Origin of the sequence: Pseudomonas sp. 9AZ, assembly GCF_902506525.1 — a bacterium.
Taxonomy (GTDB): domain Bacteria; phylum Pseudomonadota; class Gammaproteobacteria; order Pseudomonadales; family Pseudomonadaceae; genus Aquipseudomonas; species Aquipseudomonas peli.
Genome location: NZ_LR733840.1, coordinates 1521633 through 1635107, shown reverse-complemented (window position 1 = coordinate 1635107; position 113475 = coordinate 1521633). Strand labels below are relative to the sequence as shown.

The window sequence follows — 113475 nt, the reverse complement described above, 5'->3', positions numbered from 1 at the left end:
ATGCCTGATGCAAGCGCTCCTTACTGCTGCTCAGCGCGAGGTTGACTTGGTTGTGTTGTTGACGATGGGTACGCAGAACGGCGTACAGCAAACCAGCAGTCAGCAGCACAAAGCCCAGCCCCTTGAGCAGTTGTGCGCGTTCCAGTTGCGCCAACGGCATGCCCAGAGTGGCCAGCAAGTGGTCACTGAAAAACACCCAAAGGCCAGCGGCCAAGGCATAGGTGAGCGTCAAGCGCCAAGGGCTTTGCGGGATATTCATGGGGTAAAAGTCAGTCCTTTGCGTAAGGCCGGCATTATAGATGTAGATAGGGCGCGGCATTCTTATGCAAAAGACCAACTGGTTTTCTGATCCGGGTCAGGGATAATGTGTACAGATGTGCGCTAAAAAGCAGGCATGTCTTTCCTTTTTCATGAGGCACGTGATCCATGTGGTACAACGGTTTTCTCGATCTGTCGGTCTGGCAGCTGATCGCAGTCACTCTGCTGATGACGCACGTGACCATCGTCAGTGTCACGGTTTACCTGCATCGCTACTCGGCGCACCGCGCGCTTGAATTGCACCCGGCGCTGAAGCACTTCTTCCGTTTCTGGTTGTGGCTGACCACGGCACAAAATACCCGCGAGTGGACGGCAATCCACCGTAAACACCATGCCAAATGCGAAACCGTGGATGATCCGCACAGTCCGGTGATCAAGGGCCTGGGCACGGTGTTGCGTACCGGTGCCGAGCTGTACCGCGAAGAGGCGAAGAACCTGGAAACCCTGCGCATCTACGGCAAAAACTGTCCCGAAGACTGGATCGAACGTAACCTCTATTCACGCTTCCCGGTTGGCGGCGTGGCATTGATGGGGGCCATCGACCTGGCGCTGTTTGGTGCTGCCGGTATCACCATCTGGGCTATTCAGATGATGTGGATTCCGGTCTGGGCGGCGGGTGTGATCAATGGTCTTGGTCATGCCGTTGGCTACCGCAACTTCGAGTGCCGCGATGCGGCGACCAACCTGGTGCCGTGGGGCATTCTGATTGGCGGTGAAGAGCTGCATAACAATCACCACACTTATCCAAACAGCGCCAAGCTGTCGGTGAAGAAGTGGGAGTTCGACATGGGCTGGTTCTGGATCAAGCTGTTCAGTCTGCTTGGTTTGGCCCAGGTGCAGCGCGTTGCGCCGATTGCCCATCGGGTAGAAGGCAAGCGCAGCCTGGACATGGACACTGCAATGGCCATCCTCAACAACCGCTTCCAGATCATGGCGCAGTACCGCAAGCTGGTGATCGCACCGCTGGTGCAGCAGGAACTGGCCAAGGCCGATGCTTCGGTTCGTCACCACTTCCACCGCGCCAAGCGTTTGCTCTCGCGTGAGCCGAGCCTGCTGGACGAAGGTCACCAGGCGCGCATCCAGCGCATGCTGGAGCAGAGCCAGGCACTCAAGGTGATCTACGAAAAGCGCCTGGCCCTGCAGCAAATCTGGGTGAAAACCAGCGCCAATGGTCATGACATGCTTGAAGCCATCAAGCAGTGGGTCACTGAGGCCGAAGCCAGTGGCATTCAGTCGCTGCGTGAATTCGCCGAACAACTGAAGACCTACTCGCTGCGTCCGGCGACGGCCTGACGGTCTTCTACGCCCACGAAGCCCGCCTATTGGCGGGCTTTTTAACTTCTGGCGTATGCTGCTGTCATATCCCCGTTATCTGAGAGCGGCGGCGGTGTTTATGGATGAAGTCAACAGACAGCAGCTGGAGCAGGAAGAGCTGACACTGGCGTTGTTGCACACGCGTGCCGAGGTGGCGCGGCTACAGGAACGCGAGCAGCTGTTCAGCACCCTACTTGGCAGTGTGAACGCGGTTCTCTGGGCATTTGACTGGAATGCCCAGCGGGTGATCTACGTCAGCCCCGCCTATGAGCGCGTCTTCGGACGCTCCACCGAGCTGTTGCTGGCCGGCTACGACGAGTGGCGCAACAACATCTACCCCGATGATCTGGAATACGCCGCCGAAAGCTTTGCCCAAGTGCTGGAAACCGGCGCCGTCGAAGCGCGCGAGTACCGCATCATCCGTGGCGATGGTCAGGTCCGCTGGCTGAGTGATAAGTGCTTTGTCAGCCGTGAAAGCTCGCCGGGTAAGCCGCATATCATTGTTGGCATTGCCGAAGACATCACTGAAAAGAAACAGCTGGAAGGTGAGTTACACCGCCTTGCCACCACCGATGTACTGACCCAGAGCAGTAACCGTCGGCACTTCTTCGAATGCGCTCAGCGCGAGTTCGAGCAGGCCCGTGAATACAACAGTCCACTGGCCTTTCTGCTGCTCGACCTGGATGACTTCAAGCAGATCAATGACCGCTATGGCCACCAGATGGGTGATCAGGTGCTGCAGCGTCTGGCCTACTGCGGGGCGACCACTCTGCGCCGTGGTGATCTGTTCGGACGCATCGGTGGGGAGGAGTTTGCCGCGTTGTTTCCGCGCTGCGAGCCGGCCTTGGCCGAGCAGATTGCCGAGCGGTTACAGCGCGATACACGGCGGCTGAGTTTCAGCCATGCAGGGACAACGTTCGGCATCACCCTGAGCCAGGGCCTCACCAGCCTGCGCCCCGAGGATGCAAGCCTGGATGCCTTGTATGCCCGGGCGGATGCCGCGATGTACCGGGCTAAACGCCAGGGCAAGAATCAGGTGGTGGTGGACTGATCACGCGCCGAGGCATGACGGTCTGCGTGCTGGCGATAAACCGCCTCTTCATATTTTGCTATCGGCAAAAATCCGCTTATCGCTGCTTAGGTCAGGCTTCGGCACTCCCCCGGAAAGCCTGTAAAACCTTGTAATAGACGTGTCGGCGAGCTGTTTTTGGCGGCTGGCACAGTATCTGCGTAGGGCTCTCTACATAACGGCCTGGTTGATGGGCCGACAATAAAAATGAAGAGACCTGCGCCATGATGCTGACCTGTCCGCTGCCATGCCCTCATTCCCCAGCTCGCGCTGACTGTTCTCACGCGCTCACCTGATCTCGCTTATTGCACGGCCATTCTGGCTGCGGCTCCCGTTTGTCTGTCCGGCGCCTGGCTTTGCAATAACCCCCGAATTCGGTGCGCGCCTGCCGCTTCATCCGTGAAGACAGTACCCGCACCGATGTGCAACCCACACACAACTGGAGAAAACATAATGAGAAAGACCTCCCTGGCCCTGGCCGTCGCGGCCAGCACCCTGGGCTTGTCCCTGAGCCAAGTCGCCCATGCCGATTTTATTGGCGACAGCAAAGCCACTCTCGAAGCGCGTAACTTCTACTTCAACCGTGATTTCCGTGAAGGTGCTGCCGAGCCCTCCAAGAGTGAAGAGTGGGCGCAAGGTTTTATCCTGCGTGCTGAGTCGGGCTTTACCGACGGTACCGTTGGCTTTGGTGCTGATGCCATCGGCATGTTCGGTTTCAAGTTGGATTCGGGTGATGGCACCGCCGGTAGTGGTCTGCTGGTTCCGGATGGCGCTTCTAAAGGCTCCCAGGACAACTACTCCGGTCTGGCTGTAGCAGCTAAGGCCAAGGTTTCCAAAAGCACCCTGCGCGTCGGCCAGATGCAGTTCAAGAACCAGGCGATTGCCTCCAGTGATAGCCGTCTGCTGCCGCAAATCTTCCGCGGCGGTAACCTGGTATCCCAGGAAATTGATGGTCTGACCCTGGATGCGGGTTACCTCGATGAGGTCAACAACCGCAACTCGCAAGACTACGAAGACATGACCCTGAGCACCTATACCCACAGTGGTATCAGCTTCAAGGGCGGCAACAGTGCTAACAATGCCAACGAGTTCGTCTTTGCCGGCGGTAACTACAAGCTCACCAAGGACCTGACAGCGGGTTATTACTATTCCAATCTGGAAGACCTGTACAAGCAGCACTCCTTCAACCTGGTGCATGTCCTGCCGCTGGGCGACAAGCAGAGCCTGAAGACAGACGTGCGCTATGCCCGCTCCACCGATGACGGCCTGAGCAATGTTGATAACAAGGCCTTCGGCGCGATGGTGACCTATGCCCTGAGCGGCCATAAATTTGGCCTCGGCTACCAGAAAATGAGCGGCGACACCGGTTTCGCCTATGTCGGTGGTACGGATCCGTTCCTGGTCAACTATGTGCAGATCGGCAACTTCGCTGCTAAGGACGAGAAGTCCTACCAAGCACGTTATGACTTCGACTTTGCTTCTGTTGGCGTACCTGGTTTGACCTTTATGACGCGCTTCCTGTCGGGCGACAACATCGACCGTGGTAGCAACGTTTCCGAAGGTAAGGAGCGTGAACGCAATACCGAACTGATGTATGTGTTCCAAGAAGGCGCTCTCAAGAACCTGGGCGTGCGGTGGCGCAACGCGACCATGCGCAACAACTTCGGTCGTGACCTCGACGAAAACCGTCTGATCGTCAGCTACACCCTGCCATTGCTCTGATTGCGGTGGCTGTAGGCTGAGTTGTTGCATCCAGCCCTGCCTGCACTGAACAAAAAACCCGGACTCCGTTCCGGGTTTTTTATCGCCTGCGATTGACCGCTGTATGGAGGCCGGGCGGTGCTTGCTATTCAATATATAAAAGAATAGATTGTTTTTATCTTAACTGAGTTGCTTGCTATGACGCCTGAACATCCGCCACTCGATATCCAGCAACTGCGCGCCAATGCCGATGCGGCGGGGCAGTTGCTCAAGGCCCTGGGCAATCCGGATCGCCTGTTGTTGTTGTGTCAGCTCTCCCAGGGCGAACGTAATGTCAGCGAGCTGGAAACGCTGCTGGGTATTCAACAGCCGACGCTGTCGCAGCAACTGGCGGTGTTGCGCCGTGAAGGGTTGGTGGCGACCCGTCGTGAGGGTAAGCAGATCTATTACTGCATCAGCAGCCCGGCGGCGCTGGCGGTGATCAACACCCTGTATCAGCTGTTCTGCGCAGGTGAGCAATGAGTATCGATTGGTACAACTTCACACCTTGGAGCGCCCTGGCGGGTGGCGCATTGATTGGCCTGGCCGCCAGCTTGTTTGCCGTAATGAATGGCCGGGTGGCCGGCATCAGCGGCCTGCTCGGCAGTTTGCTTGAGCGTGGTGAAGGGTGGGGCGAGAAGGGTCTGTTTCTGCTGGGCGTACTGCTCGCGCCGCTGCTCTGGCAGCTGTTTAGCCGTCTGCCTGAAATTCAGATCGACAGCGGCTGGCTGGCGCTGACGGTTGCCGGTCTGCTGGTCGGTGTCGGCACCCGTTATGGCGCAGGTTGCACCAGCGGGCATGGCGTCTGTGGTTTATCGCGGCTGTCACCGCGTTCCCTGGCTGCCACCTTGAGTTTTATGGCCGCCGGTTTCGCCACGGTGTTTGTCCTGCGTCATCTGCTGGGGGCTTGAACATGCGCAAACTGTTGGCCTTTCTTGCCGGTGTGATCTTTGGCATCGGCCTGCTGAGCGCAGGCATGGCCAACCCGGCCAAGGTGCTGGCGTTTCTCGACCTGGCCGGCGCCTGGGATCCATCGCTGGCCCTGGTGATGGTGGCGGCGATTGGCGTGGCATTTCTACCGTTCAGTTGGGCGCGCTTGCAGCGCAGCAGCCTGCTCGGTGCGCCGATGCAGTTGCCGGGCAAACGTGAGCTGGATCGGCGGTTGATCGGCGGCAGCCTGTTATTCGGTATCGGCTGGGGGATTGCTGGCATTTGCCCAGGCCCGGCCGTGGCGATTCTGCTCACCGGGCGCTGGCAGGTGCTGCTGTTCGTGGCGGCCATGCTGGTGGGAATGGTTGTGTTTGCTGCGCTGGAACGCCAGCGCGGGTAATTGATGATCGGGAGATCACTATGAAAGCAAATGTTGGCACCCTCGACCGTAGCCTGCGCATTGTCGCAGGTCTGATTCTGTTGGGCTTGAGCCTGAGCGGCGTGATTGGCCTCTGGGGGCTGATCGGCATCGTGCCGCTGGCAACCGGTCTGTTTCGCTTCTGTCCGCTTTACCCGCTGCTGGGTATCAGCACCTGCAAGACCAAGGGTTAACCCACTGCAATACCGACCGGTTTCGCCGCCGGTCGGTTGGAGCTGCCATGTCCCCGCTCATTCAGGCTTTTTTCGACCCTGCCACCTCGACCTACAGTTATGTCGTCAGCGACCCAGCCACTGCGCAGTGCGCCATTATCGACTCGGTGCTGGATTACGATGCGGCGGCCGGGCGAACCGCCACCACCAGCGCCGACCGCTTGATCGCCTACGTGCGCGAGCAGGACCTGAGCGTGCAGTGGTTGTTGGAAACCCATGTACATGCCGACCACCTGTCCGCTGCGCCCTATCTCAAGGCCGCGTTGGGCGGGCAGCTGGCAATTGGCGAGCAGATTCGCGTGGTGCAAAACACCTTCGGCAAGTTGTTCAATGCCGGCAGCGAGTTCGCCGTTGATGGCCGCCAGTTCGATCAGTTGTTCCGCGATGAGCAGGTGTTTCAGCTCGGTTCGCTAAATGCCCGTGCCCTGCATACCCCTGGGCATACACCAGCCTGCATGACCTACCTGATCGGCGATGCAGCGTTTGTCGGCGATACCCTGTTTATGCCGGATTACGGTACCGCGCGCTGCGACTTTCCGGGTGGCGATGCACGGGCGTTGTACCGTTCGATTAGTCGGCTGTTTGCCCTGCCAGGCAGCACCCGACTATTCATGTGCCACGACTACCTGGCGCCGGGGCGTGAGCTGCATCGCTACCAGACCACCGTGGCCGAGCAGCGCGTGCATAACGTGCATGTGCACCAGGGCGTCGACGAGGAGGCCTTTGTCGCCATGCGTCAGGCCCGCGATGCCAGCCTGGGCATGCCGGCGCTGATGCTGCCCTCGGTGCAGGTGAATATGCGCGCCGGCCATCTGCCGCCCGCCGAAGACAATGGTGTGCGTTACCTCAAGGTGCCGCTGAATGTTCTCTAGGTGGACGCTGCTGACTACCTTGCGTCGTTACGACCGCGATCAGGCTGGCCGCGATCTGCTCGCCGCCTGCCTGGTCTGTCTGCTGCTGGTGCCACAGGCGTTGGCCTATGCGCAGCTGGCCGGATTGCCGGCGGTGGCAGGGTTGTACGCGAGCATTCTGCCGCTGGTTGTCTATGCCCTGATCGGGGCCAGCCCCGGCGTGGCACTGTCGTTCGGCCCGGTGGCGGTGCTATCGCTGATGACTGCGGCGGCCTTGGCCCCGGTGGCTGCCGCTGGTACTGCGGCGTATCTGGCAGCGGCCACCACCTTGACCCTGCTGGTCGGCGTCTTCCTGCTGCTGATGGGCCTGTTGCGGATGGGCTTTGTCGCCAACTTTCTTAGCCATCCGGTGATTTCCGGTTTTGTTAGCGGCTCGGCGTTGCTGATTGCAGTCAGCCAGTTCAAGCATTTATTGGGCATCTCCGCCGACGGCTTGACCCTGTTGCAGGTGCTGCCCGCGCTGTATGCGCAGTTACCGGCGCTGCACCTGCCGACGCTGCTGTTGGGGCTGGGCAGCCTGGCGTTGCTGGTGCTGCTGCGTAACCTGGGTATGTTCGGTTTGTCTGAAGCGCTAGCACTGCGTATCAGGCAGTTGAGTGCGTTGCTGCTGATGCTATTGGCGATGGCCCTCGGCGCGGTGCTGCAGCTGGAGGCGTATGGCGTGCGTGTGGTCGGCACGGTGGCGGCGGGCTTGCCGCCGCTGGTCCTCCCAAGCCTGGAGCTGGGCTTGCTGCGCGAGTTGCTGCCGGCAGCCGTGTTGATTGCCCTGGTGGGCTTTGTCGAGTCGGTGTCCATTGCCCAGAGCCAGGCGATGCGCAAGCGTCAGTCGATCAACCCTGACCAGGAACTGCTCGGTCAGGGCGCCGCCAACATCGCTGCCGCATTCAGTGGTGGCATGCCGGTCGCGGCGAGCTTTTCGCGCTCGGCGCTGGCGCTGCAAAGCAATGTGGCCACGCCGTTGGTGGGTGTGTTTGCGGCGGGGTTGATGCTGGCGGCGGTTCTGGGGCTGGCGCCGTTGCTGCAGCACCTGCCGCAAGCGGTATTGGCCGCGAGCATTATTGTCGCGGTAGTGGGGCTGATTGATGTATCCAGCCTGCGCCGCACCTGGCGCTACTCACCGCAGGAAGGGATGGCGCAGCTGGCAACGCTGGTTGGCGTGCTGTTGTACGGTGTTGAGGCCGGCATTCTGCTCGGGGTGAGCTTGTCGCTCCTGTTGTTTCTCTGGCGTACCAGCCGGCCGCATATGGCGGTGGTCGGCCAGCTGCCCGGCAGCGAGCACTTTCGCAATGTCGAGCGCTATCAGGTCGTGGAAAGCCCCAGCGTGCTGTCGCTGCGCGTCGATGAAAGCCTGTACTTCCCCAATGCGCGGTTTCTGGAAGAGCGTATCGGCGCGCTGATCGCCCAACGTTCCAGCGTGCGGCATCTGGTGCTGATGTGCTCCGGGGTCAATCAAATTGATGCCAGTGCGCTGGATACCCTGGAGGCGATCAGCGAGCGTCTGCACAGCGCAGGCGTGCAGCTGCACCTGGCCGAAGTGAAGGGGCCGGTGATGGATCGGCTGCAGCGTTCGGAGTTTCTGCAGCGCTTTGGCGGGCAGGTATTTGTCAGCCAGTACCAGGCGTTGCGAACGCTGGATGCAGAAAGTACGGCGCGGGCCATGCGCGCGCAGTGAATCTGAGCTAAACGTTATCCACCGCGTGTCGATACGCTGGTTGATCAGGGATGAGTTATTGATCATCTGCCCTGAGCAATTTTGTCCTGCTTGAGGCGCTTAAATGTTCGGATCAAAGAGTCACAGTGAATTACAGCAGTGCCAGTTACAGCTGGCGGCCAGCCAGCAAGTAATCGGGGCCATCCGACAAACTTTCGCCATGATCGAGTTCACCGTCCAGGGCGAGATTCTCGATGCCAACGCGCCGTTTCTCGCCGTCATGGGCTATCGCCTGGAAGAAGTACGCGGCCAGCACCACCGCATGTTCTGCAGCCAAGCGCAGCTGGCCAGTCCGGGTTATGCAAAATTCTGGCAGCGTCTGGCTGACGGTGAGAGCTTCAGTGATCGCTACATGCGCATTGCCAAGGGCGGCGGTGAAGTCTGGCTGGAAGCCAGCTACCTGCCAGTACGGGATGCCCAGGGCAAGGTTGTGAAGGTGATTAAACTGGCCGCAGATATCACCGAGCGTATGCACGTTGAGCATCAGCACGACAGCTATCTGCAGGCGATCAACCGTTCCACTGCCGTGATCGAGTTCAACCTGGCTGGTGAGGTGCAGGAGGCCAATGAGAACTTCCTCAGCACCATGGGCTATCGCTTGGAGGAGATACGTGGTGTAAATCACCGCCAGTTCTGCACCCATGAGGATGCAGCCAGTGATGAGTACCGGCGCTTCTGGCAACGCCTGAACCAGGGCGAATTCATTGCCGATCGCTTCAAACGCGTGGCCAAAGGCGGGCGCGTGGTGTGGCTGCGGGCGACGTACAACCCTCTGTATGACGCGGGTGGTCGACTGTATGGGGTGATCAAGTTCGCCACTGATATCACCCATCAGATTGAGCACCGTGAGGCCGAATCCGCTGCCGCGCAACTGGCGTTTGATATCGCCCGGGAAACCGATGAAAGCGCGATCAAGGGCGCTGCCACCGTGGAAGAGACGGTACAGGTGGTGCGCGGCATTGCCGATGAGCTTTCAAAGGTAGCAGGCAATATCGAGGCCTTGAGCGCGCAGTCAGAACGCATCAGCAGCATCGTTCAGGTGATCCGCGGGATTGCCGAACAAACCAATCTATTGGCGCTCAATGCGGCCATCGAAGCGGCGCGTGCCGGTGAGCAAGGCCGCGGCTTTGCTGTGGTAGCGGATGAGGTGCGCAACTTGGCGGCACGCACCAGCCAGGCCACGGTGGAGATCAATGACGTGGTACGCCTCAACCATGACCTGGCCTTGCAGGCTGTTGGTGGGATGGAGGGCAGTAAACAGAAGGCTGAGCAGGGTGTGCTGCTCGCCAACAAAGCAGGCGAGGTGATGCTGGAGATCCGCGACGAAGCGCAGCGCGTGGTGGATGCTATTGGGCAATTCACCGAGGCCATGCAGGACTGAGGCATGCCCAGTCGCTGGCGGCCGGGCATGCTGCTCACAGCGGTCTAGCGGCGCGGCTCGCGCGCCGCAATCAGTGCTCTTCCAGGGCGTCGGCGAACTGGCGGACGGCATCCACCACTTGCCGTGCGCCGCTCTGGATTTCTTCGATGACATCACCGGCCTGGTTGACCAGGTTCACCCCTTGATCAACCTTGTGGCGGCTTGCCTGCATGCTATCGACCGAAACCTGCGCCAGTTCATGGTTGCGCTTGACGACCTCGACAATCTCCACGGTGGCCTGGCTGGTGCGCGCGGCCAGGTTGCGCACTTCATCCGCCACCACGGCAAAGCCACGGCCTTGCTCGCCGGCACGCGCCGCCTCAATGGCCGCATTGAGCGCCAAGAGGTTGGTTTGCTCGGCAATCCCGCGGATCACCTGAACGATGCTGCTGATCATCTCCGATTGCTGGCTGACAGCGGTGATACCTTCGGCGGCGCGTGACAGCTCATCGGCGATGCCGCGCACGACATCAACGGTTTCGCGAATCACCTTGGCACCATGGCGAGCGCTTTCATCGGTTTGCTGGGAGATCTCGTAGGCCAGCTTGGCGGCTTCTGACTCGGCCTGCTGCTGACGTACCAGGCCGGTGACATCGCGGGCAAATTTGACGACTTTGTAGAGCTTGCCGCTGGCGTCAAACACTGGGTTGTACGTGGCGCTCAGCCAAACGGTGTCGCCATGCCGATTGATGCGCTGGAAGCGACCGGAGAAGAACTCCCCTTTGTTCAGGCGCTCCCAGAAGCGGCGGTATTCGGCGGAGTCCGCCTCCTCTCGGGTGCAGAACATGCGGTGGTGTTTGCCGCGAATCTCATTCAGGCGATAACCCATGGTTTGCTCGAAGTTTTCATTGGCTTCGAGCACTTCGCCTTTGGGGTTGAAGGCAATTACGGCCATGGAGCGGCTAATGGCCTCAACCATGCTGTTTTGTTCCTGCTCGCGGGCTACCAGCGCGGTAATGTCGGTAGCCAGCTTGAGCACGCCTTCAATACGGCCATCAGGACCCTTGATCGGGTTGTAACTGGCCTCTAGCCAGACTTCCTGGCCTTGCTTGTGGCGTCTGAGGAAACGCTCGCGGATGAACTCGCCCGCGGCCAGGCGCTGCCAGAACTTCCGGTACTCGGCACTGGCTTGGTAGTCGGGAAAACAGAAGATGCGATGATGCTGACCAACGATTTCCTCAAGTCGATAACCCATTGTGGCCAGCAGGTTTTCGTTGGCGCTGACGATGGTGCCGTCAGGTTTGAATTCAATCATGGCGGTCGAGCGGTCGACGGCCATCTTCCTGGCTTCTGCGGCACGCAGTTTAGCCAGCGCGCTGCTGAGCGCTTGTTTAATTGCCTTGTTGAACATCATTTTCCCCTGCCAGCCCACTGGCGCTCACCAGAACTGTATCGGACTGGCAGGGCGAAACTTTACATCCTACCTTGAATGTTTAACCAGCCATTTGCGGGCCCGGCTGCTGCTGGGTGATGCAGTGAATATTGCCGCCGCCCAGCAGAATCTCCCGGCCCGGCACCATCACCACGCGATGCTCAGGGAACAGGCGACGCAGAATTGCCTCGGCCTCGGCATCCTTGGGGTCGTCGAACTTGGGCGCGATGATGCCGCCGTTGACGATCAGGAAGTTGACGTAGGAACCCGCCAGACGGACCGACGGATCGCGCTCCTGGGTGCCGGCCACCAGATCGACGCCGGCGCATTCTTCATCGCTGGCATACAGCGGGCCGGGAATCGGCATCTTGTGCACGATCAGCTGACGGCCCTTGGCGTCCCGCACGCTTTCCAGCACGCGCATGGCGGCCTGGCAGCGCGGGTAGTTGGGGTCGTTTGCGTCGTCGGTCCAGGCCAGTAGCACTTCACCAGGGCGCACGTAACAGCAGAAGTTGTCGACGTGGCCGTCGGTTTCGTCATTGAACAGGCCGTCCGGCAGCCAGATTACCGTGTCGATGGCCAGGTGATCAGCCAGGTATTGCTCGATCTGCTCACGGTTCAGGTGCGGGTTGCGGTTGGGGTTGAGCAGGCATTCCTCGGTGGTGATCAGGGTGCCTTCGCCGTCGACATGGATTGAGCCACCTTCGAGGATCAGCTCATCGGTGCGATAACGCGCGCAGCCTTCGATCTGCAGAATCTTGCGCGCCACCTGATCGTCACGTACCCAGTTGGCATAAAGGCCGCCATTCAGACCGCCCCAGGCGTTAAAGGCCCAGTCCACGCCGCGCACTTCGCCGTTGTTGTCGGTGACGAAGGTCGGCCCGGTGTCGCGCACCCAGGCGTCGTCGGTGGTGATTTCCACCACGCGGATATTGGCGTGGGCGAGGCGCTCGCAGGCGTTCTCGTACTGGCCGGCGGACACGCACACAGTCACCGGTTCGAATTCGGCAATTGCCCTGGCCACTGCAGTGAACGCGGCTTGCGCGGGCTTGCCGCCCAGGCGCCAGTTGTCCGGGCGTTCAGGCCAGACCATCCAGGTTTGGCTGTGGCTTTCCCACTCGGCGGGCATGCGGAAGCCGTCGGCGCGTGGGGTAGTCGTCAGGGTTGTCATAAATTCACCAAAACATTGAGCGGGGACGGATGGACATTAACGCTGCGCGTCGCCACCCATCTTATAGGGGCGTTTTTACAGGGGCGTTTTTACTCGGAGGCCAGATGGCCGTCGAGGGTTTTTAGCGGGCCGTAGAGGTTCGGGCGGCGGTCACGGAAGCTGCCCCAGGCGCTACGGATATGTTCTAGCTGGTCCAGATCGAAGCTGTGCATAAGCACCGCCTCGTCGGTTTCGTTGGCTTCCTGCACCTTGGCGCCGAACTGGTCGGCGATAAACGACGAGCCATAGAAGTTGATGTGGTAATCGCCCTGGTCTTCACGGCCGATGCGGTTGCTGGCGATCAGTGGCATCAGGTTGGCCCCGGCGTGGCCCTGCTGTACGCGCTGCCAATGGTCGCGCGAGCTGATGCTCGGGTCATGCGGCTCGCTGCCGATGGCGGTCGGGTAGAACAGAATCTCGGCACCCAGCAGCGCCATGCTGCGCGCGCACTCGGGGAACCACTGATCCCAGCAGATGCCCACGCCGATCTTGGCGTAGCGGGTGTTCCATACCTTGAAACCGGTGTCGCCGGGGTTGAAGTAGTACTTCTCGTGGTAGCCCGGGCCGTCTGGGATATGGCTTTTCCGATAAATCCCGAGGTTGCTGCCGTCGGCGTCGATGATCGCGATGCTGTTGAAGCGCGCGCGGCCGGCCAGTTCGTAGAAGCTGATCGGCAGGACCACTTGCAGCTCTTTGGCGATTTTCTGGAAGTGCAGGATCGCCGGGTTGCTCTCGGCCGGGGTGGCCAGTTGCAGGTAGTCCGGGTTGGGCTTCTGGCAGAAGTACGGCGCCTCGAACAGCTCTTGCAGCAGGATGATCTGTGCGCCCTTGCCGGCGGCCTGACGCACCAGGCGCTCGGCGTTGGCGAGATTCGCAGCGGTATCCCAGGAGCAGGCCATCTGGGTGGCGGCGACAGTAACGATACGGGGCATGATTTGGCACCTCAAGAGCAGTTGGGGCGGTCATCTGACACTAGCAGAGGCCGGCGACTGTGCCATGCCTCGCGGGCGAGTCACGACAGTGGATGGCCTATTTATATCCGATAAAAATCGGCTTTAAAAGCAAAATATAAGACGCTATATGAGTTTTCATCGATTTATATCGAATAAAAATCGAATTAATGCGCTATGGCAAATCAATCGCCGATCAAAGGCAAGGCGATGCACAGCCGCGCAGATTGACGTGCTGTGGGCGTGAACGGTGTGTGCAGATGAGGGTTGGGTAGAGCGAGGGATCAGGCGCTGTAGCGTTTGTGCAGCTCGAATTGCTCGTGGCCGTCGTCCCAGCCGGCTTCCCAGGCGGCGATCAGCACATCGGCGGCGAGCGCGCGTGGGGTGTTGGTTTGCCCGGTCAGCCCTGCCATGTAGCCCTGTTGGTAAGCCTTATTAAGGCTTTCCAGGCTCCAGTGCTGGTCATCTTCCGTGTTGAGGTCGGCGCAGGCCATGGCGGCAGCTCGCAGTGGATTTACCCGTGCAATGCTAGCCGCATCGCTTGGGCAGGGCTGCGCCGCTGATCTCGCTTTTGCCACCGCTGGCAGTTTATGTGATGCAGTTGGCGAAATGCCGGCTGCGCGCGAGCCGGCATTCTCCGCAGGTTAAACAGCCAGAGCCAGGATGCTGGCCTGATACGCCGCGGCAAAACTGTCAAAGTCGCCTTCTTCGTGGGCTTCCAGTTCGGCTTGGTCGTGTAGCGACTGGGCGGCGCTGGCTTCGAAGGCTGCTTGCTGTTCGGCGCTCAACGGCTGGCTGCTGAAGTACTCGGCGTGCCGCTTGCTCTGGCGCAAGGCGAACTCGGTAAAGCTCAGGCCCTGTTGCAGTTGCGCCAGCACTTGAGCGGACGGTGTCAGGCTGGGGTCGACAACCTTGGCCTGTTGCGCCTGCAAGGCCAAGCTATGGGCGTTGTCGCCGTGGTTCTGGTCGAGCAGCTCGGCCAGCGGACGGATCTGCTCCAGCAACTCATCGGCCCATGCCTGCAGCACCACTGGCTGGTCATTGCGCTGCAGCTCTAGACCTGGCCGGCGACCTTCCTTGACCACGGCCAGGAAGTTGTCGGTGCAGGCATGGCATTCGCCGCTTTCCAGCAGCGGGCTGTCGGCCAATGCGCAGAACAGCAAGAAGGCGTCGAGGAAGCGTGATTCGCTCAGGTCGATGCCCAGCGGCAGGAACGGGTTGATGTCCAGGCAGCGCACTTCAACGTATTGCACGCCACGGGCCATCAGCGCCTGGATCGGCCGCTCGCCGCTGTAGGTCACGCGTTTGGGGCGGATATTCGAGTAGTACTCGTTTTCGATCTGCAGAATATTGGTGTTCAGTTGCAGCCACTCGCCATCCTTCTTCGCACCGATTTCCACATAGGGCGGGTAGGGCGTGCCGACGGCCTGGCGCAGGCTGTCGGTGTAGCTGGCCAGGTCGTTGTAGCAGGGTGTCAGGCCGGACTGGGCGGTGCTCTGGTAGCCCAGATCGCTCATGCGCAGGCTGGTGGCGTAGGGCAGGTAGAGGGTTTCTGCGTCCAGTTCCTGCAGCTGATGCGGGCGGCCGCGCATAAAACCTTTATGCAGCGCTGGTGAGGCACCGAACAGGTACATCAGCAGCCAGCTGTAGCGGCGGAAATTGCGGATCAGCGCGATATAACGCGCCGACTGATAGTCCCGCGCGCTGCGCGTATCACCTTCGGCCTGCTGTTGCAGTTGCCACAGCGCTTCCGGCAGCGAGAAGTTGTAATGGATGCCGGCAATGCACTGCATGGTTTTGCCGTAACGCAGGGCCAGGCCTTTGCGGTAGACGTACTTGAGTTCGCCGATATGCGAACTGCCGTAACGGGCGATCGGGATCGTCTCTTCGTCCGGCAGGGCGCAGGGCATCGACGGGCTCCACAGGTATTCGCCATCCAGCTTGCTGTAGGCGAAGCGGTGGATCTGCTCCAGATCGGCCAGGGTCGCCGCCGGATCAGGCTCGGCCGGTGTGATGAATTCCAGCAGCGATTCGGAGTAGTCGGTGGTGATCTGCGTATGGGTCAGCGCCGAGCCAAGGGCGGCCGGGTGCGGCGTCAGCGCCAGCTGGCCGTCGCCATCGACGCGCAGGCATTCGCGCTCGATACCGTGCAGGCATTGGGAAAGCAGGGAGAGGTTGGCGCGCTCGCCAAGCTGGGCCAGGCGGCGGGGTAACAGGTCGCTCAAGATTGCATTCCTTCACGCATCGGTCGCCTCAATATGGGGACGACACGCGCGCTCTACAAGGGGGGCGAGAAAACCGCGTTCAGCGGTCGATAGCGCTTTATAACCCGGCGCGGATGAAGAAGGTTATAGCTGGGCGCTGTGCTTTTGCATCTGGGCGACGCTGCAAGGGCGGCCCACGGACATAGCGCCTATGTCCGTGGGCGTTGGCTTATTTCTTCAGTTGTTTGGCATTGGCAAACAGCGCCGCCATACCGCCGCTGGCCGGAGCCGGCTTGTCCTGGCTGGAGTGGCGTTCGCTGCGCGGCGCATTGCCGGCCGGCTTGCTGCCGCTGCGGTTGCCACCACGCGGGCCTTCGACCTTCTCGCCGGGGGTGTCGCCCATGCGCATGCTCAGGGCGATGCGGTTGCGCGGGATGTCGACCTCCATAACCTTGACCTTGACCACGTCGCCGGCCTTGACCGCTTCGTGCGGGTCTTTAATGAACTTCTCCGACAGCGCCGAGATATGGACCAGACCGTCCTGGTGTACGCCGATATCGACGAAGGCGCCGAAGTTGGTCACGTTGGTCACCACGCCTTCGAGCATCATCCCCAGTTTGAGATCGTTGAGGGTTTCCACGCCTTCTTGGAACTCGGCGGTCTTGAACTCCGGACGCGGGTCGCGGCCGGGTTTTTCCAGCTCGCTCAAGATGTCGCCGATGGTCACCAGGCCGAATTTATCGTCGGTGAACTGCTTCGGGTCGAGGCGCTTGAGGAAGCTCGAATCGCCGATCAGCGAGCGGATATCACGGCCGGTATCGGCGGCGATACGCTGCACCAGCGGGTAGGTTTCCGGGTGCACGGCGGAGGCGTCCAGCGGGTTGCTGCCGTTCATTACACGCAGGAAGCCCGCTGCTTGTTCGAAGGTCTTGTCGCCCAGGCGCGGCACCTTGAGCAGGTCGGCACGGCTGTTGAACGCGCCGTTGGCGTCGCGGAAGGCAACGATATTCTGCGCCAAAGTGGTGTTCAGTCCGGAGATGCGCGCCAGCAGGGCGGCGGAGGCAGTATTCACATCCACGCCGACGGCGTTTACGCAGTCCTCGACCACCGCATCCAGCGAGCGCGCGAGCTTGAGCTGCGATACGTCGTGCTGGTACTGGCCGACACCGATGGATTTCGGGTCGATCTTCACCAGCTCGGCCAGCGGGTCCTGCAGGCGACGGGCGATGGACACGGCGCCGCGCAGCGACACGTCCATGTCCGGGAACTCCTTGGCGGCCAGTTCCGAGGCGGAGTAAACCGAGGCGCCAGCCTCGGAGACCATGACTTTGGTCAGATTCAGGCCCGGCAACTTCTTGATCAGGTCCGCGGCCAGCTTGTCGGTCTCGCGGCTGGCGGTGCCGTTGCCGATGGAGATCAGGTCGACCGCGTGCTTGGCGCACAGCTTGGCGAGGATCGCCAGGGTGCCGTCCCAGTCGTTGCGTGGTGCGTGGGGGTACACCGTGGAGGTTTCCAGCACCTTGCCGGTGGCATCCACTACCGCCACCTTGCAGCCGGTACGCAGGCCCGGGTCCAGCGCCAGGGTGGCACGCGGGCCGGCCGGTGCGGCCAGCAACAGGTCGTGCAGGTTACGGGCGAACACGTTGATCGCTTCGTCTTCCGCCGCTTCGCGCAACTCGCCGAACAGGTCGGTTTCCAGGTGGGTGTAGAGCTTGACCTTCCAGGTCCAGCGCACCACTTCGCCCAGCCATTTATCGGCGGCGCGGCCACGGGCGCTGATGCCGAAGCGCTCGCCGATCATGCCTTCGCACGGGTGCATGCTACCCGGCAGCTCGTCGCCGACTTTCAGGCTGGCGCTGAGGATGCCTTCGTTACGGCCACGGAAAATCGCCAGGGCACGATGCGACGGTGCGCCTTTAAGCTTCTCGTCGTGCTCGAAGTAATCGCGGAATTTGGCGCCTTCGTTCTCTTTACCAGCGACTACGCGGGCGCTGAGGGTGGCGTTGTCCTTGAGGTAGCTGCGCAGGCTGGCCAACAGGTTGGCATCCTCGGCGAAGCGCTCCATCAGGATGTACTTGGCGCCCTCGAGCACGGCCTTGATGTCGGCAAAGCCTTTTTCAGCGTCGATAAAGCGCTCAGCTTCGCTTTCGGGATTAAGCTCGGGGTTGTTAAACAGGGCGTCGGCCAGCTCGCCGAGGCCGGCTTCCAGGGCGATCTGGCCCTTGGTGCGGCGCTTCTGTTTGAACGGCAGGTAGAGGTCTTCCAGGCGAGTCTTGGTGTCAGCCAAGTTAATGTCGCGGGTCAGCTCAGGGGTCAGTTTGCCCTGTTCCTCGATGCTGGCGAGGATGCTGGCGCGGCGCTCATCGAGTTCGCGCAGGTAGCGTAAGCGCTCTTCCAGGGTGCGCAGCTGGGTGTCATCGAGGCTGCCGGTAACCTCTTTGCGGTAGCGCGCGATAAACGGCACGGTAGAGCCTTCGTCGAGCAGCGCCACGGCGGCGGCGACCTGTTGCGGGCGTACGCCCAGTTCTTCGGCGATGCGGTTGTTGATGCTGAGCATAGAAAAAGCTACCCACACGGAAACGAAAAACCAGCCACGCAGAGCACGGGCCAGACACGAAAGCCGCGCATTATAAACATTGCCCGGCAACGCGCCGGGAACCCGTCCGGGAAAAATCTGCTAACAATGGGCTGCACGTCGGCTGTGGCACCTGAGCCATAATGCCGGCTATTGCATACTGCCAGCGCGTCCGCGCCCGGCGGAGGTCTGGTCAAGGAGCCCTGAATGAGCAGCATTGCACTTCCTGTTGAAGGCGAAAAAATCCTGATCGTCGACGACGACGCTCGCCTGCGTCGCCTGCTTGAGCGCTTCTTCGACGAGCAGGGCTACCGTGTGCGCGCGGTGGAAAACGTCGAGCAGATGGACCGCCTGCTGGCCCGCGAGCTGTTCAACCTGGTGGTGCTCGACCTGATGCTGCCGGGTGAGGACGGGCTGTCTGCCTGCCGTCGCCTGCGTGAGTCGAACAACCAAGTGCCGATCATTATGCTCACCGCCAAGGGCGATGAAGCCAGCCGTATTCAGGGCCTGGAGCTGGGCGCCGACGATTACCTGGCCAAGCCGTTCAACCCGCGTGAACTGCTGGCGCGAATCAAGGCCGTGCTGCGCCGTCAGGCACCGGTTGTGCCAGGCGCGCCGGGCAGCGAAGACGAAAGCGTGAGTTTCGGCGAATACGAACTGTCTCTGGCCACTCGCGAGCTGAAGAAAGGTGAGGAAGTGCACATGCTCACCACTGGCGAGTTCGCCGTACTCAAGGCGCTGGTGCAGCACGCCCGTGAGCCACTGACCCGCGACAAGCTGATGAATCTAGCCCGTGGCCGCGAGTGGGACGCCCTGGAGCGTTCCATCGACGTGCAGATATCCCGTCTGCGCCGGCTGATCGAGCCGGATCCGTCCAAACCGCGCTACATCCAGACGGTCTGGGGTGTTGGCTACGTGTTTGTGCCGGATGGTAATAAGTGACATGGCGGGTGGTGCTCACGGCGTGCTTGCAGGCACTGCTGTTAAGCGCTTCGGCTGTTTTGCTATTCGTGTACCTGCATGAAACCGCTGTATCAATGGCAGCGTCACGCGGGCTGAGCCTGCGTGGCGGGATCAGCTGGGGCATTGCGCTGCACCTCGCGCTGTATGTTTTTGTTGCCCTGTCGGTGCTGCAAAATGCCGCTGCAGTGCGTTGGCCCGCCAGACGAATCAGGGTGGCGGTGCTGGTTTGGCTGATCTTCGCGGGGTTTTTAACGCTGTTGGCGAACCCCTTTGCACCTTGGGCTCATCCTTATCGTTGGGCACTTTTACTCTTTTGCTCCACGGCAGGTTTTGCCTTGTCTCTGGCTGGCCAGAATCTATGGCTGCTTATACAGCGGCGCGGTTTCACTGTTCGCTTACGGTCTGATGCATGAAAACCCCTCTCTGGTTCCCGCAAAGCTTTTTCGCCCGCACGCTGTGGCTGGTACTGATCGTGGTGCTGTTCTCCAAGGCGCTGACCCTGGTTTATCTGATGATGAACGAGGATGTGCTGGTCGACCGTCAGTACAGCCACGGCGCCGCATTGACCCTGCGCGCCTATTGGGCGGCGGACCCGGAAGACCGCGCCACCATCGCCGAGGCTGCCGGGCTGAAGCGGGTGCCTTACGAGCAGGTGCCCGCCACCGAACAGCACTGGCCCTACAGTGAGATTTTCGAGCGTCAGATGCGCACCGAGCTGGGCCCTGACACCGAGGTACGGGTGCGCGCCAAGAGCCCGCCGGCGCTTTGGGTGCATGCACCAGCGCTGGGTGACGACTGGTTACGGGTGCCGCTGTATCCGCACCCGCTGCGCGGCCAGCGGATCTGGAGTGTGCTGGGCTGGTTCCTGGCCATTGGCTTACTGTCCACCGCCGCCGCGTGGATTTTTGTGCGTCAGCTCAGTGCACCGCTCAAGCGCCTGGTATTCGCTGCCCGGCAGATCGGTAAAGGCCGCAGCGTCAGGCTGCCGGTCAGCGATACGCCGAGCGAGATGACCGAGGTGTACCGCGCTTTCAACCAGATGGCCGAAGACGTTGAACAGGCAGCCCGCGAGCGGGAGCTGATGCTCGCCGGGGTGTCGCATGACCTGCGCACGCCGCTGACTCGCCTGCGCTTGTCCATGGAGTTTCTGCACACCGACTCGGAGCTGACCGAGGACATGGTGCGCGACATCGAAGACATGGACGCGATTCTCGACCAGTTCCTGGCCTTTATCCGCGACGGGCGTGACGAGCCGCTGGAGCAGCTGGATTTGCTGGAGCTGATCCGTGAAGTGGTTGCGCCGTATAACCAGAAGCAGGAAATGGTCCGGCTGTGCCTGGAGTCCGTTCCAGCGTTCCCATTGCGCCGAGTGTCGCTCAAGCGGTTGCTGGTCAATCTGATCGAAAACGCCCTGCGCTATGGCGGCAATGCGGTGGAGGTGGCGGTTTCCCTGTCGGGTGACCACAGCGCGCCGTATGTGGTGTTGAGCGTCCTGGACCGTGGGACAGGGATTGATCCGGCGGAGCTGGGCAGTATTTTCAATCCCTTTATTCGTGGTGACCGCGCCCGGGGCGGGCAAGGTGCCGGCCTGGGTTTGGCCATCGTTAAGCGGATTGCCGCCTTGCATGGCGGCAGCGTCGAGTTGCGCAACCGCTCTGGCGGCGGCCTGGAGGCGCGGGTGTGCCTGCCGTTGGGTCTGTTGTTACCGCGCGACGCCGTCTAGACCGCACTGGCATACTGTCATCACTGCGCTGAACTATGCTTTATCAGCGCGATGACATGAGGTCAGCATGCCTGCAGTTCCCCACCGCCTATCTCTTTGGACTTGGCTGCTGCCGTTGCCATTGCTCCATCTGGCCACCTGGCTGTCCCTGGCGACTCAGTTCACCGACGGGGCGGCGCTGTGGTATCCGCCGTTTGCCTTGGCGCTGGTGTTTGCGCTGTGGTGGGGGCCGCGCGTACTGCTGGCGGTTTACCTCAATGCAGCGGTGTCGATTCCACTGTGGGGGCTGGAGTGGCAATGGGCTGCGCTCTATGCCCTGCCGGAAACCCTGGGTGTAGCGCTGGCCTGGCTGTTGCTACGGTTGCGGCCGTTTGACCCGGCCTTGCCCGATCTCAGTCATCTGCTGCGCTTTATGCTACTCGGTGTGCTGTTGCCAATTGCGCCCATGGTGCTGGGGTTACAGGGCAATCTCTGGCTGTTCGGCCACATACCGCTTGAGGCGTTGCTTTCGGGCAGCATGACGCTATGGCTGGCTGACAGCCTCACGGCCTTGGCCCTCGCCATCCCCTTATTGGTCTACCTGACGCCCTGGTTACGCCGCCGCGGTTGGCTGGCGGGCCCCGTGCGCAGCGGCTGCGAGCACGTGCCCGAGGTGCTACGCCAGTTACCGCCATGGCCGCTGCTGCTGGTGCTGTTAATCGGCATGCCTTGGCTGCTCGGTGTATTGCCGCTAACCCTTAATTTGCCGTTGATCGGCGTGATGATGCTGGGCCTGGCCTTGGTCTGGGGCTTTGCCGGCGGCCTCTGTGGCGCGGCGCTCAGTGTATTGATGGTGTTGATTCTGCCGCTGTTGCGCGGCCTGGTGAACAGTTCAGCCTGGCTCGACCCGCAACGTCTGGAACTGCATTTCAGCGTACTGCTGTTTATGCTCGCCACGCTGCTGGTGGGGCGCAGCCTGAGTGACCTGCGCCAGGCCCTGGCGCGCAGTGCGCAGATACAGCAGCAACTGGCCCTGGCCAACCTGGCGCTGGAGGCCAGCCCACTGGGCGTAATCATTGCTGATGCCCGCCAGCCGGCGTTGCCGCTGATCTACTGCAACCCGGCGTTCGAGCAAATTACCGGTTACAGCCGCGAGGAAGCCCTGGGCAACAACTGGAACTTCCTGCTGCGTGATGATCAGCAGCAACAGGGCTTGAGCCGTTTGCAGCAGGCGGTGCGCGAGGGCATGGGCTGCGATGTGGTGCTGCGTAACTACCGCAAGGATGGTCAGCAGTTCTGGAATGAATTTACCCTTGCGCCGATGCGTGACGACCAGGGCATTAGCCATTTCGTCGCCCTGCAAAGTGATGTCACTGCCCGCGAGCAGCTGGCCACCCAGGTGCGTTCGCAGAGCGACGAGCTGCTCAAGCAAAGCTACCTGTTCAGCCAGACCGAGCACATTGCCAACCTGGGTGGCTGGGTGTTGAACATGCCCGAGCAGAATATGGACTGGAGCGCCGGCTGCTTTCGTATTTACGAGCTGGACCCGAAAAACGGCACGCCGGACCTCAGTGGTGCCCTGAGCTACCTGGATGCCAGCGGCCGAGTATTGGCCGAGCAGGTGCTGCAGCAGCTAATTGATGGGCTGGAGCAATTTGACATTGAGGTGCGCCTGCTGACTGCCAAGGGCAAGACGCGCTGGCTGCGTATCCGCGGTATTACCGAGCGTGATGGCGCCGAACTGGTCAGGGTGTATGGCGCGTTGCAGGATGTCAGTGCGCGCAAATACGCCGAGCAGCAACTGCGCGAACGTGATGAGCGGCTGCGCCTGTTCTTCGAAGCGCCGCTGATCGGTATGGCCCTGACCAGCCCGAGCTTTGCCTGGGAAGAGGTCAACCATAAGCTCTGCAGCATCCTTGGGCGCTCGCGCGAACAGCTGCTGGCGGCCAGCTGGGAAGAGCTGTCGCAGGACGATGACCTGCGAAACGAACAGCCGCTGCTCGACCAGGTACTCAGCGGGCATCGTGAAGGGTTCGAGTTGGAAAAGCGCTTCCGTCGGGCCGACGGCAGCCTGGTGCACACCCGTGTCAGCCTGCGTGCGGTGCGCCACAGCACCGGTCGGGTGCGCATGTTTCTGTTGCTGGTCGAAGACATCAGCGAGCGCCTGCAGGCCGAGGCGCGCTACCGCACCATCGTCGAGAATGCACCTGAAGCGATCCTGCTGTTCGATCTCAACGGAACGCTGGTCGAGTGCAACGACAATGCCCTGCGTTTGCTGGGTTATAGCCGCGAGGAAATCGCCAGCAAGCGTGTGTTTGATCTGAGCCCTAACAAACAGGCCGATGGCCAGCTTACGGCTGAGCTGGGTAAGGTTTACTTGAAGCGGGCAATGAACGGTGAAGCGCCAGTATTCGACTGGTTGCACCGCGACAGTAAAGGGCGACAGATTCCGTGCGAGGTACGCCTGGTGCGCATGCCCGGTGAGCCGGTGCTGATTCGCGGCAGCGTCACCGATATTTCCGAACGTCAGCGTTATCAGCGTGAAATTGAGCGACTGGCGTTCAGCGATGAACTCACCGGTCTGCCCAATCGGCGTCTGCTGCTCGACCGCCTGCAGCATGCGATGGACCGTGAACAGCGCGAAAATACCCTGGGCGCCCTGTTGTTCATCGACCTGGATCACTTCAAGACGGTCAACGACAGCCTCGGTCATCTGGTCGGCGACGGCCTCTTGCGTGAGGTGACGGCGCGACTGGCCAGTGGTTTACGTGCCGAAGACACCCTGGCGCGGATGGGCGGGGACGAATTTGTGGTGCTGCTCGAAGGGCTCGACAGCAACCCGCAACTGGCAGCTGAAGCGGCAGCCATTACAGCGGAGAAGCTGCTAAAAAGCCTGGTGGGCACCTGCTGGATTGATGGCCACGAGCTGTCGATCAGCGCCAGTATCGGTATCGCCCTGCATCCTTTCGGTAGTCAGGTGGCCTCCGACGTGCTGAAACAGGCGGACACCGCCATGTACCGGGCCAAGCAGGGGGGGCGCAACGCGTTGCATTTCTTTGCCCCGGAGATGCAGGCGGCCATCGACCAGCGCTTGCAGATGCAAAGCGAATTGCGCCAGGCGGTGCAGCGCAACCAGCTGTATTTGGTGTTTCAGCCGCAACTGGCGTTGGCCACCGAGCGTATTGCCGGCGCAGAAGTGCTGTTGCGTTGGGTGCACCCGGAGCGCGGCGAAGTCATGCCCGGCGACTTTATCCCGTTGGCCGAAGAAACGGGGCTGATCGAGGAACTCGGCGCCTGGGTGCTGGAACAGTCCTGCGCAGCGCTGGCACGCTGGTTACCGCAGTGGCCGCAGCTGGTATTGGCAGTCAACCTGAGCCCACGTGAACTGCGCCAGCGTCACTGCGTCGCGCGCATCAGTGAGTGCTTAGCGCGCCATCAGGTGCCGGCCACGGCGCTGGAGCTGGAAATCACCGAAGGCGTGTTGCTGGAAGAAGTCGAGCAGTGCATCAGCAATATGCAGGCACTCAAGACGCTGGGCGTGCGGTTTGCCATTGATGATTTCGGCACTGGCTACTCTTCGCTGACATACCTCAAGCGCCTGCCGTTGGATCGTTTGAAGATTGACCGCAGCTTTACCTGGGATATGGACGCTGAAGACGGCAGCGGCCTGGTATTGGTGCAGACCATCTTGGTGATCGCCCGCAACCTGGGGCTTGAGTGCGTGGCCGAAGGCATTGAAAGCCAGTGGCAACTTGATTGCCTGCGCCAGCATGGCTGCTCGTTGGGGCAGGGCTATCACTTCAGTCACCCGCTGAAAGAAGCGGATTTCCAGGCCTGGATGGAGCGGCACGACGTGTAGGCTTGAGTCTGTGTGTCGGCACCTCTGCCGCGTCCTGCCATACAGGCCCGGCCGTGTTTGGCCGTGCGTTCGCTTATATCCGGCTCAACCCTTGCCCTTAGTGCGCGTCAGGTTTGGGCCGCTGTTCTTCTCCAGGTGCTGGATTACCAGGCTGGCGACGTCCTTGCCGGTGGTGGTTTCGATGCCTTCCAGGCCGGGGGATGAGTTGACTTCCATCACCAGCGGGCCGTGATTGGAGCGCAGGATATCCACGCCTGCTACGCTCAGCCCCATCACCTTGGCCGCGCGGATGGCGGTCATGCGTTCCTCCGGGGTGATCTTGATCAGGCTGGCGCTGCCGCCCCGGTGCAGGTTGGAGCGGAATTCGCCGGGCTTGGCCTGGCGCTTCATCGCCGCAATCACCTTGTCGCCGACCACAAAACAGCGGATGTCCGCGCCGCCGGCTTCCTTGATGTATTCCTGCACCATGATGTCTTGCTTGAGGCCCATAAAGGCCTCGATCACCGACTCGGCCGCCGTCGCCGTTTCACACAGCACCACGCCAATGCCCTGGGTGCCTTCCAGTACTTTGATCACTAGTGGCGCGCCGTTAACCATGTCGATCAGGTCGGCGATGTCATCCGGAGAGTGGGCGAAACCGGTCACCGGCAGGCCAATGCCACGGCGGGACAGCAGTTGCAGTGAGCGCAGCTTGTCCCGCGAGCGGGCGATGGCCACCGACTCGTTGAGTGGGAACACGCCCATCATCTCGAACTGGCGCAGCACCGCGCAGCCATAGAACGTCACCGACGCGCCGATGCGTGGAATCACTGCATCGAAGCCTTCCAGCGGCTTTCCGCGGTAATGGATCTGCGGCTTGTGGCTGGCAATGTTCATATAGGCACGCAGGGTGTCGATCACCACCATCTCGTGGCCCCGCTGTTGCCCGGCTTCGACCAGGCGGCGGGTGGAATACAGGCGCGGGTTGCGCGACAGCACGGCGATCTTCATGGGGCACCAGGGGAGTCAGCGAGGGTGGGTTTATTCTGTACGTAAGTCAGCGCCGGGTTGACCAGCAGCTGACCGGCAATCAGCGCCTTGGAGCCAAGCAACACGCGGTAGCGCATGGTTTTGCGGCATGTCAGGGTGAATTCGACCGGCCATTCGCGCTCGCCTAGCGTCAGGGGAGTGCGAATCACATAGCGCGACTGACTGTGGCCGTTGGAGCTTTTGATGGTTTTCACTGAAACCAGTTGTGCCTCGCAGCGATGCCGACGCTGCACCACTGTGCCGAGGTGGGCGGTAAAGCGCACCCAAGGCTCGCCGTCGCGGTCGAACGGTTGAATATCGCTGGCATGCAGGCTGGAGGTACTGGCCCCGGTATCAATCTTGGCGCGCAGGCCGACCATGCCCAGTTCCGGCAGGTTGATCCATTCGCGCAAACCGATTACGCCAAGTTGGTCAAAAGTCTTCAAAGGGCAGTTCCGGGTTATGTGCGGGCATTCTAGTTGGCACGTGTGACAACTGCATCAGGCAAAATGTCCGCCTGCACGGTGTGATCAGCGAGGGCCGGATGAGCGAGAAAAAAGACGACGACAAGGTACGCCTGGATAAATGGCTGTGGGCCGCGCGCTTTTATAAAACCCGCGCCCTGGCCAAAGCGGCTATTGAAGGTGGCAAGGTGCACCACCGTGGTGAGCGTTGCAAACCCGGCAAGGAGCCGAAAATTGGCGATATCTATGTGATTCGCACTGGCTTTGAGGAGCGCAGTGTAGTGGTGCAGGCACTGTCCGTGGTGCGCCGCGGTGCGCCTGAAGCGCAGGCGTTGTACACCGAGACAGCCGAAAGCATTGAGCGCCGCGAACAGGCCGCCGCACAGCGTAAAGCCGGGGCACTGGGCATGCAGACCGATGGCCGGCCGAGCAAGAAACAGCGCCGGCAGATTCACGATTTCAATGAGCGGCAGGATGGCGGCCTGCGCCATCCGTGGGCTGATGACGAGTTCTAGGCCGCGTGTCGCCGACCGCCGTGCTCAGCAGCGCGGCACTGTTCAGCTGCGCACGTCACAGCCTTCGCCTAGCGGCCGCTGATAACGTTCAGTCGGCCCAGAATTGGCAGCGCGGCCAGGCTCTTGATCAGCGGCTGGGTAACATATTCCAACCATTCGCTGGTCTTGTACGCAAACGGGGTAAAGCAGGACCAGGCCAGGCCCAGCAAGGCGAGGAACAGGCCGCCCACCAGGGCATCCGAACCCCAGTGCGCACCCGCTACCAGACGCGGCAGCATAAAGATCACCGCCAGGCTCCAGACCAGCAGCAAACGCCAGTTGCGTGCAAAGAAGCTCATAAACATCGCCCAGATCAACAGCACCGATGCGTGATCGCCAGGGAAGCTGCGGGTGGCGCTGTCCTTCATATCCCAGCGTTCTTCCCAGTCAGGGAACAGTTCGGTCAGCCGTGCGGCGCCTTCCACCACCAGGGATGCGCTCGGGCGCTGCCAACCCATCAGCTTGACCAGCTCGGCGAAACCGACGCGAAACAGCAGCATCACGATCAGCGCCGCGAGAAAGGCATACAGCGCCTTGCGCACTTGGGCGCCGCTGAACACCAGATCGGCCTTGAGCATCACGGCCAGCATCAGCACGCCAACACCCATGTCCACCGGGCGCATGCTGCCGATTGCCCAGGTTTGCGCCCACAGCCCGGCGCTGTGCACGGGCTCGTTGAGCAGGGCAAACAGCTGCAGGTCGAATTGGTCCCACAGCGCGCGGCTGGGTGCCCACAACCAACTGGCAAGCAGCAGCAGAGCGACGAAATGGCTGGCAACCAATGGGCGAATACGCCACTGATCGTTAAGAAAAGAAGAGGTCATGCAGAGGCATCCTTGTCATTTGTAGGGGTTTAAAGCGGTCGGCATCCTAGGGAGTCGGGCCTGAGAATGCAAAATTTCCCCCTGTCTTTTGTCGACAACTGTGACCCGGTTTTGTATCGATAGCTTCCACCCGCAGCGCTGATAGATAAGAGGCGCTTGGTCGGATGGGCGTTTGCGCCTAAAATCGCGGGCCGAATCACATTCAGTGAAGTTGGCATGTCTGATTTTTCCCAACGCTTCTTGTTCGACGACAGCGATATCCGTGGCGAACTGGTCGGTCTGACCGACAGCTACAGCCATGTGCTGGCCAAACACACCTACCCGCAACCGGTCGCTCAGCTGTTGGGTGAACTGCTTGCTGCTGCCTCCTTGCTGATTGGCACCCTGAAATTTGAAGGCCTGCTGATCCTGCAGGCGCGCTCCTCCGGTGCCGTGCCCCTGCTGATGGTCGAATGCTCCAGCGAAGGTGAGCTGCGCGGTATCGCCCGCTACCACGCTGAACAGATCACTGCCGATGCCAACCTGCGCGAGCTGATGCCCGATGGCGTGCTGGCCATGACCGTTGACCCGAAATCCGGGCAGCGTTATCAAGGCATCGTCGATCTGGAAGGGGATACCCTGGCCGATTGCCTGACCAATTACTTCGCCACGTCCGAGCAGCTGCCGACGCGTTTCTGGCTCAGCGCCGATGGCCAGCGTGCTCGCGGCCTGCTGTTGCAGCAGCTGCCGGCCGACCGCCTGAAGGAGGCCGATGAGCGTGAAGCCAGCTGGCAGCACGCCATGGCCCTGGCCGATACGCTGAAGGCTGAAGAACTGCTGGGCCTGGATAACGAAACGCTGTTGCATCGCCTGTATCACCAGGAGGCGCTGCGCCTGTTCGACCCACGTGCCTTGCTGTTTCGCTGCAGCTGCTCGCGTGAGCGCTCCAGCCGCGCGCTGATCAGCCTCGGCCAAGCTGACGCCGAAGCGCTGGTGCAGGAGCACGGCGGCAGCGTGGAAATCGATTGCCAGTTCTGCAACGAGCGCTATCTGTTCGATGCCGCCGATGTGCTGCAACTGTTTATCGATGGCAGCATCGAAGCGCCATCAGATACGCGCCACTGAGTTTCAAGCAAATTCGGGGGCACACAGCCCCTAAACCGTGTCGGAATGATCTGATCAGAGGCTGCACCCGCAGCTGGCTTTTTCTGGCATAATCCGGCGCACTTTTTTCGCTGTAGTAGTGCTCCACTTTCTACTACAAAACGTTCGGAAGACTCGGCCACGTGGCCGACGGGGACCCACATGACGCAAGCCAACAACGCCGTGTACACCGACATCAGCGCTGCCCAACTGGTCGAAGAAGCCCTTCGTCGCGGTGAAGGCGAGCTGGCCGCCAACGGCTCGCTGGTCGTACGCACAGGCCATCGCACTGGTCGTTCGCCGGCTGATCGCTTCATCGTGCAAGAGCCGAGCACCGAGGCGAAAATCGCCTGGGGCGCAATCAACCGTCCGTTCCCGGCTGACAAGTTCGACGCCCTGTGGGACCGCGTACAAGCGTTCTCCGACGCGCAGGACAGCTTCGTGTCCTACGTTCATGTAGGTTCTGCCGACGCGCACTACCTGCCAGTCAAGATGACCACCGCCACTGCCTGGCAGAACCTGTTCGGCCGTTGCCTGTTTATCAACCCGGAGCAGTACAACCCGGCTGGCAAAGACGAGTGGCAAGTGCTCAACGTCGCCAACTTCGAATGCGTACCGGAGCGTGATGGCACCAATTCCGATGGCTGCGTGATCCTCAACTTCGCCGCCAAGAAAGTCCTGATCGCCGGCATGCGTTACGCCGGTGAAATGAAGAAAGCCATGTTCAGCGTGCAGAACTTCCTGCTGCCGGACGCCGACGTGCTGCCGATGCATTGCGCGGCCAACATCGGTGAAGAAGGCGACGTGACGCTGTTCTTCGGCCTGTCCGGCACTGGCAAGACCACCCTATCGGCTGACGAAAGCCGCTACCTGATCGGCGACGACGAGCACGGCTGGGGCGTGGGCGTGGTGTTCAACATCGAAGGCGGTTGCTATGCCAAGTGCATCGACCTGTCCGAGAAGAACGAGCCAGTGATCTGGAAAGCCATCCAGTTCGGCGCCGTGCTGGAAAACGTGGTGCTCGATGAGAACCGCGTACCGAACTACGCCGACGACAGCCTGACCCAGAACAGCCGCGCGGCCTACCCGCTGGAGCTGGTCGAGAAGCGCAGCGAGAAGAACCTCGGCGGTGAGCCGAACGCCGTGATCTTCCTCACCTGCGACCTGACTGGCGTACTGCCGCCAGTATCGATCCTCAACGAAGAGCAAGCGGCTTACCACTTCCTCTCCGGTTACACCGCGCTGGTCGGTTCCACCGAAATGGGTTCGGGCGGCGGCATCAAGTCGACCTTCTCCACCTGCTTCGGCGCGCCATTCTTCCCGCGTCCGGCTGGCGAATACGCTGAGCTGCTGATCAAGCGTATCCGCGGCTTCGGCTCCAAGGTCTATCTGGTCAACACCGGCTGGACCGGCGGTGGCTACGGTGTTGGCAAGCGTTTCAACATCCCGACCACCCGTGGCGTGATTGCAGCGATTCAGAGCGGTGCGCTGATCGGTACCGAAACCGAGTTGCTGCCGATCATCAACCTGAGCGTGCCGAAGTCGGTACCGGGCGTTGAAACCAATCTGCTCAACCCACGCAACACCTGGGAAGACAAGAACGCCTACGACGAAGCCGCCAAAGGCCTGGCCGGTCTGTTCATCGAGAACTTCAAGAAGTTCGATGTCAGCGATGCCATCAAGAACGCCGGCCCGCAGCTTTAAGTTGTAACTGTCGCGTTGAAAAAACCGCCGAAATCGGCGGTTTTTTTATGCATGGGAAATTAAGCATCAATCTGTAGGAGGCGCTTTAGCGACGAACTTTCGTTAATGAGCGAGTTGTCGCGGCTAAAGCCCTTCTCGGGGTGCACTGGCAGGCACAGTAAGAAACGGAAAAGCCGCCCGGAGGCGGCTTTGGGTGCGTATCTGCTAGCAGATCAGGCACGTTTGCGGGTGTCGCGCGTTGCACTCTTGCTCAGGTGGCCGCTCTGCACGGCCTTGGCTGTTGCTGTATGGCTGTCTCGGGCCACAGCGCTAACGGGGTTGGCAACTCAGGCGATTTCCAGGGCCATTGTCTGCAGCTGTCGACTTCAGCATGACTGGCGAGTGCCAGGTAGGTGTCGATATGCCGCGGGTGGCCGCTGGTGCTTTCGAGTTGTGTGGCGGCGTTAGGGCTATGGTTTGGCACACCTCACGGCGAACCTGAGTTTCCCGCCAGACTGCGCATCGGCCTGTGGTTCGCATCAGCTACTCCGGTTCCGCCGGGGTCTTTGCTGCGCGGCCATCTGGCCTGGGTGGTGAGCGATCTAGTGGATAACCGGCAAGCTGCCGCTGAAACCAGATACCTGCATACTCATCTCCTTTTTATTGGCATGGTTTGAATGTACGCCTGTGTTGCCTGTGGTGTTAGTTGGATTGGCAATAGCGGTGCGGCCTGTAGGAATTAATCATTGTTTACCGCCGCGGCGGTCAATGGAGTGACAGCCATGAGTACCCTGGAACGTGTGTTCGGCTTCAAGCAATTGCGCCCCGGTCAGGAGCGTGTGGTCACGGCCGTGCTCGCCGGACGTTCGGCGGCGGCGATCTTCCCCACCGGTTCGGGCAAGTCGTTGTGTTATCAGCTGCCGGCGTTGCATCTGCCGCACCTGACCCTAGTGGTCTCGCCCTTGCTGGCGTTAATGCAGGACCAGCTGGCGTTCCTGCATGGCCGTGGCATCAGCGCCGCCAGTATCGATTCGGCGCAAAGCCGCGAGGAGGCCAGTGCGGTCATGACGCGGGCGAAATCGGGTGAGCTGAAGATTCTGATGATCTCGGTCGAACGGCTGAAGAATGAGCGTTTCCGCAACTTTATCGCCCAGGTGCCGATCTCTCTGCTGGTGATCGACGAAGCCCACTGCATCTCCGAGTGGGGCCATAACTTCCGCCCGGATTACCTCAAACTGCCGGACTATCAGCGCCAGTTCGGCATCCCGCAGGTGCTGCTGCTCACGGCCACGGCCACGCCGCCGGTGATTGCCGATATGCAGCAGAAGTTCGCCATCGCCGCTGATGATGTGGTCACCACAGGTTTCTACCGCGCCAACCTCAACCTGCTGGTGGAGCCAGTCAGCGGCGCCGACAAGCAGCGTCGTCTGGAGCAGTGGTTGGGTGCCAAAGCCGGGCAGCCAAGCATCGTTTACGTCACCCAACAGAAGACTGCTGAACAAGTGGCCGCACGCCTGAGCCAGCGTGGCCTTGCCGCCAGCGCTTACCACGCCGGTATGCCGCACGAGGCGCGTGAGGCGATTCAGCGTCAGTTTATGGCGGGGCAGATCAACTGCATCGTTGCCACCATCGCCTTCGGCATGGGTATCGACAAGTCGGATATCCGCAATGTGCTGCACTTCGACTTGCCGAAATCCATCGAGAATTACAGCCAGGAAATCGGCCGCGCCGGCCGTGATGGCCAGCCTTCCGACTGCCTGGTATTGGCCAACCACGACAGTCTCAACGTGCTGGAAAACTTCGTTTATGGCGATACGCCGGAGCTGGACGGCATTCGCTGTGTGCTGGATGAGCTGCTGGCCAGCGGTCATGGCGGCGAGTGGGAGTTGATGCTCAACCAGCTTTCCGAGCAGAGCAATATCCGCCAGCTGCCACTGAAAACCCTGCTGGTGCAGCTGGAGTTGCGCGGCATCATTGCCCCGCGTTACGCCTATTTCGCCGAATATCGCTTCAAGTTCCTCTTGGAACCCGAAGCGTTGTTGGAGAAGTTCGACGGCGAGCGGCGGCAGTTTGTCGAGGCGCTGATCAGCACCTCGCAACGCGCGCGCACCTGGTGCACGGTGGATTTCGATCAGCTCTACCAACAGCACCAGGCCGAGCGCGGTCGGGTGATCAAAGCCCTGGATTACTTCCAGGAAAAGGGTTGGGTCGAGTTGGAAAGCAAGCAGATGACTGAGGTCTACGCGCTGCTCGATCCCGGCTTCGATCCGGCGGCCTTGAGCGTCGAACTGCATGGCTATTTCAGCCAGCAGGAGGCCAGCGAGATCAGCCGGATTCACGCCATGCTCGCGCTGTTTGCCAGCGAGCAGTGCCTGAGTCAGCGGTTGGCCGCCTATTTCGGTGACGCCAACGCGCCGCAGCAGTGTGGGCATTGTTCGGTGTGCCGGGGGCAGGTTGCCCGGCTACCCGAGCCGCCAGCGTTGCCGCCGCTGGCGGAGCTGGATATGCAGGCACTCTGTGACGGTTTTGTGCGCAAGCATCAGGAACTCAAGGGCGTTGAGCCGAGCGCTGAATGCCTGACGCGCTACCTCTGTGGCATCAGCGTGCCGCTGTTCACCAAGCTCAAAGCGCGTCAGTTCAGTGGCTTTGCTGCGTTGGACGCCTACCCCTATGCGGCAGTGCGCGAGTGGCTGATCGTTCAGCGCGGCTAGCCACTACTCGCCGATATCCTCGTTCCACAGCGTCGGTTGGGCGGCGATAAAGTCCTGCATCAGGTGCAGGCATTCGTTGTTGTGCAGCACATCGAGCTGCACGCCACGCTCGCGCAGCAGCGCTTCTTCGCCGAGGAAGGTCTGGTTCTCGCCGATGATCACTTTGGGGATGCCGTATAACAGGATTGCGCCGCTGCACATCGCGCAGGGTGAAAGGGTGGTGTAGAGCACCGACTCGCGGTAGGTCTGGGCGCTTTGCCGGCCGGCGTTTTCCAAGGCGTCCATTTCACCATGGCGGATGGCGCTGCCTTGTTGTACGCGACGGTTATGGCCACGGCCGATAATCTGGCCGTTATGCACCAGCACCGAGCCGATCGGGATGCCGCCTTCGGCCAGGCCCTGGCGGGCTTCGTCGATGGCCGCTTGCATAAATTTGTCCATGGTTCGCCCCTCGCTGGAACAACTCAGTTCATTTTTGCTGCGCGGTCTGACCCTGGGTCAAAGTCCACTCCAGCACCTCGCGGGCCAGTTGATCGCCGGCCTGGCCGAAGGCGTTGACCACCGCCGGCACCGAGGTATCACTGGCCGCCTGGCTGACTTCGAAACGCCGGCTGGCGAGGATGCGCAGGCTGCCACTCTGCACCAGGCGGGCTTCGAATAGGATGCGCGCGGCTGGGCGGCCGTTCTGGTATTCGCTGTGAAAGGCGCGCAGGTCGCCGTCCAGCTCCAGGTCGGCCTGCAGGCGGCTTTCATCGCTGCTCACCGCCTTGAGGCGGCCGTCGTCGAGAAAGGCGTCAATCAGTCGGTCGCGCAGTAGCAGTGGTGCGCGGTCGCTCCAGCGCACACCCTGGTAGGCGCTGATCTGGTCGCCCGGCGGCAATACGGCAATTCGCGTGCTGTCGAGCAGCTGGCTGCTGTAGGGCTTGTTCACCCGCAACGCCCAATCGGTACTGGTGTTATGGCTGGGCAGGCTGCTGGCCGGCAGGCGGTAGATGCTCAGCACCTGGCTTTTCGGCAAGACCGAGCAGGCGGCCAGGCTGCCGATCAGCAGCAGTGCGGCGAGCAGGCGAAGACGACTCATGGTTGAAACTCCTTGATGGTGTCACTGCGCAGCAGGTAGCCGGCCGGGTCTTCCTCCAGGCGGCGGGCGAAGGAGCGCAGGGCGCTGAGGGTTTCGCGCAGTTCGACAATGGTTGGGCCCAGTTCGCCGATGCCTTGCATGCCGTTGTTAAGGGTGCTGTGGTTATCCGCTAACAAGCGTTCGACGCTGCTGCTGCTGCGCTCCAATGAGGCCATCAGCCGATTGGCGCTGTTGACCGCGTCGTGGCCTGGGCCGCTGAGCAGCTGGTTGGCGTTGCGCATCAGGTCAGTGGCTTCCTGGCTGGCGCGGGTCATCTGTTGCAGGGCCTGACGCAGCTCGTCGCGCTGTTCGGCCACGCTGGCGCTGGTTTGTTCGATGTTGTCCAGAGTGCGGGAAATACGCCCGATGTTTTCGTGCGAGAACAGCTGGTTGGCGCGGTCGAGCAGGCGAGTGACGCTGACAACCAGGTCTTCACCGTTGGACATCAGGCGGGTCAGCGGCGAGGGATCGGCGATAATTTCCGCCAGTTGGTCGTTCTTGCCTTCCAAGGCCGGGCTTTCCGGGGTGCCGCTGTGCAACTGGATCAGTGAGGCGCCGGTGATCCCGGTGATCGACAGGCGAGCGCGGGTATCCTGTTTGATCGGTGTGTTGGCGCTGACGCGGATGTGCGCGCGAACCTTGCGCGGATCGTTCGGGTCGAGGCGCAGGCTGATCACGTCGCCGACCTTGATGCCGCTGTACTGCACCGCGCTGCCGGCCGACAGACCGCTGACCGCTTCGTTGAAGATCACGTCAAAGTCGTGGGTTTCCTGGTCCGAGCTGGCCTTGCTCAGCCACAGGGCAAAGCCCAAGGCCGCGGCAACCATTAGCACGGTAAACAGGCCAATCAACACGTGGTGGGCACGCGGTTCCATTCAGTTGCTCCCTGGCGCGCCGCTGGCGGCCTGTTCGGCTGCGCGTCCGCGCGGGCCGTGAAAATACTCGTGAATCCAAGGGTTGTCGGTGGCGGCTACAACGTCCAGGCGGTCGGCCACCAGCACGCGTTTTTCCGCCAGTACGGCCACCCGATCACAGATGGTGTAGAGGGTGTCGAGGTCATGGGTGACCAGAAACACGCTGAGACCCAGGGCGTCGCGCAGGGTCAGGATCAATTGGTCGAAGGCCGCCGCGCCAATCGGGTCGAGCCCGGCGGTGGGTTCGTCGAGAAACAGGATGTCCGGCTCCAGGGCCAGGGCGCGGGCCAGAGCCGCGCGTTTGATCATGCCGCCGGACAGTTCGGTCGGGTATTTGTCGCCCGCGCCACGTGGCAGACCGACCAGTGCCAGCTTGACCTGGGCCAGACGTTCGGCGGCGGCGCGCGTGAGGCCGGCATGTTCGATCAGCGGCAAGGCGGTGTTTTCGGTCACCGTCAGCGAGGAGAACAGCGCACCGCGCTGGTAGAGCACACCAAACCGCCGTTCCAGCTGCGAGCGACGCTCGGGAGGCAGGCTCAGCAGTTCTTCACCGAACACCCGTACTGTGCCTGAGTTGGCGCGGCGCAGGCCGAGGATGCTGCGCAGCAGCACCGATTTGCCGGTGCCTGAGCCGCCGACCACACCGAGCACTTCGCCGCGATACAGGTCCAGCGCCAGGTCCTGGTGCACGGTCTGCGCGCCGAAGCGGTTGACCAGGTTGCGCACTTCGATAATCGCTTCGCCCTTCACCAGCCCATCTCCATCAGAAACAGCGCCGCCAGGGCATCCAGTACGATCACCACGAAAATCGACTGGACCACGCTGGAGGTGGTGCGCTCGCCCACCGACTGCGCGCTGCCAGTGACCTTGAAGCCCTCCAGGCAGCCGATCACGGCAATCAGGAAGGCAAAGATCGGCGCCTTGGCCATGCCCACCAGGAAGTGCTTGAGGGCGATATTTTCCTGCAGCATGGCCAAGTACATGGCCGGTGAGATATCCAGGCTCAGGGCGCAGACCACCGCGCCGCCAAGGATGCCGCTGAGCATGGCGATAAAGGTGAGGATCGGCAGGGCGATCAGCAGGGCGAATACCCGCGGCAATACCAACAGCTCCATGGGGCTTAGGCCCAGGGTGCGGATGGCGTCAATTTCCTCGTTGGCCTTCATCGAGCCTATCTGTGCGGTAAAGGCGCTGGCGGTGCGTCCGGCCATCAGAATGGCAGTGAGCAGCACGCCGAATTCACGCAGGAAGGAAAACGCCACCAGGTCGACCGTGTAGATGCTCGCGCCAAAGTCGGCGAGCACCGTCGCGCCGAGAAAGGCCACCACCGCGCCGACCAGAAACGTCAGCAGGGCGACGATGGGTACGGCATTCAGGCCGCTCTGCTGCAAATGCGCGACCAGTGAGGTGATGCGCCAGCGGCCGGGGCGCAGAAGGATGGCGAACATCGCCGCCAGGGTCATGCCGATAAAGCCGAGCAGGGCGATGCCTTGTTGCCAGAGCTCATCGACGGCCTGCCCGATCTGCCCGAAGAATTCACGCCAGGCGGGGATGTGTTTGCTGGACAGCGCATCGCCGGCGTCGGCAATCGCTGTGCCCACGGTTTGCAACAGGGCGCGGCGCTCGCTGGGCAGCCCGGGCGCGTCCTGAGCCAGTTGCGCTAAGCGCTGACTCCCGAGCAACTCCACCAACAAGGCAGCACCCGCAGTGTCCAGAGCGCCAAGGCTTTGCAAGTCGACGCTGGCGGTGCTGCTCAATGTGCCGTGCAGTTGCCGAACCTGGGCTTCCAGGTCGGCGTAGTGAGCGAGTGTCCAGTCGCCGCCGATGCGCAACCCAGAAGGCGCATCCGTGCGGCTGGACTCAAGCGGCGTGATAAAAGGGGCTGTGCTCATAGGGCACAGCTTAACCCTCTAGCAGAGGCTACGCCCAGCCTGCTTAGGACATCGTGCTGCCTAACCGTCGGCAGTGATTTCGGCAATCAGCTCGCGCAAAGCGGCTTCAGCGTCCTCGTTGGTCAGCTGGCAAGTGCCGGCATTGGCATGGCCGCCGCCGTTGTAGCTCAGGCACAGCTCGCCGACATTGGTGTTGGAGCTGCGGTCGAGGATCGATTTGCCGATGGCGAACACGGTGTTCTGCTGTTTAACGCCCCACATCACGTGGATCGAGATATTGCACTGCGGATAGAGGGCATAGATGACGAAGCGGTTGACTGCGTAGATCGTTTCTTCATTGCGCAGATCAAGCACCACCAGGTTGTGGTAGACCGTGGCACAGCGCTGGATCTGCGCTTTGGCCTCGCGTTGGTGATCCAGGTACAGCGCCACACGCTCTTCAACATCGGGCAGCTGGAGAATTTCATTGATGCCGTGGGTCTGGCAGAAGTCAATCAGCTGCATCATCAGCTGGTAATTGGAAATACGGAAATCACGGAAGCGGCCGAGTCCGGTGCGCGCATCCATGATAAAGCTCAGCAGCTCCCAGCCCTGTGGATCGAGGATGTCCTCGCGGCTGAATTGTGCGGCGTCCGCCTTGTCCACGGCCTCCATCATTTCGTCCCAGTCCCGTGGGAACGCGTCGTGACCGCCGTAGTGCTTCCACACCACCCTGGCTGCGGAAGGCGCATCGGCATCAATCAGGTGATTGCTCGCCGGTTGGTTACGCAGGGTCTCGCTGAGGTGATGGTCAAAGGCCAGGTGGCAGCCGGGGACATACGGCAGGTTGGTGGTGATGTCGTGACTGGTGATCGCCACTTTGCCGTCCTGCATGTCCTTGGGGTGGACGAAGAGGATGTCGTCGATCAGGTTCAGGTGTTTGAGCAGGGCGGCGCACACCAGGCCGTCAAAATCACTGCGGGTGACCAAGCGGTAAAGACTGGACATAGAGCATCTCCGGATCGGGCAAACGGCTGAATAAGCCAACAGGCCCTCTTCAAAGTAGCACGCGGTTGGTACGTCGGCCTGAGTGGAGGGCTGCGCTTCCAGGCAGTTGCAGGTCGACCTCAGGACAGTCGCGGCAGGTGGGCGGCCGTAGGCTGCGGGTGATGTTCTACCGACCTTAGGAGCCCCTCATGTCACCGATTACCGTACTGCGTGATACCCAGCCGATTCCGCTGCTGGATGCCTGCAAGTGGACGCGCATCGCCGGCGAGCCGCACACCGTCAACCTCAACGCCTACACTTCGGCGGACGGCAGCAAGATAATGGGCACTTGGATCTGCACGCCCGGTAAATGGCAGGTGGCCTATGAAAAATGGGAGTACTGCCACTTCCAGGAGGGTTACTGCATCATCACCCCCGAGGGGCAGGCGCCGATTCATCTGCGGGCCGGCGACATATTTATCGTCGAGCCCGGGATGAAAGGCACCTGGGAGGTGGTCGAGACGGTGCGCAAATACTTTGTATTTGCCTAAGCCGTCAGACCTTAGGGTTTGAAGTTGCGCGCATCCTTGGCCCACTCATCCAGCGCCGGCTTGATGTCCTTGAGGCTGAGTTGAGTGCTGTCGTTTTCCAGCTGCAGGCCATGGCCCTTGCGTATCACGCGGGTCATCGGCTGGCTGTTGCGCCCGTCGATGGCTTCCAACTCAATATAAATGCTGCTGTTGAGATCGCGAGTACCGGCGGCGGTGCTCGCGGCCGCGGCAACCAGGGCAATCGGCACCACTTCATAGACTTTCAGCCCTTCTGGCGACAGGTTGACCGCGGTTATGGCCGAGCGCAGTACCAGGGTGTCACGGTCGGCATATTCGACAACCTTGAGCCGTCCAGCCAGTTCAAGGCGTATGGCCTGCTGCAAGTAGAGGGCAATGCTGTCCAAGGTCTGCTGGCTAACTTGGGCGGTGGGCGTCGGTGCGGGGTAAAACACTGGCCGCTCGACCAATACCGAGCGGTAGTTCTCGGGCTTAAAGTCCGCTGATACCCAGCGCATAACCGGTGCGCCGCTGGCCGACTGTGCGGGCTGTAGCTGTGAGTAATCACTGAGGAAGCCCGAATACTGCGACGGTTGCGGTGTGCTGCTGACGCAAGCGGTCAGTAACAGCGTGGCGGAAAGGGCAAGGCCAAGGATTTTTAGCGTCATTGCGGCGATCTCGCGAGGGGTGGTCGCCTAACTGTAGACCAGCCAGCAACAGGCAATATCGTCCTTAGCTGGCGCCCTGCGAGCGGATTCAGTGCCGCTGAAACACCAGGGCCTTGAGGGCGCTGTCTGGCTGGCTGTCGGGAAACTCCGGCGGGTTTTCCAGGCGTTCGCTGAAGCGCAGGCTTGGTGCTTCAGCGGCCATGGCCTGGATCAGGTAATCGGGGCCGATTTCCGGCTCATTGCTGCAGGCCAGTACCGTTCCGTTTGCACTCAACAATTCGGGCAGGCGGCGCAGCACCTTCGGGTAGTCCTTGCTCAGCACGAAACTGCCGCGCTGAAACGACGGTGGGTCGATGATGATCAGGTCATAAGGACCGTACTTGGCCACCTTGCCCCAGGATTTGAACAGGTCGTGGCCGAGAAATACCACCTGGCTGAGGTCGTGCTGGTTCAGCCGATGATTATCGCGGCCACGGTTGAGCGCAGCCCTGGCCATGTCCAGATTGACCACCTGGCGCGCGCCGCCGGCCAGTGCAGCCACGGAAAACCCGCAGGTGTAGGCGAATAGATTGAGCACGCGCTTGCCCGCTGCCTGCGCCTGTACCCATTGACGGCCATAGCGCATATCGAGAAACAGCCCGCTGTTCTGCTTTTTGCCCAGGTCGAGGCGGTAGTGCAGGCCGTGCTCACAGATATCCCAGTGCTCAACCGGTTCGCCCTGCAGCCATTGCGTGGGGCTTTCTGGCAGGTAGCGCTGTTGCAGCATCAGGCTGTGCGCGCCACTTTGCTGCCAGGTGTTGGATTGGCCGAGGTCGAGCAGCATCTGCTGTAGCGCGGCCAGTTCGGTATCGCTCACCGGCTTGAACAGCGCCACCAGCAGCACGCCTTGCAACCAATCCACGGTGATCTGTTCCAGCCCCGGCCAGCAGCGGCCTCTGCCGTGAAACAGCCGGCGAGTTTCACTGGGCGGCGCAGTTAGGGCGTCGAGCAGGTGTTGCTGGAGGGTCATGAGTGCGGCTGGTGTCATGGGCTGTGGTCAATTTGGCGAGGCGGCGATTTTAGCAGGCGGCCGCCTAGAATCGTCTGTGTCGATCATTGTTATCGGTAAAGGCGTTTGGCGTTACGCCCGGCCAGTGCCTAGCATTGCTCTCTTTCACACCTGCATAGAAGGATCCCCCCATGCATATCGACGAAGCCATCCGCAGCCGCCGCGCCGTCAAAGGCTATGACCCGGCATTTACCCTGAGTGATGCCGAGAAGGATGAGCTGCTGCAGCTGGCGTTGCTCGCACCTTCAGCGTTCAACCTGCAGCACGTGCGTTTGGTTGAAGTCAGCGATCCCGCACTGCGCCAGCAGCTGCGTGACGTGGCTTGGGGCCAGGCGCAGGTGACTGACGCCTCAATGCTGGTGGTGGTGTGCGCTAAACTCGACAGCTGGCAGCAGGATGTCGGCCGCGTCTGGGAAGGCGCTCCGCAAGAAGTGCAGGCCTATATGGCCGGTGCCATCGACACCTATTACCGCGACAAACCGCAGGTGCAGCGCGATGAAACCATGCGCAGCTGTGGCCTGATGGCGCAGACCCTGATGCTCGCCGCGCGCGGCAAGGGTCTGGATTCCTGCCCGATGGACGGCTTTGATTTCGATGCGGTGGGCAAGTTGATCAACCTGCCTGAAAACCATGTCATCGCCCTGATGGTCGCCGTCGGCAAGAAGACCATCGAGCCCAAGCCGCGTATCGGCAAACTGCCGTACAACGAAGTGGTGTTGCGCGACCGTTTCTGATCGCTGGGCAGGTTGTTGAGCGCTCTGGTCATTCTTCAGCCATAACTGTGGTCAGCTTGCGCCTGATCACACCACTAAAGGTTGGATGACAAACGCGCTATTGGGGGTGAATCTGGCGGGCATTACGGGTCGATCTATCGACCTGCAGCCATAACAAGAAGCCTGAGGAGCCCCCATGTCTGTCGAACACCTGGATGTCTTGATCATTGGTGCCGGCCTGTCCGGCATTGGTGCGGCCTATCACCTGATGAAGCATTGCCCCGGCAAGCGCTTCGCCATTCTCGAAGGCCGGGAAGCGCTGGGCGGTACCTGGGATCTGTTCCGTTATCCAGGCATCCGTTCCGACTCGGACATGTTCACCCTTGGCTACAACTTCAAACCCTGGACCAACCCGCTGGCGATCGCTGACGGCCCGTCGATCCGCAGCTATATCGCAGAAACGGCCGAGGAAAACGGCATCCAGCAGCACATCCGCTTCCAGCACAAGGTACTCAAGGCCGACTGGTGCAGTGAACGCGCCACCTGGACCCTGCAGGTACAGCGCGGCGATGAGCCCGAGCCGATCAAGTTGAGCTGCCAGCACCTGTTGATGTGCACCGGCTATTACCGCTATGAAGCGGGCTACACCCCCGAGTTCAAAGGCCGTGAACTGTTCCAGGGCGAATTTATCCACCCGCAGCTGTGGCCGGAAAACTTCGATTACAGCGGCAAGAATGTGGTGGTGATCGGCAGCGGCGCGACAGCCGTTACCCTGGTGCCGGCGATGGCCGATAAGGCCAAGCATGTGACCATGCTGCAGCGCTCGCCCACCTACGTGGTGAGCCTGCCGCAGGGCGATCCGATCTCCGACGTGCTGCGCAAGTTCCTGCCGGAAACCTGGGTCTACCGCCTGGCGCGCACGCGCAATGTGGCGGTGCAACTGGGCTTCTACAAACTGTCCAAGGCCTTCCCCAACCTGGTACGCAAGGCGTTGCTCGGGTTGGCGCGTCATCAGTTGGGCAAGGACTTCGACATGCGTCACTTCAGCCCGCGCTACAAACCGTGGGACGAGCGTGTGTGCGCAGTGCCCAATGGCGACCTGTTCAAGGTGCTACGCCAGGGCAAGGCCTCGGTGGTGACTGAATTTATCGACGGGTTCACCGCCAAGGGCATCCGCCTAAAGTCGGGTCAGGAGCTGCCTGCGGATGTGATCATCAGTGCCACCGGCCTGGATTTGCAGCTGTTTGGCGGCATGCAAGTGGTGGTGGATGGGCAGCCCTTCGATGCGGCCAAGAGCATGGGTTATCGCGGCATCATGCTGCGTGATCTGCCCAATGCTGCAGTGGTACTGGGGTACACCAATGCCAGCTGGACGCTCAAGGCGGACCTCTCCAGCGAATACTTCTGCCGCCTGATCAACCATATGGATGCCAACGGCATGCGCCAGTGCACGCCGCGAGATGCCGCGCGGCAGGTCAAGGACGCGCCGTTCCTTGACCTGGCCTCTGGTTATATCACGCGCGCTGCTGACAAGATCCCCAGCCAGGGGGATCGCGCGCCGTGGAAGCTCTACCAGAACTACCTGCTGGACCTGGCGCTGCTGCGTTACGGCAAGGTTGAGGACGGTTACCTGGAGTTCAGTTCACCGCATGTCGGCGAATCTGCCAGCACAGCCACAGCGGTCTAGACTGCCAAACAATGTAAGCCAAACGCTATAGCTGCTTGGCGCGTTATGCCTACAGAGATGTGGCCATTTGCCGCTTTAGAGACAGGCATTAAGCCACTATGCTTTTGTGACAGCTTTCACGGATGAACGGGCCGGTATACCTGGCTGCTGTCGCAAAGGAGTCCTCTAGAGGATGAAAAGAATGGAATCGCTTCAGCAAGAGCAACGCTACTTGCCAGAGCTGCGGGCGCATATCGACAAACTGCTGGCCAAAGGCTGGGTGATCGCTGAGCGCAGCCCGCTTACCCTTCAGTCCGGGCGTAAGACCTACATGGTCGTGCACGGCATGTTGATTGGCGATAACGCGTTTTAACCTGCGCCCCCACCGTTTTCCCGGGCCGCTGCTGATCAAGATGATCAGCAGCGGCCTTTTTTGTGCGTGTTGCATTGTTCAGGCGCTTACTTGCGACAGGTATGCCTGTATCGCAGCGCTGTTGGCAACGGGCCAAGGCGGGCTATGCCTGAATCTGTAATAACGCCGGACAATCAGACTCTACTGGCCTGATCATTGGAAAAGTCTAAGGGAGCCGTGCATGCGTGCTTTGCTGGGTGTGTTTTTTTTAGCCGCGTTGTTGAGTGGTTGTAGCCGGTCGCACGTTACTCATATGAGCCTGCCGGTGTTGCCGGGTTGGTACAACGGTGAGCAGGTTTACTACCTGACCACCGATATTTCGGACGCGCAGATGGCGACAGTGATGCAGGCCAATTATGTGCCGAGACTGGCCAATGCACTGCCCGATGAACCCGGCCCGCACCCGTTGGCGACTTATGATCGGGTCTACAAATTTGTTGATGACAGCCAGGCCAGTGTATTCCCGTCTATCCCACTGCCGTTAGGTGGTGAGAACCAGGACACGGCTTACAGCCCGTTGTGGCATGTCTATGAGGTGCGCTGGTTGAGTGGTACGCCAGGCAGCCCGCTGCGCTCGGCTGATGCTGTGTTGCAAGCGCAGGAACAAGGCTTGGTCAGTGTGAGAGCCAGTGGGATTATCGTTAATTGCCCGGTGGTCGCGGTTGGCGAGCAGCGCCTTCAGTAGTTGCGGCAGGCAAGTGCCACTGGCAGTTTTCCAGCCAGCTGGCAAACGCGGCGGGTGGCAGCGGTTTGCTCAGCAAGTAGCCCTGGGCGATATCGCAACCGAGCTGATCCAGACGGTCGAGAATGGCCTCGGTTTCCACCCCTTCGGCGACGATCTTCAGGCCCATGTTGTGGCCCAACTCGATAGTCGAACGGACGATGATGTCGTCATCGGGGTTGCTCAACAGGTCGAGCACGAAGGACTTGTCGATCTTCAGCTCATGCACCGGCAGGCGCTTGAGTTGGGCCATGCTTGAGTAACCGGTGCCGTAGTCGTCGATCGACAGTTTCACGCCCAATTCGCACAACTCCTGCAATTGCCCCATGGCCAGTTCCGGGTCGGCCATCACCGCGCTTTCAGTGATTTCCACAATCAGGGCGGATGGCGGCACGCCATGCGCGGCCAGTTGCGCGGCGATAAAGCCAGCAAAGCCGGGATCGGCCAGATCCAGTGCGGAGATATTGATCGCGGTCTTCAGCGCCAGCCCCTGTTCCTGCCAGGCGCGACTCTGCGCCACGGCTGTGCGCACCACCCAGCGTGTCAGGGCGCAAACGTTGCCGGTCTGTTCGGCCAGGGGGATAAATTCGTCCGGCGGAATAAACCCATGCACCGGGTGAATCCAGCGCACCAGGCATTCCACGCCATACAGGCTGCGCGTACGGATATTCAGCTTCGGTTGGAAATACAGGCTGAGTTGGCCGCCTTCCACCGCGCCTTTCAATTCGCTCATCAATGCCAGGCGCAGCAGGCTGTGGCGGTCCAGTTCCGGGCGGTAGAGGGCGTAGGGCGAGCGCTGTTGTTTGCCCAGGTACATCGCCACTTCGGCATGCTGCAGCAGGCTGCCGGCGCTTTCTCCGTGATCCGGATACAGGGCGATGCCAACCGTGGCGTTGAGGGTCATGCTGATGCCGCGTACGGCGAATGGCTCGTGCAGAGCAGCGCGGTAATGCTCGGCGGCAGGGATCAGCCAGCCCGGCTGGCAGGGGCTGATCAGCAAGGCAAACTCATCACCACCGAGACGCGCCAGTTGCTCGCCGGGGCGTAGCAGCGCCTGCAGGCGTGCGGCGAGCTGGCAGAGCAGCTGGTCACCGGCGTCGTGGCCGAGGGTGTCGTTAAGGTCCTTGAAGTTGTCTAGATCCATCAGCAGCACCGCCACACCTTCGCCCGGCAGGCATTGCGTCAGGGCCTGTTGCAGCTCGGCGACAAAACGGTTGCGGTTGGCCAGTTCGGTCAGCGGGTCGCGGTAAGCGAGAAAACTGATGGTGGTTTCGCGCTCGGCAATGCCTTGCTGCATGGCGACGAATTCGCGGGCGAGTAAGCCGACTTCGCCGCTCGCCTGCGTTTCCATTGGTACCTGATAGTCGCCGCTGGCGATGCGCCGTACGTTGTCGACCATCTGACTCAGCGGCCGGCTGACGGTGTTGGCAATCCACAGCGCGCCGAGCCCGGCCAGCAGCAGGGCGATGGTAAAGATGGTTGCCAGCTGCCATTGCAGCGGCTGGTAATCAGCCAGCTCGGCGGCCAGCGAGCGCATCAGCAGCACCTGCAGTTCGCTTCTGGTATCCACTAGAGGTGCGCGCAGGGCCACTTGCTCAAGGTCCTGTAAGTCGAAGCGGAACACGCCCTCAGCATTTGGCAGCAGCTGGCTGGCCAGCTCGGCCCGAGGCAACGCCTGCAGGTTGCTGGCCAATACTCGGTATTGCCCAGGGCGGCCGTCGAGCAGCGCGACGTCGGCGCCGCTGAGACGGGCCAGGTGCGCGGTCGCCTGATCGTCCAGTTCAAAAGCCATCATCAGCCAGCCCATCAGGTTGGGCCGTGGGGCGAAGATTGGCGTGGCGTTGATATGCAGTACCCGTTCACCGAACACCACCAGGCGTTCTTTGCTCTGTGCATCATCTGTGTCGAGCAGGTCATTCCAGGGCAATTGCGCGCCCGGTAACAGTTCGCCACTGGTGCCCGCCAGGATCAGCCCCTCGGGCGCACTGACCAGGGCAAAGCTGGCCTGGCTGCGCGAGGCAAACGATTCCAATGCTGCGGACAGTGATTGCGCTTCCTGCTGGGGGCTGGCGATCAGGTCGGCGATTTCGCCGAGCAGGGTGAAGTCCTTGGCGATCAGATCGGCCATGGCGCTTTGCGCCTGACGGCGGCTCTGCAGCTCGTTACTCAGCACTGCATGGGCGAAGTTCAGCTGCCCGGCCACCTGGCTCAGGGTGTGTTGATACGTGGAGCGATAAACCAGTGCCAATAGCAGCACCATGACCGCCAGCAGCAACAGCAGGAAGAAGCCGAGAATCTTGCCGCGCAGGGTCATGAGGCGTAGTCATCTTTGGCCATGGGGCGGGCTTTCGGCTCTTTCGGCCGAGGGTCGCGCTTCAGCGCGCCGGTGAGTTGCCAGGTCAACGTGCCGTCGCTGGGTACGGCGCGGCTCATGGCTTCCTGCGGATCGGCGATGCGTGGGTGCCAGATGTGCAGGGTTTGTCCGGCGGCGGCATCGAAGTCCAGGCGGGTTTTGCCCTGGCTGTCGGTCTGGGCGAACCAGGGGGTGTCGAGCACGAGGATAAAGCCGAGCATCCAGTCATGGATATTGCAGCCCAGGGTGACCAGGCCAGGCTGGTCGAAACGCATTTCCTGCGGTGCGGCCTTCTGCTGGTGCAGGCGCAGCTCGAAACGCTTGGCCGGCGAGAAGGAGTAAACGTGATGGTTGATCGGGTCGGCGTTGGGGAAGCTCACCGTGGTGCCGACCTGTACTGGCAGAACATAGGGGGTGAACTGGCGCTTCTGCTGGTCCATCACTGCAGTAGCGGGTTGGCTTTGCGCCGGACCGGGTTCGATCCACAGCACGGCGTCACTGAGCGGTTTGCCCTGATTATCGAGCAGCACGATCTCCAGATTCTGGGCCTGCGCCAGTGTGCCCAGCAGCACCAACAGCAGTGCCAACGCCGATTTCAGCATGATTGATCCCCCACGACCGCACGACAGTAGCCGTCAGTATAGGAAGGCTTTGTCCGACTGCCGGGTGATCAGCGCTGATCGATCTGCTGGATCTGCTCAATCAGCCAATGCAGCGCCGGGTCACGTTGGCGCTGGGCCAGGCTGACGATTTCCAGGTGAAACGGGCCGAGGGCGAACGGCAGCTCGAACAGTTGCAGCGGCAGCAGGCGGGCAAAGTGGCGCGCTAGCTGGTTCGGCAGCACGGCAGCCAGTTCACTGCTGGCGACGATATGCGCGGCCTGCAGGTAATTGGGCGTGGTGTAGCGAATCTCCCTGCACAGGCCCTGTTCGCCCAGCCATTGGTCGACCATGCCGCGCGTCTGACCGCCGTGTACCCACAGGTGGCGCAGCTGCAGAAAGGTCGGCAGGTCCATCGGTTGGTTGCCCAGCGGATGGTCGCGGCGCAGCGCCAGTTGCAGGGTTTCACTCATCCAGTGCTGGCGGGCAAAGCGCGCGGGGATGTCCTCGAAGCGCCCCAGCACGAGGTCCAGCTCGCCTTTGTCCAGCGCTTCGGCCGGCAGGCTGGGGCTCAGGTGGCGGATGTCGATGCGCATGCCGGGTGCCTGCTGGCTGAGTTGTTCAAGCAGGCGCGGCATGCAGATCAGCTCGACATAGTCGGTGACGGCGATGCTGAAGTGCTGACGGCTGTTGGCCGGATCGAACACGTCGCCGGCACTGAGACTCTGTTCCAGTTGCTGCAGGGCCGCGCGGATCGGCGTTTCCAGCGTCTGGGCGCGCGGCGTGGGCTGCATGCTGCGGCCCACCCGCACCAGCAGCGGGTCATCGAGCAGTTCGCGCAGGCGATTCAGTGCGTTGCTGACTGCCGGCTGGCTCAGGGCCAGGCGCTCGGCCGCGCGGGAAACGTTCTGCTCGCGCATCAGTGCATCGAACACGCGCAGCAGGTTGAGGTCGAAGGTAGAGAAATTCATCTGCTGAATACGACTTATCACAAGACTAAATTTCAAAAATAGTAGCGCCTTGCTTAAGGTGGCTGGCGAATTTTCTTTGCAGCACAGGCATTTCGTTCGGCACTAATTAGAGGAGTGGGCATGAGCAAGGCATTCGAGGTTCGACAGGCCGCCGTGATCGGCGCGGGCACCATGGGCCGGGGTATCGTCATGAGCCTGGCCAACGCCGGCATTCAAGTGCTGTGGCTGGACAACAACCCGCAGATGCTCGAGCAGGCCATGAAGGTGGTGGCCGAGACTAATGCCCACAACCTCAAACTGGGTCGTATCAGCGAAGAACAGTCGGCTGCGCGCCTCGCCTGCGTCACCCCGGTGGGCGACTACGCGGCGCTGGCCGATGCTGATTTGGTGATCGAAGCGGTGTACGAGAACCTGGAACTCAAGCAGCAGATTTTCCGCACGCTCGACGCCACCCTGAAGCCAGGCGCCATTCTCGCCAGCAACACCTCGGCGCTGGATATCGACGCGATTGCCGCCGTCACGGCGCGCCCGCAGGACGTGCTCGGTCTGCACTTCTTCAGCCCGGCGCACATCATGAAACTGCTGGAAATCATCCGCGGCGCCAAAACCGCGCCGGCGGTATTGGACGCGGCACTGGCCCTGGGTCAGCGTATCGGCAAGGTCAGCGTGGTGGCGGGTAACTGCGACGGTTTTATCGGCAACCGCATGCTGCACACCTATGTACGCGAAGCGCGCATGCTGCTGCTCGAAGGGGCTTATCCGCATCAGGTGGACGCCGCGCTGCAGGGTTTTGGTTTCGCCATGGGCCCGTTCCGCATGTATGACGTGGTCGGCATCGACCTGGAATGGCGCGCCCGCGAGCTGGCCGGCAAGGGCCAGGATGATCCGGCGGTGCAGGTGGATAACCGCCTGTGCGGCCTCGGCCGTTTTGGCCAGAAGGCGCGCATGGGCTATTACCGCTACGCCGAAGGCAGTCGCCAGTCCGAGCATGACCCTGAAGTGGATGCGCTGGTGCTGCAGGTATCCGAGCAGCTGGGCTTCACGCGCCGCGATATTGACCCGTCGGAGATTCTCGAACGCTGCCTGCTGGCGCTGGTGAACGAGGGCGCGAAAATCCTCGAAGAGAACATCGCCGCCAATAGTCACGACATCGATCTGGTCTACCTCAATGGCTACGGTTTCCCGGCCGACAAGGGTGGACCGATGAACTGGGCCGATGGCCAGGGTGTGGCGGCGATTCATGATCGTTTGAAAGCGTTGCAGGCGGCGTTCGGTGAGCACTGGCTGCCGGCGCGGCTGATTGAAAAACTGGCCAGCAGCGGCCAGCGGTTCGCCGACATGCGGGTATCCGATGTGCAGGAGGGCCGGGTATGAGTTATCAGGCTCCGCTGCGCGATATGCGCTTTGTGCTGCACGAGCTGTTCGATATCAGTGGCCACTGTCAGCTGCTCGGCAACGGCCTTGACCGCGAGCTGATCGATGGCGTGCTGGAGGAGGGCGCACGTTACGCCGCCGAGGTGGTGGCGCCGCTGAATCGCAACAGTGATGAGCAAGGTTGCCAGCTCAGCGATGGTCAGGTGCGCACGCCGGATGGCTTTGCCGAGGCTTATCAGCAGTATGTCGATAACGGCTGGGCAAGTATGACCGGGCCCAGCGAATACGGCGGCCAGGCGCTGCCGCAGATGCTTGCGTGCAACTTCCACGAGATGCTGATGGGTGCCTCGCTGTCGTTCCGGGTGTATTCCGGGCTCACCGAAGGCGCGGTGCTGGCGCTGTACAAGCACGGCAGCGAGTCGCTGAAAAACACCTACCTGCACAAACTGGTCAGTGGCCAATGGGCCGGCACCATGTGCCTCACCGAGCCGCAGGCCGGCACCGACCTGGCCCTGCTGCGCACCAAGGCTGAGCCGCAGGCGGACGGCAGCTTCAAGGTCAGCGGCAGCAAGATTTTTATCAGTGGCGGCGAGCAGGACCTGTCAGAAAACATCATTCATCTGGTGCTCGCCCGTCTGCCGGATGCGCCAGCCGGGGTAAAGGGCATCAGCCTGCTGCTGGTACCGAAATTTGTCGCCGCTGCCGACGGTACTCCGGGCGAGCGCAACGCGCTGTCCTGCGGCGCCATCGAGCACAAGATGGGCATCAAAGGGGCGTCCACCTGCGTGATGAACTTCGACGGCGCCACTGGCTGGCTGATCGGTGAAGCCAACCAGGGCCTGGCCTGCATGTTCACCATGATGAACGACGCGCGCTTTCAGGTCGGTTTGCAGGGCCTGGGCATCGGCGAGGCGGCCTTCCAGGGCGCGCTGCGTTATGCACGCGAGCGCCTGCAGTCGCGCGCGCTGAATGGGGCGGCGGAGCCGGGCAAAGCGGCCGATCCGATCATCGTGCATCCCGATGTGCGGCGCATGCTGCTGACGCAGAAGAGCCTGGTCGAAGGCAGCCGTATGCTGGCGGCTTACTGCGCGCGCCAACTTGATCTGGAGCACGCTCACCCGGACGCCGCCGCGCGCAAGGCCGCCGGCAAGCGTGCGGCGCTGCTGATCCCGATCGTCAAAGCCTTCTTTACCGATATGGGCCAGGAAGTCGCCAGCCATGCAGTGCAGGTATACGGCGGCCACGGTTTTATCCGCGAGTGGGGCATTGAGCAGCTGATGCGCGACAGCCGTATCACCCAACTTTATGAAGGCACCAACGGTATCCAGGCGCTGGACTATATCCGTCGCAAGGTGCTCGGTGACGGCGGAGCGGAACTGTCGGCGCTGCATGCCGAGTTCAGCGAGCTGTGCGACGCTCAGGTGGGCCGTCCGGCGTTGGCCGCGTTGGCTAAAACGGTGCAGGCGCGTCTGGTTGAGTGGCGCGAGCTGAGCAGCGCAGTGATTGCGGCCAGCCAGCGCGATGTGCAGGAGATCGGCGCGGTTTCGGTGGATTTTCTCCAGTATTCGGCCTATGTGCTGTTGGCCGGCTTCTGGCTGCAGGCGGCGGCGCGGGCGCAGGATGCGTTGGAGGCGGGCAGCAGCGAGTCGGCGTTCTACCAGGCCAAGCTGCAGTCGGCCGACTTCTACCTGCGCCGGGTGTTGCCACGGGCCAGCGCCCATCGCGAGTCCCTGCTGGGCGGTGCCGACTGCCTGATGGCCATGGATGAGGCGAGTTTCGCCTTCTGACCGAAGCGCGTAGCGTGGGTGCAAGCCACGCTGCTGCGCGAGCCAATCATTACAACAAGAGGATCACCCCCATGCTGCCCTTTAGCTTTGCCACCACGGCGCAGATTCTGTGTGAGATCGGCGCTTCCCGGCGTTTGGCCGAGCTGTGCCGCGAGCGCGGCGCGCAGCGGGTACTGATCGTCACCGATCCGGGCATCAGCAAGCTCGGCATGCTGGATGAGGTGCTGCCAGGTTTTGCCCGTGCCGAGCTGACCGTCGAGGTCTTCGATCAGGTGGTCGCCGACCCGCCCGAGGCCATTCTGCTGGCAGCGGTCGAGCAGGCCCGCGCGCTCAAGGCGCAGCTGATCATCGGCTTTGGCGGCGGCAGTTCAATGGATGTGGCCAAGCTGGTGGCGCTGCTGGCGCATCCCGAGTGCGGCCAGGAGCTGGCGCAGATTTACGGCGTCGGCAATGCCCGGGGCCAGCGCCTGCCGCTGATCCTGGTGCCGACCACCGCCGGCACCGGTTCGGAAGTCACGCAGATTTCCATCATCACCACCGGCGAAACCACCAAGATGGGTGTGGTCTCGCCGCTGCTGCTGCCGGACCTGGCGCTGCTCGATGCCGAGCTGACCCTTGGCCTGCCGCCGGCTGTGACCGCCGCCACCGGAATCGACGCTATGGTGCATGCCATCGAGGCCTACACCAGCGCGCTGAAAAAGAATCCGTTATCCGACCTGCTGGCCCGCGAAGCGTTGCGCCTGCTGGCGGCCAATCTGGATGAAGTGGTGCATAACGGCGGTAACCGCGAGGCGCGTCAGGCCATGTTGCTGGGTTCCTGCCTGGCCGGCCAGGCGTTTGCCAATGCGCCGGTGGCGGCGGTGCATGCGCTGGCTTATCCGTTGGGCGGGCATTTCCATATTCCCCACGGCTTGAGTAACGCCTTGGTGCTGCCGCATGTGCTGGGCTTCAACGGCAATGCGGCCGCGCCGTTGTATGCCGAGCTGGCGCCGCTGGTGCTGGGCGATCAGCTGCGCGCCGGCAGTGTTTTGCAGCAGACCGAGCAGTTTATCGGCGCGCTGGCCGATTTCAGTGTGCGCAGCGGCCTGCCCACGCGCCTGCGTGATGCCGGCGTGCCGCAAGACATGCTGCCGACCCTGGCCCGCGACGCCATGCAGCAACAGCGCCTGCTGGTGAACAACCCACGGGAAATGACCGAGGCCCATGCCCTGGCCATCTACCAGGTGGCCTATTAAGCCGCCTCGCTAACCTCAAGGACTTCCGATGAGCCAACCCCAACACTTGCGCAGCGATTACCGGCACTTCCAGCCGATCACCACGCGCTGGCATGACAACGATGTCTACGGTCACGTCAACAACGTCACCTACTACAGCTTCTTCGACAGCGCGGTGAACACCTACCTGATCGAAGTCGGCGGCCTGGATATCCATCACGGCGAGGTAGTCGGTTTTGTGGTCAGCTCCAGCTGCGACTACTTCGCTTCCATCGCCTTCCCCGAGCGCATCGAGATCGGCCTGCGGGTCGGCAAGCTGGGCAACAGTTCGGTGCAGTACGAGCTGGCCGTGTTCAAGGCCGATGAAGATGAGGCCTGCGCGGCCGGGCGCTTTGTGCATGTCTTCGTCGACCGCAGCAGCAACCGCCCGATGAGCATTCCCGAGAACCTGCGGGCGGCGCTGACGGTGCTACTGATGGAACCGTCTGCATAGCGGCGCTTGAGCAGCGCGCCGCCAGGCTGGCGTCGCGGCTAAGGTGCTTACCACACACAAAAAAGCCGCTGTTAGGCGGCTTTTTGGTGTCAGCACTCGGCACTTAGTGATGTTTGTGCTTTTTATGCTTCTTGTGTTTCTTGCCGTTGTAGTGGCCGCGATCACGTTCGCTGCCGCCGGCGTATTCATTAGCCAATGCGCCACCGGCTGCGCCGCCCAGGCCGGCGCCGATCGTTGAACCGGTGCTGCCGCCGACCTTGTTACCCAGTACCGAGCCACCGGCTGCGCCCAGGCCGCCGCCCAATGCGGCTTCGGTCTTGTTACCGTCGCGTGCGGTAATGACGCCACCTGCAGCGCCACCCAGGCCTGCACCAATCGCCGCGCCGGTGCTGCCACCGACTTGTTGACCGATTACGTTGCCCAGGGCGCCACCAATACCGCCGCCGATGGCGACCTTGCCGGTATCGCCCGCCAGGGCCAGGGGCGAAGCCAGGGCGCTGAATACCAGCGCAGAAAATAATGTACGCATACGGCAGACCTTCTCGATTGAACAGGGTGCGGAGATAGGCCTTTGTTTTTAAAGGATGATTACTCCGCGCACAGTCTTAGAGGGCGGTTTGCCGAAAAAATCCCTGCTGCCGGTCGCCGCTGTGATCGCCGCCACACATTCGCTTAAAGAATGCGCGCAGTGGCCTGATGGGCCTGCAAGCGGATGGCTACGTATTTCGAGGTCGGGGTAAAGCTGCCCGTACCAAAACTCTGCAACGGCACCAGGGGGTTGGCTTCCGGGTAGTAGGCGGCGGCCTGGCCGGCGGGAATATCGAAAGCCAGCAGGGTAAAGCCAACAACCTTGCGCTCAATGCCGTCATCCCAGATCGACTGAATATCGACCTGCTGCCCCGGTTGAAAGCCCAGGCGCAGGATGTCCGCCTCATTGACGAACAGCACCTGGCGCTGGCCCTTGACCCCACGGTAGCGGTCATCCAGGCCATAGATGGTGGTGTTGTACTGATCGTGGGAGCGCAGCGTCTGCAGGATCAGGTCCGGCGTTTGCCCGCTGCTGCGCACTTGCGGCGGCAGCAGGTCGGCGGGCAGCGGGTTGGCTTTGAAGTTGGCTTTGTGCGAAGGGGTAAGCCAGCGCCGTTCAGCAGCGGCGTTGCCCAGGTAGAAGCCGCCGGGGTGTTGCAGGCGCTGGTTGAAGTCGCTGAAGCCGGGAATGGTCTCGGCAATCAGCTCGCGGATGCGCCGGTAATCGGCAATCAGTGCATCCCAGTCCACCGGATGATTGCCCAGGGTGGCCTTGGCGATACCGGCAATGATCGCCGGCTCCGAACGCATCTGCGGCGACAGCGGTTCGAGCTGGCCGTAGGAGGCGTGGATCATGCTGAACGAGTCTTCTACGGTTACCGCCTGCGGGCCGCCGGCCTGCTGGTCGATATCGGTGCGGCCCAGGCACGGCAGGATCAGCGCGTCGGCTCCGGTGGTCAGGTGGCTGCGGTTGAGCTTGGTGCTGATCTGCACCGTCAGCGCGCAGCGGCTCAGCGCGGCGTGGCTGCGCGGGCTGTCCGGGGTGGCCTGGGCGAAGTTGCCACCCAAACCAATAAACACCTTGGCCTGGCCATCGAGCATGGCGTTGATCGCCTCAACGGTGTTGTGGCCCTGTGCGCGCGGCACCTGGAAGTTAAAGCGCTGCTCCAGCGCATCGAGAAAGGCCGCTGCTGGGCGCTCATTGATGCCCATGGTGCGGTCGCCCTGCACGTTGCTATGCCCACGTACCGGGCACAGGCCGGCGCCCGGCTTGCCGAGGTTGCCGCGCAGCAGCTGCAGGTTGACGATTTCCTGAATGGTCGCTACCGAGTTGTGGTGCTGGGTGATGCCCATGGCCCAGCAGATGATCACTCGCTCGGCGCGGCGGTAGAGCAGGGCGGCATGCTGCAACTCATCCAGGCTCAGCCCGGATTGCTCGACCAGCGAATCCCAACTGCTGGCATCCAGCAGCGCTAAATAGTCATCCACGCCATGGGTGTGTTCCGCGATAAACGCCAGGTCGAACACGGCCGGCTCGCCCTGGGCCAGCGCTTCGCGGTGCCACTGCAGGAGAAACTTGGCCATGCCGCGCAAGGCCGCTAAATCGCCACCCAACGCAGGGCGGAAGAATGCGGTGTTGAGCGGCTCGGAGCCGTTGCTGAGCATCTCCAGCGCATGTTGCGGGTGCTGAAAACGCTCGAGGCCGCGCTCCTTCAGCGGGTTGAAGCACACCACCTGCGCGCCGCGTTTGACTGCCTCGCGCAGCGGTTCAAGCATGCGCGGGTGGTTGGTGCCGGGGTTCTGCCCAAGCACGAAGATCGCATCACTGTGCTCGAAGTCGGCGAAGGTCACACTGCCCTTGCCGACGCCCACGCTTTGCCCGAGGGCCACGCCGCTGGCTTCGTGGCACATGTTTGAGCAGTCGGGAAAGTTGTTGCTGCCAAAGGCGCGGACGAACAGCTGATACAGGTAGGCCGCTTCGTTGCTGGCGCGGCCGGAGGTGTAGAACTCGGCCTGATTGGGGTTTTGCAGCGCATTCAGGTGCTCGGCGATCAGGGCGAAAGCGTCGTCCCAGCTGATCGATTGGTAATGATCGCTGGCGGCGTCATAGCGCATCGGCTCGGTGAGGCGGCCCTGGTATTCAAGCCAGTAATCGCTTTGTTCACGCAGTTGGCTGACGCTGTAACGGGCGAAGAAAGCCGCGTCCACACGGCGTTTGGTGGCTTCCCAGTTGACCGCTTTGGCGCCGTTCTCGCAGAACTTGATGCGGCCGTCTTCCGGTGAATCACCCCAGGCGCAGCCGGGGCAGTCGAAGCCGCCGTGCTGGTTGGTTTTGAGCAGGGCACGCAGGTTCTTGAACGGCTGCTTACTGTCCAGCCAGAAGTGCGTCACGCTGCGCAACGCGCCCCAGCCGGCGGCTGCGCCGGTGTAGGGTTTATAGCGTGGCTTGATCGGTTGCAGGCTCATGGCTGGGCGACTCCGGGTGCGGCCGGGCTGTAGACCCGTGGCGCGTTGTGCTGGGGCAGGTGAATCAGGTTGAGGTTGTGCTGTCGCGCCCACTGCACGCTCAGGGTGGTCGGTGCAGACAGGCTGACTAATGTGCCGATGCCGGCGCGCAGGGCCTTGTGGATCAGCTCCAGGCTGCAACGGCTGGTGACCACGGCAAAACCCTGGCGCGGGTTTTCTCCTTCGCGGTGCAAGGCGCCGAGCAGCTTATCGAGGGCGTTATGCCGGCCGATGTCTTCTCGGCACAGGCGGATCTGCCCCTGGCCATCAACAAACAGCGCGGCATGCACGGCGCCGCTGTGGCGGGCCAGGGTCTGTTCGGCCTGAATTCGCGTACGCAAACCTTGTAAGTGGGCGGCTGCCGGCAGGGGACTGGGCGTGAGGCTGGGCAGGTGCGGCAGGGCTTGTTCCAGCGCCTCCACCCCACACAGGCCGCAGCCGCTGTTGCCAGCCAGCGTACGGCGCTGCTGCTTGAGCGCCCAGAAGGCGCGGTTGCTGACCTGCACCTCGGCGCTGATGGCGCTGTCGTGCTGCTGGAGGCGAATATCGTAGACCTCATCGAAGCTGTCGATCAGGCCGGCGCTAAGACTGAAACCGTAGATAAAGTCTTCCAGGTCGCTGGGCGAGACCATCATCACGCTGTGGCAGATGCCGTTGTAGCTGATCGCCAGCGCCGTTTCGCTGGCCAGCGCAGCGGCGCCTTCCTGCGGTGCGTCCGCCAGTTCGGCATAGCTGTAGGTGGGCGCTGGCAGCAGCACTGGAGCTGTATCTTTAGCGATGGTCGGGGCGTGACGTGGCATGAGCAGGCTTCCCGGCAGCGAGGCAATAGTGCCAGCCTAGGCCGCTCTAACGGGTGCGTCTAATCGCTGCTGCCGATCTAGTGATCGACAGTATCTATCAAGGCTTCAAGCCTGGGCCTTTCAGCCAGTCGCGCCCGGTAAAAGTTTGTGCGCTTCGGCAAAGCAGGCTTCGGCCAGGGCCGAGCGCGGCGCGCTGCGGCGCAGGATCAGGCCCAGCGGGGCGAGGGTGTGGGCATCCTCAATCGGCGTGAGCGCCAAGTGCTCGGTAAATTCGGCCAGGCCGCTGTTGAGCGGCATGATCGCGCAACACAGCCCAGCGCTGACCGCTTGCAGCAACTGATGCACGGCATCGGTTTCCAGCCGTGGGCTGGGCGTCAGGCCACGGGAGCGAAAGCTGTGGTCGATCGACTGGCGAAAATGCATGCCGGCTGAGAGCAGGCCCAGCGGCAGGTCGATCAGGCTTTCCCAGCGCAGGGCCGGGCCGGTGAACTGAAAATGCCGGCGGTCATGCAGCAAGCCCATGCGCGTTTCCGCCAACTCCAGACTGTCGAAATGTTCCGGGTTGAGGCGATCGAGATAGGACAGGCCAAGGTCGAGCTGATTGCGCCCGAGGCGTTCGAGTATTTCCTCGCTGCTCAGGGCAAACAACTGAAAGCGCAGCCCAGCATGCTGCTCAGCGAAAAACTGCACCAGGCGCATCGGATCGAAACCGGCCAGCGGCACTACACCCAGGCGCAGGGTGCCGACCAGCTGGCCACGGCAGGCCGCTGCTTCGGCATACAGGCCATCGTGCGCGGCCATCAGGCTGCGCGCCCAGGCTAGAATGCGCTCACCCTCGGCGCTGAACCCCTCAAAGCGTTGGCCACGGCGCACCAGCTCCAGACCCAGCTCGTCTTCCAGTTGGCGCAGGCGCATCGACAGGGTCGGTTGGGTGATATGGCAACGCGCGGCGGCCTGGCCGAAGTGGCGGGTTTCATCCAGGGCGATGAGGAACTTCAGCTGTTTGATATCCATGATGCGTCCTCAACGTCCTGGGGCGGACAACGGGTGTGAGGTTAAAGCCCTTGCAACAGTGCGCGGTAGTCTTCGACGGCTGCAAATTCCTCGGTGTCCTTCGGCCCCGCCTGGCTATCGGGCTGGCGCACGGCGAGCAGGTGGCCGACGCCAAAGCGCCCGGCGCTGCGCAGGATCGGCAGGCTGTCATCGATAAACAAACTGCGCGCCGGTGTGAAGCTGATGTCCTGCTGCAGGGCGTGCCAGAACTGCTGGTCTTCCTTGGGGAAGCCATAGTCGTGGGAGCTGATCAGCCGGTCGAAGTAGGGCGCCAGCTCGATGCGTTCCAGCTTCAGCGACAGCGAATCGCGGTGCGCGTTGGTGATCAGCACCACCTGCTTGCCGGCCTGGCGCAGCGCCTGGATAAAGGTGTCGGCGTCCGGGCGCAGGGCGATCAGGTGCGCGACTTCGCGCTTGAGGTCGCGGATCGACAGGTTCAACTCGCGGCTCCAGAAATCTGTGCAGTACCAGTTGAGCGTGCCGGCGTGCTCGCGAAACAGCGGCAGCAGTTCGGCTTCGGCCAGCGCGCGGCTGACGCCGTGGTGCTCGGCATAGCGCTGCGGCAGGTGCTGCAACCAGAAGTGGTTGTCGAAGTGCAGGTCGAGCAGGGTGCCGTCCATATCCAGCAGGACGGTGTCGATGGCGTTCCAGGGCAAGGCAGGCATGCGCAGTTCTTCTGGTAGATGCGCAGGCGGTCGCGATTTGCGCCGCAGGCGTCGTGATCGCGCAATCTCCTACGCAGATAATAGGAAAAGCCGCGCTATGATAACCCGCTATGTCCTGCCCAGGAGCCGCCCCATGCGTCAGAAACCCACCGTACTCGCTCGCGAAATTGTCGCCAGCAGCCGCCTGTTCCGCGTTGAGGAGCTGCAACTGCGCTTCAGCAACGGCGTGGAGCGCACCTATGAGCGGCTGGTGGGCAAGGGTTCCGGCTATGGCGCGGTGATGGTGGTGGCGATGGTCGATGCCGAGCACGCCCTGCTGGTCGAGGAATATTGCGGCGGCACCGATGACTACCAACTGTCGCTGCCCAAAGGGCTGATCGAACCGGGCGAGGACGTGTTGGTGGCGGCCAACCGCGAGTTGAAGGAAGAAGCCGGCTTTGGCGCGCACAAACTTGAGCTGCTGGCCGAGCTGAGCCTGTCGCCGGGTTATATGAGCCAGAAGATTCAGGTGGTGCTGGCCTCGGATCTCTATGAAGAACGCCTGCCGGGCGATGAACCGGAGCCGATGCGTGTCGACCAGACCAGCCTGCGCGAGCTGTCGAGTTTGATCCAGCATCCGCAGTTCACTGAAGGCCGTGCCCTGGCCGCGCTGTACCTGGCCCGCGATGTGCTGACCCAGCGTGGGATCTTTAAGCCATGAGCCAAGCCATGAGCCACCCGCTGATTCCTGCAGTAATCGAACTGGTGCGCCAGGCCGGCGCGGTGACGCTGCCGCATTGGCGCGCCGATGTGACGGTGAATGAAAAAGCCGATGCGTCGCCGGTCACGGCTGCCGACATGGCCGCGCACCATATTCTGAATGACGGCCTGCTGGCCTTGGCGGCTGATATTCCGGTGTTGTCCGAAGAGGCGGCCGATATTGCCCTGAGCACCCGTGCGCAGTGGAGCCGCTGGTGGCTGGTCGATCCTCTGGATGGCACCAAGGAATTTATCGCCGGCTCCGAAGAGTTCACCGTCAACGTCGCGTTGATCGAACAGGGCCGCGTGGTGTTTGGCGTGGTGGGTATTCCGGCCACCGGCCAGTGCTATTACGGCGGTGCCGGTCTTGGGGCTTGGCGCGCGGATGCGGCAGGTACGGCTGAGCCGATTCGTGTGCGTCTGGCCCCGCAGGAGGCCTTTACCCTGGTGGCCAGCCGCCGTCATTCCAGCCCAGCGCAGGAAGCGTTGTTGACCGGGCTGAGCGAGCGTTTTGGTGATCTGCAATTGGCCAATGTCGGCAGCTCGCTGAAGTTCTGCCAACTGGCCGAAGGCAATGCCGATTGTTACCCGCGCCTGGCGCCGACCTCGCAGTGGGACACCGCGGCGGCGCAAGGCGTGCTGGAAGGTGCGGGTGGTGAAGTGCTGACGCTCAAGGGCGAAGTGCTGACCTATGAGGCGCGTGAGTCGTTGCTCAATCCGTATTTTCTGGCGCTGCCGGCCGCCGCCCCCTGGCGCGCCGAGCTGATTCAGCTGGCCCGCGCGTTGGATTAAGACGTGGCCGTAGGATGGGTTAGCCGCAGGCCAACCCATCACTGATGCTCAGTCGAGCATATCGCCGTAGCGTTCGTCCTTTTTGAACAGCAGCGGCTGGGCGAAGCCCGGCACCTTGATCTGCTCGGCGCTGATCTCGATCTGCTTATCGTCGATCAGGTCGTTACCGAAGTTGTAGATAATCCCCAAATCCCCCAGCAGCGCCTGCGCGTCGTAGGCCTGAGCGGCTTGGCGCGTGGCTTTGCGTCGCTGCAGGTAGGCAGCAAAGGCCGCTTCGCCGTGGCGCTTGCGCAGCATGCGTTCGGCCACATGAGGCGCCAGCAGCAGGGCGCTGGCGTTGTTGCCGCCAAAACCCTTGGAGTTGATTACGCACAGATCCAGCTGCTCGGGTGCGCGTGAACGATCCTGGGTGGCGAAGCTCAGGTGATGCTGGTGCACGTCGTCGGCTACGGCGTCGATGGTCTTGATGCCAGGGATGATGCCGTATTTGAAGCTGCCCAGGGCGGAGATCACCTGATCACCACTGGCGGTGGCCAGGGAGTGGCCAACAAAGGCTTTCACTGCGGTGACCGGCCATTGCGCAATAGCGAAGGCGCTGGCGATGCGGTCGAGGATTTCTGATTCGGTCACCCGGTTGGCCGGGGTGCTGGAGCCGTGGGCATGCACGAAGCTGCGCTCACGCACTGAGTCGATGCCCAACAGTTGCACGGCGCTGGCCACGGCCTTGGCTACGGTCAGGTAGTTGCCGGGGCCGGGGGCGGAAATGGATTTCTTAAAGCCATCGGCGTTGATAAACACATCCGGCACTGCGCCGTGGATATCCGCGCCCAGCTCAAGCGCCAGGGCGTCGTCCATCAGCACGACGAACTGGCAGGCTTCGGCCAGGGTAAAGCCGCAGTTTTCGCCAAACGGGCGGCTGGCGCGGCGAAAATCAACAGTCTCGTTGCCTTCGATCTGGCGCAGGCCATCTTCGGTAGCCAGCGCGCCCATGGCGCCGTAACCCTCGATGCATTCCTGATTGATCGGTGCTTCGCTGTTGCCGACGATGGCCACCCGCGCCTTGCCCGAACTGATCAGCTCGATGCCTTTCTGCAGGTTATAAAGGAAAGTTGCGCAGGCGCCGGTGACGCTGCCGGTGGTGCCGACACTGCCCAGCACATAGGCGTTGATAAAGTCTGCCGGCATGGTGTTCAGGCCCAGGGCCAGCTGCTTGGCGGTGACGCGACCGCCCTTGAGTCGCGACTGCATCAGGCCGCCGAAGCCGTTTTCGTCGAGCTGACTCATGATGCTGCCGGCAAACACCGCGACTTCGTCCGGTGCCACGTGCTGCATGATGGTCTGCCAGTCGATGCCGGTGGCGCGTAGGGCGTCGGTGACGCCGACGATGGTCATGGCCAGACCGCGCGGATGGAAGCGTGCGTTGTACAGCTCGCTCGGTTCGAAGCCGCTGGGCAGCTGCCCGGCGGATTTCACCGGCAGGGCGCGGTAGCTGTCGACCTTGAATTCGCAGTTGTCGTGCAGGGTCACCAGTACTTCGCTGGCGTTCAACTCGTCCACCGTCCAGTCGGATGGCAGCGGCTCGGGCAGGTGCTTGCGTAGGGTGATAAAACTCAGCGGCTGGCCGGCGGTGGCGCTGATGTCGATGGTTTTCTGCCAGTGCGCGGCGTCGACATCCAGATGCTGCTTTTCGATGCGGCGCACCAGGGTCGAGGCGAGAATCTGCTCGGCGAAGCGGCTGTCGATCTCGGCCAGGCTCAGGGTGTTGCCGGCGTCATCCTGATAGTGGCCATCAACCACCTTGACCAGTTTCATCATCACTGCCAGACCGGCAAGGGTCTGCTGGCGCGCGGGCGTGTCCATGGACTCGATCACGGTGCGGCGAAAACCATGGTGGAAGGAGCTGCGCCCAGCCGCGTTATAGCCACCAAAACCAACGATCACAGGTAAGCGTGAGGTCACTCGATAACTCCTTGAAAAGATAACGCCAGACAAACCGAGATAAGGCTATGGAGGCTTGTCACGCAGTCTGGAACGCTCTGCGGCGGTTATTGCGCCGCGATCAAGCGCCCAGCATGGCTGTTCGGATGCCTATGCTGACGTGATTGCTGACTTGCGAGTCACGGTTTCGACCAAGGTCGCGCATCGCAAAAACCTTACGGCTGCTATGGTCTCTGCGCACAACGCCCAGCTGGAGAACAACAATGCACAGCGTCAATCCCTACGAATACGGCATGCCCCGTGATGCGGCAAATTTTCAGGCGCTCAGCCCGCTGAGCTTTCTTGAGCGCGCCGCCAGCGTCTACCCGCAGCGCCTGGCGCTGATTAACGGCAGCCTGCGGCAGACCTGGGGCGAAACCTATAGCCGCAGTATTCGTTTGGCCTCGGCCTTGGCTCAGCGCGGCATCGGTTTGGGCGATACCGTGGCAGTGATTGCGCCCAACGGCCCGGCGATGTTCGAGGCGCATTTTGGTGTGCCGATGTGCGGTGCCGTGCTGAATGCCATCAATACCCGCCTGGATGCCGAAGCCATCGCCTTTATCCTGCAGCACGGCGAAGCCAAGGTGTTGCTGGTGGACAAGGAGTTCGGCGAGTTGGCCCAGCGCGTGGTCGGCCACTTACCACAGCCGCCGTTAGTGATTGGCATCGATGACCCGGAATACGCTGACGGTCTGCTGATCGGCCAGCTGGAATACGAGGCGCTGCTGGCCGAAGGCGACCCGGACTATGCCTGGCAGCTGCCGGCGGATGAGTGGCAGGCGATCTCCCTCAATTACACCTCCGGCACCACCGGCAACCCCAAGGGCGTGGTCTACCACCACCGCGGCGCACACCTGAATGCCCTGTCCAACGCCATGTGCTGGGACATGAGCCGCTTCCCGGTGTACCTGTGGACGCTGCCGATGTTCCACTGCAATGGCTGGTGCTTCCCTTGGGCGCTGGCCGCCTATGTCGGCGTCAATGTGTGCCTGCGCCATGTACGCGCCGAGGCCATCTACCCGGCGATTGCCGAACATGGCGTCGACCATTTCTGCGGCGCGCCTATCGTGCTGAATATGCTGGCTAATGCCGATGACGCGCTGAAAGTCCTGAAAACCCGTCCAGTGAAAGTGCTCACCGCCGGCGCCGCACCACCCGCAGCGGTAATCGAGGCCATGGAAGCCCTGGAGTTTCGCGTGACCCACGTATACGGCCTGACCGAAACCTACGGCCCCAGCGTGGCCTGCGAATGGAAAAGCGAGTGGGATAGCGAAAGCCCGGAACAGCGTGCGCGCCTGAAATCCCGCCAGGGCGTGCGAGCGCCGCTGCTCGACGGCCTGATGGTGGCCGACCCGGACACCCTGCAACCGGTGCCAAAAGACGGTCAGACCATCGGCGAAATCATGATGCGCGGCAACGTGGTGATGAAAGGCTATTTGAAGAACCCCTCAGCCACCGCCGAGGCCTTTGCCGGTGGCTGGTTCCACTCCGGCGATCTGGCGGTGTGGCACGCTGACGGCTATGTCGAGATCAAGGATCGCAGCAAGGACATCATCATTTCCGGCGGCGAGAACATCTCCTCCATCGAGGTGGAAGACGTGCTGTATCGCCATCCGCTTATCTTGGAAGCGGCCGTGGTGGCCATGGCCCATGCCAAATGGGGCGAAACCCCCTGCGCCTTCGTCACCCTCAAGCCAGGTGCAGAGCTGACGGCCGAGGAAGTAATCGCCTTCTGTCAGCAGCGTATGGCGCGCTTCAAGGTGCCGGGCTGCGTGGTGTTTACCTGCCTGCCGAAAACCAGCACCGGCAAGGTGCAGAAGTTTGTTTTGCGTGAGCAAGCCAAGCAATTGGCCACGCAGCAGGCGGTGGCATAAGGAGGATTGAAGGCACTTGTTACAGGTTTAAATAGATAACGAGTTGAGAACCTAAATGTCATTCACTACTATTTGGCACCTTAACTCGTCTATACCAAGAGGCATTACACCATGCAGGTAAGCAAAGGCTTGTTCGCCGCACTCTCCCTCACTGCGCTCGCCAGCACAGCGCAGGCCGCCGATGAAGTGGTGGTGTATTCCTCGCGTATCGACGAGCTGATCAAGCCGGTGTTTGATGCCTACACCGCGAAAACCGGGGTCAAGGTCAAGTTCATCACCGACAAGGAAGCGCCGCTGATCGCGCGTCTGAAGGCTGAAGGCGCCAATACCCCGGCTGACCTGCTGATCACCGTCGACGCCGGCAACCTCTGGCAAGCCGAGCAGGAAGGCGTGCTGCAGCCGACCAAATCTGAGCTTATCAACGCCAATATCCCGGCCCAGTACCGCTCCAGCACTGACAGCTGGACCGGCCTGTCGCTGCGCGCGCGGACCATCTTCTACTCCACCGAGCGGGTTAAACCGAGCGAGCTGAGCACCTACGAAGCCCTGGCTGACAAGAACTGGGAAGGCCGCCTGTGTCTGCGTACCAGCAAGAAGGTCTACAACCAGTCGCTGACAGCCACCCTGATCGAAACCCATGGCGCGGCCAAAACCGAAGAAATCGTCAAAGGCTGGGTCAACAACCTGGCCACCGACGTGTTCGCCGATGACACCGCGCTGCTGCAAGCCATCGACGCCGGCCAGTGCGACGTTGGCATCACCAACACCTACTACTACGGCCGCCTGCACCAGCAGCAGCCTGACCTGAAAGTGAAGCCGTACTGGCCGAACCAGAACGACCGTGGTGTGCACGTCAACCTGGCTGGTGCCGGTGTGACCAAGCACGCGCCAAACGCCGAAGCCGCGCGCAAGCTGCTGGAGTGGATGACCACCGAAGAAGCGCAGACCATCTTCGCCGGCGTTAACCAAGAGTTCCCGGCCAACCCGGCGGTTGCACCGTCCAAGGAAGTCGCCGCGTGGGGCACCTTCAAGGCTGACTCGATCGCCACCGAAGTGGCCGGCAAGCGCCAGGCCGAAGCGACCATGCTGATGGATCGCGCTGGCTGGAACTAAGCCAGGGCTAAGCCGGCAGGTGGAAAAGCCGTCACGGTTTTCCACCCTGCAACGCGCTGGCTTTATACTGCCGACGCCCCGCACTTGCGGGGCGTTGTCTTTTCCGCTGTAGAGGACTCTGCGTGGCCCATCCTGCCCAGCGCCGCTGGTACCCCATCGCCTTTGCCGTTGCCTTGCTGGTGCTGCTGCCGCTGAGCGTGCTGATGTTTAGTTGGCACGAGGTCGACCAGCAGATCTGGGCGCACCTGTGGCAAACCCAGTTGCCGCGTCTGCTCGGTAATACCCTGGTGTTGGTCCTCGGTGTGGGCGTGGGTGTGACGCTGCTTGGCGTGAGCCTGGCCTGGCTTACCAGCCTCTGTGAGTTCCCCGGCAGGCGCTGGCTGGACTGGGCGCTGATGTTGCCATTTGCCATTCCCGCCTATGTGCTGGCGTTCGTGTTTGTCGGTCTGCTGGATTTCGCCGGCCCGCTGCAGACCCTGCTGCGCGAGTGGTTCGGCAGTGACGTGCGCTTTCCCCGGGTGCGTTCCACCGGCGGGGTGATCATCGTGCTGGTGCTGGTGTTCTACCCCTACGTCTACCTGCTCGCGCGCAATGCCTTTCTGGCCCAGGGCAAGGGCTTGATGGAAGCGGCACGGGTGCTTGGTCTGAGCCCCTGGCGAGCGTTCTGGCGCGTAGCCTTGCCGATGGCGCGCCCGGCGATTGGCGCCGGTCTGGCGCTGGCCATCATGGAAACTCTGGCGGATTTCGGCGCGGTCTCGGTGTTCAATTTCGATACATTTACCACGGCCATCTACAAGACCTGGTACAGCTTTTACAGCCTGACCAGCGCCACGCAACTGGCCAGCCTACTACTGCTGGCGGTGATGTTGGTGCTCTACGGCGAGCGCCGCGCCCGCGGTGCGGTGCGTCCGGTGAATGAACGTCCGCGCGGCAAGGCGCTGTATCACCTCAAGGGCGGCCAGGCGCTGGCTGCCAGTGCCTGGTGCGGTTTGGTATTCGCCTGCGGCTTTGTTATCCCGGTGCTGCAGCTGATCGTCTGGTTCTGGCAGCGCGGTCGTTTCGATCTGGATGAACGCTACAGCGCATTGATCCTGCACACCTTGTATCTGGGCGCGATGGCGGCGCTGATCACCGTCAGTGTGGCCTTGCTGCTGGCGTTCTCTCGACGTTTAACCCCGACCCGTTTGATGCGCGGCACTGTCGGCGTGGCCAACCTCGGCTATGCCCTGCCGGGTTCGATGCTGGCGGTGGCGATTATGCTGGCCTTCAGTTATCTGGACCGTGAGCTGGTGATTCCGCTGTCTAGCTGGCTGGGCGGTGCGGGCAAGCCGATTCTGCTCGGCAGCCTGTCGGCGCTGTTGCTGGCCTATATGATCCGCTTTATGGCGGTAGCCTACGGGCCGCTGGAAAACAGTCTGGCGCGCATCCGCCCCTCCTTGCCGGAAGCGTCGCGCAGCCTCGGTGTTGGCGGCGTCGGGCTGTTCTTCAAGGTCTACCTGCCCCTGCTGGTGCCGGGTGCGCTGTCGGCGGCGTTGCTGGTGTTTGTCGATGTGCTCAAGGAAATGCCTGCCACCTTGCTGATGCGCCCCTTTGGTTGGGACACGCTGTCGGTGCGGGTGTTTGAAATGACCAGTGAAGGCGAGTGGGCACGCGCTGCGCTGCCGGCCCTGACCCTGGTGCTGGTCGGTCTGCTGCCGGTGATTTTGCTGATCCGCCGTTCGGCGCGCCGTCACGGTTAGCCAAACGGGCCTGCGCGACAGGCTGCCACGTTGGGATGACCGCCCCCGGTGTTGCGGCTACAATGCGCGCCATTCGCAGCGGCCGATCATCTTGATAGCCCGTGCCAGTGCCCGATTGTGTGGGCTCAGCCGGGCTGCCGCTGCACTGCCCAGCCCGCAAGGAGACACTTATGGGACAGCGCACACCGCTCTATGACCTGCACCTCGCTCTGGGTGCCAAGATGGTCGACTTCGGCGGTTGGGACATGCCGTTGCACTATGGCTCGCAGGTCGAGGAGCACCATCAGGTGCGTCGCGACTGTGGGGTGTTCGATGTGTCGCACATGACCGTGGTGGATGTCAGTGGCAGCCAGGCCAAGGTCTATCTGCAACACCTGCTGGCCAATGATATCGAGCGCCTGCAAAGTATCGGTAAAGCCCTCTACAGCGGCATGCTCAATGAGCAGGGCGGGGTGGTGGATGATTTGATTGTCTACCTGACCGACTTTGGTTACCGCGTGGTGGTGAATGCCTCGACCCGCGACAAGGACCTGGCCTGGATGCGCCTGCAGAGCGTCGACTTTGACGTGCAGCTGCAAGAGCGCGCCGAGCTGGCGATGCTGGCCATTCAAGGCCCGCATGCGCGCAGCAAGACTGCCGAGCTGGTCAGTCAATCGCGCGCCAACCTGATTCAGAGCCTCAAGCCGTTCGAAGGCCAGCCCGATGGCGAGTGGTTTATCGCCCGCACCGGTTACACCGGCGAAGACGGCCTGGAGATCATGCTGCCCGCCAGCGAAGTGGTGGCCTTCCTTAATGAGCTGGTTGGTGCCGGTATTTCCCCGATCGGTCTTGGCGCGCGCGATACCCTGCGCCTGGAAGCCGGGATGAACCTTTACGGCCAGGACATGGACGAAAGCGTTACCCCGCTGGCCGCCAATATGGCCTGGACCATCGCCTGGGAGCCGGCCAGCCGTGGCTTTGTTGGCCGTGCCGCGCTGCAGAAGCAGAAGGCCGAAGGCGTTCCCTCCAAGCTGGTGGGCCTGGTGCTGGAAGAGCGCGGCGTGCTGCGTGCGCATCAGGTGGTGCGGGTTGAAGGGGTGGGCGAAGGCGAGATTACCAGCGGCAGCTTCTCGCCGACCCTAGGTAAGTCTATCGCCCTGGCCCGCGTACCGGCGGCGACTCAGGAGCGCGCCGAGGTAGAGATTCGCGGCAAGTGGTACCCGGTGCGGGTGGTCAAGCCGAGTTTTGTGCGTAACGGCAAGGCGCTTATCTAAGCCTTGAGTTAGCCATGGATGGTCGAGAGCGCCCGTTTTGGAGCGGCTCGCTAGGTTTTTAAAGACTTTCTTTCGGTATGGCCAAGGCCTGCTAAATTTCCATGACGGCGTGGTCGCCGTCATGTCAGATGAGGAACGACACATGAGCAATATCCCCGCCGATCTGCGTTACGCCGCCAGCCACGAGTGGGCGCGCCTGGAAGCCGATGGCAGCGTGACCGTAGGCATTTCCGATCACGCGCAGGAAGCCCTGGGTGATGTGGTCTTCATCGAGCTGCCAGAAGTCGGCAAGAGCCTGAATGCCGGTCAGGAAGCCGGGGTGGTAGAGTCGGTCAAGGCCGCTTCCGACATCTATGCACCAGTTTCCGGTGAAGTCATCGCGATCAATGATGGCCTGGCCGACACCCCGGAAAGCGTCAACAGCGATCCGTACGGCAGCTGGTTCTTCAAGCTCAAGCCAAGCGATGCCAGCGAGCTGGACAAGCTGCTGGATGCGGCCGCGTACAAGGCCACAGCCGATAGCGACGCTTAAGCTTCCCGCTTAGCTGCAAAACAAAGCCCCGCCTCGCGGGGCTTTGTTGTTTCTGCGTCTTTGCCCATCCCTCGTAATGGCACTGTGCCGCTCTAGCACGGCTATTCGTCGCACTCAGCTGTTTGTTCGGTCAGAAAGTTTGCGCGGCCCGCGATGCTGACTAGGCTGTTGATCCATGTCACAAGATGTTTCGCCGCTCGGTGCATAGTGCGTTGAGTGGGCATGCATCAATTCCCCGGTTTCTATGCACTAACCCCCCGCACGGTTACTGGATGTCAGGGTATGGGCAGTGCGACTGCATTTGCGCAAAAGGACGATGGAGGCAGGTTGATGATTGGGCGAACCAACAAACCCCTGAAAATGCGCGTGCTGATGGTCGACGATGACCTCGGCAGCCCTGCCAGCATGCGTGGGCGTGTGCTCAACGAGCTGGTCGACGAATTTGCCAGCCGCAATGCCGAGCTGATCAAGGCCACCTCCTACGAGGATGGGTTGGCGGCGGTGATGTCCGATGCGGCGCTGCATTGCATCTGCGTCGATTGGACCCTGGGCAAGAATGACGACAGCTCCCACGCCCAGGCGCTGGAGTTGCTGCGTAGCATTCGCCAGCGCAACGAAAACGTTCCGGTATTTCTGATGGCCGATCGTAATGCCAAGAAGAGCATCACGGTGGAGGCCATGGGGCTGGCCGACGAGTTTGTCTGGATGCTCGAAGACACCGCGCCCTTTGTCGTCGGTCGGGTGATTGCCGCGATCAACCGCTACCTTGAACACCTGCTGCCGCCGTTTACCGATGCATTGCTGCGCTACACCATGAAAGATGAACACTCTTGGGCTGCGCCGGGGCATCAGGGTGGGATTGCCTTTACCAAGTCGCCGGTGGGCCGGGTGTTCTTCGACTTTTTCGGGGAAAACCTGTTTCGCACCGACAGCGGTATCGAGCGCGGCAGCCTTGGTTCAGTGCTCGACCACAGCGGCCCAGTGGCAGACTCCGAAGCCTATGTGGCGCGGATCTTTGGCGCCCACGCCAGCTACTCGGTACTCAACGGCACCTCTGGCTCCAACCGGGCGATCTTTATGGCCTGTGTCGGTGAAAACCAGTTCGCCCTGTGCGACCGTAATTGCCACAAATCCATCGAGCAAGGCCTGGTGCTGACTGGCGGCCTGCCGCTGTATATGACGCCGACACGCAACCGCTACGGGATTATCGGCCCACTGTTGCCCGCGCAGTTCGATGCGCAGCGCATCCAGGCCGCCATCGCCAACCACCCGCTGCGCGCCCAGGCCAAGGGCAGCAAGCCCGTGTATGCCGTGGTCACCAATTGCACCTATGACGGCATGTGCCTGCACGCCGAACGCGCCGAGAGCATGCTGGCGCAGAGCAGTGAGCGCATTCACTTCGATGAGGCCTGGTACGGCTACGCGCGCTTCAATCCGCTGTACCAGGGGCGTTACGCCATGCGTGGCGACCCCGCCAGCCACCCGGCCGATGGCCCTACGGTGTTTGCTACCCACTCGACCCACAAGTTGCTGGCGGCGCTGTCGCAGTCCTCGTTTATCCATATCCGCAACGGCCGCAACCCGGTCGAGCACAGCCGCTTCAATGAATCCTTCGTGATTCAGGCCAGTACCTCGCCGTTGTACGCGCTGTTCGCCTCCAACGAGGTGGGCGCGGCGATGATGGATGGCAACGGCGGCTATAGCCTGACCCAGGATTCGCTGCGCGAGGCGGTGGATTTCCGCCAGGCGCTGGCGCGCACCCACCGCGAGTTCGCCAGCCGTGGCGACTGGTTCTTCCAGCCATGGAACGCGCCGCAGGTCTGCGATAGCAAAACCGGCAAGACGGTTGATTTTGCCGACGCCGATGCCGAGCAACTGGCCAGCGATCCCGCCTGCTGGGAGCTGGAGCCAGGCGCCGAATGGCATGGTTTCGCTGGCCTGGAAAAAGGCTGGTGCATGCTCGACCCGATCAAGGTCGGCATCATGGTGCCGGGCATGGGCGCCGACGGCCAATTGTTGGCGGATGGCATCCCCGCGCCAATCCTCGGTGCCTTTCTCTATCGCAACAACATCGTGCCGTCGCGCATCACCGATTTTATGGTGCTGTGCCTGTTCAGCATCGGCGTGACCAAGGGCAAGTGGGGCACGCTGATCAACGTGCTGCTGGCCTTCAAGCGCCACTACGACGGCAATGTCGCGCTGGAAAGGGTGCTGCCTGATCTGGTCGCCCAGGCGCCTGAGCGCTACCGCGGCATGGGCCTGCGTGACCTCAGCAGCGAGATGTTCGAGTACATGCGCAGCAGCCGCATGGACGCCCTGCAGGCCGAAGCCTTCGGCAACCTGCCGCTGATCGAAACAACGCCACGTGCCGCGTTCCAGGCGCTGCAAGCCGGCGAGGTTGAACTGTTGCCGCTGCAACAGGCAGCAGGTCGGGTTACCGGGGTCGGCATCATGCCCTATCCACCGGGCATCCCGATTGTCATGCCCGGCGAGAACCTCGGTCCGCTGGATGGCCCGTGGATTCGCTACATCCAGGCCCTGCAGGATTGGGGCAACCACTTCCCCGGTTTCGAGAAAGAGGTAGAGGGCGCCGTGCATCAGGACGGCGGCTACCACTTCTGGTGCCTCAAGCGCTAACAGGCTGTTGAAAAACGTTGGCGAGGCAGCCAGCGCAAGGCAAAAACAGGCGAAAAAGCGGAGTTTACGAGTTGTAAATGAGCATTTTGAGTCTGTTTTTAACGCCGCGATGGCAACGCAGGTAGTTTTTCAACAACCTGCCAAGGCTTGGCACCCATCAGGTCTAATACAAGGAGTTCATCATGAGTCATGCGAAAGTGCCGTTGCCGGCATCCCTGGCCCAGCGTTACCCGGTGCTGATTGTGGTCAACACCCTGGAGCACCCGGACAGCATCGTGCTGCGCAGCGCCGAGGCGGTGGGTCGGGCCTTGCAGCAACATGGCCTGGAGGTTGAGCGAGTCAGCTCGCTAGATGACGCGGAAATCGCCTTTCGCGCCGACCCAGCCTATTGCTGCGTCATTCTCGGCTGGGGCTTGTGCGAGGAGAACCTGCCGTTAGCGCTGCACCTGATTCAGCTGATCCGCCAGCGCACCGCACAGCTGCCGATCATGCTCGGCATGAGCCAGGCGCATCAGAGCCGGGTGCCGCTGGAGTTTGTCGAAAATATCGACGGCTTTATCTGGCAGCCAGAAGACAGCCCGGCGTTTGTCGCTGGTCGCATCGAAGCCGCTGCCCGGCGCTACCTGGACAGCATCCTGCCGCCATTTTTTGGCGCCCTGGTGAACTTCGCCGACACCCATGAATACTCCTGGCACACCCCTGGGCATACCGGCGGCACCGCCTTTATGAAAACCGCAGTGGGGCGCAGTTTTCTCGACTTCTACGGCGAGCAGATGCTGCGCTCCGACCTCAGCGTATCGGTGGGTGAGCTGGGCTCGCTGAATGATCACTCCGGGCCGATTGCCGAGGCGGAAAAGAATGCCGCGCGGGTGTTTGGCGCCGATTACACCTTCTTCTCGGTCGGCGGCAGTTCAGCCAGCAACGAGATCGTCCTGCACTCGGCGGTCACCGATGGCGATGCGGTGCTAGTCGATCGCAACTGCCACAAGTCGCTGAACTACGCGCTGAATATGTCCGGTGCGGTGCCGCTGTACCTGCGGCCACGGCGTAACGCCCGCGGGCTGATCGGCCCGGTGCCGCGCAGCGAGCTGATGCCCGAGGCGGTGGCGCAGAAAATCGCCGAAAGTCCGCTGATGACCGACAAACAGGCCCGTCCGGTACTGGCGGTGCTGACCAACTCGACCTACGACGGCCTTTGCTACAACGTGCAGACCACCACCCGCGAACTGAGCCAGAGCGTCGACCGGATTCACTACGACGAAGCCTGGTATGCCTACGCGCGCTTCAATCCGCTGTATGAAGGCCGCTACGGCATGCACCGTGGCGAACGGCATGCCGATGACGCCACAGTGACCGTCACCCACTCGACCCACAAGCTGCTGGCGGCGCTGTCGCAGGCCTCGATGATCCATATCCGTTCGGGCAAGGTGCCGGTCAAGCCGGCGCTGTTCAACGAAGCTTTCATGATGCACACCTCGACCTCGCCGCAATACAGCATCCTCGCCTCCACCGATGTGTCGGCGAAGATGATGGATGATGCCGGCGAGTACCTCACCGATGAGTCCATCGGCGAAGCCATCGCCTTCCGCCAGGCCATGGTGCGTCTGGGTAATGAGGTGCGTAAACGCAAGCCGCAGGATTGGTGGTTTGGCGTGTGGCAACCGGATGAGGTCAACGGCGTGCCTTTTGCCGACCTCGACCCGCAGACGTTACGCCAGGGCGATGCCTGGGTGCTCAAACCAAGCGCCAGCTGGCATGGCTTTGGCGACCTGGGCCGCGATTACTGCATGCTCGACCCGATCAAGGTCACCGTGCTGACCCCTGGGCAGACCTTGGAAGGGCAGATGGAGGCCGGCGGCATTCCGGCGCCGCTGGTGTCGTCGTTCCTTGCCAGCCGCGGCATCGTGGTGGAAAAGACCGAGCCGTATTCGATTCTGCTGCTGTTCAGCCTGGGCGTAACCAAGGGCAAGTGGGGCTCACTGGTCGCCGGGCTGATGGAGTTCAAGAAGCACTACGACAGCAACGCCTCGCTGGAATTGGTGATGCCTGAGCTGGTCGCTAGCCATGGCGAGCGTTACGCCGGCATGGGCCTCAAGGACCTGGCCGACGCCATGCATGCGGACATGCTCGCCTCCCAGCTGCTGCACAACATGGACGCCGCCTTCAGTCTGTTGCCGGATGTGGTGTCATCACCGCGGGCGACGTTTGCCAAGCTGGTGAAAGGCCAGATCGAGCAGATCGCCGTGCGTGACATGCGTGACCGTACCGTGGCCGTGCAGGTTGTGCCGTACCCACCGGGCATTCCGCTGATGATGCCGGGCGAGAAGGCTGGCGCGGACAAGCAAGCGATCATCGATTACCTGCTGGCGATGGAGCTGTTCGACAGCCACTTCCCCGGTTTCGAGCACGACAACCATGGCGTCGAGATTGAGCGCGATGGTCAGGGTGGGCTGACTTACAAGGTCTATGTGGTCAAACAGTAACGCTTAGCCACTCCGGGCCGGCAGCCTTGGCTGCTGGCCGCGCCAGTGCCACGCAAAGAACAAGGAGAGGTCGATGGCTGAGTCAAGCAAGAAGATGAGCCTGGTGGGGCTCACCACCCTGGTGTCGGTCAATATGATGGGCTCCGGCATCATCATGTTACCGTCGAGCATGGCCCAGTTGGGCGCGGTTTCGTTGCTGTCGTGGATCATCACGGCAGTCGGCTCCATGGCCATTGCCTATTGTTTCGCCCAATGCGGCATTTACTGCCACCGCTCGGGCGGTATGTCGGCCTATACCGAGGAAGCGCACGGCAAGTCGGCGTTCTTCCTCTGTTCGTTTCTGTATTTCCTTTCGCTGGCCATCGGCAACGTGGCCATCGGCATTTCTGCGGTGGGTTATCTCACGCCGTTCTTCCCCTGGCTGGGCAGTGGCGCGATTCCGCTGTTTGTCGGCACGGTCGGGCTGATCTGGCTGACCACAGTGGCCAACTTCGGCGGCCCGCGTATCACCGGCAGAATTGGTGCGATCACTGTCTGGGGCGTGATCATCCCGGTGGCGGGGCTCAGCCTGATCGGCTGGTTCTGGTTTGACCCTGCGGTGTTGAAGGATGCCTGGAACCCGCACAGCCTGAAGATCAGCGATGCCATTGCGCAGAGTATTCCGCTGACTCTGTGGGCCTTCCTCGGCATGGAATCGGCGGCGCAGAACTCCGATGCGGTGGAAAACCCCGAGCGCAATGTGCCGCTGGCCTGCCTGTTTGGCACCCTCGGCGCAGCCGTGGTGTATGTGCTGTCGACCACGGTGATTCAGGGCATCGTACCGAATGCCGAACTGGCCAACTCCAGCGCGCCATTTGCCTATGTCTATGCGCAGATGTTCAACCCCTTTATCGGCAACATCATCATGGGCCTGGCTGTCATGGCCTGTATCGGCTCGCTGCTGGGTTGGCAGTTCACTTTGGCGCAAACGGCCAAGGTCACGGCGGATCAGGGCATGTTCCTCAAACTGTTCGGCAAGGTGACGGCGGCCAATGCACCGGTGATCGGCATGATCGTGTGCGGGGTGTTGCAAACCCTGTTGGCGCTTTCGACTATCTCGCCGAACGCCAGCGCGCAGTTCAGCAAGTTGGTCAATCTGGCGGCCGTTACCAACCTGATTCCCTATGTCACGGCGCTCTCCGGGTTGTTGGTGATCATGTACAAGGCCCGCGTCAGCGCGGCGATCTATACCCGCAACGTGGTGGTGCTGATGGTGGCGATGGTTTATTGCTTCTACGCCCTGTATGCCTCGGGCAAGGATGCGGTGTTCGGCGCGATGCTGGTGCTGGCGTTGGGTTATCTGCTGTACGGCTTTATCGCCAAACGCTTTGTTGCCGAGCAACCCGCGCCCGGTAAGGCGTAATGGCCAGTAAACCCTTTGAATCTGGGGATATGGATATGAATCTTCACCTGTGTAATCCGTTCAACCTGCTGCTGGCCTGCCTCCTGGCGCTGTCGCCTGTAACCCACGCCGAGACGTTGCAGCGCATCGAAAGCAGCAACACGCTTAATCTGGGCTACATCGACGACATTGCCCCGTTCAGCAGCCTGCAAAACGGCGAAGTCGGCGGCTATGCGATTGAGCTGTGCGAGAAGGTGGTCGAACAGGTCAAAACCGAACTGAACCTGCCTGCGCTGCAGGTGCGCTATCAGTCTGTGAAGGCGACACAAGGGCTGAGCGCCGTGCGTGACGGTTCGCTCGACCTGCTCTGCTCGCCTAGTGTGGAAAGCCTCAGTCAGCGTAAGCACGTCAGTTTCTCCCTGCCCATCTACACCGCCGGGCTGGCGGTCTTGGTGCGCAAGGATGCGCCCGAGGCTTTGCTCAAGGTGCTCAACGGTGAGGTGGCACACAGCGGACCGACTTGGCGCGCCACGGTCAATCGCGGCTTGGCTAACCATACCTATGCGGTTAAACAGGGCGAAGCGACAGAAGCCTGGATTCGCAAGCAGCAACGCATGCTGGGTGTTGTCGCTAAGGTGGTGACCGTCAGCAGCCAGGAGGAGGGGGTGCAGTTGGTGGCCGAGGGTAAGGCCGATGCGTTCTTTTCTGAGCGCATGGTCCTGAAGAATTACCTGGCCAAGCGTGATGATGCCAGTGATATGCAGGTGCTGGAGCGAATCTACGAATTCGCCCCGGTGGCGATGGCCTTAACGCGTGGTGACGAAGACTTCCGCCTGTTAGTCGACACGGCCCTGAGCAAGGCGCAGCGCTCCGGTGAGTTGGAGCAGATTTACGGTCGCTACTTCGGTGAGCCGGGGGATATGGTCAAGGCGCTGTTCAAGGTGTACGCCTTGCCTGAGTGACAGGCAGCAAACCGGCACTGGGCGTTGTCCGCCAGTGCCGGTTTGCCTGTTAGGCCGATTGCTCGGCTTCGACCCGCAGCACCACACCGTCCTGACCCACCACGCGCACCGGCGTGCCCGCCGGTAGATTCGGGCCGCTGACCAACCACAACGAGTCTCCGGCTTTTATCTTGCCACGCCCCTCATGGATGGCTTCATGCAGGGCAAAGGTGCGTCCCATGAATTCGCTGCCACGCTGGTTCAGCCCTGGCTGGTCGGAAGGCTTGGCGGCGCTGCGTTGGCGCTGCCACCAGAACACTGCGGTGAGTATCGACAGTAGGCCGAACAGGATGAACTGCGCAGCCCAGGGCAGGCCCGGGAAGATAAAGGTCAGCAGGCCGACGCTGGCGGCGGCCAGGCCGATCCACAGCAGATAGCCCCCGGCACCGAACACTTCGAGGATCAGCAGCAGGGTGCCGAACGCCAGCCAGTTCCAGTACGACAGGTGCTGTAAAAAGTCCCACATGGTTTAACCCTTCTTCTCGCCGAAGGTGGCTTTGACAATTTCGCTGATACCGCCAACTGCGCCGATCACCTGGCTGGCTTCCAGCGGCATCAGGATGACTTTGCTGTTATTGGCGCTGGCCAGTTGGCCGAGGGCTTCGATGTATTTCTGCGCGACGAAGTAGTTAACCGCCTGCACGTTGCCCTGGGCGATGGCTTCGGAAACCATGCGCGTGGCTTCAGCTTCTGCCTGGGCGGCACGTTCGCGCGCTTCGGCTTCGAGGAAGGCAGCCTGGCGCTGGCCTTCGGCCTTAAGGATGTCGCCCTGCTTCTGCCCTTCGGCGGTAAGGATGGCAGCGGCGCGCAGGCCTTCGGCTTCGAGAATCTGTGCGCGCTTGATCCGCTCGGCTTTCATCTGCCCGGACATGGCGGCCATCAGATCGGCGGGTGGGCTGATGTCCTTGATCTCGATACGGGTGATCTTGATGCCCCAGGGCGCGGTGGCTTCATCAACGGTGCGTAGCAGCTTTTCGTTGATCGCATCGCGCTGGCCGAGCATGGCATCCAGCTCCATGGAGCCGAGCACGGTACGGATATTGGTCATCACCAGGTTGCGGATGGCGTGTTCGAGGTTGTTCACCTCGTAGGCGGCCTGGGCCGAATTGATGATCTGGAAGAAGCAGATGGCGTCGATCTGCACCGTGGCGTTATCGGCGGTGATCACTTCCTGCGGCGGAATATCCAGCACGTTTTCCATTACGTTGAGCTTGCGGCCGACTTTGTCCATTACCGGGACGATGATGTTCAGGCCCGGCTTAAGGGTGTTGGTGTAGCGACCGAAGCGCTCCACCGTCCATTCAAAACCCTGCGGCACGACCTTGAAGCCCATAAAAACGATGGCGACGGCGAGGCCGACAAAGAGAAAGATGACGCTGCCGATTTCCATGTGGTGTAGCTCCTTGGTGGGTTTTAGTCTGCGGATTAGCTGTTCAGCTATCTAAGCACAGTTGGCGTTGGCACTGCTGTCGATGGCGTTGCAGAGTGTGCCGATCAACGGTCATGGCGGCCGATCAGTGCACGTTTGGCGCCAGCGCTTTGACCAGGCGCATGTCGCGCGCGTAGATGTCCGGGTAGTAGCGCAGTGCACCGTCCTTGCTGGCTTCGACCGTCCAATAGGCAATCAGCAGCGGCGCCGGATGTTGCAGGCGGTATTGCTGGGTTTCGCCGCTGGCGATACGCGTTTGTACGCTGCTCAGCTCATCCGGGGTGAGCAGCCAGGCGAGTAGGGTGTCGACCGCCTCGACCCTTACGCAGCCCGAACTGAAGGCGCGCGGTGCCTTGCTGAACAGCTGCTGGCTGGGGGTGTCGTGCAGGTAGACCGCGAATGGATTGTCGAAGCGCACAGCGACGCGGCCGAGCGGGTTATGGCTACCGGCCGACTGCCGCAGGCGGATCGCTCCGGGGCTTTCCCAGTCAATGCTCTGCGGGTCGAGCAGGTTACCGTCACGGTCGAGAACACTCATCTGATGGCGCTCCAGGTAGCTGATGTCGTCGCGAATAGCCGGCAATTTGTCTTCACGCAGAATGGTCGGCGGCACGGTCCAGGTCGGATTGAGCGTCAGCCGCATAATGCTGGAGGCGAGCAGCGGCGTTTGCCGTTCGGCGCGGCCGACCTGGGTGCGGCTGCGCCAAAGCAGCTGGTTATCGCGCTGCACCTGGATTTCGGCGGCCGCAACATTGATCAGCACTTCGGCCTTGCCCATAGAGTCGGCCAGCCAGCGCAGGCGCTCAAGGTTGGCGCGCAGCTGCTCACGGCGCAGCTGTGGGCTGATATTCAGCTCGGTCAGGCTGGCGGGGCCGAGGATGCCATCTGGGTTGAGTCCGTGGTCGCGCTGAAAATTCTCCAGGGCGCTTTGTGTGGCCAGATCATACGTGCTGCCCAGTTCTTCTAGCGGTACAGCCAGGTAGCCCTGGGCGATCAGGCGTGCGCGCAATGCTGGCAGTCGCGCATCCTTTCCGCCGGGTTTGAGCTGTGCGCCGCTGGCGAGCGTCGTCCACTCCTGCAGCGGCTGCATGCGCTGTTGTGCATAAGCGCTACGCAGCCGCTGGTATTGCACCGTAGCCGGCCGTGCGCTGGCAAAGGCCAGGGACGGCGTATGCAGATGCAGCAGGGCCAGCGAGAGGGTCGCCAGTTGCGGGTCCGGGTTGGTTTGCCCTGGCGCCTGCCACAGCGGTTCCATGCGCTGTTGCAGCAAGCGGCCGCGACGCAGGTGCAGCAGGGCCTGCAGGTAGCTGTGGCTGGTCAGCAGTTCCGCGCAGTCGCGCTGCTCGACAAAACTTTCTGCGACCAGGCTGGGCAGCAGATAGTCACTGGGCTGCAGGCCGTCATCTTCCAATTGCGCCAGCTGTTCGCGCAATTGCAGCAGTTGTTCGCTGTTCTGCCAGGCCGGTTGGCCGTCGCGTTGCGCATAAAAAGCCTGCAGCAGGCCCTGAGCATTCTCGTCTAGGCTTGTCGGTAATGGGCTGCAGCGCTGCATCAATTGAGCCAGCAATGGGCGCAGATCGACGCTGGTGGCGAAGGGCGCATCGGTGGCGTTGGCGACCAATGGCAGGGTGAGCAGGGCGGCGCTCAGGTAGAGTGTGCGTTTTTTGAACAATCTACTGCTCCAGTCCTCGGCCGAAAAGCGGGTTAGCCGCAACCAGTATAGGCGGGCTAGGGGCGGATCTTGTGACAGGACGTCCGAAGGTACTCGAGGTATTTGCGCAATGTTTGGACGTCTTGGCAGGTTCTGCCTGATCGGCTTTTGGCTTTCTTGCATGCCCTTGTCGGCGACTGCAACCGAGCAGGATGACTTGCTCATGGATCTGGCGCAGATTGCCCCCGGGCTCAATCAGCAGGCGCTGCAGCATGCGCTGGCGGCCATGCAGTGCGCGGTCAATCATGGTGCGGATCCGGCTCGCCGCCTTGCGGTTATCGACTATTCGCGGCCTTCCACCGAGCGGCGCTTGTGGATATTCGATCTGCAGCGCAAGCGTCTGCTATTGCGCGATTTCGTCGCCCATGGTCGCAAGTCCGGGGAGAATTTTGCCGAGGCGTTTTCCAATCGTCTGGGCAGCCACCAATCCAGTCTGGGCCTGTTCCGCACGGCGGAAAGCTACCGCGGCAAGCATGGCTATTCCCTGCGTATGGATGGCCTGGAGCCTGGGCTGAACGACCTGGCCCGCGAGCGTGCCATCGTGATTCATGGCGCCGGTTATGTCAGCCCACGCTGGGCAGAGAAGCATGGGCGTATCGGCCGCAGCCTGGGTTGCCCGGCGGTGCGTCCGGAAGTGGCGAGAATGGTGGTGGATCAGCTCAAGGGCGGGCAGTTTCTGTTTGCCTGGCATTCCAATCAGCGCTTGCTGCAAGCCTCGGCTTACCTGCAATGCAAGCCGCAGCGGGTGGCGAGCATCCTCGCCCGTCAGCAGCGTTTGCCGCGCAGCTGAAACTTCATGGCCGCGATTATTTCTGCTCGCTCTGCGGAGTGACCCGCAGCACTTCCTCAATGGTGGTCAGGCCAGCGGCGACCTTCTGCGCGCCAGACAGGCGCAAGCTGCGCATGCCTTCCTTGAAGGCATGTCGGCGCAGCGCGATCAGGTCGGTATCGGCGGTGATCAAGGGCTTCATCGCATCGTTGATCAGCATGATTTCATACACCCCCGCGCGGCCGCGGTAGCCGGTATCGCGGCATTCCAGGCAACCTACGGCACGGCAGGCTTGAGTCGGCAGTGGTGCACTCCAGGGTTTGGTCAGGCTCTGCCAACCGTCTTCATCCAGCGTCTGTGGCGCCTTGCAATGCGGGCATAGAGTGCGCACCAGGCGCTGGGCCATCACACCGAGCAAGGTGGCCTTGAGCAGGTAATGCGGTACGCCCAGTTCGAGCAGGCGGGTGATGGCGCTGGGCGCGTCGTTGGTGTGCAGGGTTGAGAGTACCAAGTGACCGGTGAGCGCGGCCTGAATCGCCATCTCGGCGGTTTCCAGGTCGCGGATTTCGCCGACCATGATGATGTCCGGGTCCTGGCGCATCAGTGCGCGCACGCCGCTGGCAAAGGTCAGGTCGATATTGCTCTGCACCTGCATCTGGTTGAAGGCCCCTTCGATCATCTCGATCGGGTCTTCGATGGTGCAGACGTTGACCTCCGGCGTGGCCAGCTGCTTGAGCGTGGTGTAGAGCGTGGTGGTTTTACCCGAGCCGGTGGGGCCGGTGACCAGAATGATGCCGTTGGGCTGGCTGGTCATGCTCTGCCAGCGTTTCAGGTCATCGGCGGAGAAACCCAGCTGATCGAAGCTTTTCAGCAGCACTTCCGGGTCGAAAATCCGCATCACCATTTTTTCGCCAAAGGCGGTGGGCAGGGTCGACAGGCGCAGTTCGACTTCACCGCCATCCGGGGTCTTGGTCTTGACCCGGCCATCCTGCGGTTTGCGCTTTTCTGCAACGTTCATCCGCCCTAGGCTTTTCAGGCGGCTGACGATGGCCATGGTTACCTGAGGCGGGAATTGGTAGACAGTGTGCAGTACGCCGTCGATACGAAAACGCACGCTGCCCTGTTCGCGGCGCGGCTCAATATGGATATCGCTGGCGCGCTGGGTAAAGGCGTACTGAAACAGCCAGTCGACGATATTAACGATATGCGCGTCGTTGGCGTCGGGTTCCTGATCCTGGGCGCCAAGATTCAGCAGTTGCTCGAAGTTACCGGCCCCGCTGACTTTCATGTCGCCGGCCGAGGCGCCGCTGACCGACTTGGCCAGGCGGTAGAATTCCACGGTAAAGCGCTGGATCTCTGCAGGGCTTGCTACCACGCGTTTGATCGGGCGCTTGAGCACATGAATCAGGTTGGCTTCCCAGCTGTGCACCAGAGGTTGGCTGCTGGCAATGGTCACGCTGTCGTTGTCCACTGCCACGGCAAGAATCTTGTGGCGCTGGGCGAAGGCGTAGGACATCAATGGAGTGATGGCGGCGACATCGATTTTCAGGGGATCAATCCGCAGATAAGGCTGTCCGGATTGTTCGGCCAGCCAGGCGGTAAGATCCTCCAGCTCAAGCTTCTTACCGGGCTTTTTCAAGTCGTCGAGTTGTTGGGCTGCAAGAAACTCCAGCGGGTGCTGCTTATTGTTTACTGCGCTACGGCGAATAGTCAGGCATTGCTCTGCATTGTCCTGATTGGTCCGGCCCTGGGCAACCAGCTCACGCAGCAGATCGGCGAGCTCTAGCTGGCGGTCATGGGCGGACGAGACGAATGCGGACATAAAACTCCCTGACGATCCTGATAACTAAGCAATGCCGGCAGCATGACGCCAAGGGCTCGGGCTGTCTGCCGACTTGATCCATTTTTGCACAGCCGCCAGATATTGCAGCTCCGCGTATCAGGCGCGCTTAAGAGTTTTTACGCCTTCAGCCGTACCCAGCAGTAACAGATCGGCCGGGCGTGCAGCGAACAGGCCGTTGGTGACCACGCCGACGATGGCGTTGATCTGGCTTTCCAGCTCCACCGGGTTGGTGATCGACAGGTTGAACACGTCGAGGATGATATTGCCGTTGTCGGTCACCACGCCTTCGCGGTACACCGGGTCGCCGCCGAGTTTGACCAGTTGGCGGGCGACATGGCTACGTGCCATCGGGATCACTTCCACTGGCAGTGGGAAGGCGCCGAGAACTGGCACCAGCTTGCTGGCGTCTGCGATGCAAATAAAGGTCTGCGCCACGGCCGCAACGATCTTCTCGCGGGTCAGGGCTGCGCCACCACCCTTGATCAGGTTGAGGTACTCGTCGCTTTCATCGGCGCCATCCACATAGAACTCCAGGTCGCTGACGGTGTTCAGCTCATACACCGCAAGGCCATGACCCTTGAGGCGTGCGGCGGTGGCTTCGGAACTGGCCACAGCGCCGTCGAACTCCATCTTGTGCTTGGCCAGGGCATCGATAAAACAGTTGGCAGTGGAGCCGGTACCGACACCGATCACACTCTTTGCGTCGAGTTTGGGGAGAATAAAGTCGACGGCAGCCTGGGCGACGGCTTGCTTGAGTTGATCCTGATTCATCTTTAGGCCTGGAGTGGGAGTGATTGAAAGGCGCGAATTATAGCCTGACTGAGGCGCCAGGGGGCCGCTGGCCGGGAAAACCCTGTGGCTTGTATGGTCGTTCGGCGCGGCGCTGGGGTAGACTCGCTGACTCTCTGAAAAGCCGCCTGCGATCCCGCCATGCTCGAACAGTACGTCAAGAAAATCCTCACCTCGCGCGTCTATGACGTGGCGGTGGAAACCCCGCTGCAAGCCGCTAACCAGCTTTCCGAGCGCCTGGGCAACCAGATTCTGCTCAAGCGTGAAGACCTGCAGCCGGTGTACTCGTTCAAGATTCGCGGTGCCTACAACAAACTGGCGCAGCTTTCGACTGAGGAGCTGGCGCGCGGTGTGGTGACCGCCTCGGCTGGCAACCATGCCCAGGGCCTGGCGCTGGCGGCCAAGGTGCTGGGGGTCAAAGCGACCATCGTGATGCCCAAGACCACCCCGGAAATCAAGGTGCAGGGCGTGCGCTCGCGCGGCGGCAAGGTGGTGCTGCACGGCGACAGCTTCCCGGAAGCACTGGCCTACTCGCTTAAGCTGGTCGATGAGAAGGGCTACATCTATATCCATCCCTATGATGACCCGCACACTATTGCCGGGCAGGGCACCATTGCGATGGAAATCCTCCGGCAGCAACCGGGGGCGATCGACGCGATCTTCGTGCCGGTGGGCGGCGGCGGGCTGATTGCGGGTATCGCCGCCTATGTCAAATACCTGCGTCCAGAGATCAAGGTCATCGGTGTTGAGCCGGACGATTCCAATTGCCTGCAGGCCGCGATGGCTGCCGGTGAACGTGTGGTGTTGTCGCAGGTTGGATTGTTTGCCGATGGCGTGGCCGTGGCGCAGATCGGTCAGCACACCTTTGATGTGTGCAAGGATCATGTTGACGAGGTGATCACCGTCAGCACCGACGAGATCTGTGCGGCGATCAAGGACATCTACGACGACACCCGTTCGATCACCGAACCGGCCGGTGCGCTGAGCGTGGCCGGGATCAAGAAGTATGTGGAGCGTGAAGGCTGCAGTGGGCGCGTTTTGGTGGGTATCGACTCGGGGGCCAACGTCAACTTCGACCGTCTGCGCCACGTCGCTGAGCGCGCCGAACTGGGCGAGAAGCGTGAAGCGATCATCGCCGTGACCATCCCCGAGCAGCCGGGCAGCTTCAAGGCGTTCTGCGAGGCCATCGGTAAGCGGCAGATCACCGAGTTCAACTACCGCTATCACGAAGATAAGGAGGCGCACATCTTTGTCGGCGTGCAAACCCACCCGGAAAGTGACCCGCGTGCCGCGCTGGTTCAGGGTCTGCGCGACCAGGGCTTCCCGGTGTTGGACCTGACTGACAACGAACTGGCGAAGTTGCATATCCGCCATATGGTCGGCGGTCATGCGGCGGCGGTGCCGGATGAGTGCGTTTACCGCTTCGAGTTTCCTGAGCGTCCGGGTGCATTGTTCAATTTCTTACAGAAATTAGGTGGGCGCTGGAACATCTCGATGTTCCACTATCGCAATCACGGCGCGGCCGATGGTCGAGTGGTCGCGGGCCTGCAGGTGCCGCAGGCCGAGCGCCATTTAGTGCCAGCGGCGCTGGAAGCCATCGGCTATCCCTACTGGGATGAGAGCGATAACCCGGCGTACAAACTCTTTCTTGGATAAGCCGGAAACCCGGTAGGACTGAAACAATGGAACATTACCCATTGCTGAAAATGCTGCACATGCTGCCCGGCATCCTCTTACTGGTTGGGGTGTTGGTGCACCTGTTTATGTTATGGAAGGCCTCACGTGGCGGTGATGCCGCCATCTTGCAGCGCAAGCTTAAACGCACCCGCTTGATCAGCATGCCGGTACTCGGCCTGCTGGCCCTGAGCCTGCCGGTAACCGGCTGGTTGCTGGTTGACCTTATCGGTTTGCCGCTGAGCCAAACCTGGCTGCTGCTCAGCAGCGTGCTGTTTGGTGTGTTGATGGTTGCCGGGTTGCTGCTGGCGGGTCGCCTGAGCACCTGGCAAGCCCTTAATGGCGCGCCAGCACCCAAGCGCCTGCTGGGGTTCTGCGCGGCCTATGCCGGGCTGATCGTGTTGTTGTTGCTGGTGATCATGGGGTTGATGGGCGCCAAGCCAGCTTGATCAATACCGCAAATAAAAACGCCGCCTGATCAGGCGGCGTTTTTATTTGCAGCCAGTTTAGCGTAGCGAGATCACCGGCCAGCCGCGCTTTTCTGCTTCGGCGCGCAGGTTTGGATCGGGGTCGACGGCGAAGGGGTGAGTGACTTGCTCCAGCAGGGGCAGGTCGTTCATTGAGTCACTGTAGAAGTAACTGTCGTTGAGGTTAAGGCCGCTTTCCGTCAACCAGCGGTTAAGGCGGGTGACCTTGCCTTCCTTGAAGCACGGCACGTCGGTGGTGCGTCCGGTGTAGCGGCCGTCGGCCATTTCACATTCGGTGGCCAGCAGGGTGTCGACCCCAAGGCGCTCAGCAATCGGCGCGGTGACGAAGCGGTTGGTGGCGGTGATGATCAGCAGCTTGTCGCCGGCTTCGCGGTGCTCGGCGAGCAGCGCTTCGCCCTTGGCGAGAATGATCGGCTCGACGCAATCGCGCATAAATTCACGGTGCCACTGTTCCAGCTGCGCCATTTCCGTGCGGCCGAGGATTTCCAGGCTGAAGTTCAGGTAGTCGGTGATGTTCAGGCGGCCGGCCAGGTAGTCCTGATAGAAGTCATCGTTGCGCGCCTTATAGGCAATCCCGTCGAGGATGCCGCGCTCACACAGGTAATCCCCCCAGGCGTGATCGCTGTCGCCGCCGAGCAGGGTGTTGTCGAGATCGAATAAAGCCAAACGCACGGGAGCACCTTTGATTGCCAGCTACGAAAGGCGGTCAGAATAACGGCTTTTATGGGTCATTCCTATTACGCGCCCCGCTCGCGTTGCTGCTGCCGCGGCCTTTGTGGAACAATGCCCGCATGTCTTAAATTCAGGCGTTTACGAGGTTGTGTGCCGTGATCGATTCCGATGGTTTTCGCCCGAATGTCGGCATCATTCTGACCAATGATGTCGGCCAGGTGCTGTGGGCGCGTCGGATAAACCAGGACGCTTGGCAGTTCCCGCAGGGCGGGATCAATGACCATGAGTCGCCGGAAGAAGCGCTGTACCGCGAATTGAACGAAGAAGTTGGCCTTGAACAGCAGGATGTGAAAATTCTCGCCTGCACCCGGGGCTGGTTGCGTTATCGTCTGCCTCAGCGCCTGGTGCGCACGCACAGCCAGCCGCTGTGCATCGGGCAGAAACAGAAGTGGTTCCTCCTGCGTTTGACTGGCGCAGAGGATCGGGTGCGCATGGACCTGACCGGTAAGCCGGAGTTCGACGGCTGGCGCTGGGTCAGTTACTGGTACCCGCTGGGCCAGGTGGTGACATTCAAGCGCGAGGTTTACCGTCGCGCCCTCAAGGAACTCGCTCCGCGCCTCTTGGCGCGGGACTGACACAGGCTAGAGCCAAGTATGCTCAATACGCTGCGCAAGATTGTCCAGGAAGTAAATGCCGCCAAGGACCTCAAGGCGGCGCTGGGCATTATCGTGCAGCGAGTGCGCGAGGCTATGGGCAGCCAGGTCTGCTCGGTCTACCTGCTCGACCCGGAAAGCAATCGCTTTGTGCTGATGGCCACCGAGGGCTTGAACAAGAAAGCCATCGGCAAGGTCAGCATGGCCCCCAACGAGGGCTTGGTCGGCCTGGTCGGCACCCGCGAAGAGCCGCTCAACCTCGAACACGCTTCTGAACACCCACGCTACCGCTACTTTGCCGAGACCGGTGAGGAGCGTTACGCCTCATTTCTCGGTGCGCCGATCATTCACCACCGCAAGGTGATGGGCGTATTGGTTATCCAGCAGAAAGAACAGCGTCAGTTCGACGAAGGCGAAGAAGCCTTCCTGGTCACCATGAGTGCGCAGCTCGCCGGGGTTATCGCCCACGCCGAGGCCACCGGTTCGATCCGTGGCCTGGGTCGGCAGGGTAAGGGCATTCAGGAAGCCAAGTTCATCGGTGTACCCGGCTCGCCTGGCGCAGCCGTGGGCACCGCAGTGGTGGTCCTGCCGCCGGCTGATCTGGAAGTGGTGCCGGATAAGACCGTCGACGACATCGCCGCAGAGCTGGCCCTGTTCAATGACGCTCTTGAAGGCGTACGCAGCGACATGCGCGCGTTGTCGGCAAGAATGGCCACGCAGCTGCGCCCGGAAGAGCGCGCGCTGTTCGACGTCTACCTGATGATGCTGGAAGACGCCGCCCTGGGTAACGAGGTGGTTAAGGTCATTCGCACCGGCCAGTGGGCTCAGGGCGCACTGCGTCAGGTGATTGGCGAGCACATCAATCGTTTTGAACTGATGGACGACGCCTACCTGCGTGAGCGCGCCAGCGATGTCAAAGACCTCGGTCGACGCCTGCTCGCCTACCTGCAGCAGGCTCGTCAGCAAACTCTGGTGTACCCGGACAACTGCATTCTGGTCAGCGAAGAGCTGTCGCCGGCGATGCTTGGCGAAGTGCCGGAAGGCAAGCTGGTTGGCCTGGTTTCGGTGCAGGGCTCGGGTAACTCGCATGTGGCCATCTTTGCGCGGGCCATGGGTATTCCCACGGTCATGGGCGTGGTCGACCTGCCGTATTCGAAGATCGACGGTATTCAGCTGATCGTCGACGGCTACCACGGTGAGGTGTTCACCAACCCGAGTGAAGTGTTACGCAAGCAATACGCCGAAGTAGTCGAGGAAGAACGCCAGCTGGCGCAGGGTCTTGATGCACTGCGCGCCTTGCCGTGCGAAACCCTCGACGGCCACCGTATGCCGCTGTGGGTCAACACCGGCTTGCTTGCTGATGTAAAGCGCGCCCAGGAGCGCGGTGCCGAAGGCGTTGGTCTGTACCGCACTGAAGTGCCGTTTATGATCAAGGAGCGCTTCCCCAGCGAGAAAGAGCAGCTGGCGATCTATCGCGAGCAGCTGGCTGCCTTCCACCCGCTGCCGGTGACCATGCGCAGCCTGGATATCGGCGGTGACAAGGCGCTGAGCTATTTCCCGATCAAGGAAGACAATCCCTTCCTCGGCTGGCGCGGTATCCGCGTCACCCTCGACCACCCGGAAATCTTCCTCGTACAGACCCGCGCCATGCTTAAGGCCAGCGAAGGGTTGAATAACCTGCGCATTCTGCTGCCGATGATTTCCGGGATTCAGGAGCTGGAAGAGGCGCTGCACCTGATTCACCGTGCCTGGGGCGAAGTGCGCGATGAAGGCACCGACGTGCCGCTGCCGCCGGTCGGTGTGATGATTGAGATCCCCGCAGCGGTCTATCAGGTGCGCGAATTGGCACGCCAAGTCGACTTCCTCTCGGTCGGCTCGAATGACCTGACCCAATACCTGTTAGCCGTAGACCGCAACAACCCGCGCGTCGCCGACCTCTATGACTTCCTTCACCCGGCGGTGCTGCAGGCGCTGCGCCTGGTAGTGGCCGGCGCCCATGCCGAAGGCAAACCGGTGAGTATCTGTGGCGAAATGGCCGGTGATCCGGCGTGCGCCGTGTTACTGATGGCGATGGGCTTCGACGGCTTGTCGATGAACGCCACCAACCTGCCCAAGGTGAAATGGCTGCTGCGGCAGATCAGTCTGGGCAAAGCCCAGGAGCTGCTGGGTCAAGTGATGAACATCGACAACCCACAGGTGATTCACAGCACCCTGCAGCTGGCCCTGCGCAACCTCGGCCTGGGTCGGATGATCAATCCGGCGTCAGATATTCAGGCGTGAGTGCTCGCGGCTCATGCTGACGCTTGCCGCAACCCCCCTGCAATTGCGCCAACTGGCCACGCTGCGGCTGTCGGCAGCCAGCGCATTGGTCTGTCAGGGGCATAGTTTCTGGGTGTTGGCCGACGATGCGCTGGTGCTGCAGCGCTACAGTCTGAGCGGCGACTGGCAGGCCGAGCTGACTCTGCTCCCCGGCGAATTACCCAGCGATGCCAAGCTGCGCAAGCGCCTAAAGCCCGACTTCGAAGCCTTGATGTCATTGCCCGCTGACAGCCTGTTGGCGTTAGGTTCCGGTTCCACCGAACGCCGCTGTCGCGGTTGTCTGATTGAGGCCGGGAATGTGCGCGTGATCGACCTTAATCCCTTGTACCGGGCGCTCGCTGAGCACTTTCAGGACCTGAATATCGAAGGCTGCGTGGTCTATCACGAGCGAGTGCTGCTGGCGCAGCGCGGCAATGGTCGTAGCCGAGAAAACGCCCTGGTGCTGCTCGATTTACCGCAGGTGCTGCGCGATCTAGAAGACGGGCAGTTGAGTGCAGCCACTTTGCAACGCATTGTGCCGCTGCAATTACCGGAGCTGGACGGTGTGCAATTGAGCCTCACCGATCTCAGCGTGGCGCCCAGTGGCGCGCTGTATTTCACGGCATCGGCGGAAGCTACTGATTCCAGCTACCTGGACGGTGCCTGCGTTGGCAGCGTACTTGGGCGGCTGGACGCGCAACTGAATATCGTCGCGCTGAGCCGTTTGGCGCCAGTGGTGAAGATCGAAGGGCTGACCTTTCAGGCCGATGGTCGACCCCTGCTGGTGGCGGATGCCGACGACCCGGCGATTGCCGCGCCGCTGTTTACCTTGGATGAACTCAGCGAACCTGTGCGCAGCGACTGAGCGGCCTCAACAGGGAACGAGCACCTCACCCAGATAACTGCCATGGCTGCCGAACGTGCGTTCGGTGAGCGTGCGGCTGCCGTCGGCATTCACAATCAAGGCGGTGCTGGCGCGCGTGCCGTAGCTGGCGCTGGCAATAAACACGCTGGAAAGCAGGCGTTCGCCGGTTAGGCCGATACCGGTTTGCGGCAGCTCCGCGTCCGCCGCACCGGTGGGGTCGGCCAACAGTTTGAGCAATATCTGTGGGTTGGCTTCATGCAGGCCATCGCTCAGGGCCTGCTTGGCCCGCTGCAGCTTGGGCCAGGGCGTATTCAGGTCGGCATTCGACAGGCCGTGTATGCCTTCCGCCAAAGGCGTTGCGTTCCCGGTATGGGAGTTGAAGTGCCAGAGTTGCTGAGGGTCACCCAGCAGCAGGTTAAAGCCGCTGTAGTGGTGCCGCTGCTCGTGCAGGTCTTGTAGAAATTTTTCGATGCTGCGGTCGCCACTGAGAAAGGCCGCCGGTAGCTCGCCACGAGAGCGGCTGCCTAATGCCTGGCCGGGGGCGCGAATATTGGTCAGTGCGGCAAAGCGTCCGCCCGGACCGACACCCAGCCAGGTACCTCCGGCTTGCAGATCGCGCCCGGCAATCAGTCCCGGTCTGTCGGGCCATTCGGCCAGGGGTTGGCTCGGGCGGGCATAGAACTCATCGCGGTTGGCAGCCACCAGCAGCGGTTGCGCATGACCCGGTCGCCAGGCCAGGACGATCAGGCACATGATCAGCTCCCTAATTTCGCCAGCACGCCGGCATTGTCCAGCTCCTGGCCCAGGTGCAGGCGCACCTTGCGCGCGCCGCAGCCGAGGCCAAGCTCCAGCAGAATGCGTTCTTCAACCTGAGACAAACCGCCCTCCAGGCGTTCCAGCGGTTGAATCAGCAGTTGTGGTGGTCGGCTCAGGCGCAGGAAGCGATGGGGCAGCAGGGCCGTGATCCCGCCCAGCAGCAGGTGTTGTGCTGCCGCAAAATCTGCCACCAATAGGCGTGGGTTGCTGAACGCAGGGTCCGCTTGCAAGTGCAGTACGCGGCCACTCTGCAGATGCGTCAGGTGCATCTGGTTACAGCTCAGCTTCAGGTACAGGGTCGGGCGCATGCTGGTCTATTCCACAGGCGATGCAGGCACTTTACGCAAAGCCAGGACGGACATCCATCGCCCAAAGTAGAGTCCGGCCCTGTGCATCCGTTACCATGCCGGATTGTTTGCGGGGGGTGCTGATGGAACTGCTGCTGTATTTGGTCCTGGGGGCTGCCGCCGGAACGCTTGCCGGGTTATTCGGGGTGGGCGGCGGCATTATCATCGTGCCGGTGCTGGTGTTGAGTTTTGCTGCGCAGGGCTTTGATCCGATGATTCTGACCCACCTGGCGGTCGGTACGTCGCTGGCGACGATCATCTTCACCTCGATCAACTCGGTGCTAGAACATCAGCGCAAAGGCGCGGTGCTGTGGCCGGTATTTGCCTGGATGACCCTGGGCATTCTGCTCGGTGCCGGGTTGGGCGCAATGACTGCAGCAGCGATTCAGGGGCCGCTGCTGCAGAAGATCATCGGCGTGTTCGCGATCATTATTGCCGTGCAAATGGCCCTGGAACTGAAACCCAAAGCCAGCCGCACTGTCCCAGGCAAGCCGGCGCTGACCCTGGCCGGTGGCGTGATTGGCTGGGCCTCGGCGATTTTCGGGATTGGCGGCGGTTCGCTGACTGTGCCGTTCCTGACCTGGCGCAGCGTTGCGATGCAGCAGGCGGTGGCCACGTCTTCGGCTTGCGGTTTGCCGATTGCGATAGCCAGCGCCCTGAGTTTTATCTGGCTGGGCTGGGATAAACCCGCGCTGCCAGAGTGGAGCATTGGCTTTGTCTACCTGCCGGCGTTGGTCGGTATTGCGATCCCCAGCATGTACTTTGCTCGTGTCGGCGCACGCTTGGCGCACAAGTTGTCGCCGCGCCTGCTCAAGCGTCTGTTTGCCCTGCTGTTGTTTAGCGTGGGTCTGAGTTTCCTCGTTTAAGGAGTTTTTGATGCTGCCTTACCCGCAGATCGACCCAGTTGCGCTGGCCCTTGGCCCGCTGAAAATCCATTGGTACGGCCTGATGTACCTGATCGGCATCGGCGGCGCCTGGTGGCTGGCCTCGCGCCGGGTCAACGCCTTCGCGCCGACCTGGAACAAGGAGAAGCTCTCCGATCTGGTGTTCTGGGTCGCCATGGGCGTTATCCTCGGTGGCCGCCTGGGGTACGTGCTGTTCTACGATTTGGCCGCCTATATCGCCGAACCGGTGCGCATGCTGCGCATCTGGGAAGGCGGCATGTCGTTTCACGGCGGGTTGATCGGCGTAATGCTGGCCACCTGGTGGTCCGGCAAGCGCAACAACAAGAGCTTCTTTGAGCTGATGGACTTTATTGCCCCGCTGGTGCCGATTGGCCTGGGCGCCGGGCGTATCGGCAATTTCATCAACGCCGAACTGTGGGGCAAGGCGACCGACGTGCCATGGGCAATGATCTTCCCCACCGACCCGCAGCAGCTGGCGCGCCACCCCTCGCAGCTTTACCAGTTCGCCCTGGAAGGTGTGGCACTGTTCGCCATCCTATGGTTCTACTCGCGCAAGCCGCGCCCGACCATGGCCGTGTCTGGCATGTTTGCCATGTGCTACGGGATCTTCCGTTTTATCGTTGAGTTTGTCCGCGTGCCGGATGCCCAGCTTGGTTACCTGGCAGGCGGCTGGTTGACCATGGGCCAGGTGCTCTGCGTGCCGATGATCCTCGGTGGCCTGGGTCTGATCGCCTATGCCTACAAGCGCCAGGCGGCGCAGGAGGCTGTGCAATGAAACAGTACCTCGACCTGATGCGCCTGGTGCGCGAGACCGGCACCTTCAAGAGTGACCGCACCGGCACCGGCACCTACAGCATCTTCGCCCACCAGATGCGCTTCAACCTGGCCGACGGCTTCCCGCTGGTGACCACCAAGAAGTGTCACCTGAAATCCATCATCCACGAGCTGCTGTGGTTCCTCCAGGGCGACACCAACATCAAGTACCTGAAGGACAACGGTGTGCGTATCTGGGACGAGTGGGCCGACGAGAACGGCGATCTTGGCCCGGTGTACGGCTACCAGTGGCGCAGCTGGCCGGCGCCCAACGGCGAGTCGATCGACCAGATCAGCAAGCTGATCGAGATGATCAAGAAGAACCCCGACTCGCGCCGCCTGATCGTCTCCGCCTGGAACCCGGCCCTGGTTGAGCAGATGGCCCTGCCGCCATGTCATGCGCTGTTCCAGTTCTATGTGGCCGACGGCAAGTTGAGCTGCCAGCTGTACCAGCGCTCCGCGGATATATTCCTGGGCGTGCCCTTCAACATCGCCAGCTACGCCCTGCTGACCTTGATGGTTGCCCAGGTCTGCGGCCTGCAACCGGGCGACTTCATCTGGACCGGCGGCGACTGCCATCTGTACGCCAACCATATCGAGCAGACCGACCTGCAACTAAGCCGCGAGCCGCTGCCGCTGCCGGTGATGAAGCTCAATCCCAAGGTGAAAGACCTGCTGGCGTTCAAGTTCGAGGACTTCGAGCTGGTTGGTTACCAAGCCCATCCGCATATCCCGGCGCCCGTCGCGGTCTGATCGTTAATCGCGGCCATGGCCGCGCTGTCTTAGAGCTAGAGCAGCTCTGTCGCCAACTGCTGCACCTGCTCCTGCCTCTCTCCGTCTTCCAGCATCGCGCCGGCGTTGAGGGATGACCATTCGGGATGCGCGCGGGCTTTGTGCAGGGCCTCCGGTAGCTTGCCTTCGCGCCAGCTGGTGTCCTGCGGCGTACTCAGGTTGATGGCCTCGACCGCGGCATGGCCACGGGCTTCCAGTGCTTGCAGTAGCAGCTGTTGACGCAGCGCGAGCAGGCGCAGCACGGCGTCGTCCACGGTCAACTCGCGTTGGCCCTTGAGTTTTCCTTTCAGCCGCGCGCCATAGCCGCGCAGGGTTTGCGCGCTGCCGCCGAGCACGGCGCCGATCAGCGCCGCCGCGCCGAGGGTGATGCCGCCGACCAGCAGATCAACGCCCACCCCGGTGGCCGCGCCAGCCGCCATGCCGCCGCCGATATTGATACCGAGCTGTTTGAGGGTTTCCGGGTTGAACAGGTCGTCGCCCCAGCGACCGTCGAGCAAGGGCAGGTCACCGGCCTTGGCATCATCCTGGCGGAAGGCGTACAGGCGCAGCAGGGCTTCCACACAGCGTTGTTCGCGCTGGCGAATGGTTTGATGCAGGTCGCGGATTGCACCCTGTTCCAGCACCGCTTGCGCGGCCACGCTACGGCGGCAGGCGGCGCAGTCCAGCAGCAGTTCGGCGATCAGTCGCGCAGCACTGCTTTTGCGCAATTGGCGTTGCGCCAGGTGATCGTCGATCAACCGTTGCAGTTGCGGGCGAGCCTTTTCCTGCAGCAGCGCCAGGCTGTCGTATAGGCGACGCTCGCCATCCAGCGGCGGCGCCACGCTGTCGAAACACACCAGGGCATGCAGGCCGAGGCGCGCCAGGGCATCGCGCCAATCCTGCTCGCGGTGTTGGCTGCTGCTGACGAAGTTCAGCACCGGCAGCAAGGGCCGGCCGCACATGCTCAGCACCGCTAGCTCATCACGGTATTTGGCAAGCACCGGCTCGCGCGCATCGATCACATAGAGGCCGGCATCCGAGGCCAGCAGCTGGCGCAGTACCTTGGCTTCCTGTTCGAAACGCTGGCGCGCCTCGCTGCCGTCGAGAAAGCGCGCCAGCCTTGCCGGACCGTCCAAGCGTTCGCCGGGGCGATCCAGGCGTTCCAGATAATCGAGCAGGGCGATGGCGTCTTCCAGACCGGGGGTGTCGTACAGCTCCAGCAGCGCCTCGCCGTCCACCGACAGCCGTGCGCCTTCGACGTGGCGAGTGGTGCTGGGGCGATGGGACACCTCACCAAAGCCGACATCGCGGGTCAGCGTGCGCAGCAGCGAGGTCTTGCCGACATTGGTATGGCCGACCACGGCCAGCTTAAGGGCTTTAGTCATGGCCATGCTCCAGCCAGCTGAACGGTGCACTGTCGCTGAAGCTCAGCTGCAATTGCTCTAGGGCGCGATGCCAGTCGCCCAAACGGGCGCTGTCGAGGGCTTCGCCAGGCGGTGGTGGCAGTAACCAGATCCGTGTGGCGGCTGCGCTGCGCGCCAGTTCGCCGAGCAGCGCCAGGCTGCCGCGATCCGGCGAGCGGCGCGGGTCGCAGGCAATCAGCAGGCGTGCCGGCGGGAAGCGGTTGAGCTGGTCGAGCAGTTGGTTGCGCTGTTCGCGGCTGTCAATCACCCCGGCATCGCCGATGCCCTTGGGTAGCGCGGGTGGCCAGCTGCGTTGCGGGTCCAGCTCGACGGCTACCAGCAGCGCGCCCTGGCTACCTTCGGTAAGGCTGCCGCCCTGCGGCTGATGCAGCTGCGTCGGAGCCTCATCGCACACGCCCAGGCGTTCGCTGCTCGGTTGCAGGCGTTCGCGCAGCAGGCTGTAGCCCGGCAAACTGAGGTCCAGGCTCAGCGCCGCACAACCGCGGCGCCAGCGCCACAGGCAGAGCAGCAGCAGGCCCAGGCGCGGCAGTATGCCGTAGACCACCAGCACACCCACCAGCCAGCCGGCCCAGCTTAGTCGCGCGCTTTCGTTGGCCAGGGCACTGTCGCCGCTGGCGCGGATTAACTCAGCATCCGGCAGACTAAAACCCAGTAGCGCCGGCAGGCTGCCGATGGCTTGGGTCATGGCGATAAAGCTGTCGCCGCCGAGCAGGGTGCTTTCCCAGACAAAGCCATAACGGCGGGTGGCCAGCAGAGCCAGCAAGGTCAGCAGTGCGGTGATTAAGGTCAGCAGCCAGAAACCCTGCACCAGTACGCCCAGCCCCCAGCGGCTGAGGCGTTGGCGTTGCAGCATCAACAGCAGAGCAGGGGCCAGTTGTGCGGCTTGGGCGTCGCGGGCGAGCTTGGCGCTCAGCCATAACCACAGATGACCGAGGGCACCTGCGCTGTCGCGGCTTAGCAGCAGACCCAGCGCCCAGCCCAGCAGCAGAAGCAGGTTCAGCCCGAGCAGGCTGCCCAGGGCCCAGAACACATTGACCGGGCGCAAACCATCGCCCAACGCTGCCACCGCCAAGCCGCTGCCGCTGAGGATGGCCAGCAGCACCAGCAACAACCCAGCCAGGCGTGCGCCGTGTAACCAATGCTGCAGCGCCGATACCTGGCCGTCGCGTTCGGCGAGCAGCCAGGCACGATTCTGGATGCGCTCAGCGAGTGCCCCACCTTTGGCCTGGGCGCGGCGGTTGGCTTCGCTGTCGTCCAGCGGGCCGGCATGCTCCTCACGCAAGCGAATGGTTTCACTGAGCCAGAGGCGCTGCAGTCGGCTGGGCGTGGGGGTGTTGAGTGGGCTCACGCGGTGTTCCATAGCTGAGTGGAAGCCAGAGCATAACCGCAGCGGCCGGTACATGGCACCGCGGTGCATGCGTGTACTACTGTGGCCAGTCCAGCTAGTCTGTCGTCAGCGGGCGGCTGCATGTATCGATCACCAGCCCCTGAATGCATAACAATAAAAGCGAGTGCCATCGTGAAGTTACCGCATCTGGATTGGGTCAATCAGGATTCGCCCTATCTGCGTCAGCATCAGCAGGGATTTCGTGCGCTGAGTTTTGACGATGAACTGGAGCAGGCGTTCAAGCGCTATCACGCCAATGTGTTCCTACGGCGTATGCGTTGGTCATTGCTGGTGGCGACACTGATGGCGCTGCTGTTTGTGTTACTGGATGCGATCAACCTGCCGGACCCACTGAGTGGTCGGATACTTGCCCTACGTCTGGGGGTCATCCAGCCGATGCTGCTCCTGGCCTGGTTGGCCACCTACCGACCGGGTTTGCGTGATCATTTACAGCTGATTGGCGGCATTGTGGCGTTGCTCTCCGGCCTGGCAGTGGCGGGCATCATTGGCCTGGCCCGTTATCACCACTTTGCGCTGCCCTATGAGGGCATCATTCTGGTCACGGTGTTCTTCTATTTCCTCACCGGGTTGCGCTTCACCACTGCGGTGTTGTGCGGCTGGCTGACTTTCTTCGCCTATCTGGCGGTGGAATTGAGCCTGGGGCTAGCTGGCGAATTGCTGCTGAGCAACGCCCTTTTCCTGGCGCTGGCCAACATCATTGGCTCGGTGGGCTGCTATTCCCTCGAGTACGCCACGCGGCAGAACTTCCTGGCCAATGGGCTGCTGCAGGACCTGGCCGAGAAGGATTTCCTCACCGGACTGCTTAACCGTCGCGCCTTTAGTGAGCGTGCCGAGCGCAGCTGGCGTCAGGCGCAGCGCGATAAGCAGGCCCTGGGCATGGTGATGATGGATGTGGACTTCTTCAAGCGTTACAACGACCACTATGGCCACGCTGCCGGCGACGAGGCGTTGCGCCAGGTGGCCCGGGTGATCGGCGAGTATGCCCGGCGGCCGCTGGATTGCGCGGCACGTTATGGCGGGGAGGAGTTTGTCGGCGTTTGGTATGGCCTGGAGGAAGCGCAACTGCTGGCGATTCTGCAGGACATTCGCAGCGCCATCGAAGGTCTGGGCCTGACGCATGCTCATTCGGATGCCGCTGGCGTGGTTACGCTGAGCATCGGCATGGCCTACCTGACCCCGCAGCCGCATCAGAGTCTGGGCGATGCCTTGCGCCTGGCAGATGTCGCGCTCTACCTGGCCAAGGAGCAGGGGCGCAACCGCGTGGTGGGTAAGCGCCAGGATGGTTAAGCGTACTGAGTCTGTTCCGGGGAAGGCTTCAATGATCGCTACGCAGACGGTATTCTCGCGGCTATGAAAAATTCTCTGCCTCTCTGCATGATCGCCGCCCTCGCGGAAAACCGCGTCATTGGCCGCGATAACCAACTGCCCTGGCATTTGCCGGCGGATCTCAAGCACTTCAAGGCGCTGACCCTCGGCAAGCCGATCATCATGGGTCGCAAGACCTGGGATTCACTCGGTCGCCCCTTGCCGGGTCGGCTTAATCTGGTGGTCAGCCGTCAGCCCGGCTTGCAGCTGGAAGGTGCAGAAGTGTTCGCCAGCCTCGACGCCGCGCTTGAGCGGGCTGAAGCCTGGGCGCGCGAAGAGGATGCCGAGGAACTGATGCTGATCGGTGGTGCGCAGTTGTACGAACTGGGCCTGGCCCAGGCCGAACGCCTGTACCTGACCCGCGTCGGCATCAGCCCTCAGGGCGATGCCTACTTCCCTGACGTGGATGAGGCTGGCTGGCACCTGTCTTCCGCCATCGAACACCCCGAAGGCCTGGAAACGCCGGGCTATGTGTTTGAAGTGTGGGATCGCAAATAGCCCGTTCGGGCTGAGTTTTTCTGTGCAGCATTGATCTCCGCCAGGGTGGCCGCCGGAAGAGCGTGTCACGCTGCTCATCGTCGTTGTGTCGCGTTAATCCATGCCAGGCGCTGCCTTGCTGGCCGCTACGCTGTCTCTTGTCGTTTGCCCTCTACAGGTTGTTCTCCATGCATGACGCTGATGCCGATCACGCCGAGCCGGATCGTATTGCCGCGATCTTTATTCGCCACCCGCTCTGGGAGGACGGCCTGGCGCTGCTGCTGGGCACCGCCATGGTGGCGCTGGGCATCACCCTCTACAGCCAGGCCGGTTTGCTGACTGGCGGCACCGTGGGTTTGGCCTTTCTGATGAAGTACCTGCTCGGTTGGCCGTTTGGTCTGGTGTTCTTTCTGATCAACCTGCCGTTCTACGCCTTGGCCATCTGGCGCATGGGCTGGCCTTTTACACTGCGCACCTTCTGCGCCGTGGGCATGGTCTCGCTGTTGGCTGAATTGACGCCGCAGTGGATTGGTTTCACCCACCTGAATGTTGTGTATGCCGCGCTGTTCGGTGGCTTCGCCATGGGGCTGGGGCTGCTGATGCTGTTCCGTCACCGCGCCAGCCTCGGTGGGGTGAATATCCTCGCGCTGTACCTGCAGGAGCGTTTCGGCCTGCGCGCCGGCAAGGTGCAGATGGCCATCGATGTGCTGATCGTGCTGGGCGCGGTAATGGTTGTGCCGCTGGACAAGGTGGCGCTGTCGATACTCGGCGCCCTGGCGCTGAATATGGTACTGGCGATCAACCACCGCGCCGGGCGCTACATGGGCGTCAGCTGAAAACAAAAAGCCCGGCACTAGGCCGGGCTTGTGTCTGCTGCGTGTTGGTTTACGGCACCAGTTTGTCCAGCAATGCCTTGTCACGTACCGCACCCTTGTCGGCGCTGGTGGCGAGCAGGGCGTAGGCCTTGAGCGCCGTGGTGACTTTGCGCGGACGTACTTCCACCGGCTTCCAGCCTTTCTTGTCCTGTTCCACGCGGCGTGCGGCCAGCTCTTCATCACTGATCAGTAGGTTGATCGAGCGCTCGTGGATGTTGATCAGGATCTTGTCGCCTTCGCGCACCAGGCCGATGGCACCACCTGCTGCGGCTTCCGGCGAGGCGTGGCCGATGGACAGGCCCGAGGTACCACCGGAGAAGCGGCCGTCAGTGAGCAGTGCGCAGGCTTTGCCCAGGCCTTTGGATTTCAGGTACGAGGTTGGGTAGAGCATTTCCTGCATACCCGGGCCGCCTTTCGGGCCTTCGTAGCGGATGATGACGATGTCACCAGCCTGCACTTCGTCGGCGAGGATGCCGCGCACGGCGCTGTCCTGGCTCTCGAAGATTTTCGCGGTGCCTTCGAAGACGTGGATGGACTCATCCACTCCGGCAGTTTTCACCACACAGCCGTCGACAGCGATGTTGCCATAGAGCACGGCCAGGCCGCCTTCTTGCGAGTACGCATGCTCGACGCTGCGGATGCAGCCGTTTTCACGGTCATCATCCACGGTGTCCCAGCGGGTGCTCTGGCTAAACGCGGTCTGGGTCGGGATGCCGGCCGGGCCTGCACGGAAGAAGGTATGCACGGCTTCATCGTCGGTCTGGGTGATGTCCCATTTGGCGATGGCTTCGGCCATGGACGTGCTGTGTACGGTCGGCAGGTCGGTGTGCAGCAGGCCGCCACGGGCCAGCGAACCGAGGATGCTGAAGATGCCGCCGGCGCGGTGCACGTCTTCCATGTGGTACTTCTGGATGTTCGGCGCAACTTTGCACAGCTGCGGCACTTTGCGCGACAGGCGGTCGATATCACGCAGATCGAAATCGACTTCGCCTTCCTGTGCGGCGGCCAGCAGGTGCAGGATGGTGTTGGTTGAACCACCCATGGCGATGTCGAGGGTCATGGCGTTCTCGAACGCCTTGAAGTTGGCGATGTTGCGCGGCAGCACCGAGGCGTCGCCTTCACCGTAGTAGCGCTTGCACAACTCGACGGCAGTGCGCCCGGCTTGCAGGAACAGCTGCTCGCGGTCACTGTGGGTGGCCAGGGTCGAACCGTTGCCCGGCAGGGCCAGGCCCAGGGCTTCCATCAGGCAGTTCATCGAGTTGGCGGTAAACATGCCGGAGCAGCTGCCGCAGGTCGGGCAGGCGCTGCGCTCGTATTCGGCGACTTTTTCGTCACTGGCCGTGTCGTCTGCGGCGATCACCATGGCGTCGACCAGGTCCAGACCGTGGCTGGCCAGCTTGGTTTTGCCCGCTTCCATCGGCCCGCCGGACACGAAGATCACCGGGATGTTAAGGCGCAGCGATGCCAGCAGCATGCCGGGGGTGATCTTGTCGCAGTTACTGATGCAGACGATGGCGTCGGCGCAGTGGGCGTTGACCATGTACTCCACGGAGTCGGCGATGATCTCGCGGCTCGGCAGCGAATAGAGCATGCCGTCGTGACCCATGGCGATGCCGTCGTCGACCGCGATGGTGTTGAATTCTTTAGCCACGCCGCCGTGCTTTTCGATCTCGCGGGCGACCAACTGGCCCATGTCCTTCAGGTGCACGTGGCCGGGCACGAACTGGGTGAAGGAGTTGGCAATGGCAATGATCGGCTTCTTGAAGTCTTCGTCCTTCATCCCGGTGGCGCGCCACAGGGCACGGGCGCCGGCCATGTTGCGGCCGTGGGTAGATGTTTTCGAGCGGTAATCAGGCATGGCGGTTTCCTGCGACTAATTCGGGGTATGTGTGCGGTGAGCGTCGTTGGGCGGCAGGTCGCCGCAGGGTTGTGGGGCTGCATGACGAAACGGGATCACCGTTCGGGCAGCCGGAGCTCACGGGTCCGCCGGGGGGTGCCAGGCGATGAATCGCTTGATTCTACGCCCGGCAGGGTATGTGGGGAAAGGCTGCTGGTTAGGGGCGGTCGCTGCGCAGGATGTAGGCGGGGATTTGCTCCAGCGCAATCTCGCGGTTGACCGCGCCGAGCTTCATCGCTTCTCTGGGCATGCCATAGACCACGCAACTGGCCTCGTCCTGGCCGAGGGTGAGGGCGCCGGCGTCGTGCATTTCGCGCAGGCCACGGGCGCCGTCGTCGCCCATGCCGGTCATGATGATGCCGGTGGCATTGGCCCCGGCGGCGCGGGCGGTGGAGCGAAACAGCACGTCGACCGAGGGTTTATGACGGGACACGGGTGGGCCGTCGACCACTTCGACCAGGTATTGCGCACCACTGCGCTTGAGCAGCATATGGCGTCCGCCGGGGGCGATCAGGGCGCGCCCGGGTATAACGCGGTCGCCATTGCGGGCTTCTATTACTTCGATCTGGCAGAGGCCGTTGAGGCGCTCGGCGAACGCTGCGGTGAAGCGTTCGGGCATGTGCTGAACGATTACGATGCCCGGGCAGACGCGTGGCAACGCAGTGAGCACGTATTCCAGGGCCTGTGTGCCGCCGGTGGAGGTGCCAAGGGCGATGATGCGCTCGGTGGTGCGGGTCATGGCGTTGCCACTGCCCGGGGCGAGTATGGCGTCGGCGTTAAGTTTCGGGGTTGGCTGTACGGGCGGTGATGCGGGCGTGAGGCGCTTGAGCCGCGCTTGTGAGGCGGCGCGAATGGCGCTGACCAGCTCCTCGGTGGCCTCCAGCAGGAACTGGCGCAGGCCACCTTGTGGCTTGGTGACGATGGCCACCGCGCCTGCTGCCATGGCTTCCATGGTGGTGGCTGCGCCTCTCTCGGTGAGGGTCGAGCAGATCACCACGGGCGTCGGGTGTTCGGCCATCAGCTTCTTGAGGAAGGTGATGCCGTCCATGCGCGGCATTTCCACGTCCAGGACAATCACGTCAGGCCAGTTACGTTGCATCTTGTCCAGGGCGAAGAGGGGGTCGGCAGCTGTGCCGATCACCTCGATACCCGCGTGTTCGGACAGGCTCCCGCTCAACACTTGGCGGACGACAGCGGAGTCGTCGACGATCATCACCTTGATGTTCTTCATGATGGTTGCGCCTCATAGCGGCGTGTAGCGATCTGTTGTTGAGAGGGGCAGCGCAGTGCGACGTGGCCGCTCCGTATGTCGAAAATCAGGTTGCGGTAGCCCCGCCCGCCGGCATGCCGGGCGTGGCAACGCAGGCCGTGAGCGGCGAGCAGTTCCAGGCCTGCGCTGACGTTTGTTTCGCCAATGTTGCGCGGCGTCAGGGCGCCAAACATGTTGCCGCCGCCGAACAGGCTGATGCGGTAGTCCTCGGCATGGGTGCCACTGGCATTAACCTCCTTGAGCAGCAGGTGCAGCGCTTCGTCGGCATAGCGGCCATCCAGTTGCTCACCCTGGCGGTTACGGCTGGGGAGCATGTAATGGCACATGCCACCGAGCCGTTCGTGGGGATGCCACAGCACCAGCGACACGCACGAGCCCAATAATGTGCGGATGCGCGTGTGGCGGTCACCGAAGTAGAGATCCCCTGGTTGCAGGAATATCTCGATAACGCCCTCGGGCTTATGCATGAGGCTTGCGGTAAATGGAGGGACGCAGGGCCTGCAGCTCGTCGCTGAAGCCGTTAAGGCTTTCCGAGTGGCTGACGAAGAAGTATCCCCCCGGCCGCAGCCGCGCGCTCAGGCGTTGGACCACCTGGCGTTTAGTGGGTTGGTCGAAATAGATCATCACGTTGCGCAGGAAGATCACGTCGAACAGGCCGACGTCAGGCAAGGCATTGTTGAGGTTGATCTGGCGAAAGCTGATCCGCTGCTTGAGGGCCGGCTCCAGGGTGAACAGACCGGTATGCTGGCCGGTGCCTTGCAGGCAGTGGCGATGCAGCAGATCGCGCGGGATGCCACTGGCATCCTCCAGTGGATAGATGCCGGCACGCGCCTTGTCGAGGATGCGTGTGCTGATGTCCGAGGCGAGTATCTCCCATGGCCGCGGGCCCAGGCAGTCGGCCAGGAGCAAGGCGAGGGTGTAGGGTTCCTCGCCACTGGAGCACGCCGCGCTCCAGATGCGCAGCGGTTGGCTTGTGCTGCGCAGTTCGTTTTGTAGGCGCTCGCGGAGAAAGTCGAAATGCTTGGGCTCGCGGAAGAAGTAGGTTTCGTTGGTGGTCAGCAGGTCGACTGCGGTCTGCAACTCGGCCTGGTCCTTGAGCAGCAACTGAAAATAATCGCCGAAGCTGTTCAGCTCATAGTGGCGTAGGCGCTTGCTCAGGCGACCGGCGATCAGCTGGCGTTTGGCCTCACCCATGGCGATGCCGGCGATCTCGTAGATCATGTCGCGAAACTGCTGGAATTCGCGGTTGCTCAGGTTGGTGACACTCATTGCAGGCTCCTGGGCTCAGGCCGATTCGGCCAGTTCGCGACCGGCGAGTAACTGCAGGTCATCGAGCGACAGCACGCGGCCAATGTCGAGCAGCACCACCAAGCGTGTATCGAGCTTGCCCATGCCGATGAGGAAGTCGGTGGGGATTTGGCTGCCGAAGCTGGGCGGCGGTTCGATGTCCTGTTCGGGAATCTCCAGCACGGCATTCACCGCCTCGACGACGATGCCGATGACCTGGTCGATGCCGCTGCGCTGGACTTCCAGGATGACGATGCAGGAGCGCCGACTGACCTGGGTGGCCCCCTGACCGAAGCGCTGACGCAGATCCAAGATCGGCACTACTCCGCCGCGCAGGTTGATCACGCCGAGGATGCTCGGTGGCATCAGCGGTACCGGCGTGAGGTGCCCATATTCGATGATCTCGCGGACATTCAGCGTACCGACGGCAAAGAGCGCCTCGCCAAGGGTGAAGGTCAGGTATTGCTGGCGGGTGTCCGTGGCGGTCGCTGGGTTGAAGCTGGACATGCGTCGCTCCTGGGGCACCTTAGGGTGCCCGCTGCCAATGGGGTGTCAGTGTTGGAAGCGGATGAAACCGCCAGGCGCCGACTCCAGGGCGAACGAGGTATTGCTGACCTCGCTGTCGTCACGCGTGCGCCTGACCGCCTCACTGCGCTCAGCACGTTTACTGCCACCGCTGCTGTGGATTTTGAAAAAGTCCATCAACTGCTGCAGCTGTTCAGCCTGGCCGCTCATCTCTTCGGCAGTGGCGGCCAGTTCCTCGGACGCGGAGGCCGATTGCTGGGTGATCTCGCTGAGTTGGTTCATGGCCGTGTTGATCTGCCCGACACCGGCGCTCTGCTCCTCGGAGGCGGCGGAGATTTCCTGCACCAGATCGGAGGTTTTGGCGATCGACGGCACCATCTGATCGAGCAGGCTGCCGGCGCGCTCGGCCAGCGAGACGCTGTTCTTGGCCACTTCGCTGATTTCCTGAGCCGCTACCTGGCTGCGTTCGGCCAGCTTGCGCACTTCCGCCGCCACCACGGCGAAGCCTTTGCCGTGCTCGCCGGCGCGGGCCGCTTCGATGGCCGCATTGAGTGCCAGCAGGTTGGTCTGGTAGGCGATGTCGTCGACGATGCCGATCTTGTCGGCGATGGTCTTCATCGCCGCCACGGTGTCCTTCACCGCCTGACCGCCCTCGTCAGCCTCGCGCGCTGCCTTGCTGGCCATGCCATCAGTGACCTTGGCGTTTTCGGTGTTTTGCGCGATGGAGGCGGACATCTGCTCCATCGACGCACTGGTTTCTTCGACCGAAGCCGCTTGTTCCGATGCGCCCTGGCTCATGCTTTGGGCCGTAGAGGAAATTTGCTCGGAGGCGCTGGACAGCGAATCGGCGTTGCTGCGCACCTCACCGATGATCTGCGCGAGCTTGTCCACCATGCCTTTGATCGCCGCCAGCATGCTGGTGGTGTCACCGGCCTTGGTCTCCACATTGACGGTCAAGTCACCCGCGGCAATGCGGCTCACCATGTCGGCGGCATAGAGCGGTTCACCGCCGAGCTGGCTCAGCAGGTTGCGGGTGATCAGCGTGCCGATCAGGCTGATGACCAGTAGGGTGACCAGCGACACGGCGATGGAGATCAGCGTGGCTTGCTCAAGGGTGCTCTGCGCCGACTGGCTGCCCTTGTTGGCGGCATCGATGTTGTAGTTCAGGTGTCTCTGAATGGCTTCATGCAGCGGATCGATGGCCCCCTGCTGCAAGGCGATGAGCGCGTTGCGAGCGGCCTCGTTCTCGTTCTTGCGTGAAAACTCCAGGACTGCGTCAGCACCCTGCAGGAAGGTGACGATGGCTGTGCGGTCGGCCTCAAGCAACTGCTTGTCCTGATCGTCGGACAACACCTTGGTGTAGTCCTCAATCGATTGCTGGATTTCGTTGCGGTTGCTGGTGATCCTCGGCTCGAGTTCCGCCATGTCGGCGGCATCGGTCGTCAGGATGTGCCGGTAGACCAGCTGGATCTGGACGTTCACCGCGCCGCCCATTTTCTCCAGGGCGACGAGGCTGGGGATTGAATTGATGTTGCCGTGGTTGGCGGCGTTGAACACCTGGTTGATCTGCTGATAGCCCACGCCGGACAGCACAAGGATGCCAAGCACGGCGGAGAGAACCAGAAGAATCATCTTTTTGCTGATGGTCATTTGCTTGCTCCTGCGCGCGCGCGCGCATCGGATGAAAAATGGGGGACTTCGCTGAGTTGGCCTGCCATGGCGGCGATCTGGGTGACAGACAGCACCTGCTCCATGCACAGCAGGGTGAGGAAGTGCTCGCCGATACGGGCCATGTCCTCGATAAACTCGCCGCGAATGCGGCTGCCGAACGCCGGCGCCTTGCGAATGGCGCTGGGTTCGATTTCCACGACGGCGTTGACGGCGTCGACCAGGGCGCCCATCAAGTGGGTTTCCTCGTCTTCGTGAATTTCCATGATGACGATGCAGGTGCGTACGCCGAGGCGTGTGTGGCCGTGGCCAAAACGCTCTGCCAGATCGATGATCGGTACGATCACACCGCGCAGGTTGATTACGCCGCGCACCACGCTGGGCATCATCGGTACCAGCGTGATCTGGTCGAGTTCGAGAATTTCACGCACCTGGCCGGTCGCGACGCCATACAGATCCTGGTCGACCCGGAATGTCAGGTACTGGCGCTGCGGCTCTGTCTGGCCGTGCAGTTCAAGATGGCTCTGCATGGTTCAGCTCCCGACGCGGATGAGTCCGCGCCCACGGCCAGCAACGTTTGCCCGACTGACACACAGTTCACGGGGTTGAAGCGCCTCAGCGCATGGCCGGCCCAGGCGTCCGTAAATGCCACCGGCAATGGCTGCCAGGCGGGACGCCAAGCCAAGCAGCGCGATGCTGCGAAGGGCGCGGTTCATTGCGCGGTACTCCTCAGTGCATTGGATTGGCCAGCGATGCGCGTATTGGCGTGCTGCGTGACCTGCGTCAGCAGGCCTGGGATATCGAGGATCAAGGCCACGGCGCCGCTGCCGAGAATGGTGAAGCCGCTCAGTGCGGGCACCTGGCAGAACACTTTGCCCAGGGGTTTGATCACGGTCTGGAACTCGCCGAGCAACTGGTCAACCACCAGCCCGGCACGGATGCCGGCATAGCGCACCACCACCACGTTTTCGCGGCGTGGCGGCTGGCTCTGGTCATCGAACAACTGGCGCAGGCGAATGAAGGGCAGTACCTCACCACGCAGGTCGAGGTGCTGCTGCCCGGCGATCTCGGCGCTGGGCAGTTCGATGCATTCCTCGACCATGTCCAGCGGCACCACATAGCTGGACTGGCCGACGCCGATGAGGAAGCCGTCAATGATGGCCAGGGTCAGGGGCAAACGGATGCGCACGCAGGTGCCCTGGCCCAGCACGCTGTCGAGTTCGACGGTGCCGCGCAGGGCAGTGATGTTGCGCTTGACCACGTCCATGCCGACGCCACGGCCAGACAGGTTGCTGATCTGTTCGGCGGTGGAGAAGCCGGGCTCGAAGATCAGGTTGAGCAGGTCCTTGTCACTGAGCTGCTGGCCCTCGCTGACCAGGCCGCGCTGGGTCGCTTTGGCGAGAATCTTTTGCGGGTTGAGACCGCCGCCGTCATCGGACACTTCGATGACGATGCCGCCCGCCTCGTGGTAAGCGTTCAGGCGCACGACGCCCTGCAAGGGCTTGCCGGCGCTGTGCCGTACTTCGGCCGGTTCGATGCCGTGGTCCATGGCGTTGCGCACCAGGTGGGTGAGCGGATCGCCAATTTTTTCCACCACGGTTTTGTCCAGCTCGGTATCGCCGCCGCTGATCTGCAGGACGATGTCTTTGCCTATCTCGCGGGAGACATCACGCACCACGCGCTGGAAGCGGTTGAAGGTGGCGCCGATCTGCACCATGCGCAGGGTCAGGGCGCTGTCGCGCACTTCTTCAACCAGGCGCGAGAGGGTCTCGGCGGACTCGCACATGTCAGCCAGATTGCTGCGCTGGGCCAGCATGCGGGTGTTGGCGCCCGCGATGATCAGTTCGCCGACCAGGTTGATCAGTTGGTCGAGCTTGTCGGCGTCGACGCGGATCAGGTTGGCGTCCTTGATGGTGCGGCTGTTGTCCTTGGCGGCACGTTCCGGGGTGTCGGCGGTGCGGGTGGTGGCGGTTTCGTGTGCGCTGTCGGTGTGCTGCGCGGCCTGCTCGAAGGCGTCAGCGGCCAGGCTGCCACACCGCACCAGGCGCTCGACCTGGGCGGTGCCTTCGGCGGCGCGTTCTTCGATCAGCTCGCGGAAGGCGGACAAGGGCGCCTGAGGTGGCAGTATGCGAATGCTGCCTTCTTCGCGGACGAATTCAAAGGCACCTTCTATGGCGCTCTGGTCGGCCTGGGATTCGAACGCCACTTCCAGCCCGAGGTAGCAGCTCTCCGGGTCGAGCGCCTCCAGGGCTGGCAGGTGGTCGAGCACCGGTTCCACATGCAGGATGCTGCCCAGGGTGCCGAGGTAGCGCAAGAACGCCAGGGGGTCCATGCCGTTGCGCAGGGTGTCGACACCGAAGCGCAGCGACAGGTGCCAGTGCCCGGCTCCGGCAACCGGTGTGGGGGTATCGGGCGCGGCGGCAGGTGTCGTGTTGGCCGGCTGCGGTTCGAGGTAGTGGCTCAGTTCACGGGTCAACGCCGCTTCGGTTGCCCGTGTGGTCTCTGGCAGGTCGCTCAGGTCATGGCCGCTGGCGAGCTGGCTGATCAGCCCGGCGAGGTGGTCGCCCACGTTGAGCATCAGCGCGATGAGGTCGCCGTTGAAGCGCACATCGCCGGCGCGTACCCGGTCGAGCACGCTTTCGGCGACGTGGGTGAATGCTACGATGGAGTCGAAGCCGAACAGACCTGCCGAGCCTTTGATGGTGTGCGCGGTGCGAAAGATCGCATTGATCCGCTCAGCGTCATCGGGCGCGTGTTCAATCTGCAGCAAGGCGTCTTCCATCTGCTGCAGCAGCTCTTGGCTTTCGGCGATGAAGGTGCCGATCACGCTGTCGAGGTTCATGCGCCGGCCTCCTCTATGGGCAGTTGCCCGGCCAGGCCGCTCAGGTGCAGCAGCTCGACAATGGGTGCGCTGGCGCCGATAAAGCGCAGGCTGATGTCCATCCGCTGCGCGTGCGCCTGGGTCGCCAGCAGCAGTTGCAGGCCGGCGCAGTCAAATTCTTCAACCTGGCTCAGGTCGATCTGCAGGGCAATTGCACCCTGCAGGGCGGCGGTCAGTTGCGGCTTAGTATCGGCGGCGGTGTAGATGCTCAGGGCGCCGTCGAGTGCCAGGTGACGGGTGTCGTCGGCGAGCGAAGTAGCAGACATGGCATCGCTCCTGGCCTAAGGCAGAATCAGTTTGGAGACGGCCGTCAGCATTTGTGCCGGCTGGAAGGGTTTGACGACCCAGGCCTTGGCGCCAGCGGCTTGGCCTTCGCCTTTTTTGCCGTCGCCCGCTTCAGTGGTCAGCATGATCACGGGGGTGAATTTGTAGTTGGGCAGTTGCTTGACGTTTTTCAGGAAGGTGATGCCGTCCATGTTCGGCATGTTCACGTCGCTGATGATCAGGTGAACCTTGCGCCCGTCGAGCTTGGTCAGCGCGTCTTTGCCGTCGACACCTTCAATGACGTCGTACCCGGCACCTTTTAGGGTCATGCCGACGACCTGGCGGATGGAGGCGGAGTCGTCGACGATGAGAATGGTCTTGGCCATGGTTTGTCCTCAGAAAAAAGTGATGTCGGCAGCGCTGCTGGCGGCGGGGGTGCTACGGCCATGGTGGATGGCGTGCTGTTCGGGGGTGGTGTAGGTGTGGGACAGGTCATCCAGCCAGTCGCGCGCGTCGATGTGCTGGGTGGTCTCGCCCAAGTGCAGGCCCAGCTTCTCGATGTCATCACGCATGTGGCCAAGCATCTGGCTGACCCGGTCCTGGAACTGCAGCGCCACCAGGACTTCGGAAATCTCGTCACCCACCGCCTGGTTCTGGGTGTGCAGCGCGTTGCCATGTGCGACCAGGCGAGTGACCCCGCTGCGGAAGTCTTCAATGACCTGGCGGATCACCTCACTGGCGTTACCCAGGGTGTTGGCATCGCGGCTGGCGTGCTCGTTGGAGACGTGCAGGGTGCGTTCAATGGCGGAGCTGACGGTTTCGATGGTCTCGCCGATGCGCCTGCCGGTTTCTTCCGAAAGCGTGGAAAGCTTGCGTACTTCGTCGGCGACCACGGCAAAACCGCGCCCAGCTTCGCCGGCCCGCGCGGCTTCGATGGCGGCGTTCAGTGCGAGCAGGTTGGTTTGCTTGGCGACGTCGCCGACGTCCTTGGCCATGGCCCTGAGCTGAGCGGTGTGGCTGTTGAGGCTGATTACCTCGGCGAGCAGGGTTTCTTTGCTGGTGAGCGCCTGGCGCAGCTGGCTGACGATGTCCTCCAGCTCGCGCTCACTGCTGGCCAGCAGGTTGAGCAGGGTGTCATTGTCGTGTTGCGCGCCGGTGCCCACTGCCGCGCTGATGCGCTGCGCCAGGTGGGTGAAACGCTCGCTGAGGGCGTCGATGGCTGTCTGGGTGTGCTGACGGGCGGCGTCGATCTGCTGCGACCAGATCGGGGTAATGGTGCGGCAGAGTTCGGGGAGGCCTGCGACGTGGCGTGCGGCCTCTTCGGCCTGACCGTGCTCGACGCCCTGCTGCTGCGCCTGCAGCAGCGCGGTGGCCTGGATGTCGGCGGCGTGGCGCTGACACAGGTAAACCAGTGCGCCCGGCAGCAGTGCGCTGGCCAGCCAATACGTGGAGGGCATTTGTGCGGCGAGCCCGAGCAACACGAAGCAGCTGAGGCTCGAGAGGGCCGTTGGAAGCCAAAGGGCTGAAGAGGTCGGATTGGTCACGTGCGCGCTCCATTGGACACCAGGGCCGCGCATGCCGGGCTGCGGGGCTGCGGGGCTGGTGTCAGAATGGAGTCAGGCGGCGGGCTGAACTATCGGAGGATTCCGATGATGGCGTCGGGACATTCTGCTTTTTTGTAAGGTTTTCCCTACTCGGTCAGGCCCTGGGCCATGGCGTACTTGATGATTTCGGCGTTGCAGCTGAAGCCCATTTTTTCCATCAGGCGGGCCTTGTGGGTGCTGACGGTCTTATTGCTGATCACCAGGTGCTCGGCGATCTGGTTGACGCTCAGGCCTTGGGCGAGCATACGCAGGATCTGGTATTCGCGGTCCGAGAGGTCCTTGAGGGTGCTCTCGCCGGTTGAGGTGCTGGCAAAGGCGAGTTGTTCGGCGATGCGTGGGTCTAGGTAGCGTCCGCCGGCCGCCGTGCGGTGGATCACCGCGAGCAGGGTTTCCGGGTTGTGATCCTTGGTCAGGTAGCCAGCCGCACCGGCCTTGAGTGCGCGCTGGGCGATCTGCGGTTCGTTGTGCATGCTCAGCACCAGAATAGGCAGCTTGGCGTGATGGGTACGTATGCGGGCGATCAGGTCTTCGCCGCTCAGGCCAGGCATGCTCATGTCCAGCAGCAGCAGGTCGACCGCTTTGTCGCGCAGCCGCTCGAGCACCTGGCTGCCGTTCTCCGCCTCCGCGACGACTTGCAGGTGTCGATCGAATTCGATCAGTTGTTTGAGCCCGCCCCGCATGATGGCGTGGTCGTCAGCGATGAGAATACGGATCACGGTGCCTCCTCGGGGGGCGTAGCGGGAAAGGTGGCTTGCACGGTGGTGCCTTGTCCCGGGTGGCTGAAAATCACGACTTCGCCGCCCAGGCTGATCCCCCGTTCGCGCATGCCCGCTAGGCCTAATGAGCGGTTATTGACCAGGTCAGTGTCGAACCCGCGTCCGTTATCGGTGATGTCCAGCCGATAGACATCATCGAGTTGCTCAAGGCTGACCTGGGCTCGGCTGGCGCCGGAATGCCTGGCAATGTTGTTGAGGGCTTCCTGGACCACGCGGAAGGCTTTCGTCGCCTGTTCGTCGCTAAGCCGTGGCTCGCCGGTATGGGTGGTGAAATCGCAGTGGATTTGGCTGTGCTGGCGGAACTCGCCAATCAGCCACTCCAGCGCCGGGTACAACCCCATATTAAGCGCGGCGGGGCGCAGGCTGGTGGCGATGGAGCGGACCACCTGGATGGTGCGATCGCACAGGCCCATCAGGTGCAACACTTTATCGTTCAGACCAGGAGCCTGCTCGCCGAACTGCAAGCGCAGCATTGAGATGCCCATGCGCAGGGCAGTGAGGTGCTGGCCCAGTTCGTCATGGATTTCCTGGGCGATCAGTTTGCGCTCTTCCTCGCGAGCCGATTCGCGTCGGCTGGTCAGCTCACGCAATTGCTGGTTACTTTCCGAGAGGCGCCGCTCGGTCTTGCGGATGCCGGTGATGTCGCGGGCCATCGACAGCACGCTATTCACCTCGCCGTCGGGGTTGAGTTCCGGGACCAGTTGCACGAGGTAATGATGTTGCTGGTCGGGCGGGCCGTCGATGCCGTGGATCAGTTCCTGCTCGATTGAGGTGGCGCTGTTGGCCACCTCGCGCACCATGTCAGCGAGGATGTCGACTTGCGAATTGTCGCCGAAGGCCTCCCGTGCCGGACGGCCCCGGGCCTCGACCAGTGGTAGCTGGCAGAGCGCTTCCAGCGCCGGGTTGGCATAGATCAAGCGAAAGTCTGGGGTGAGCCGGCCAATTGCATCGTGGGTGTTTTCAATCAGCACACGGAACTGGCGCTCGCTCTGAAGCAGGGTTGCTGCCATGCGTTGCTGGTCAGTGACATCGTGAATAAGCGCCAGGCTGTAGTCTCGTCGGTCATAGAGAAACCGGTTGAACTGGACCGAGACGTGGTGATGGCTGTTGTCCGCCGGATGGACCAGGTCCAGAGAGAGCGCGTGCCGCCTGTCGATGACATCGTGCAGCTCCTCGTCACTGTGCCGGGCGAGCGGGGCCAATGCCTGGCCAATGGCCTGGCCCAGCAAGTACGGCCTGGCTTGACCGAGCAGGCGGCTGGCGGCCTCGTTGATGTAACGGATGCAGAGCTGATCATCCAGTAACAGCACGCCGTCCGTGATGTAGTCCAGGGCAAAGCTGAGCAGGTAGATCTGTTCGGCGCGTTCCTGGGTGGTGCGGGGCAGCTCCACGCGAATCAGGTAATGGCTGGTGGGGCTGTCGCCGGTCGACACGGGGCAGAGGCTGAGCCGGGACCACAGATAATCGTCCTCGCCGCGCTGGAGGCGGACCTCTCCGCAGGGCGTATCCGCTTGCTTACGCCTCGCCTGCTCGCGGGCATAGCGACAGACGCCACGGTCCTGCGGGTGCAGCAGGTCTTCCAAGGTCATCCCCAGCAGCGCCTGCGACGAACACTGAAGCAGCTGCGCCAGTGCCGTATTGATGTGCTGCAGTCGTCCGTTCGAGTCGATCAGCGCCATGCCCAGTGGCGCTGATTCGAAGACCTTGCTGAACAGTGCCTCGTCCTGTGTGCAATCGCTCACGCTCACCCCCTTGGCCCAAGCTTGTCCAGTATGGGTCAAGTTGTGTGAGGCTGCTGGATCAGCTGTTGGGCAGCAGACGCACCGTCAGACTCTTGATGTAACGGGTCTCGGCGATTGCCGGGTGCACCGGGTGGTCTGGGCCTTGAGCGCCGCGTTCGAGCAGCTGGATATTGCGGTCCAGATGGCGCGCGCTGGTCAGCAGAATGTTCTGCAGGTTGTCTTCTTCCAGGTGCATGGAGCAGCTGGCGCTGATCAGGATGCCGTCCTTGTTGAGCAAGCGCATCGCCTGTTCATTAAGACGGCGATACGCACCTTCACCGTTCTTCTGGTCTTTCTTGCGTTTGATAAAGGCGGGTGGGTCGGCGACGATCACGTCGAAGCGCTCTTCCGAGGCCTTGAGCTGTTTCAGCGCCTCGAACACATCGCCTTCGACGCAGGCAACCTGGTCGGTCAAACCATTCAGTGCAGCGTTGCGCTCCACGCCGTCGAGGGCGAAACCTGAGGCGTCCACGCACATCACGTCGCTAGCACCGAAGGCCGCAGCCTGCACGCCCCAGCCGCCGATATAGCTGAACAGGTCGAGTACGCGCTTGCCTTTGACGTAAGGCGCCAGGCGCGCGCGGTTCATGCGGTGGTCGTAGAACCAGCCGGTCTTCTGCCCTTCGATCACTGGCGCTTCAAACTTCACACCGTTCTCTTCCAGGGCAACCCATTCTGGCACCACGCCGAATGGGGTTTCCACATAACGCGCGAGGCCTTCGGCATCGCGGGCAGCGGAGTCGTTCTTGAGCAGGATGCCGCTGGGTTTGCACACCTGGATCAGGGCGGCGAGCACGTCGTCCTTGTGGCGTTCCATGGTGGCGGAAGCCAGTTGCACCACCAGAATGTCAAAGAAACGGTCGACTACCAGGCCCGGCAGCAGATCGGAATCGCCGTACACCAGGCGGTAGCAGGGTTTATCGAACAGCCGCTCACGCAGCGACAGGGCGACGTTCAGGCGATGCACCAGCAGGGATTTGTCCAACACGTGCTTGACGTCACGCGACAGCAGGCGCGCGCAGATGAGGTTGTTCGGGCTCATTGCGACAATACCCAGCGGCTTACCACCTGCGGCTTCGAGCACGGCTTGATCGCCAGCGGCAAAACCGCTCAACGGCGTGGCGGCAACGTCAATTTCGTTGCTGTACACCCACAAATGGCCGGCGCGCAGGCGTCGATCGGCGTTGGCTTTCAGGCGCAGGCTGGGCATGGACATGCTGGGAACTCCGAAAAAAGAGCGGAATTATAGCGGGTTGCGCTGCCTTAGGTCGGTTACAAAAGTCGTCTGTGGAAGTGTTGTGGGTTTAGCTAGACTGTCTACTACCTCTCATACCG

General features: G+C 62.0%; 100 protein-coding genes and 3 pseudogenes (1 of these 103 cut by a window edge). 51 read left to right on the top strand and 52 right to left on the bottom strand.

Going from position 1 to position 113475, the window contains the following annotated elements:
• Positions 1 to 259, bottom strand: partial view of a phosphodiesterase DibA gene (dibA, locus tag ALTER154_RS07625; RefSeq protein WP_160085945.1) — the 5' end (the start) only. It extends 2030 nt beyond the left edge of the window; only the first 259 of its 2289 coding nucleotides appear in the window; its start codon is at positions 257 to 259; the stop codon falls past the left edge of the window.
• A 167-nt stretch (positions 260 to 426) separates the two neighbouring features.
• On the opposite strand from dibA, the gene desA reads away from it, so the two are divergent.
• The 11 genes and pseudogenes from desA to ALTER154_RS21220 all read left to right on the top strand — a co-directional run bounded on the left by desA (position 427) and on the right by ALTER154_RS21220 (position 10025).
• Positions 427 to 1611, top strand: a complete 1185-nt coding sequence (gene desA, locus ALTER154_RS07620; protein WP_090250462.1) for a delta-9 fatty acid desaturase DesA — start codon at positions 427 to 429, stop codon at positions 1609 to 1611.
• Between the two features lie 100 nt (positions 1612 to 1711).
• Positions 1712 to 2683, top strand: a complete 972-nt coding sequence (locus ALTER154_RS07615) for a sensor domain-containing diguanylate cyclase (RefSeq protein WP_160085944.1) — start codon at positions 1712 to 1714, stop codon at positions 2681 to 2683.
• A 471-nt stretch (positions 2684 to 3154) separates the two neighbouring features.
• Complete coding sequence (locus ALTER154_RS07610) at positions 3155 to 4423, top strand: OprD family porin (protein ID WP_160085942.1); 1269 nt, start codon at positions 3155 to 3157, stop codon at positions 4421 to 4423.
• 177 nt (positions 4424 to 4600) lie between these two features.
• Positions 4601 to 4924 carry a helix-turn-helix transcriptional regulator gene (locus ALTER154_RS07605; RefSeq protein WP_160085940.1) on the top strand — a complete coding sequence of 108 codons (324 nt, stop codon included), beginning with the start codon at positions 4601 to 4603 and terminating at the stop codon, positions 4922 to 4924.
• Positions 4921 to 5352, top strand: coding sequence for a YeeE/YedE family protein (locus tag ALTER154_RS07600; RefSeq protein WP_160085938.1), 432 nt, complete (start codon positions 4921 to 4923; stop codon positions 5350 to 5352). The genes ALTER154_RS07605 and ALTER154_RS07600 overlap by 4 nt, the downstream gene beginning before the upstream one ends.
• 2 nt (positions 5353 to 5354) lie before the next feature.
• Positions 5355 to 5771: a DUF6691 family protein gene (locus ALTER154_RS07595; protein ID WP_160085936.1), complete on the top strand. Its 417-nt coding sequence runs from the start codon at positions 5355 to 5357 to the stop codon at positions 5769 to 5771.
• Between the two features lie 20 nt (positions 5772 to 5791).
• A complete protein-coding gene (locus tag ALTER154_RS07590) occupies positions 5792 to 5983 on the top strand; it encodes a DUF2892 domain-containing protein (protein ID WP_160085934.1) in 192 nt (63 codons plus the stop codon).
• A gap of 47 nt (positions 5984 to 6030) precedes the next feature.
• Positions 6031 to 6894: an MBL fold metallo-hydrolase gene (locus ALTER154_RS07585; protein WP_160085932.1), complete on the top strand. Its 864-nt coding sequence runs from the start codon at positions 6031 to 6033 to the stop codon at positions 6892 to 6894.
• On the top strand, positions 6884 to 8605 hold the full coding sequence (locus tag ALTER154_RS07580; protein ID WP_160085930.1) for a SulP family inorganic anion transporter: 1722 nt from the start codon (positions 6884 to 6886) through the stop codon (positions 8603 to 8605). Before ALTER154_RS07585 ends, ALTER154_RS07580 begins: the two co-directional genes overlap by 11 nt.
• Before the next feature lie 103 nt (positions 8606 to 8708).
• A pseudogene (locus ALTER154_RS21225) lies at positions 8709 to 9482 on the top strand (PAS domain-containing protein); the annotation flags it as partial.
• A gap of 90 nt (positions 9483 to 9572) precedes the next feature.
• Positions 9573 to 10025, top strand: coding sequence for a methyl-accepting chemotaxis protein (locus tag ALTER154_RS21220; protein ID WP_372239945.1), 453 nt, complete (start codon positions 9573 to 9575; stop codon positions 10023 to 10025).
• 70 nt (positions 10026 to 10095) lie between these two features.
• Here the strand turns inward: ALTER154_RS21220 and ALTER154_RS21215 are convergent.
• The 7 genes and pseudogenes from ALTER154_RS21215 to ALTER154_RS07545 form a co-directional block, all read right to left on the bottom strand.
• Positions 10096 to 10539, bottom strand: a pseudogene (locus ALTER154_RS21215) (methyl-accepting chemotaxis protein); the annotation flags it as partial.
• Positions 10540 to 10638: 99 nt separating this feature from the next.
• Positions 10639 to 11343: pseudogene (locus ALTER154_RS21210) on the bottom strand (PAS domain-containing protein); the annotation flags it as partial.
• A 154-nt stretch (positions 11344 to 11497) separates the two neighbouring features.
• On the bottom strand, positions 11498 to 12607 hold the full coding sequence (gene aguA, locus ALTER154_RS07565; protein ID WP_160085924.1) for an agmatine deiminase: 1110 nt from the start codon (positions 12605 to 12607) through the stop codon (positions 11498 to 11500).
• A gap of 89 nt (positions 12608 to 12696) precedes the next feature.
• Positions 12697 to 13578, bottom strand: a complete 882-nt coding sequence (aguB, locus tag ALTER154_RS07560; protein WP_160085922.1) for an N-carbamoylputrescine amidase — start codon at positions 13576 to 13578, stop codon at positions 12697 to 12699.
• A gap of 302 nt (positions 13579 to 13880) precedes the next feature.
• Positions 13881 to 14090, bottom strand: coding sequence for a ribosome modulation factor (gene rmf / locus ALTER154_RS07555; RefSeq protein WP_160085920.1), 210 nt, complete (start codon positions 14088 to 14090; stop codon positions 13881 to 13883).
• 150 nt (positions 14091 to 14240) lie between these two features.
• Positions 14241 to 15821 (bottom strand): glutamate--cysteine ligase, encoded by a 1581-nt coding sequence (gene gshA, locus ALTER154_RS07550; protein ID WP_160085918.1) that lies wholly within the window; start codon positions 15819 to 15821, stop codon positions 14241 to 14243.
• 208 nt (positions 15822 to 16029) lie between these two features.
• Positions 16030 to 18357: a Tex family protein gene (locus tag ALTER154_RS07545; RefSeq protein ID WP_160085916.1), complete on the bottom strand. Its 2328-nt coding sequence runs from the start codon at positions 18355 to 18357 to the stop codon at positions 16030 to 16032.
• Positions 18358 to 18582: 225 nt separating this feature from the next.
• Between ALTER154_RS07545 and ompR the strand changes: the two genes are divergently transcribed.
• From ompR to ALTER154_RS07525, 4 genes are all read left to right on the top strand, one after another.
• Entirely contained in the window at positions 18583 to 19317 is a 735-nt protein-coding gene (gene ompR / locus ALTER154_RS07540) for a two-component system response regulator OmpR (protein WP_160085914.1), read from the top strand.
• A gap of 26 nt (positions 19318 to 19343) precedes the next feature.
• Complete coding sequence (locus ALTER154_RS07535) at positions 19344 to 19751, top strand: hypothetical protein (RefSeq protein ID WP_160085912.1); 408 nt, start codon at positions 19344 to 19346, stop codon at positions 19749 to 19751.
• The gene (locus ALTER154_RS07530) at positions 19748 to 21061 is read left to right on the top strand and encodes an ATP-binding protein (protein ID WP_090250417.1); all 1314 of its coding nucleotides are present in this window, start codon (positions 19748 to 19750) and stop codon (positions 21059 to 21061) included. The genes ALTER154_RS07535 and ALTER154_RS07530 overlap by 4 nt, the downstream gene beginning before the upstream one ends.
• A 67-nt stretch (positions 21062 to 21128) precedes the next feature.
• The gene (locus ALTER154_RS07525; protein WP_160085910.1) at positions 21129 to 24899 is read left to right on the top strand and encodes an EAL domain-containing protein; all 3771 of its coding nucleotides are present in this window, start codon (positions 21129 to 21131) and stop codon (positions 24897 to 24899) included.
• 84 nt (positions 24900 to 24983) lie between these two features.
• Here the strand turns inward: ALTER154_RS07525 and rimK are convergent, their stop codons facing one another.
• Positions 24984 to 25889: a 30S ribosomal protein S6--L-glutamate ligase gene (gene rimK, locus ALTER154_RS07520; RefSeq protein WP_160085908.1), complete on the bottom strand. Its 906-nt coding sequence runs from the start codon at positions 25887 to 25889 to the stop codon at positions 24984 to 24986.
• Complete coding sequence (locus tag ALTER154_RS07515; protein WP_256665692.1) at positions 25886 to 26320, bottom strand: ATP-dependent zinc protease; 435 nt, start codon at positions 26318 to 26320, stop codon at positions 25886 to 25888. The genes rimK and ALTER154_RS07515 overlap by 4 nt, the downstream gene beginning before the upstream one ends.
• Before the next feature lie 131 nt (positions 26321 to 26451).
• Here ALTER154_RS07515 and ALTER154_RS07510 point away from each other — a divergent pair, with 131 nt between their 5' ends.
• Positions 26452 to 26886 carry an RNA-binding S4 domain-containing protein gene (locus ALTER154_RS07510; protein ID WP_160085905.1) on the top strand — a complete coding sequence of 145 codons (435 nt, stop codon included), beginning with the start codon at positions 26452 to 26454 and terminating at the stop codon, positions 26884 to 26886.
• A 68-nt stretch (positions 26887 to 26954) separates the two neighbouring features.
• On the opposite strand, the gene ALTER154_RS07505 is transcribed toward ALTER154_RS07510, so the two are convergent.
• Positions 26955 to 27749, bottom strand: coding sequence for a phosphatase PAP2 family protein (locus tag ALTER154_RS07505; protein WP_160085903.1), 795 nt, complete (start codon positions 27747 to 27749; stop codon positions 26955 to 26957).
• A gap of 216 nt (positions 27750 to 27965) precedes the next feature.
• Between ALTER154_RS07505 and hslO the strand changes: the two genes are divergently transcribed.
• The 3 genes from hslO (at position 27966) to ALTER154_RS07490 (ending at position 33265) form a co-directional block, all read left to right on the top strand.
• Positions 27966 to 28853 carry an Hsp33 family molecular chaperone HslO gene (hslO, locus tag ALTER154_RS07500; RefSeq protein ID WP_090250400.1) on the top strand — a complete coding sequence of 296 codons (888 nt, stop codon included), beginning with the start codon at positions 27966 to 27968 and terminating at the stop codon, positions 28851 to 28853.
• 180 nt (positions 28854 to 29033) lie between these two features.
• Entirely contained in the window at positions 29034 to 30575 is a 1542-nt protein-coding gene (locus ALTER154_RS07495) for a phosphoenolpyruvate carboxykinase (RefSeq protein WP_090250397.1), read from the top strand.
• A 761-nt stretch (positions 30576 to 31336) separates the two neighbouring features.
• Entirely contained in the window at positions 31337 to 33265 is a 1929-nt protein-coding gene (locus tag ALTER154_RS07490; protein WP_160085901.1) for an ATP-dependent DNA helicase RecQ, read from the top strand.
• A gap of 3 nt (positions 33266 to 33268) precedes the next feature.
• Here ALTER154_RS07490 and ALTER154_RS07485 read toward each other — a convergent pair whose 3' ends face one another.
• From ALTER154_RS07485 to ALTER154_RS07460, 6 genes are read right to left on the bottom strand one after another with little or no spacing between them, the layout of a single operon-like run.
• Complete coding sequence (locus ALTER154_RS07485; RefSeq protein ID WP_160085899.1) at positions 33269 to 33706, bottom strand: nucleoside deaminase; 438 nt, start codon at positions 33704 to 33706, stop codon at positions 33269 to 33271.
• Positions 33707 to 33734: 28 nt separating this feature from the next.
• Entirely contained in the window at positions 33735 to 34346 is a 612-nt protein-coding gene (locus ALTER154_RS07480) for an ABC-type transport auxiliary lipoprotein family protein (RefSeq protein ID WP_160085897.1), read from the bottom strand.
• Positions 34343 to 35260, bottom strand: coding sequence for an MlaD family protein (locus tag ALTER154_RS07475; RefSeq protein WP_090250387.1), 918 nt, complete (start codon positions 35258 to 35260; stop codon positions 34343 to 34345). The genes ALTER154_RS07480 and ALTER154_RS07475 overlap by 4 nt, the downstream gene beginning before the upstream one ends.
• Entirely contained in the window at positions 35261 to 36049 is a 789-nt protein-coding gene (locus tag ALTER154_RS07470; RefSeq protein WP_160085895.1) for an ABC transporter ATP-binding protein, read from the bottom strand. It lies immediately after the preceding gene.
• Positions 36046 to 37191 (bottom strand): ABC transporter permease, encoded by a 1146-nt coding sequence (locus ALTER154_RS07465; protein ID WP_160085893.1) that lies wholly within the window; start codon positions 37189 to 37191, stop codon positions 36046 to 36048. Before ALTER154_RS07465 ends, ALTER154_RS07470 begins: the two co-directional genes overlap by 4 nt.
• 60 nt (positions 37192 to 37251) lie before the next feature.
• A complete protein-coding gene (locus ALTER154_RS07460; RefSeq protein ID WP_160085892.1) occupies positions 37252 to 38178 on the bottom strand; it encodes an exopolyphosphatase in 927 nt (308 codons plus the stop codon).
• A 188-nt stretch (positions 38179 to 38366) separates the two neighbouring features.
• Between ALTER154_RS07460 and ALTER154_RS07455 the strand changes: the two genes are divergently transcribed.
• Positions 38367 to 38708: a cupin domain-containing protein gene (locus ALTER154_RS07455; RefSeq protein ID WP_090250378.1), complete on the top strand. Its 342-nt coding sequence runs from the start codon at positions 38367 to 38369 to the stop codon at positions 38706 to 38708.
• 11 nt (positions 38709 to 38719) lie between these two features.
• On the opposite strand, the gene ALTER154_RS07450 is transcribed toward ALTER154_RS07455, so the two are convergent.
• Both ALTER154_RS07450 and ALTER154_RS07445 read right to left on the bottom strand, forming a co-directional pair.
• Positions 38720 to 39373 carry a DUF3313 domain-containing protein gene (locus ALTER154_RS07450; RefSeq protein WP_160085890.1) on the bottom strand — a complete coding sequence of 218 codons (654 nt, stop codon included), beginning with the start codon at positions 39371 to 39373 and terminating at the stop codon, positions 38720 to 38722.
• A gap of 88 nt (positions 39374 to 39461) precedes the next feature.
• A complete protein-coding gene (locus ALTER154_RS07445; protein WP_160085888.1) occupies positions 39462 to 40400 on the bottom strand; it encodes a class I SAM-dependent methyltransferase in 939 nt (312 codons plus the stop codon).
• A 152-nt stretch (positions 40401 to 40552) separates the two neighbouring features.
• Between ALTER154_RS07445 and ALTER154_RS07440 the strand changes: the two genes are divergently transcribed.
• The 4 genes from ALTER154_RS07440 (at position 40553) to ALTER154_RS07425 (ending at position 43897) form a co-directional block, all read left to right on the top strand.
• Complete coding sequence (locus tag ALTER154_RS07440; protein ID WP_160085886.1) at positions 40553 to 41155, top strand: nitroreductase family protein; 603 nt, start codon at positions 40553 to 40555, stop codon at positions 41153 to 41155.
• 175 nt (positions 41156 to 41330) lie between these two features.
• Positions 41331 to 42821 carry an NAD(P)/FAD-dependent oxidoreductase gene (locus ALTER154_RS07435; protein ID WP_160085884.1) on the top strand — a complete coding sequence of 497 codons (1491 nt, stop codon included), beginning with the start codon at positions 41331 to 41333 and terminating at the stop codon, positions 42819 to 42821.
• Positions 42822 to 43002: 181 nt separating this feature from the next.
• On the top strand, positions 43003 to 43173 hold the full coding sequence (locus ALTER154_RS07430) for a hypothetical protein (protein WP_167143638.1): 171 nt from the start codon (positions 43003 to 43005) through the stop codon (positions 43171 to 43173).
• A gap of 220 nt (positions 43174 to 43393) precedes the next feature.
• Complete coding sequence (locus tag ALTER154_RS07425) at positions 43394 to 43897, top strand: hypothetical protein (protein ID WP_160085882.1); 504 nt, start codon at positions 43394 to 43396, stop codon at positions 43895 to 43897.
• On the opposite strand, the gene ALTER154_RS07420 is transcribed toward ALTER154_RS07425, so the two are convergent.
• From ALTER154_RS07420 to ALTER154_RS07410, 3 genes are all read right to left on the bottom strand, one after another.
• A complete protein-coding gene (locus tag ALTER154_RS07420) occupies positions 43854 to 46247 on the bottom strand; it encodes a bifunctional diguanylate cyclase/phosphodiesterase (protein WP_160085880.1) in 2394 nt (797 codons plus the stop codon). The genes ALTER154_RS07425 and ALTER154_RS07420 overlap by 44 nt on opposite strands.
• On the bottom strand, positions 46244 to 46888 hold the full coding sequence (locus ALTER154_RS07415; protein ID WP_090250362.1) for a methylamine utilization protein: 645 nt from the start codon (positions 46886 to 46888) through the stop codon (positions 46244 to 46246). Before ALTER154_RS07415 ends, ALTER154_RS07420 begins: the two co-directional genes overlap by 4 nt.
• A gap of 68 nt (positions 46889 to 46956) precedes the next feature.
• A complete protein-coding gene (locus ALTER154_RS07410) occupies positions 46957 to 47856 on the bottom strand; it encodes a LysR family transcriptional regulator (protein ID WP_160085878.1) in 900 nt (299 codons plus the stop codon).
• Between the two features lie 120 nt (positions 47857 to 47976).
• Between ALTER154_RS07410 and ALTER154_RS07405 the strand changes: the two genes are divergently transcribed.
• From ALTER154_RS07405 to ALTER154_RS07390, 4 genes are all read left to right on the top strand, one after another.
• Positions 47977 to 49230 carry a 3-hydroxyacyl-CoA dehydrogenase gene (locus tag ALTER154_RS07405; protein WP_160085876.1) on the top strand — a complete coding sequence of 418 codons (1254 nt, stop codon included), beginning with the start codon at positions 47977 to 47979 and terminating at the stop codon, positions 49228 to 49230.
• The gene (locus tag ALTER154_RS07400) at positions 49227 to 51017 is read left to right on the top strand and encodes an acyl-CoA dehydrogenase C-terminal domain-containing protein (protein WP_160085874.1); all 1791 of its coding nucleotides are present in this window, start codon (positions 49227 to 49229) and stop codon (positions 51015 to 51017) included. Before ALTER154_RS07405 ends, ALTER154_RS07400 begins: the two co-directional genes overlap by 4 nt.
• A gap of 71 nt (positions 51018 to 51088) precedes the next feature.
• Complete coding sequence (locus tag ALTER154_RS07395) at positions 51089 to 52252, top strand: iron-containing alcohol dehydrogenase (RefSeq protein ID WP_160085872.1); 1164 nt, start codon at positions 51089 to 51091, stop codon at positions 52250 to 52252.
• Positions 52253 to 52280: 28 nt separating this feature from the next.
• Positions 52281 to 52724, top strand: a complete 444-nt coding sequence (locus ALTER154_RS07390) for a thioesterase family protein (protein WP_090250350.1) — start codon at positions 52281 to 52283, stop codon at positions 52722 to 52724.
• A 103-nt stretch (positions 52725 to 52827) separates the two neighbouring features.
• On the opposite strand, the gene ALTER154_RS07385 is transcribed toward ALTER154_RS07390, so the two are convergent.
• From ALTER154_RS07385 to yrfG, 5 genes are all read right to left on the bottom strand, one after another.
• Positions 52828 to 53253, bottom strand: a complete 426-nt coding sequence (locus ALTER154_RS07385; RefSeq protein ID WP_090250346.1) for a glycine zipper domain-containing protein — start codon at positions 53251 to 53253, stop codon at positions 52828 to 52830.
• A 143-nt stretch (positions 53254 to 53396) separates the two neighbouring features.
• Positions 53397 to 55718 (bottom strand): FdhF/YdeP family oxidoreductase, encoded by a 2322-nt coding sequence (locus tag ALTER154_RS07380; RefSeq protein WP_160085870.1) that lies wholly within the window; start codon positions 55716 to 55718, stop codon positions 53397 to 53399.
• Positions 55715 to 56557 carry a formate dehydrogenase accessory sulfurtransferase FdhD gene (gene fdhD / locus ALTER154_RS07375; RefSeq protein ID WP_160085868.1) on the bottom strand — a complete coding sequence of 281 codons (843 nt, stop codon included), beginning with the start codon at positions 56555 to 56557 and terminating at the stop codon, positions 55715 to 55717. Before fdhD ends, ALTER154_RS07380 begins: the two co-directional genes overlap by 4 nt.
• A 120-nt stretch (positions 56558 to 56677) precedes the next feature.
• Positions 56678 to 57571: a LysR family transcriptional regulator gene (locus tag ALTER154_RS07370; protein WP_160085867.1), complete on the bottom strand. Its 894-nt coding sequence runs from the start codon at positions 57569 to 57571 to the stop codon at positions 56678 to 56680.
• A 41-nt stretch (positions 57572 to 57612) separates the two neighbouring features.
• Entirely contained in the window at positions 57613 to 58275 is a 663-nt protein-coding gene (yrfG, locus tag ALTER154_RS07365; RefSeq protein ID WP_160085866.1) for a GMP/IMP nucleotidase, read from the bottom strand.
• 133 nt (positions 58276 to 58408) lie between these two features.
• Here yrfG and nudE point away from each other — a divergent pair, with 133 nt between their 5' ends.
• Together nudE and cysQ are read left to right on the top strand one after the other, a co-directional pair.
• Entirely contained in the window at positions 58409 to 58975 is a 567-nt protein-coding gene (gene nudE / locus ALTER154_RS07360; protein WP_160085865.1) for an ADP compounds hydrolase NudE, read from the top strand.
• An 8-nt stretch (positions 58976 to 58983) separates the two neighbouring features.
• Complete coding sequence (cysQ, locus tag ALTER154_RS07355) at positions 58984 to 59805, top strand: 3'(2'),5'-bisphosphate nucleotidase CysQ (protein WP_160090054.1); 822 nt, start codon at positions 58984 to 58986, stop codon at positions 59803 to 59805.
• A 48-nt stretch (positions 59806 to 59853) separates the two neighbouring features.
• On the opposite strand, the gene ALTER154_RS07350 is transcribed toward cysQ, so the two are convergent.
• Positions 59854 to 61764 carry a beta-ketoacyl synthase gene (locus ALTER154_RS07350; RefSeq protein WP_160085864.1) on the bottom strand — a complete coding sequence of 637 codons (1911 nt, stop codon included), beginning with the start codon at positions 61762 to 61764 and terminating at the stop codon, positions 59854 to 59856.
• Between the two features lie 242 nt (positions 61765 to 62006).
• On the opposite strand from ALTER154_RS07350, the gene ALTER154_RS07345 reads away from it, so the two are divergent.
• The 9 genes from ALTER154_RS07345 (at position 62007) to ALTER154_RS07305 (ending at position 75756) form a co-directional block, all read left to right on the top strand.
• A complete protein-coding gene (locus ALTER154_RS07345; RefSeq protein WP_160085863.1) occupies positions 62007 to 63656 on the top strand; it encodes an acyl-CoA synthetase in 1650 nt (549 codons plus the stop codon).
• A 111-nt stretch (positions 63657 to 63767) separates the two neighbouring features.
• Positions 63768 to 64769 (top strand): extracellular solute-binding protein, encoded by a 1002-nt coding sequence (locus ALTER154_RS07340; protein WP_160085862.1) that lies wholly within the window; start codon positions 63768 to 63770, stop codon positions 64767 to 64769.
• Between the two features lie 122 nt (positions 64770 to 64891).
• Complete coding sequence (locus tag ALTER154_RS07335; RefSeq protein WP_160085861.1) at positions 64892 to 66508, top strand: iron ABC transporter permease; 1617 nt, start codon at positions 64892 to 64894, stop codon at positions 66506 to 66508.
• Positions 66509 to 66678: 170 nt separating this feature from the next.
• Positions 66679 to 67761, top strand: coding sequence for a glycine cleavage system aminomethyltransferase GcvT (gene gcvT / locus ALTER154_RS07330; RefSeq protein ID WP_160085860.1), 1083 nt, complete (start codon positions 66679 to 66681; stop codon positions 67759 to 67761).
• A gap of 142 nt (positions 67762 to 67903) precedes the next feature.
• Positions 67904 to 68293: a glycine cleavage system protein GcvH gene (gcvH, locus tag ALTER154_RS07325; protein WP_160085859.1), complete on the top strand. Its 390-nt coding sequence runs from the start codon at positions 67904 to 67906 to the stop codon at positions 68291 to 68293.
• Between the two features lie 330 nt (positions 68294 to 68623).
• Positions 68624 to 70930, top strand: a complete 2307-nt coding sequence (locus tag ALTER154_RS07320) for an Orn/Lys/Arg decarboxylase N-terminal domain-containing protein (protein WP_160085858.1) — start codon at positions 68624 to 68626, stop codon at positions 70928 to 70930.
• 182 nt (positions 70931 to 71112) lie between these two features.
• Positions 71113 to 73413: an Orn/Lys/Arg decarboxylase N-terminal domain-containing protein gene (locus tag ALTER154_RS07315; protein WP_160085857.1), complete on the top strand. Its 2301-nt coding sequence runs from the start codon at positions 71113 to 71115 to the stop codon at positions 73411 to 73413.
• A gap of 73 nt (positions 73414 to 73486) precedes the next feature.
• Complete coding sequence (gene potE, locus ALTER154_RS07310) at positions 73487 to 74815, top strand: putrescine-ornithine antiporter (RefSeq protein ID WP_160085856.1); 1329 nt, start codon at positions 73487 to 73489, stop codon at positions 74813 to 74815.
• A gap of 35 nt (positions 74816 to 74850) precedes the next feature.
• Positions 74851 to 75756 (top strand): amino acid ABC transporter substrate-binding protein, encoded by a 906-nt coding sequence (locus ALTER154_RS07305; RefSeq protein ID WP_160085855.1) that lies wholly within the window; start codon positions 74851 to 74853, stop codon positions 75754 to 75756.
• Positions 75757 to 75805: 49 nt separating this feature from the next.
• On the opposite strand, the gene ALTER154_RS07300 is transcribed toward ALTER154_RS07305, so the two are convergent.
• The 3 genes from ALTER154_RS07300 to ALTER154_RS07290 form a co-directional block, all read right to left on the bottom strand.
• On the bottom strand, positions 75806 to 76261 hold the full coding sequence (locus tag ALTER154_RS07300; RefSeq protein ID WP_160085854.1) for an NfeD family protein: 456 nt from the start codon (positions 76259 to 76261) through the stop codon (positions 75806 to 75808).
• A 3-nt stretch (positions 76262 to 76264) separates the two neighbouring features.
• Positions 76265 to 77185, bottom strand: coding sequence for an SPFH domain-containing protein (locus ALTER154_RS07295; RefSeq protein WP_090250305.1), 921 nt, complete (start codon positions 77183 to 77185; stop codon positions 76265 to 76267).
• Positions 77186 to 77309: 124 nt separating this feature from the next.
• Positions 77310 to 78896, bottom strand: a complete 1587-nt coding sequence (locus ALTER154_RS07290) for a murein L,D-transpeptidase (RefSeq protein WP_160085853.1) — start codon at positions 78894 to 78896, stop codon at positions 77310 to 77312.
• A 160-nt stretch (positions 78897 to 79056) separates the two neighbouring features.
• On the opposite strand from ALTER154_RS07290, the gene ALTER154_RS07285 reads away from it, so the two are divergent.
• A complete protein-coding gene (locus ALTER154_RS07285) occupies positions 79057 to 79725 on the top strand; it encodes a murein L,D-transpeptidase catalytic domain family protein (protein WP_256665617.1) in 669 nt (222 codons plus the stop codon).
• A gap of 16 nt (positions 79726 to 79741) precedes the next feature.
• Here ALTER154_RS07285 and ALTER154_RS07280 read toward each other — a convergent pair whose 3' ends face one another.
• Both ALTER154_RS07280 and rpiA read right to left on the bottom strand, forming a co-directional pair.
• The gene (locus ALTER154_RS07280) at positions 79742 to 81526 is read right to left on the bottom strand and encodes a GspE/PulE family protein (protein WP_160085851.1); all 1785 of its coding nucleotides are present in this window, start codon (positions 81524 to 81526) and stop codon (positions 79742 to 79744) included.
• Between the two features lie 117 nt (positions 81527 to 81643).
• Positions 81644 to 82318: a ribose-5-phosphate isomerase RpiA gene (gene rpiA, locus ALTER154_RS07275; protein WP_160085850.1), complete on the bottom strand. Its 675-nt coding sequence runs from the start codon at positions 82316 to 82318 to the stop codon at positions 81644 to 81646.
• A gap of 159 nt (positions 82319 to 82477) precedes the next feature.
• Here rpiA and ilvA point away from each other — a divergent pair, with 159 nt between their 5' ends.
• Together ilvA and ALTER154_RS07265 are read left to right on the top strand one after the other, a co-directional pair.
• Positions 82478 to 83992, top strand: coding sequence for a threonine ammonia-lyase, biosynthetic (gene ilvA, locus ALTER154_RS07270; RefSeq protein ID WP_090250291.1), 1515 nt, complete (start codon positions 82478 to 82480; stop codon positions 83990 to 83992).
• A 26-nt stretch (positions 83993 to 84018) separates the two neighbouring features.
• A complete protein-coding gene (locus tag ALTER154_RS07265) occupies positions 84019 to 84459 on the top strand; it encodes a DUF2269 family protein (protein WP_160085849.1) in 441 nt (146 codons plus the stop codon).
• A 57-nt stretch (positions 84460 to 84516) separates the two neighbouring features.
• On the opposite strand, the gene ALTER154_RS07260 is transcribed toward ALTER154_RS07265, so the two are convergent.
• Entirely contained in the window at positions 84517 to 85170 is a 654-nt protein-coding gene (locus ALTER154_RS07260) for an HAD family phosphatase (protein ID WP_160085848.1), read from the bottom strand.
• 155 nt (positions 85171 to 85325) lie between these two features.
• On the opposite strand from ALTER154_RS07260, the gene ALTER154_RS07255 reads away from it, so the two are divergent.
• From ALTER154_RS07255 to ALTER154_RS07245, 3 genes are read left to right on the top strand one after another with little or no spacing between them, the layout of a single operon-like run.
• The gene (locus tag ALTER154_RS07255) at positions 85326 to 85805 is read left to right on the top strand and encodes an RNA pyrophosphohydrolase (RefSeq protein ID WP_090251327.1); all 480 of its coding nucleotides are present in this window, start codon (positions 85326 to 85328) and stop codon (positions 85803 to 85805) included.
• Positions 85806 to 85823: 18 nt separating this feature from the next.
• Positions 85824 to 88103: a phosphoenolpyruvate--protein phosphotransferase gene (gene ptsP / locus ALTER154_RS07250; RefSeq protein WP_090250284.1), complete on the top strand. Its 2280-nt coding sequence runs from the start codon at positions 85824 to 85826 to the stop codon at positions 88101 to 88103.
• A 13-nt stretch (positions 88104 to 88116) separates the two neighbouring features.
• Positions 88117 to 88986: a hypothetical protein gene (locus tag ALTER154_RS07245; RefSeq protein WP_160085847.1), complete on the top strand. Its 870-nt coding sequence runs from the start codon at positions 88117 to 88119 to the stop codon at positions 88984 to 88986.
• 6 nt (positions 88987 to 88992) lie between these two features.
• Here ALTER154_RS07245 and ALTER154_RS07240 read toward each other — a convergent pair whose 3' ends face one another.
• Positions 88993 to 89739: an NRDE family protein gene (locus ALTER154_RS07240; protein WP_160085846.1), complete on the bottom strand. Its 747-nt coding sequence runs from the start codon at positions 89737 to 89739 to the stop codon at positions 88993 to 88995.
• Between the two features lie 2 nt (positions 89740 to 89741).
• A complete protein-coding gene (locus ALTER154_RS07235; protein ID WP_090250277.1) occupies positions 89742 to 90110 on the bottom strand; it encodes a hypothetical protein in 369 nt (122 codons plus the stop codon).
• Between the two features lie 122 nt (positions 90111 to 90232).
• On the opposite strand from ALTER154_RS07235, the gene ALTER154_RS07230 reads away from it, so the two are divergent.
• The 3 genes from ALTER154_RS07230 to ALTER154_RS07220 are packed head-to-tail and all read left to right on the top strand — an operon-like array spanning position 90233 to position 92620.
• Positions 90233 to 91015: a sulfite exporter TauE/SafE family protein gene (locus ALTER154_RS07230; RefSeq protein WP_160085845.1), complete on the top strand. Its 783-nt coding sequence runs from the start codon at positions 90233 to 90235 to the stop codon at positions 91013 to 91015.
• 10 nt (positions 91016 to 91025) lie between these two features.
• A complete protein-coding gene (lgt, locus tag ALTER154_RS07225; RefSeq protein ID WP_160085844.1) occupies positions 91026 to 91829 on the top strand; it encodes a prolipoprotein diacylglyceryl transferase in 804 nt (267 codons plus the stop codon).
• On the top strand, positions 91826 to 92620 hold the full coding sequence (locus tag ALTER154_RS07220; RefSeq protein ID WP_160085843.1) for a thymidylate synthase: 795 nt from the start codon (positions 91826 to 91828) through the stop codon (positions 92618 to 92620). The genes lgt and ALTER154_RS07220 overlap by 4 nt, the downstream gene beginning before the upstream one ends.
• Before the next feature lie 35 nt (positions 92621 to 92655).
• Here ALTER154_RS07220 and ALTER154_RS07215 read toward each other — a convergent pair whose 3' ends face one another.
• Both ALTER154_RS07215 and ALTER154_RS07210 read right to left on the bottom strand, forming a co-directional pair.
• Positions 92656 to 94023 carry a DUF3482 domain-containing protein gene (locus ALTER154_RS07215; RefSeq protein ID WP_160085842.1) on the bottom strand — a complete coding sequence of 456 codons (1368 nt, stop codon included), beginning with the start codon at positions 94021 to 94023 and terminating at the stop codon, positions 92656 to 92658.
• On the bottom strand, positions 94016 to 95422 hold the full coding sequence (locus ALTER154_RS07210; RefSeq protein WP_160090052.1) for a DUF2868 domain-containing protein: 1407 nt from the start codon (positions 95420 to 95422) through the stop codon (positions 94016 to 94018). The genes ALTER154_RS07215 and ALTER154_RS07210 overlap by 8 nt, the downstream gene beginning before the upstream one ends.
• Before the next feature lie 159 nt (positions 95423 to 95581).
• On the opposite strand from ALTER154_RS07210, the gene ALTER154_RS07205 reads away from it, so the two are divergent.
• The 3 genes from ALTER154_RS07205 (at position 95582) to ALTER154_RS07195 (ending at position 98148) form a co-directional block, all read left to right on the top strand.
• Entirely contained in the window at positions 95582 to 96757 is a 1176-nt protein-coding gene (locus ALTER154_RS07205) for a diguanylate cyclase (RefSeq protein ID WP_160085841.1), read from the top strand.
• A gap of 63 nt (positions 96758 to 96820) precedes the next feature.
• Positions 96821 to 97333, top strand: coding sequence for a dihydrofolate reductase (locus ALTER154_RS07200; protein WP_160085840.1), 513 nt, complete (start codon positions 96821 to 96823; stop codon positions 97331 to 97333).
• Between the two features lie 167 nt (positions 97334 to 97500).
• Positions 97501 to 98148 carry a YitT family protein gene (locus tag ALTER154_RS07195; RefSeq protein ID WP_160085839.1) on the top strand — a complete coding sequence of 216 codons (648 nt, stop codon included), beginning with the start codon at positions 97501 to 97503 and terminating at the stop codon, positions 98146 to 98148.
• Between the two features lie 49 nt (positions 98149 to 98197).
• On the opposite strand, the gene ilvD is transcribed toward ALTER154_RS07195, so the two are convergent.
• The 14 genes from ilvD to ALTER154_RS07125 all read right to left on the bottom strand — a co-directional run bounded on the left by ilvD (position 98198) and on the right by ALTER154_RS07125 (position 113356).
• Positions 98198 to 100045: a dihydroxy-acid dehydratase gene (gene ilvD, locus ALTER154_RS07190; protein ID WP_090250257.1), complete on the bottom strand. Its 1848-nt coding sequence runs from the start codon at positions 100043 to 100045 to the stop codon at positions 98198 to 98200.
• Positions 100046 to 100241: 196 nt separating this feature from the next.
• Positions 100242 to 101315 carry a chemotaxis response regulator protein-glutamate methylesterase gene (locus ALTER154_RS07185; protein WP_160085838.1) on the bottom strand — a complete coding sequence of 358 codons (1074 nt, stop codon included), beginning with the start codon at positions 101313 to 101315 and terminating at the stop codon, positions 100242 to 100244.
• Positions 101312 to 101821 (bottom strand): chemotaxis protein CheD, encoded by a 510-nt coding sequence (locus ALTER154_RS07180; protein ID WP_160085837.1) that lies wholly within the window; start codon positions 101819 to 101821, stop codon positions 101312 to 101314. Before ALTER154_RS07180 ends, ALTER154_RS07185 begins: the two co-directional genes overlap by 4 nt.
• The gene (locus ALTER154_RS07175) at positions 101814 to 102623 is read right to left on the bottom strand and encodes a protein-glutamate O-methyltransferase CheR (RefSeq protein WP_160085836.1); all 810 of its coding nucleotides are present in this window, start codon (positions 102621 to 102623) and stop codon (positions 101814 to 101816) included. The genes ALTER154_RS07180 and ALTER154_RS07175 overlap by 8 nt, the downstream gene beginning before the upstream one ends.
• A gap of 15 nt (positions 102624 to 102638) precedes the next feature.
• Positions 102639 to 103148, bottom strand: a complete 510-nt coding sequence (locus ALTER154_RS07170) for a chemotaxis protein CheW (RefSeq protein ID WP_160085835.1) — start codon at positions 103146 to 103148, stop codon at positions 102639 to 102641.
• Positions 103149 to 103193: 45 nt separating this feature from the next.
• A complete protein-coding gene (locus ALTER154_RS07165) occupies positions 103194 to 104816 on the bottom strand; it encodes a methyl-accepting chemotaxis protein (protein WP_160085834.1) in 1623 nt (540 codons plus the stop codon).
• Complete coding sequence (locus ALTER154_RS07160; protein WP_160085833.1) at positions 104813 to 105364, bottom strand: chemotaxis protein CheW; 552 nt, start codon at positions 105362 to 105364, stop codon at positions 104813 to 104815. Before ALTER154_RS07160 ends, ALTER154_RS07165 begins: the two co-directional genes overlap by 4 nt.
• 182 nt (positions 105365 to 105546) lie before the next feature.
• The gene (locus ALTER154_RS07155; protein ID WP_160085832.1) at positions 105547 to 107676 is read right to left on the bottom strand and encodes a chemotaxis protein CheA; all 2130 of its coding nucleotides are present in this window, start codon (positions 107674 to 107676) and stop codon (positions 105547 to 105549) included.
• Positions 107673 to 107981 (bottom strand): lipid asymmetry maintenance protein MlaB, encoded by a 309-nt coding sequence (locus tag ALTER154_RS07150; RefSeq protein WP_160085831.1) that lies wholly within the window; start codon positions 107979 to 107981, stop codon positions 107673 to 107675. The genes ALTER154_RS07155 and ALTER154_RS07150 overlap by 4 nt, the downstream gene beginning before the upstream one ends.
• A gap of 15 nt (positions 107982 to 107996) precedes the next feature.
• A complete protein-coding gene (locus ALTER154_RS07145) occupies positions 107997 to 108365 on the bottom strand; it encodes a response regulator (RefSeq protein ID WP_090250236.1) in 369 nt (122 codons plus the stop codon).
• A 9-nt stretch (positions 108366 to 108374) separates the two neighbouring features.
• Positions 108375 to 109436 carry a methyl-accepting chemotaxis protein gene (locus ALTER154_RS07140; RefSeq protein ID WP_256665691.1) on the bottom strand — a complete coding sequence of 354 codons (1062 nt, stop codon included), beginning with the start codon at positions 109434 to 109436 and terminating at the stop codon, positions 108375 to 108377.
• Positions 109437 to 109669: 233 nt separating this feature from the next.
• A complete protein-coding gene (locus ALTER154_RS07135) occupies positions 109670 to 110299 on the bottom strand; it encodes a response regulator transcription factor (protein ID WP_160085830.1) in 630 nt (209 codons plus the stop codon).
• Positions 110296 to 112101, bottom strand: coding sequence for a PAS domain-containing protein (locus ALTER154_RS07130; protein ID WP_256665616.1), 1806 nt, complete (start codon positions 112099 to 112101; stop codon positions 110296 to 110298). The genes ALTER154_RS07135 and ALTER154_RS07130 overlap by 4 nt, the downstream gene beginning before the upstream one ends.
• 58 nt (positions 112102 to 112159) lie before the next feature.
• On the bottom strand, positions 112160 to 113356 hold the full coding sequence (locus tag ALTER154_RS07125; RefSeq protein ID WP_090250228.1) for a class I SAM-dependent rRNA methyltransferase: 1197 nt from the start codon (positions 113354 to 113356) through the stop codon (positions 112160 to 112162).
• Between the last annotated feature and the right edge of the window lie 119 nt (positions 113357 to 113475).

Excerpts from the sequence above, each read along its gene's own strand:
- ALTER154_RS07195 (WP_160085839.1), top strand. The coding sequence starts at position 97,501 with ATGCATGACGCTGATGCCGATCACGCCGAGCCGGATCGTATTGCCGCG.
- cysQ (WP_160090054.1), top strand. The coding sequence starts at position 58,984 with ATGAGCCACCCGCTGATTCCTGCAGTAATCGAACTGGTGCGCCAGGCC.
- ALTER154_RS07200 (WP_160085840.1), top strand. The coding sequence starts at position 96,821 with ATGAAAAATTCTCTGCCTCTCTGCATGATCGCCGCCCTCGCGGAAAAC.
- ALTER154_RS07600 (WP_160085938.1), top strand. The coding sequence starts at position 4,921 with ATGAGTATCGATTGGTACAACTTCACACCTTGGAGCGCCCTGGCGGGT.
- ALTER154_RS07425 (WP_160085882.1), top strand. The coding sequence starts at position 43,394 with ATGCGTGCTTTGCTGGGTGTGTTTTTTTTAGCCGCGTTGTTGAGTGGT.
- ALTER154_RS07445 (WP_160085888.1), bottom strand. The coding sequence starts at position 40,400 with ATGACACCAGCCGCACTCATGACCCTCCAGCAACACCTGCTCGACGCC.
- ALTER154_RS07440 (WP_160085886.1), top strand. The coding sequence starts at position 40,553 with ATGCATATCGACGAAGCCATCCGCAGCCGCCGCGCCGTCAAAGGCTAT.
- ALTER154_RS07235 (WP_090250277.1), bottom strand. The coding sequence starts at position 90,110 with ATGCGCCCGACCCTGTACCTGAAGCTGAGCTGTAACCAGATGCACCTG.
- ALTER154_RS07125 (WP_090250228.1), bottom strand. The coding sequence starts at position 113,356 with ATGTCCATGCCCAGCCTGCGCCTGAAAGCCAACGCCGATCGACGCCTG.
- ALTER154_RS07240 (WP_160085846.1), bottom strand. The coding sequence starts at position 89,739 with ATGTGCCTGATCGTCCTGGCCTGGCGACCGGGTCATGCGCAACCGCTG.
- ALTER154_RS07450 (WP_160085890.1), bottom strand. The coding sequence starts at position 39,373 with ATGACGCTAAAAATCCTTGGCCTTGCCCTTTCCGCCACGCTGTTACTG.
- ALTER154_RS07420 (WP_160085880.1), bottom strand. The coding sequence starts at position 46,247 with ATGACCCTGCGCGGCAAGATTCTCGGCTTCTTCCTGCTGTTGCTGCTG.
- ALTER154_RS07590 (WP_160085934.1), top strand. The coding sequence starts at position 5,792 with ATGAAAGCAAATGTTGGCACCCTCGACCGTAGCCTGCGCATTGTCGCA.
- ALTER154_RS07455 (WP_090250378.1), top strand. The coding sequence starts at position 38,367 with ATGTCACCGATTACCGTACTGCGTGATACCCAGCCGATTCCGCTGCTG.
- ALTER154_RS07345 (WP_160085863.1), top strand. The coding sequence starts at position 62,007 with ATGCACAGCGTCAATCCCTACGAATACGGCATGCCCCGTGATGCGGCA.
- ALTER154_RS07280 (WP_160085851.1), bottom strand. The coding sequence starts at position 81,526 with ATGTCCGCATTCGTCTCGTCCGCCCATGACCGCCAGCTAGAGCTCGCC.
- ALTER154_RS07340 (WP_160085862.1), top strand. The coding sequence starts at position 63,768 with ATGCAGGTAAGCAAAGGCTTGTTCGCCGCACTCTCCCTCACTGCGCTC.
- ALTER154_RS07265 (WP_160085849.1), top strand. The coding sequence starts at position 84,019 with ATGGAACATTACCCATTGCTGAAAATGCTGCACATGCTGCCCGGCATC.
- ALTER154_RS07175 (WP_160085836.1), bottom strand. The coding sequence starts at position 102,623 with ATGAGTGTCACCAACCTGAGCAACCGCGAATTCCAGCAGTTTCGCGAC.
- ptsP (WP_090250284.1), top strand. The coding sequence starts at position 85,824 with ATGCTCAATACGCTGCGCAAGATTGTCCAGGAAGTAAATGCCGCCAAG.
- ALTER154_RS07595 (WP_160085936.1), top strand. The coding sequence starts at position 5,355 with ATGCGCAAACTGTTGGCCTTTCTTGCCGGTGTGATCTTTGGCATCGGC.
- aguA (WP_160085924.1), bottom strand. The coding sequence starts at position 12,607 with ATGACAACCCTGACGACTACCCCACGCGCCGACGGCTTCCGCATGCCC.
- rpiA (WP_160085850.1), bottom strand. The coding sequence starts at position 82,318 with ATGAATCAGGATCAACTCAAGCAAGCCGTCGCCCAGGCTGCCGTCGAC.
- ALTER154_RS07580 (WP_160085930.1), top strand. The coding sequence starts at position 6,884 with ATGTTCTCTAGGTGGACGCTGCTGACTACCTTGCGTCGTTACGACCGC.
- potE (WP_160085856.1), top strand. The coding sequence starts at position 73,487 with ATGGCTGAGTCAAGCAAGAAGATGAGCCTGGTGGGGCTCACCACCCTG.
- ALTER154_RS07410 (WP_160085878.1), bottom strand. The coding sequence starts at position 47,856 with ATGAATTTCTCTACCTTCGACCTCAACCTGCTGCGCGTGTTCGATGCA.
- ALTER154_RS07385 (WP_090250346.1), bottom strand. The coding sequence starts at position 53,253 with ATGCGTACATTATTTTCTGCGCTGGTATTCAGCGCCCTGGCTTCGCCC.
- ALTER154_RS07170 (WP_160085835.1), bottom strand. The coding sequence starts at position 103,148 with ATGTCCAGCTTCAACCCAGCGACCGCCACGGACACCCGCCAGCAATAC.
- ALTER154_RS07285 (WP_256665617.1), top strand. The coding sequence starts at position 79,057 with ATGCCCTTGTCGGCGACTGCAACCGAGCAGGATGACTTGCTCATGGAT.
- ALTER154_RS07545 (WP_160085916.1), bottom strand. The coding sequence starts at position 18,357 with ATGCTCAGCATCAACAACCGCATCGCCGAAGAACTGGGCGTACGCCCG.
- lgt (WP_160085844.1), top strand. The coding sequence starts at position 91,026 with ATGCTGCCTTACCCGCAGATCGACCCAGTTGCGCTGGCCCTTGGCCCG.
- ALTER154_RS07230 (WP_160085845.1), top strand. The coding sequence starts at position 90,233 with ATGGAACTGCTGCTGTATTTGGTCCTGGGGGCTGCCGCCGGAACGCTT.
- aguB (WP_160085922.1), bottom strand. The coding sequence starts at position 13,578 with ATGCCCCGTATCGTTACTGTCGCCGCCACCCAGATGGCCTGCTCCTGG.
- ALTER154_RS07140 (WP_256665691.1), bottom strand. The coding sequence starts at position 109,436 with ATGCCCTCCACGTATTGGCTGGCCAGCGCACTGCTGCCGGGCGCACTG.
- desA (WP_090250462.1), top strand. The coding sequence starts at position 427 with ATGTGGTACAACGGTTTTCTCGATCTGTCGGTCTGGCAGCTGATCGCA.
- ALTER154_RS07480 (WP_160085897.1), bottom strand. The coding sequence starts at position 34,346 with ATGAGTCGTCTTCGCCTGCTCGCCGCACTGCTGCTGATCGGCAGCCTG.
- ALTER154_RS07220 (WP_160085843.1), top strand. The coding sequence starts at position 91,826 with ATGAAACAGTACCTCGACCTGATGCGCCTGGTGCGCGAGACCGGCACC.
- ALTER154_RS07465 (WP_160085893.1), bottom strand. The coding sequence starts at position 37,191 with ATGAGCACAGCCCCTTTTATCACGCCGCTTGAGTCCAGCCGCACGGAT.
- ALTER154_RS07585 (WP_160085932.1), top strand. The coding sequence starts at position 6,031 with ATGTCCCCGCTCATTCAGGCTTTTTTCGACCCTGCCACCTCGACCTAC.
- ALTER154_RS07415 (WP_090250362.1), bottom strand. The coding sequence starts at position 46,888 with ATGCTGAAATCGGCGTTGGCACTGCTGTTGGTGCTGCTGGGCACACTG.
- ALTER154_RS07525 (WP_160085910.1), top strand. The coding sequence starts at position 21,129 with ATGCCTGCAGTTCCCCACCGCCTATCTCTTTGGACTTGGCTGCTGCCG.
- ALTER154_RS07495 (WP_090250397.1), top strand. The coding sequence starts at position 29,034 with ATGACGCAAGCCAACAACGCCGTGTACACCGACATCAGCGCTGCCCAA.
- yrfG (WP_160085866.1), bottom strand. The coding sequence starts at position 58,275 with ATGCCTGCCTTGCCCTGGAACGCCATCGACACCGTCCTGCTGGATATG.
- ompR (WP_160085914.1), top strand. The coding sequence starts at position 18,583 with ATGAGCAGCATTGCACTTCCTGTTGAAGGCGAAAAAATCCTGATCGTC.
- gcvH (WP_160085859.1), top strand. The coding sequence starts at position 67,904 with ATGAGCAATATCCCCGCCGATCTGCGTTACGCCGCCAGCCACGAGTGG.
- ALTER154_RS07155 (WP_160085832.1), bottom strand. The coding sequence starts at position 107,676 with ATGAACCTCGACAGCGTGATCGGCACCTTCATCGCCGAAAGCCAAGAG.
- ALTER154_RS07460 (WP_160085892.1), bottom strand. The coding sequence starts at position 38,178 with ATGTCCAGTCTTTACCGCTTGGTCACCCGCAGTGATTTTGACGGCCTG.
- ALTER154_RS07485 (WP_160085899.1), bottom strand. The coding sequence starts at position 33,706 with ATGGACAAATTTATGCAAGCGGCCATCGACGAAGCCCGCCAGGGCCTG.
- fdhD (WP_160085868.1), bottom strand. The coding sequence starts at position 56,557 with ATGCCACGTCACGCCCCGACCATCGCTAAAGATACAGCTCCAGTGCTG.
- nudE (WP_160085865.1), top strand. The coding sequence starts at position 58,409 with ATGCGTCAGAAACCCACCGTACTCGCTCGCGAAATTGTCGCCAGCAGC.
- ALTER154_RS07610 (WP_160085942.1), top strand. The coding sequence starts at position 3,155 with ATGAGAAAGACCTCCCTGGCCCTGGCCGTCGCGGCCAGCACCCTGGGC.
- ALTER154_RS07185 (WP_160085838.1), bottom strand. The coding sequence starts at position 101,315 with ATGAAGAACATCAAGGTGATGATCGTCGACGACTCCGCTGTCGTCCGC.
- ALTER154_RS07435 (WP_160085884.1), top strand. The coding sequence starts at position 41,331 with ATGTCTGTCGAACACCTGGATGTCTTGATCATTGGTGCCGGCCTGTCC.
- ALTER154_RS07315 (WP_160085857.1), top strand. The coding sequence starts at position 71,113 with ATGAGTCATGCGAAAGTGCCGTTGCCGGCATCCCTGGCCCAGCGTTAC.
- ALTER154_RS07165 (WP_160085834.1), bottom strand. The coding sequence starts at position 104,816 with ATGACCATCAGCAAAAAGATGATTCTTCTGGTTCTCTCCGCCGTGCTT.
- ALTER154_RS07505 (WP_160085903.1), bottom strand. The coding sequence starts at position 27,749 with ATGACCTCTTCTTTTCTTAACGATCAGTGGCGTATTCGCCCATTGGTT.
- ALTER154_RS07145 (WP_090250236.1), bottom strand. The coding sequence starts at position 108,365 with ATGGCCAAGACCATTCTCATCGTCGACGACTCCGCCTCCATCCGCCAG.
- ALTER154_RS07300 (WP_160085854.1), bottom strand. The coding sequence starts at position 76,261 with ATGTGGGACTTTTTACAGCACCTGTCGTACTGGAACTGGCTGGCGTTC.
- gcvT (WP_160085860.1), top strand. The coding sequence starts at position 66,679 with ATGGGACAGCGCACACCGCTCTATGACCTGCACCTCGCTCTGGGTGCC.
- ALTER154_RS07530 (WP_090250417.1), top strand. The coding sequence starts at position 19,748 with ATGAAAACCCCTCTCTGGTTCCCGCAAAGCTTTTTCGCCCGCACGCTG.
- rimK (WP_160085908.1), bottom strand. The coding sequence starts at position 25,889 with ATGAAGATCGCCGTGCTGTCGCGCAACCCGCGCCTGTATTCCACCCGC.
- ALTER154_RS07150 (WP_160085831.1), bottom strand. The coding sequence starts at position 107,981 with ATGTCTGCTACTTCGCTCGCCGACGACACCCGTCACCTGGCACTCGAC.
- ilvA (WP_090250291.1), top strand. The coding sequence starts at position 82,478 with ATGCTCGAACAGTACGTCAAGAAAATCCTCACCTCGCGCGTCTATGAC.
- ALTER154_RS07180 (WP_160085837.1), bottom strand. The coding sequence starts at position 101,821 with ATGCATAAGCCCGAGGGCGTTATCGAGATATTCCTGCAACCAGGGGAT.
- ALTER154_RS07395 (WP_160085872.1), top strand. The coding sequence starts at position 51,089 with ATGCTGCCCTTTAGCTTTGCCACCACGGCGCAGATTCTGTGTGAGATC.
- ALTER154_RS07615 (WP_160085944.1), top strand. The coding sequence starts at position 1,712 with ATGGATGAAGTCAACAGACAGCAGCTGGAGCAGGAAGAGCTGACACTG.
- hslO (WP_090250400.1), top strand. The coding sequence starts at position 27,966 with ATGTCTGATTTTTCCCAACGCTTCTTGTTCGACGACAGCGATATCCGT.
- ALTER154_RS07405 (WP_160085876.1), top strand. The coding sequence starts at position 47,977 with ATGAGCAAGGCATTCGAGGTTCGACAGGCCGCCGTGATCGGCGCGGGC.
- ALTER154_RS07320 (WP_160085858.1), top strand. The coding sequence starts at position 68,624 with ATGATTGGGCGAACCAACAAACCCCTGAAAATGCGCGTGCTGATGGTC.
- ALTER154_RS07215 (WP_160085842.1), bottom strand. The coding sequence starts at position 94,023 with ATGACTAAAGCCCTTAAGCTGGCCGTGGTCGGCCATACCAATGTCGGC.
- ALTER154_RS07490 (WP_160085901.1), top strand. The coding sequence starts at position 31,337 with ATGAGTACCCTGGAACGTGTGTTCGGCTTCAAGCAATTGCGCCCCGGT.
- ALTER154_RS07430 (WP_167143638.1), top strand. The coding sequence starts at position 43,003 with ATGGAATCGCTTCAGCAAGAGCAACGCTACTTGCCAGAGCTGCGGGCG.
- ALTER154_RS07475 (WP_090250387.1), bottom strand. The coding sequence starts at position 35,260 with ATGGAACCGCGTGCCCACCACGTGTTGATTGGCCTGTTTACCGTGCTA.
- ALTER154_RS07390 (WP_090250350.1), top strand. The coding sequence starts at position 52,281 with ATGAGCCAACCCCAACACTTGCGCAGCGATTACCGGCACTTCCAGCCG.
- ALTER154_RS07160 (WP_160085833.1), bottom strand. The coding sequence starts at position 105,364 with ATGCAGAGCCATCTTGAACTGCACGGCCAGACAGAGCCGCAGCGCCAG.
- ALTER154_RS07295 (WP_090250305.1), bottom strand. The coding sequence starts at position 77,185 with ATGGAAATCGGCAGCGTCATCTTTCTCTTTGTCGGCCTCGCCGTCGCC.
- ALTER154_RS07305 (WP_160085855.1), top strand. The coding sequence starts at position 74,851 with ATGAATCTTCACCTGTGTAATCCGTTCAACCTGCTGCTGGCCTGCCTC.
- ALTER154_RS07245 (WP_160085847.1), top strand. The coding sequence starts at position 88,117 with ATGCTGACGCTTGCCGCAACCCCCCTGCAATTGCGCCAACTGGCCACG.
- ALTER154_RS07380 (WP_160085870.1), bottom strand. The coding sequence starts at position 55,718 with ATGAGCCTGCAACCGATCAAGCCACGCTATAAACCCTACACCGGCGCA.
- ilvD (WP_090250257.1), bottom strand. The coding sequence starts at position 100,045 with ATGCCTGATTACCGCTCGAAAACATCTACCCACGGCCGCAACATGGCC.
- ALTER154_RS07400 (WP_160085874.1), top strand. The coding sequence starts at position 49,227 with ATGAGTTATCAGGCTCCGCTGCGCGATATGCGCTTTGTGCTGCACGAG.
- ALTER154_RS07510 (WP_160085905.1), top strand. The coding sequence starts at position 26,452 with ATGAGCGAGAAAAAAGACGACGACAAGGTACGCCTGGATAAATGGCTG.
- ALTER154_RS07370 (WP_160085867.1), bottom strand. The coding sequence starts at position 57,571 with ATGGATATCAAACAGCTGAAGTTCCTCATCGCCCTGGATGAAACCCGC.
- ALTER154_RS07210 (WP_160090052.1), bottom strand. The coding sequence starts at position 95,422 with ATGGAACACCGCGTGAGCCCACTCAACACCCCCACGCCCAGCCGACTG.
- rmf (WP_160085920.1), bottom strand. The coding sequence starts at position 14,090 with ATGGCCTGCGCCGACCTCAACACGGAAGATGACCAGCACTGGAGCCTG.
- ALTER154_RS07605 (WP_160085940.1), top strand. The coding sequence starts at position 4,601 with ATGACGCCTGAACATCCGCCACTCGATATCCAGCAACTGCGCGCCAAT.